We start from the raw sequence: 113304 nt of genomic DNA on the forward strand, positions 1-113304 counted from the left end.
GAGCGCGGGCAGCGGGCTCCTCGGCGGGCACCTCTTCGACGGGTACCGGTCGTTCCGACCCGCTCCGGCTGCCGCGTTCGCCTTCGACGTCGTGCGTCGGCCTGCCGCGGACATCGCGACGGTACTCGGCGGCGGCTGGATCGCCTCCGGACCCGCCGTCTCCGCGCGACAGCCACGGCCGGTCTGGCCCGCGAATCTCCGCACGCTGTCACGGGAGGCCGCGGGCGAGGTGCAGACGCCGCTCCAGGGTCCGGCCGCCGCGACGCTCGGGGTCGGCGACCGCGTCTGGTTCCGCCATGCCAAGAGCGGCGAACCGGCCGAGCGCATCAGCGCGTACCATCTCGTCTCCGGTGACGAGGTCATCGACGAGCTGCCGACGTATCGCGGCGAGGGGCAGGCGTTCCTGTGACGCGGATCGGCGGCACCTGGCAGAACTGGGGTCGCTCCGCATCGGTCCGCCCCGTCCGGGTCGAGCGCCCGCGGAGCCCGGAAGGGGTACAGCGGGCCGTGCGAGCGGCCGTGCGTCAGAACCTGACCATCAAGGCGGTCGGCGCCGGCCACAGCTTCACGGGGATCGCAGTGGCCCCCGGCGTCCTCCTGGAGCTCGACGACCTTCAGGGGCTCGTGTCCGCCGACGCAGCGAGCGGCCGCGTCACGCTGCTCGCGGGCACGAGGTTGCACCGCATCCCCGGTCTGCTCGCCCGCTATGGCCTCGCGATGGAGAACCTCGGCGACATCGACCGACAGTCCATCGCCGGCGCGATCTCCACGGGCACGCACGGCACGGGCGCCGGTTTCGGCGGCCTCGCCACGCAGGTGGTCGGAGTGACCCTCATCACCGCGGACGGGGAGTTCCTCCGCATCGACGAAGCGCACAACCCGGAGCTGTTGCCGGCGGCCGCCGTGGGGCTCGGTGCTCTGGGCATCATCGTCGACGTGACGCTCCAGTGTGTGCCGACGTTCGTGATGCACGCGATCGACGAGCCGCTCCCCCTGGAAGAGGTCCTGGCCACGCTCGACGAGCGGGTCGCCGCGGCCGACCACTTCGAGTTCTACTGGTTCCCGCACACGGACGTCGCGCTCACCAAGCGGCAGTCGCGGCTTCCGGAGTCGACGCGACGCAAGCCCCTGCCGCTCGTCGGCCGATGGGTGGACGAGACCCTGCTCGCGAACGGTGTCTACCGCGTCGTCTGCGCGGCCGGACAGGCGGTTCCGGCCATCACTCCGCCGTTCAATCGGCTCGCCGTCCGGCTCACCGGCGACCGGGAATACACGGACCTGTCGAATCGCGTTCTCACCCAGAGCCGGACCGTGCGGTTCCGTGAGATGGAGTACGCGCTCCCGGCGACCGAAGCCGTTCCGGCGTTCCGCGCGCTGCAGGAGCTCATCGCGCAGCGCGGCTGGCGCATCGAGTTCCCCGTCGAGGTGCGCTTCGCGGCGGCGGACGACCGCTGGCTCTCGACAGCCCACGGGCGGCCGAGCGCTTACATCGCGGTCCACCGCTACTGGCGGGCGGATCCGACCGCGTACTTCGGAGAGGTGGAGGAGATCATGCTCGCCCACGGCGGCCGACCGCACTGGGGCAAGCTGCACACGCTGACGCACGAGCGGTTGCGCGATCGCTACCCTCGCTTCGACGACTTCGTCGCACTCCGCGACCGGCTCGACCCGGATCGCCGCTTCGGCAACCGCTATCTGGAGCGGGTTCTGGGACGCTGATCCGGGTGCCCGCGGCGCGTGCGTCCTCAGTCCACGTGCAGGCACCGCATCTAGGATGAGAGAAACACGGGAAAGGGTGGGGCAGTGATGGAATGGCTCGTGCCGGTACTGATCGTCGTCGGGGTGATCCTGCTCGTCGGCGTCTACCTCTGGGCGACGTACAACTCGCTGGTGCAGCTGAACGTCCGCGTGGACGAGGCCTGGAGCGGCATCACGGTCCAGCTCAAGCGCCGCGCCGACCTCATTCCCAACCTCATCGAGACGGTCAAGGGCTATGCCTCGCACGAGAAGGCCGTGTTCGAGAACGTCACCCGCGCCCGCGCCGAGACGCTCTCCGCCGGAAGCCCCGGTGAGGCAGGTATCGCGGAAGGGCACCTTCAGCAGGCGCTGCGAAGCCTCTTCGCTGTCGCCGAGGCGTACCCGCAGCTTCAAGCCAGTCAGAACTTCCTCCAGCTGCAGCAGGCGCTTGTCGACACCGAGGACAAGATCCAGGCAGCCCGGCGGTTCTACAACGGCGGTGTGCGGGAGCTGAACACCAAGATCAAGGTGTTCCCCAACAACCTGTTCGCCAAGGGCCTGGGGTTCACCGAGCGGGAGTTCTTCGAGGTCGCAGACAGCGGCGCCATCTCCGAGCCTCCCCGCGTGCAGTTCTGATCCCTCGCCCTCACCACACGGTGAGGGCGAGTTCGTCTGTGCCGACCTCGACGGTCCCCCGCACGCTCCACGCCGTGTTCCGGTACGTGACCGTGCGGGCCTGTCCGTCGTGTCCGACGCCCGTCACGGTCGCCTCGAGGATGCCATCGTGCGCGGTGAACGCCACCGGGTCGAGGGCCACGGCGGGATACCGTTCCACCCGGAAGGCCACGTCGGAGACCTCCCGGAGCTCGGTGCCCCAGGGGATCCGGATGCCGCAGTTCTCCGGAACCTCGCTGCCACCGGCGGTGCAGGTCTGCAGATAGTCTTCGAGCTGCGCCTGCGCGGCATCGGTCGCGGCGGGGCGGAGCTCGGCTGTCACCTTCGCCGCTGCTGACCCGCCGGGCAGGACGACGACCTCGGCCGCGCCGGTGAGCAACGTCGCCGGTGCGGCGGCCACCGGATACACGGCGGGCAGCAGCGCGATCTCCTCCGCCGCCGGGACGACGGACTCTCCGACCCGCACCCCCGAGCCGATCGTGGTCGTGACGGTGAGCGCCCCGAGCCCGGAGTCGTCGACGGCCCACCGGCCGCTCTCGCGCGTCAGGGTGAGACGCCCCTCGTAGTCCGCGCCGTCCAACCGGAAGGACACGGTCGCCGTCGTGTCGCCGTCGCGGTCGCGCACGCCCGTCACCTCTGCGCCCTCAAGTGTCGACGTCGCTCCGGCGAAGGCGGTGAGGGCCGTCTCGGACACCGGGGCCCCCGTGGCCACGACCGCCTCCGGGTCGCCGGACTCCAGCGCACGGAGGTAACCCTCCGCCGCGTCCTCGGCGGAGGGGGAGTCCATCACGACGCCCCACCACACCGCTCCGGCGATCGCCAGGATCGCGACGAGCCCGCTCAGAAGCCACCATCGGCGTCGCTTCACGCGGCGCCCTCCCGGATGTGCACGTGACGTCGCACCGCACCCGGCGCGGCCGAGGAGAGGGCGGCGTGCAGCGCTGCGGTCGCGTCGCCCCATCCCGAGACCGAGACCTGGGCGAGACCCTGCCAGCCCGCGGCGAGCAGGAGCTCCGTCGCGATCGCCTCGGCGTCTCCCGGGCGAGCCTGCGGCTCCCACCAGGCCGACTGCACCTGGAGAGTCGAGGAGCCGCGATCGGCCTTGAGGTCGACCCGGGCGACGATCCGATCGCCGACCAGCACGGGGAGCGAGTAGTAGCCGTAGCGCCGCTTCGCGGCCGGGACGTAGATCTCGATCCGGTAGTCCAGCTCGAACGCCCGCAGTGCGCGATCCCGGAACCACACGACGGGATCGAAGGGGGTCAGCAGGGCGGCGGCCTCGACCCGGCGCGGGAGTACCGCATCGCGATGCCGCCAGGCGGGGAGGGGGCGGCCGCCGCGTTCCCACCCGCGGACGGCGACCGGCTGCAGTTCGCCGGCGTCGACGAGATCGTCGATGGCCCCGGTCACCGCGGCGCGGTCGCGAAGACGGTAGTAGTCCGCGAGGTCCGCCGCCGTGGCGACGCCACTGGATCGCGCGGCACGCCGGACGAGCTCACCGATCGCCTCCGCGCGGGGCACCTCGCGGGAACGGACGTCGTCGGGGATCACCTGCTCGGCGAGGGCGTACGTGCGTTCGAATCCGCGGCGCCCGCTCACCGCGACGTCGCCCGTGCGCCACAGGTGCTCCAGGGCGAGCTTGACCTCATCCCAGTCCCACCACGTGCCGCGCTCGCGAGGGGCGTCGGCGCGGAGGTCGACGGGACGGAGAGGGCCGCGGGCACGGAGCTCGTCCTGCACCCACTGCACCGTCCGCGCGTTGGTGCGGAGCCAGGAGTCCTCCGCGGACCAGCGCCGCCGGAAGTCGTCCATGCGGAACCGCCACAACGGCCAGTCCTCGACCGGAATGAAGGTCGCCTCGTGCGCGAGGTACTCGACGTAGTGCGTCGTCCGGGAGAGGAAGAGACGATCCAGGAGCGCCGGATCGTACGCACCGAGCCGGGAGAAGAGGGGGAGGTAGTGCGACCGCGCGAACACGTTGACCGAGTCGATCTGCAGGACGCCGAGACGATCCATCACGCGGTGGAGGTGGCGCCCCGACACGGTCGCGGGACGGGCGCGGGTGAAACCCTGGGCGGCGAGGGCGATCCGTCGCGCCTGGGCGGGACTGAGGGAGTCGGTCACGCCGCCAGCGTATCCCCGGTATCGGACATCGTGGCCGCGCGCAAGATACGTCGAACGGCATACGGCATCACCGTAGACTGAGGCGATGAGCGAGGACCAGCGACCCCGGCTGCGCGACCTGTTCCGTTCGCGCCCCGTGGTGACCGACCGGACCGTGACCACCGAGGCCGACGAGGCGGTGCCGCTGCCGCTGCGCATCACGGCGAGCTACGCCTGGCGCCTGCTCCTCATCGCGGCGGCCATCGGGGTGTTCATCTGGCTGGTCATGCTGCTCAAGCTTCTGGTCATCCCACTCATGGTCGGCATCCTCATCACGGCGCTGCTGTGGCCCGCCTTCTCGTGGATGCTGCGCCACGGTTTCCCGCGGTGGCTCGCGATCGCGGTGTCCCTGATCGGCACGATCGCCATCGTCACGGGCCTCATGTGGCTCGTCGTCTGGCAGGTGCGGGCCCAGCTCCCGGACGTGCAGCAGCGCACGGCCGAGGCCTTCGACCAGTTCCAGGTGTGGCTCCATGACGGTCCGCTGAACCTCTCGGACACCCAGATCGCCGACTACCTGCAGCAGGGCCTCGACTTCATCAGTGAGCAGGCCCAGGTCCTGTGGACGGGCGCCCTCGCGATCGGGACGACCGTCGGGCACGTCGCCACGGGCGCGCTGCTGTCGCTGTTCATCCTCATCTGCCTCCTCGCCGACGGTGCCGGCATCTGGCGCTGGACGCTGCGGATCTTCCCCCGCAAGGCCCGTCCGGCCGTCGACGGCGCCGCGCGCAACGGCTGGACCACGATCGTCAACTACGCCAGGACGCAACTCTTCGTGGCGACCATCGACGCGATCGGCATCGGCCTCGGTGCGTTCCTGCTCCAGGTCCCGCTCGCCCTGCCCGTCGCGGTCCTCGTGTTCCTCGGCTCGTTCATCCCCATCGTCGGTGCCGTCGTCACCGGAGCCGTCGCGGTCTTCCTCGCACTCGTCTACAACGGTCCCTGGATCGCGCTGTGGATGCTCGTCGTCGTGCTCGCCGTCCAGCAGATCGAGGGGCACATCCTGCAGCCGCTGCTCATGGGCTCGGCCGTGAAGGTGCACCCGCTCGCCGTCGTCCTCGTGGTCGCGGGCGGCGCGATGATCGCGGGCATCCCCGGCGCCCTCTTCGCCGTCCCGCTGGCCGCGTTCGTGAACGTCGCCGCGGTGACCATCAGCTCGGGCTCCTGGCGCACCGGCGTCGGGCCGAGCGGAGACCTGATCTGGAGCACAGTTCCGCGCGAGCGGAGACGGAGGAGTCAATGAGCGCAGTCCCCAGCCTGACCGAGTTCCAGGACGCGGCTCGAAGTCTGGCTGAGGTGATCTCGCACACCCCGACACTGCCCTCCCGAGCGCTGTCCGACGCCCTCGGCGCCCCCGTGCTGCTGAAGATGGAGAACCTGCAGCGCACGGGATCCTTCAAGATCCGCGGCGCCGCCTACCGGCTGTCCCGGCTCAGTGCGGAGGAACGCGCCCGCGGTGTCGTGGCGGCGTCGGCAGGCAACCATGCGCAGGGGGTGGCCCTCGCCGCGCAGGCGCTCGGCATCCCGGCCACGATCTTCATGCCGCTGGGCGTGCCGGTGCCCAAGCTGCTCGCCACGAGAGGCTACGGTGCCGAGGTGGTGCTCGAAGGTGAGACCGTGGCGACATCGCTCCGCCTCGCCGCCGAGTTCTCCGAGCGGACCGGCGCCGTGCTGATCCACCCGTTCGACCACCGCGACATCGTCATCGGGCAGGGGACCCTCGGGTTGGAGCTGCTGGAGGACGCACCGGAGATCGACACCGTCGTCCTCGGCATCGGCGGCGGTGGTCTCATCGCCGGGGTTGCCGCCGCGGTCAAGGCCAAGGCCGCCGAGCTCGGCCGCACCATCCGGGTGATCGGCGTGCAGGCCGAGAACGCAGCCGCGGTGCCGCCGTCGCTGGCGGCCGGGGAGCCCGTCGACATCGTGACGCGGCCGACCATCGCGGACGGCATCCTCGTGGCTCGGCCGGGTGCCGTGCCGTTCGAGATCATCAAGGATCTCGTCGACGAGGTCGTCACGGTGTCCGACGACGACCTCGCCCGGGCGATGCTGGTGCTCCTGGAGCAGGCGAAGGTCGTGGTCGAGCCTGCCGGAGCCGCCGGTGTCGCCGCCATCCTCTCCGGCCGCGTGACGGCGACCGGCACGACGATGGCCGTGCTGTCGGGCGGCAACATCGACCCGCTGCTGCTGCAGCGCGTGGTCTCCCACGGCCTTGCCGCCTCCGGCCGCTACCTGACGATCCGCATCCCGCTGCCCGATCGCCCGGGTCAGCTCGCACGGGTGTCCGAGCTCATCGCCGAAGCGGGGGCGAACGTCATCGAAGCGATGCACACCCGCCACGGCCACGGGCTGCAGATCAGCGAGGTCATCCTGGAGCTCAGCGTCGAGACCCGCGGCGCCGAGCATTCGGACCACACGCTCGACACCCTTCGTCGCGCCGGCTTCACGCCCATCGTGGTCCCGGACTGACCCCACCCGACACGACGCACCCCCTCGACCATGGCGGCCGAGGGGGTGCGTTCTCCCGTTCCGGGAGGATCAGCCCGTGTAGGTCTCGACCTTCACGATCTCGACGCTGATGGAGCGGCCGTTCGGCGCCTCGTACGAGGAGGAGTCGCCGACCTTCAGGCCGAGGATCGCCTTGCCGAGTGGGCTGGCCTCGCTGTAGACGTCGAGGTCGCTGCCGGCCGCGATCTCGCGGCTGCCGAGGAGGAAGACCTCCTCGCCGCCCGCGACGATCGCGGTGACGACCGTGCCCGGCTCGACGATGCCGCGGCTGGCGGGGGCTTCGCCGACCTTCGCCGTCTTCAGGAGCGCCTCCAGCGTGCGGATGCGCGCCTCCTGCTTGCCCTGCTCGTCCTTCGCCGCGTGGTAACCGCCGTTCTCCTTGAGGTCGCCCTCCTCGCGGGCCGCCTCGATGCGCTTGGCGATCTCGTCGCGGCCGACGGTGGAGAGGTGCTCCAGCTCGGCGACGAGCCGGTCATAGGCTTCCTGCGTGAGGAAGGGGACCTGAGCATCGGTGGACATGACGAAGCTCCTTCTATCGGGATCCCGCCGAGATGCCGCGGGGGATATGCCAAGACGCCCCGGCGCGGTGCCGGGGCGTCGTCTGTCTGCGACAAGTCTAGGCGACCCAGCAGGTGTTCACCAAACCTGTCGTGGCCTCCGCGACGGTCGGGATGCGCTCCGCGCGTTCGAGCGAGTGGGCGTCTCCGGCCGGGATCTCCACGACCTTCCAGCCCACGACGCCGAACTCCTCGTCGAGGGCCTCGAGCACGCACACGACGTCCTTGCCCTGGACACCGGTCACCTGGAAGCGCACGTCCACGGCGTGTTCGTCCACGAGCTCGAACCCCAGGTCGTCGGCGTCGACCGAACTCAGGGACTGACTCACGGTGGACCAGGCGAGGGCGGCGAGGAGGAGCAGGGCGACGGCCCCGGCGAGGACCCACGGCCACCGACGCCGGTGGGTGCGGCCATAGCGTTCGTCGAGCTGGCGGGCGGTCGTCACAGGCAGGGTCTTCCGGTCGTTAGGCTGGTGATACCAGGTTATGCGACCTGCGTACGAAAGGCCGATTCATGCGCTTCCTCTCCGAGACTCCGATGCCGACGCCGTCGATGACGGTGGCTCCGGAGTCGGTCACGCCGGGTTTCGCCGGCTTCGCGGTGATCGTCATCGTGCTCGTCGCCGTGATCCTGCTGATCTGGGACATGAACCGCCGGATCCGGCGGGTGCGATACCGCGAGGAGGTGCGCGAGGAGCTCGACGCGGAAGAGGCCGCGCGCGCCGCCGAGAGCGCTGCAGACGACGGCCGCACCGCACCGGATGCGCCGGACGAGGAGCCGCGCGAGCGCTGACCCGTGCTCAGGGCGCGCCGAGCGACGGCGAGAGCGGCTGCAGGGCGATCAGCAGGCATGCCGTCCAGTGGCACAGGAACGCCAGGACCGTGCACACGTGGAAGATCTCGTGGAAGCCGAAGTGGCCGGGCCACGGGTTGGGCTTCTTGAGCGCGTAGACGACGGCGCCGCCCGTGTAGAGCAGACCGCCGACGATCACGAGCACCATCATCGCCACGTTGGCGTTGAGCAGGTCGACGAGGTACATCACCGCAGCCCAGCCGAGCAGCAGGTAGAGCGCCACGTAGAGCCAGCGCGGCGCATTGATCCAGAAGACGCGGAAGAGGATGCCGAGGAGGGCCCCGCTCCAGACCAGCGTCAGCAGCAGCACCCCCTTCTCCGGGGGCAGTGCCAGAGTCGCGAGCGGCGTGTACGTGCCGGCGATGAGCAGCAGGATGTTCGCATGATCGATGCGCTTGAGGATCGCCTTCACCCGAGGCCGCCAGTTGAAACGGTGGTAGACGGCCGAGTTCCCGAACAGGAGCAGCGAGGTGACCATGAAGACCACGGCGGCCCACTTCGCGGCCGCGCCCTGCGACAGCACGATGAGGACGATGCCGGCGGCGACCGCGACGGGGAACGTCCCGGCGTGGATCCATCCGCGCCAGGTCGGTTTGATCTCGGTCGCGGCATCGGCGGCTGCCGCTTCCAGCAGCGGCAGCTTGGGGACATCGGTGCCGGTCTGATCGGAAGTGCTCACGTGCTCACTCTAAGCCGGAGCGCATGCCCCGACCCGTACATGTCCCCAGGCTGTGCAGCGGCGCGGGAGGGCGGGGCAGGGTAGCGTGGGTGGGTGATGTCACGCGAGAGCCCGGGGCGCGGGCCGCTGTACCGGCTGTACACCAGCCGGCTGCGTCGTCACCTCGACCCGAGCACCGTTCCGCATCACGTCGCGATGATGATCGACGGCAACCGCCGATGGGCGCGGCAGCTCGGCTTCGACACCCCCGCCGAAGGCCATCGGGCGGGGGCGGCCAAGATGCAGGAGTTCCTCGGCTGGTGCGACGAGCTGGGGGTGCGGGTCGTCTCGCTCTACCTGCTCTCCAGCGACAACCTGCGCAAACGGGACTCGGCGGAGCTCGCCGACCTCATCGAGATCATCGCGGAGCTCGCCGAAGCCCTCTCTCAGAAGGGGAACTGGCGAGTCAAGCACGTCGGCCGCTCGGACATCCTTCCCGCCGAGCTGGCGCGCGTGCTCGCGGACGCGGAGAACAGGACGAAGGAGCACACCGGCCTGCACGTGAATCTCGCCGTCGGCTACGGGGGCCGCAACGAGATCGTCGACGCGGTGCGCAGCATCATCACGAAGCACGAGGCGTCGGGCGGCACCATGGAGGACCTCGCGGCGCAGCTCACCCCGGAGATGATCGGGGAGCACCTCTACACGGGAGGTCAGCCCGACCCCGACCTCGTGATCCGAACGAGCGGCGAGCAGCGGCTGAGCGACTTCCTGCTGTGGCAGAGCGCCCACAGCGAGTTCTACTTCGTCGAGGCGCTCGGCCCCGACCTCCGGCAGGTCGACTTCCTCCGCGCGATCCGGGACTTCGCCGACAGGGATCGACGATTCGGACGGTGACCCGGGTGTGCGCGCCCGTGCCAGAATGACGCAGTGAGCACACTGGACGACTACGTCGGTACGTTCGACGCCGAGCCGGGATACCTGAACTGGGCGGCGTTCGGCCCCGTCTCGCCCTCGGTCCGGGCGGAGGTCTTCGCGGACGCGGATCTGCTCGGCAGCGGACGGCCCTCGTCACTGGCTCTGGTGGGGGAGCGGATCGGACAGGCGAAGGACGTCATCGCCGAGCTCCTCGATGCGGAGGCGGCGGACGTCACCCTGCAACCGTCGTCGACGCATGGCCTCATGCACGCGCTCTACGGCATCGCCGGCGGGGTCATCGCCAGCACGGCGGAGTTCCCGAGCGTCAGCCTCACCCTGGAACGCGCGGCGACCGCATCGGACCACGCGCTCACACCCCGCTGGGTCACCCCCGGCGACGGGCGGGTCACCCCCGACGTCGTGGCCGCCGCGCTGGACGATGACGTCGTGGCGCTGGCCGTCAGCCACGTCGACTTCCGAACGGGATACCGGGCGGATCTGACCGCGCTGCGCGAGGTCCTCGGCCCGGACCGGCTCCTCATCGTCGATGCCGTGCAGTCCTTCGGCGTGATCGACGCCGACTACAGCGTCGCGGACGTCGTCGTCGGCCACGGTTACAAGTGGCTCCGGGCCGGCCGCGGCACCGGCTTCGCGTGGTTCTCGTCGCGCGCGCGGGAACGGATCGCGCCCGTGCTCTCCGGCATCACCGGCACGACCGCGAGCGGGCTGTTCGTCGACGAGCTCCCCGCGCCGGCGGCCGGTGCGCAGGCCTACACGGTCAGCATGCCGGACCCGCTGGCCGCCGGTCGGCTCGCGATCGGCGCGCGCGACGTGCGTGACGCGGGCGTCGCGGCGATCGAGGAGCGGGTCGCCGCGCACGTGGATGCGGTGATCGCGATCGCCGACCGGCACGGCATCGCCGTCGCATCGCCGCGGGAGCGGAGAGAGCGTGCCGGGATCGTCGCGCTCGCCCCCGACGATCCCGCTCGGCTGGCGGCGGCCCTCGCCAACGCCGGGGTCGTCGTCACCGCTCGCGGCGGGTCGATTCGGGTGGCGCCCCACGCCGGCACCGACGCCCAGACCCTCGACCTCCTCGACGAGACGCTCGGCGCGCTCGGCACGGAATCGTTCATCGTCCCGTAACGAATCGCTGGCGTGTCGAGTCCGTGGAAAACCCTCGGGCGGTCGTACGGTCAAGGCATTGGGCAAGGCGCCCGGTCGGGTCGGCCTCAGGTTCGCGACTCGTGACCCCCTGGTCGACTCGTTCGAATAGCCGGGAATCCCCGGGTCGGGAGTGGGTCGTGACCACACGTTCAGCGCAGCAGTCCACCAGCACCGCGCAGCAGTCCACCCGTCAGACGACGAGACAGGCGGCGGCCGCAGAACCCGATCAGGATCTGCGCACCTACGTCCTCGACACCTCGGTCCTGCTGAGCGATCCGCAGGCATTCTTCCGCTTCGCGGAGCACTCGGTCGTGCTCCCGGTGGTGGTCATCACCGAGCTCGAGGGCAAGCGGCACGACCCGGAGATCGGGTACTTCGCGCGGCAGGCGCTGCGGCACCTCGACGACCTCCGCGTCGAGCACGGCCGCCTCGACTTTCCCGTCGAGGTCGGCGAAGGCGGCACGCTGCGGGTCGAGCTGAGCAACGCCGACCTCTCGGTCCTCCCCGCCGGCATCCGCCTCAGCGACAACGACAGCCGCATCCTCTCGGTGGCGATGCACCTTGCGCAGGACGGACAGGACGTCACCATCGTCTCGAAGGACCTCCCGATGCGGGTCAAGGCCGCGTCGCTCGGGCTGCGCGCCGAGGAGTACCTGGCGGAGCAGGCCGTGGACTCGGGGTGGACGGGCATCGCCACCCTCGACCTCTCCGGCGACGACATCAGCGACCTCTACGAGAGCGAGGTCGGGATCAGCGAAGACGTGCATGGGCTCCCGGTCAACACCGGGCTCATCATCCACTCCGAGCGCGGGTCGGCCCTCGGGCGGGTCACCGGCGACGGGGAGTTCCGGCTCGTCCGAGGTGACAGGGACATCTTCGGCATGCACGGGCGCTCAGCCGAACAGCGCATCGCGATCGACCTGCTCCTCGACCCCGAGGTGGGCATCGTGTCACTCGGCGGCCGGGCGGGCACGGGGAAGTCGGCGCTCGCCCTGTGCGCGGGTCTGGAGGCCGTGCTGGAGCGACAGCAGCAGAAGAAGATCATCGTCTTCCGGCCGCTCTTCGCCGTCGGAGGTCAGGAGCTCGGGTACCTGCCGGGCGACCAGGGGGAGAAGATGAACCCCTGGGGGCAGGCGGTGTACGACACGCTCGGCTCCGTCGTCTCGGGCAACGTCATCGACGAGGTGGTGGAGCGCGGGCTGCTCGAGGTCATGCCCCTCACCCACATCCGGGGGCGTTCTCTCCACGACGCCTTCGTGATCGTGGACGAGGCGCAGTCCCTGGAGCGGAACGTCCTGCTCACGGTGCTCAGTCGTATGGGGCAGAACTCCCGGGTCATCCTGACGCACGACGTCGGGCAGCGCGACAACCTGCGGGTCGGGCGACACGACGGCATCGCGAGTGTCATCGAGACCCTCAAGGGACACGATCTGTTCGGCCACGTCACCCTCACCCGTTCGGAACGGTCCGCGATCGCCGCCCTCGTCACCGACCTCCTGGAAGGCGGAGAGCTGAGCTGACTCCCTCCATCGCCCCGTCCGCACGACCCGGTGACGGCCGCACGATCCACGACGGCTCCACCCTTCGGGTACGGTTGCACGATCCGGGTACGGTCGTAGGTCGGTTTCGATCATCCGGTCGTGCACCCGTACCCGGGTCGTGCGGGCGCGACAAGGGGCGTGTCGACACCTGCACGACCGTGCACCGGTCGTGGCCCGGGGGTGGCGCGGCGATCGTGCGGACGGAACCTGGTCGTGCGAACGGGACTGATCGCGGGTGGTCAGGCACGGTCGTGGGCGCGGCGCAGGGCCCCTTCGACGGCAGCTTGCACCTCCGGCCAGTCGTGCACGACCTGGGCATAGTCGAAGCGCAGGGTCTCATAGCCGAGGCGTGAGGCGGCGGCGTCCCGAGCGAGGTCGCGGTGTCGCATGGCCGGTGCACCGTGGTGCTCCCTGCCGTCGACCTCGATGATGAGGAAGCCGTCCGCCACGAAGTCGACCCTGCCGACACCGGGGATGGAGACCTGGGTGGCGAGTGCGATGCCCAGCAGATGGAGGCGGAGGCGGAGGAGAGACTCCAGTCCACTGTCCGCATCGGAGCGAGCGAAGTCGACGAGCCACCGGGCGTCCCGGGGCAGAGCGGCGCGGATCCGAGCCCGCGAGGCCCGCCCGACCAGACCGCGTCGCCACGCGGACTCGAACGAGACGAAGAAGGACTCGTCCCCCTCGCAGCGGTACAGGTGCAGGAGCGCGACCTCGACAGCCACGATGCCGAACCGGGTGTGCCCCTCGAAGTGGTGTCGGAGGCAGCGGCACCCGGCATGCGGATGGGTGCGCCCGTTGCGACCGAGCCACACGTGCGGGGCGTCGCTGTCCGACAGTACCCAGACGCCGTGGGCGCGCAGCGCGCTTCCGCAGGTGAGCGCGCCGCCGTGGGCAGCGGCCGTCAGCACCGGCGCCTCGGTGCCGTGAGCGGCGAAGACTCCGGCGCGCACGCGGATGATGCGGCCCGCGTGAACCGCCCGGGACAACGCGGCCCGCGAGATACCGAAGGCGCCGAGGTCGCGACCTCGGGCGATTCCTCCGAGACGGTGGAGGGTTGAGGCGGGATCGAGCATCCGCCGATTCTGCTCTCTCTCCTGCCACGACGGCGCCCATGGTGCGTCGTGGGGACGTGCCCGGGCGTCTGGGGGTTCGTGCAGGAAGAGTCAGCTGCACGATTCGGGCACGAGGGGCGCCCTCCTCCAGTCGATCCGACGTGCGGACGTCGCTCGGTCGTGCATCAGTACCAGGAACGGGGGAGAGGGGGGAGACGGGGGAGGACAGGGCGGAGGGAGAGTTCGCGGGAGGGAGCCGGACACGGAGGATGCCGCGAGGACCGAGGTCCTCGCGGCATCCGTGGGTCGATCGATCAGCCCGGGTGGGTCATCGACAGGAGGTCGAGCTTCTCGTCGAGCTGCTCCAGGGTGAGCTCGCCGCGCTCGACGTAGCCGAGGTCGATCACGGCGTCGCGGACGGTGATTCCCTTCGCCACGGAGTGCTTGGCGATCTTCGCCGCTGCCTCATAGCCGATGAGCTTGTTCAGCGGCGTCACGATCGACGGGCTCATGCCCGCGAAGGCGGCGGCGCGGTCGAGGTTCGCCTGCAGGCCGTCGATGGTCTTGTCGGCGAGCACCCGGGAGGCGTTGGAGAGCAGACGGATCGACTCGAGCAGCGCGGTGCCCATGACCGGGATGGCGACGTTCAGCTCGAACGAGCCGGAGGCACCGGCCCAGGCGACCGTGGCGTCGTTGCCGATGACACGGGCGCACACCATCAGCACGGCCTCGGGCACGACGGGGTTCACCTTGCCCGGCATGATCGACGACCCGGGCTGCAGGTCGGGGATGTGCAGCTCGCCGAGGCCCGTGTTGGGGCCGGAGCCCATCCAGCGCAGATCGTTGTTGATCTTCGTGAGCGACACGGCGATCGTGCGCAGCGCTCCGGAGGCCTCGACGAGACCGTCGCGGTTCGCCTGCGCCTCGAAGTGGTCCTTCGCCTCGGTGATCGGCAGCTCGGTCTCGGCGGCGAGCAGCTCGATGACCTTCTGCGGGAAGCCGAGCGGCGTGTTGATGCCGGTGCCGACGGCCGTGCCGCCGAGGGGCACCTCCGCCACGCGGGGGAGTGCCGACTGCACGCGCTCGATGCCAAGACGGATCTGACGCGCGTAACCGCCGAACTCCTGGCCGAGCGTGACGGGCGTCGCGTCCATGAGGTGCGTGCGGCCGGACTTGACCGCGTCCTTCCAGAGCTCCGCCTTGGCCTCGAGCGCGACCGCGAGGTGGTCGAGCGCCGGGATCAGGGTGTCGATGAGCGCCTGGGTGACCGCGATGTGCACCGAGGTCGGGAACACGTCGTTCGAGGACTGCGAGGCGTTGACGTGGTCGTTGGGGTGCACGGTCGAGCCGAGGATGCGGCTCGCGAGCGTCGCCAGGACCTCGTTCATGTTCATGTTCGACGAGGTGCCGGAGCCGGTCTGGTAGGTGTCGACGGGGAACTCCCCGTCGTGAGCGCCGGACGCGACCTGGTCCGCGGCCTGCGCGATCGCGTCGGCGATGCCGCCGTCGAGCGTCCCCAGCTCCTTGTTCGCGAGGGCGGCGGCCTTCTTGATGCGCGCGAGCGCCGCGATCTGGGTGGACTCCAGGCCCTTCCCGGAGATCGGGAAGTTCTCCACGGCTCGCTGCGTCTGCGCCCCGTAGAGCGCGTTCACGGGCACTCGCACCTCACCCATGGTGTCGTGTTCGATGCGGTACTCGGTGTCGGTCATTCCGAACCCTCCTTGGTTGCGGGGTCGATCCCCTCGGCCTCGATGCCGACCGTGACGACGGGCACTGCCTCGCCCTCGGCCAGACGGTAGTTGGCGCCGACGATGCCCAGGCGGCCCTCGGCGACGGCGTTGCTGATGATCTCGGACGACTGCAGCAGGTCGTTGACCGTGTTGCGCAGGTGCTCGCGTCCGACGAGTTCCGCATCGATGTCGGCCACCGTGCCTCCGCCGCTCTCCGCGAGGACCTTGCGGGCAGCCGGGACGATCGGCGCGATGAGCTTCCAGATGTGCGGGGGCAGCGGGTCGGCGTCGATGGCCGTGCCGTCGATGGCGGCGCGCACCGCACCGCAGGAGTCGTGCGCGAGGACCACGATGAGCGGCACCTCCAGAACGGCGACCGCATATTCCAGGCTCGCGACGATCGACTCGCCGATGACCTGTCCGGCGTTGCGGACGACGAAGAGGTCGCCGAGACCGAGGTCGAAGATGATCTCTGCGGCGAGGCGGGAGTCCGAGCAGCCGAACAGCGTCGCGACCGGGTGCTGCGCCGCGGTGAGGTCCTTGCGGCGGTCGACGTTCTGGTTCGGGTGCTGCGGCTCGTCGCGGACGAAACGACGGTTGCCGTCCTGCATCTGCTTCCAGGCGGCGGCGGGGGTGAGCGGGTGGGTCATCGGGCCTCCGAGACAGTGCGGATCTGGGGGATGAGGGACTCCGCGAGCTCGGCGGTGGAGTCCGCCGAGCGGGAGCCGTAAAGGAGCACGTAGTCGTCGCCGGCCTGAGTGCCGAGGGCGTAGGTGACGTTCGCCTCGGCGCCGGCCGATCCGGGCTGATAGACGTCCCACTCCAGACCGCCGATGCGCACGGTGTCGGTGGGGGCGACGCCGTTCAGGCGCTGTGGGGCCCACGAGGCGGCGGCATCGAACGCCTGGGCGAGCTTGATGAACCCGCGCTCGTCCTGTGCCGCCGGCGCCAGCGTGACCTCCCAGACCACGGGCGCTCCGCTCTGGAGCTCGGCGGCGTTCACCCGCCAGAACTTGTCCGGTTCGGGAACGATCGCCGGGCTGCCCATGGACGACTCGACGTCCGCGGCGATCGCGGCCACGTCGATCGGTTTCGCCGCGACCGGCTCACCTCGGGGGACGAGCGCGATGATGACGGCGACGACCGCGAGGGTGACGACGAGGGCGGCGACGAGGTTGCGGACCGTCTGGCTCGACCGATACGCCTTGCTCGACGCGGCCTTGCGCGCGGCGGTTTCCTCGGGCGTCTCCGGTCGGCCGAGGTCGGCGTTGATCGCGGGGCCCTTGCTCATGACGCGTCGCTCTCGTCGGCGGTGGCGGTCCGTGCCGCTTCCAGACGACGCTTCGCGCCCAGCAGCCATTCCTCGCAGCGAGCGGCCAGGGCCTCTCCGCGCTCCCAGAGAGCGAGCGAGTGCTCGAGGGTCGGCGCCCCCTGTTCGAGCTCGGCCACGACCTGCACGAGCTCGTCTCGGGCCGCCTCGAACGACAGCGTGTCCACGGGGGTGTCGTTCACGGCGCTCACTCCTCCATCCTACGTCGTGCCCCGGACGCCTCCTGCTCAGGCGTCTTCGGGAATCTCGCCCTCCGAGCGCACCGCGACAGACCCGCGATCCACCGTGAGTGTGAGCGCGCTTCCGGCGGGGGCGTCAGCCGCATCGCGCAGGATCACGCCCCCCTCGAGATGCGCGATCGCGTAGCCGCGGGCCAGGGTCGCGGCGGGGGACAGGGCGCGCAGCGACGCGCGGAGCTCGCTGGTCCGGCGACCGGCGTCGTCGAGCTGGCGAGTGACCGCGTCGCGGCCGCGGGCCTGGAGCAGGAAGGTCTCCTGTGCGCGGGTCTCGATGATCGGGTCCGGGGAACGCAGCACGGGCCGGGACCGCAGCTGCTCGAGTTGCGCGATGTCGTGCGTGAGGCGCTGCGTGAGCCGGCTGGTGGCCCGCGATCGGAGCTGAGCGATGAGGGCACGCTGCTCACCGACATCCGGCACGACCCGCTTGGCGGCGTCGGTCGGCGTCGACGCGCGCAGGTCGGCGACGTCGTCGAGGAGCGGGTGGTCGTTCTCATGGCCGATGGCGCTCACGATCGGCGTGGACGCCGCAGCCACCGCGCGCACGAGGCGCTCGTCGCTGAAGCCGAGGAGGGTCTGCGGGTCGCCGCCGCCGCGCGCGATGATGATGACGTCGACCTCGGGGTCGGCGTCCAGGCGGGCGAGTGCTGCCAACGTGTCAGGGACGCAGCGGTCGCCCTGCACTGCGGCGTACGCGGTCTTGAAACGCACCTGAGGCCAGCGCAACTCCGCGTTGCGGTGTACGTCCTTCTCCGCGTCGGAGCGCTCGCCGGTGATGAGACCGATGACGTGCGGGAGGAACGGCAGCCGCTTCTTGCGGGCCGTGTCGAAGAGCCCCTCCTGGCGGAGCTGCACCCGCAGCCGCTCCAGCCGCTCGAGCTGATCGCCGAGCCCCACGTGCTTCATGGCCGAGACCGCGAAGCTGAAGTCGCCGGAGCGGACGAAGTAGTCGGCCTTGACGGCGGCGACGACGTGATCGCCCACGCCCAGGTCGGCCGGGATGCGGGGGCGCACGCTCGACCACACGCGGATGGAGATCTGAGCGTCGGAGCGGGTGTCCTTGAGGCGGGCGAAGACGTTGCCGGCGCGGACGTTCCAGGAGGTGATCTCGCCCTCGACCCAGACGGTGTTCCAGCGGGCCACGAAGTCGCGGATGGTCGCGTTCAGCCGCGCGACCGAGGTCGGCGCCTGGGCGGTGGAGTCGCGGGGGGCGACGGCATCTGCCGGCGGTGTCTCACCCGGTCCGATCGTCGCTTCGAAGACTGTCATCTGCTCCTGTTCCTGCCCCTGCGCTCACCGGCCCCGTTCAGCCCAGCGACGGTAGAATCGAGGGGTGACTTCGACTGCCGTTCATCTTCCCGCTCCTCGCATCCCACGAGTGCGCGCCGCGGCCGGGCGGCTTCAGGATAACCCGGTGCCCGGACACAAGCGCGTCCTGCTTGCCGCCCCCCGCGGCTACTGTGCCGGGGTGGACCGGGCCGTGGTGGCCGTGGAGAAGGCGCTCGAGCGCTACGGAGCGCCCGTGTACGTCCGCAAGCAGATCGTCCACAACATCCATGTCGTGACCGAGCTCGAGGCCAAGGGTGCGATCTTCGTTGAGGAGGTCGACGAGGTCCCGGAGGGCGCGCACGTCGTCTTCAGTGCACACGGCGTCTCGCCGGCCGTCGTCAGTGCGGCGTCGGACCGCGGCCTCCACGCCATCGATGCCACGTGTCCCCTGGTCACCAAGGTGCACCGGGAAGCCGTCCGCTTCGCGCGCGACGATTTCGAGATCCTGCTCATCGGCCACGACGGGCATGAGGAGGTCGAGGGCACCGCGGGAGAGGCACCGAACCACGTCACGGTCGTCAACTCGCCGGAGGAAGCCGACACCGTGCAGGTCAAGGACCCGTCGAAGGTGGTCTGGCTGTCGCAGACGACGCTCTCCGTCGACGAGACCATGGAGACCGTCAACCGACTCCGCACCCGATTCCCCGAGCTGCACAACCCGCCGTCCGACGACATCTGCTACGCGACCCAGAACCGGCAGGTCGCCATCAAGAAGGTCGCCCAGGGCGCCGATCTCGTGATCGTCGTGGGTTCCGCCAACTCCTCGAACAGCGTCCGTCTCGTCGAGGTCGCCCTCGAATACGGCGCGAAGGCGGCCTACCGGGTCGACTACGCCGAGGAGATCCAGCAGGAGTGGCTCGACGGTGTGGAGACCGTGGGCGTCACCAGTGGTGCGTCGGTGCCCGAGGTGCTCGTCCGTGAGGTGCTCGACGCGATCGGAGACGCCGGGTACCGCGACGTGGAAGAGGTGAAGACGGCGGAGGAGGACCTCATGTTCTCGTTGCCGAAGGAGCTCCGTCAGGACGCTTCGGGCCAGCGCGACGCGCGCGCGCTCGGCGGCCGCGCCTCCGCCGGAGGAGGCGCGTAGCGGTGAACGCCGCGGAGGCGGAGCCGACCCTCATCGGGTCCGTGCAACGCGCGCTCCGCCTCGTCGACATCGTGGCCAACTCGCCGCGGCCCCTCCCCGCGAAGATGCTCTCATCGATCACAGGGCTGACGCCGGGTACCACCTACAACCTCGTGCGTACGCTGGTCCACGAGGGATATCTCAGCGCGGAACCCGACGGCCTCGTGCTGGGGAGCCGGTTCCCGTCCTTCCAGCAGCAGATCGACTCGCGCGGTGTGTTCCTCGCACGGGTGCGCGCCGCTCTCCGCGCGGTGACGGAGGATGTCGGCGCCACGGCATACCTGTCCCGGTACGCCGACGGTGAGATGCACATGGTCGACATCGTGGACGCGGTGCGGAACCCCCGCATCGAGCTGTGGGTGGGTCTGCATGCGAGCGCACACGCGACCGCGCTCGGAAAGCAGATCCTCGCGGAGCTGCCGGAGGAGGACCGCCTGGACTATCTCTCCCGGCACCGCCTGGAGGAGCTCACGCCGCGCACGATCAGCGATCGACGGACTCTCCTCACGCAGTTGGAGCACACGCCGGGCTGGACGATCGACCGGGAGGAGTACACCATCGGGGCCACGTGCGTCGCGGTACCCGTGTTGGCCCCCGGCGTGACCGCGTCGCTCGCGATCTCCCTTCCCGCCGACCAGGCCGTCGTGAACCGGAGGCTCGTGTCGAACCTCCAGCGCACGGCGCGGCGCCTGTCCCTGCAGCTCGGTGCGGACGCTCTCGACGGCGAGGGGCTCGACGCGGAGTTCACCATCTGAATTCCTGGCCCTGGTGTGAGTATTCGCGCTTCCCTAAGATCGAAGACGTAGCGGCTGACAACGCCCTACTGGTTGCCCATGGCGTCCCCAGCGCCGGTGACCAACGGGATGAGGAGCGTCCCCAGCGCTCCACGTCCGCGGCCCCGAGAAGTCCCCACTTCTCCGGGGCCGCTATCGGTTGCGGACTCGGTTCCTGAGAGGGCGGCCGAGCCCCGGCCGATACCATGGCGGGATGACCGACCAGCGCCCTCGTTACGGGGAAATCGCCACGCCAGAGGAGCAGCGGAGAGCGGCGGGCCTCCCGCCCGTGGCAGAGATGGTCGAGACGGCCGCGCCGGCTCCGACGGCCGAGCCCGCAGCGGAGGCACCGGCGCGCTCCCACCCGGTGGACCGGTTCGCGACGATCGCACTGCTCGCCTACGGTCTGGTCAACGTGGTCGTCACCGGTCTGTCGTACCTCGACATCGTTCCGGTCATGAATCAGACCATGGCGATGCTGGGGATCGAGGGGGAGTTCACGAACTACGCCGCGGGGCGTATCTGGGGCACGGTGGCCGCTGTCGTGCTGGCCGTCGGCTGGAGCGTGACGGCCGCCCTGTCGATCCGGCGCCTCCGCCGTGGCCGACTCACGTGGTGGCTTCCCCTCGTGGGAGCGGTGGTCACCGTGGGGATCGCCGCCCTCTGCCTCGTGGTGCCGATGATGGGCGATCCGGCGTTCATCGCCTACCTGGACCAAGCCGCGGGCGGCCGCTGATCCCGCGGATACGCAGAAGGGGCCCGGCGTCGTGCCGGGCCCCTTCTGCGTGACGGGGAGGTCAGCTCTTCGACTGGCCGTACGAGCCGAGCTGACGGGTCGACTCGACGACGCGGGCCGCCATCGCCGACTCGGCGATCTTGCCCCAGGCACGCGGGTCGTACTGCTTCTTGTTGCCGACCTCGCCGTCGACCTTGAGCACGCCGTCGTAGTTCTTGAACATGTAGTCCGCGATCGCACGGGTGTAGGCGTACTGCGTGTCGGTGTCGATGTTCATCTTGATGACACCGTTGGCGACCGCGAGGGCGATCTCCTCGTCGGTCGAGCCCGAACCGCCGTGGAAGACGAGGTCGAGCGGCTTGGCGCCCGTGTTGTACTTCGCGGCGACCTCGGCCTGGATCTCGCCGAGCAGTTCCGGACGCAGCTTCACGCCGCCCGGCTTGTAGACGCCGTGGACGTTGCCGAAGGTGAGAGCGGCGATGTAGCGGCCCTGCTCACCGAGGCCCAGCGCCTGGACGGCCTGGTCCACGTCGGCGAACGTCGTGTACAGAGCCTCGTTCGAGCCCTCGTGCTGGACGCCGTCCTCCTCGCCGCCGACGACGCCGATCTCGACCTCGAGGATCGCGTTGATGGCCTTCATGCGGGGGAGCAGCTCCTTGGCGATCTCGATGTTCTCGGACAGCGGCACGGCCGACCCGTCCCACATGTGGGACTGGAAGATCGGGTTGCGGCCGGCCTTGACCTCTTCCTCGGAGGCGGCGATGAGCGGCTCGACGAAGCCGGCGAGGGCATCCTTCGGGCAGTGATCGGTGTGCAGGGCGACGGTGACGGGGTAGTTCTTCGCGACCTCGGTGGCGTAGCGGGCGAAGGCGAGGGCGCCGGTCGCGCGGGCCTTGACCGTGTGGCCGGCGAAGTAGTCCGCGCCGCCCGTCGTGACCTGGATGATGCCGTCGGACCCGGCCTCGGTCAGGCCCTGGAGGACGGCGTTGATCGTCTGCGAGCTGGAGACGTTGAACGCGGGGTACGCGAAGCCGCCTGCCTTCGCGCGGTCGAGCATGTCGGCGTACTGATCCGGGGTGGCGACGGGCATGAGAACTCCTGCGGTAGGTGAAGCCGGGACAGGTGCCACTCTATCGGGGCGGCTGTCGGCGGACGGCAGGGCGGCGGTCGCGGCGGGGCGCCGTCTCCTGCGAATGCGTTAAGAATCGCGAATCCTTCATCCTTCCGCCCCCGAAAACAGCGGGCCGATCCGCAACGGCTGGCTAGGCTTGCGTTCATGGTGAGTCTGACTGCCGACCTGAGCCCGCTCCGTCCCGACCGTAACCTCGCGATGGAGCTGGTGCGCGCGACCGAGGCGGCGGCGATCCGTGCCGTTCCCTTCATCGGTCGCGGGGCGAAGGAGGCCGCGGACGGTGCGGCGGTGGACGCGATGCGGGCCTTCCTCGGGACCGTCGACTTCCAGGGCCGCGTGGTGATCGGCGAGGGGGAGAAGGACAACGCCCCGATGCTGTTCAACGGGGAGGTCGTCGGCACCGGCCGCGGACCTCTCTGCGACATCGCGGTGGACCCCATCGACGGCACGTCTCTGACCGCCGCGGGTCGACAGAACGCGCTCTCCGTGATCGCGGTGTCCGACCGGGACACGATGCTCGACGCCTCCAGCGTCTTCTATATGGACAAGCTCGTGACCGGCCCGGCCGGCGTCGGCGTCGTGGACATCCGTCTCCCGATCGGTGAGAACATCCGCAAGCTCGCGGGTGCGCTGGACAAGCCTGTGGACGAGATCGTCGTGTCGGTCCTCAACCGACCGCGGCACGAGCAGCTCATCCAGGAGATCCGCGACGCCGGTGCCGGGACCCGGCTCATGAGCGACGGTGATGTGGCCGGGGGCATCAACGCCGCCCGCCACGACGCCCGCACCGACATGTGCGTCGGCATCGGCGGAAGTCCCGAAGGCATCGTCACCGCTTGCGCGATCAAGGCATTGGGTGGTCACATCCAGGGCCGACTGTGGCCGCGCGATGACGATGAGCGTCAGCGGGGCATCGACGCCGGGCTGGAGATGGACCGGGTCTACGAGGCGGACGACCTCGTGCAGGGCAACAACACGATCTTCGTCGCCACCGGTGTCACGGACGGCCAGCTCGTCGCCGGTGTGCGGCGTGAGCGCGGCTACGTCTACACCGAGAGCGTGGTCCTGCGCGGTGCCTCCGGAACGCTGCGGCGCATCGCCTCGGAGCACCTCGTCTCGAAATGGTTGTGAGCGCTCTCCCGCGACGATGACCGCGGCGCGGATCCCTGGCATCGTTACCGACCCGGTATCGCCTCCTGCACGAGTCGGCCCCGGTTCTCCGAGCCCCCGTGTCACAATTGTCACTGGGTTTGTCGCCGTCGACGGAGCCGCCAGGCACCGCAGGCACAGGAGGGCGAACGCATGACAACGCAGCACACGAGCGGCTCGAAGAGCGCCGCGCCGACGAAGATCATCACCACGAACACCGGACGGATCCTCCGAGTGAGCGCAGATGCGGAGGCGGCGGCCGTCACCCCACCGGCCCCTGTTGCGCAGCCGGCCGTCGATCCGGCTCGTCGCGCCGACGTGTTGTTCCGCGTCCGCCGCGCCGAGGGGCACGAGGTGAGCGCCTGGTGGATGATCGGCGCCTTCCTCGCCACGAGTGGCCTCGTCATCCTGCTGCTCAGCGGCGTCCCGGGCGTCGCCTGACACCGAGGGTCGGGAGCCGTCGATGGTGCGCGTCGTGAGCGGGCCCAGGCGCGCGGACAGTCACCGTCTGCGACGATCGGCCGTGTCGACGTGATCCAGACGCGCACGGACCTCGCCCACGTCGGCCTGTATGCCGTCCGCGGCGTGATCGGCTTCCGTCGGGGGCAGTAACTCCGGGGCCGTGAAGCGCCGTCCTTCCGCAGTGATCGCCGAGGCCGGAGCCAGTGCATCGGCATCCACTCCGGGGAACTGGCGGGCGGTGACGAGCACCCGCGACTCCAGCGAGCCCGCGAAGCGGTTGTAGCTGTCGACCGTGCGCTCGATCGCCCGCCGCAGGTCGTCCGCATGCCCCGCGAGCGTTCCGAGCCGCTCGTAGAGCTGAGTGCCGAGCGCCAGCAACGTCCGTGCCTCCGTCGACACCTCCTGCTGCGTCCACGTGTAGGCCACGGTCTTGAGGACGGCCCAGAGGTTGACGGGGGAGGCGAGGGCCACGCGACGGCTGAAGGCGTAGTCGAGCAGCGTCGGGTCCTCGTCGATGGCGGCCGCCAGCAGCGACTCGCTCGGCAGGAAGCAGATCACGAACTCGGGGCTCGCGTCGAGCCCCGACCAGTAGGCCTTCTTGGCGAGGGCGTCGACGTGAGCGCGGACCGCGCGGACGTGCTTCTGCATGTGGGCGCGGCGCTGCGACTCGTGGGCATCGCCGAGCGGGAGCGCGGACGCCTCCAGGTAGGCGTCGAGGGGCACCTTCGCGTCCACGGCGATCGACGTGCCACCCGGCAGCCGGACGACCATGTCGGGGCGCCCTTGGCCGCGGTCCGAGGAGATCGTCGCCTGCAGATCGAAGTCCACGTGCCTGGTCAGTCCTGCGGCCTCGACGACGCGGCGCAGCTGGGTCTCGCCCCAGACGCCTCGTGTGGATGTCGAGCGCAGGGCGCCCGCGAGCGACTCGGTGGTCGCGCGGAGCGCTTCGTCGGACTCCTGAGCGCGCCGGAGCTGCTCGGCGAGTGTGCCGAACTGCGCTTGCCGCTCGCTCTCGATCGCGGTGACCTTGGACTGCATCTGCTGCAGACTCTCGCGGACCGGGGCCAGGGCCTGCAGCACCGCGTTCTGCTGCTGGACGCGCTGCGCCTCCGCGCGCTGCTCGGAGCGCGCGTGCTCGACCGCGTCGCGATAGAGGTCGTACTGACGGTCGCGGTCGTCTCGGGCGGCGGCGAGTTCTGCCTGCATGCGCGCGATGTCGGCAGCGCTCCGCCCGCCCCGCAGGAACCAGCCCAGAGCGACCCCCGCGGAGAGAGCCGCGAGGAGGAGAACGATCGACAGGGCATCCATGGCTCCATGATGCCGAGGACGTCCGACATTGCTCGGCGGACGCGGCCGGGCTTAGGCGACGGCGCGCTCCAGCGCGGGCATCGCCGGCTCCGTCACCCGCAGGCCGAGGGCGTCGGCAAGGCCGAAAACGTCGGAGGCACGCGCGCGGGCGGCCGCGTCCACGATGATCTGGGCGCAGGCCAGCGCGTCCGCCAGCGCGTCGTGATGCGCGAACTCCGCGTAGCCGGCGGCGGCCGCGGCGAGCGGAAGACGGTACGAGTCGAGCTGATAGGTCTTCCGCGCCACCTGCAGGCTGCACAGCGAACGGTACGGCGGGCAGATCTGGCCCGAGACCTCGGTCGCGCGACGCAGCACGTTCAGGTCGAATCCCGCATTGTGGGCGACGAGCACATCGGCACCGGCGAAGGCGCAGAGGCGGTCGAACTGATCGACCCAGGTGGCCGCAGACAGCACCTGCTCTGGCCGGATGCCGTGGATGCGGACGTTCCACTCCTGGAACTCGTCGTGACCGGGCGGCGGCTGGATCAGCCAGTTCGCCGTGGCGACGACCTCCCCGTCCCGCACCCGCACGAGTCCGACGGAGCACGCGGAGGCCGGGCTGGAGTTCGCGGTCTCGAAGTCGATCGCAGTGAAGTCCAGTGGCACGTGTTCACTCTCTCCCGGGCCTCCGACGTCGCCGTGCAGGCTCGCCGTATGCTGGCGACATGGCGGACGAACTCGCGAGGTCCTTCGGTGCGGCGGCCGGAAGCTACGAGGCCGGGCGACCCGAGTACCCCTTCGAGGCGGTCGCGTGGATGCTCGAACCGATGGCGGATGGCGCGCGTCGCGTCGCTGACGTCGGCGCGGGCACGGGCAAGCTCACGCGGGCGCTCGTCGGCGCCGCGGATGCCGAGGTCGTGGCGATCGATCCCGACCCCGCGATGCTCGCCGCCCTGCGCGAGGCCGTTCCCGGAGTGCCCACATTCGTCGGGACAGCCGAAGCGCTGCCGCTGCCGGACGCCAGCGTGGACGCCGTCGTGCTCGGTCAGGCGTGGCACTGGGTCGAGCCCATCGCCGCCTCGGCGGAGATCGGTCGTGCGCTGCGGCAGGGCGGTGTGCTGGGGCTCATCTGGAACCTCCGCGATGAGCGGGTGGACTGGGTGCGACGGCTCACCGACATCATGCACGGCAGCAACGCCGAGATCATGCTGGCGGAGGGCGACCCCGTCGTGGCGGAGCCGTTCGGCCCCCTGGCACAGGAGCGCTGGGAGTGGTCGCGCCCGATGACGCGGGAGCTCCTGCACCGCATGGCCGCCTCCCGCAGTGCCGTGATCACGGCGGACGACGCTGAGAAGGCGCGGATCCGCCGCGACATGGACGCGCTGTTCGACGAGCTCGGCCTGCAGGGGGACGCCGTGATCGAGGTGCCGTACGTGACGAGGGCGTTCCGCGCGGCCCGCGGCTGAACAGACATCCGCGCCGCATCAGGCCCATTTCGCGCGCAACCGCCTGATCTCGCGGGCTCGCCTGTGCGCGCGAGGGGACGCGGGGGAGGGAAGGTCGCGTTCTACTCCGCAGGGGCCCCTGCCCACGTCCTGATCTCGGGTTCCATCGACGCTGCGGCCGCGCCGTGGAGTTCGAAGACGGGCGCAGCCTGGGTGCCACCGATGGTGCAGTACGAGATGGCGTCGCCGATCTGCGACGTTACCGGCACGATGACCAACCACGGCGGGTCGGCGTCGATGGCCTCCACGGTCGCCTGCTCCCGTCGGAACTCGGGCGAACCGCCGTGGTCTCCGGTCGTCTTCTCGATGCACAGATCGACGAGCACCGTGTCCGTGAGGCTTCCGCTTTCCGGTTGTTCCGGCGCGGGCGAGGAGACAGGGGCCGGAGACGGGCTCGAAGTCGCCGGTACGACGGGGGCCGCGCTCGGCGATCGCGTCGGAGTCGGGGAATCGCCCGACGGGTTCGTCGTGCATCCGGTCAGGATGAGGAGGACGGCCGCCGCCGCGAGAGCAGCTTTCTTGCGCATAGGCAGATCCTATTGGTGCGGCGTGCGGCACCATTCGCGGACACGCAGGAGAATGCCGCGGGTAGACTCGTACCCCGTGGCTCTCACTATCGGAATCGTCGGCCTGCCCAACGTCGGCAAGTCCACCCTCTTCAACGCTCTCACCAAGAACGACGTGCTCGCCGCGAACTACCCGTTCGCGACGATCGAGCCGAATGTCGGCGTGGTGAACCTGCCCGACCCGCGACTCGACAAGCTCGCGGAGATCTTCGGGAGCGAGCGCATCCTGCCCGCCGCCGTGTCGTTCGTCGACATCGCCGGCATCGTCCGCGGGGCGAGTGAGGGGGAGGGCCTGGGCAACCAGTTCCTCGCGAACATTCGTGAGGCCGACGCCATCGCCCAGGTCGTGCGCGGGTTCTCCGACGACGACGTCGTGCACGTGGACGGTGCCGTGAACCCGGCGTCCGACATGGAGACCATCAACGCGGAGCTCATGCTCGCCGACCTGCAGACCGTCGAGAAGGCGATCACGCGGTACGAGAAGGAGGTCCGAGGGAAGAAGATCGACCCGTCGGTCCTGGAAGCGGCGAAGGCCGCCAAGGACGCGCTGGAGCGCGGGATCCTGCTCTCCACCAGCGGCCTCGACCTCGACCCGATCCGCGAACTCGGGCTTCTGACGGTCAAGCCCGTCATCTTCGTCTTCAACGTCGACGAGTCAGTGCTCACCGACGACGCCCGCAAGGCCGAGCTCGCCGCCCTCGTCGCACCGGCGCAGGCGATCTTCCTCGACGCGAAGATCGAGTCCGAGCTCAAGGACCTCGACGCGGAGGACGCCGCCGAACTCCTCGCCTCGACGGGACAGGACGAGTCGGGTCTCGACCAGCTCGCCCGCATCGGGTTCGACACGCTCGGCCTGCAGACCTACCTCACCGCGGGTCCCAAGGAGGCGCGGGCCTGGACGATCGGCAAGGGCTGGAAGGCCCCGCAGGCTGCCGGTGTCATCCACACCGACTTCGAGAAGGGCTTCATCAAGGCCGAGATCGTGTCGTTCGACGACCTCGTCGAGACCGGGTCCGTGCAGGAAGCCCGTGCCAAGGGCAAGGCGCGCCTCGAGGGCAAGGACTACGTCATGCAGGACGGCGACGTCGTGGAGTTCCGCTTCAACAACTGATAGCGTTCCGGCTTACCGGAAGGCGGGCGATGTCTCGATCGACACGACGGACGGCGACGCTCGCGGCCGTCGCGATGGCGATGGTCCTCCTCGCCGGTTGCACGGCGGATACGCCCGGACCGCCTCCGCCTTCTCCCTCGGCGACCGTCGAGACCGAGACCCGGGTCGAGACGGAGGCCGCCGTCACACCCGAGCCGACGCCGACGGACCGCTGCGTGCGGATGTCCGAGGTGGTCAGTTACACCGACGACTGGCGGTGGGAGCGTCGGCAGCCGCTCGTCGACCTCGGCTCCAGGGAGTTCGCGCGCGGAGACGTGACCCTCGATGACGACGGCCATGCCGTGAGCTATACCGTCGCACCCGGCGACGTCGAGGCCGTGATCGCCGAACGGCTCTGCGCGTACCCGTCCCTCGCGTCACTGAATCACGTGCGAGACCTCTTCCCGGGGCAGGTGCTGTGGCTGACGCCGGATCCGGACACGCCCTGGGTGCCGTACTTCAGCCCGCTCGACGCCGAGGCGGGGTTCGCCCAGATCCCTTACCAGAACGCCATGACGGCTGCGGGTCTCGCGGTCGACGCGGGCGAGATCGAGACCGTCCGCAGGATCTGGAACGAGACCCTGTCGAGCATGTTCACGGACCCCGAGACCATCGACGCCATCCAGAAGGTGGTCGACGCAGGGGACCCCGACGCGCTGCGGCAGCTCTTCTCATGAGTCTGCCGGGGCGGCCGCCGAGTCGGGGTCTCGATGTCGCGTCGTACGCCTGACAGAGCGGCCGGTGCTGGCGACTGACGGGGACTAGTGCCGCACGCCGGCGTCCGGGCCGTTCCGGTCTTCGAACTCGCGAAGCGCGCTTCTCGCACGGCGGGTCTCGACGATCCCGACGATGATCCCCGCCGCGAACACGATGACGCTGAGAACTCGCCACAGTCCTGCGGGCGCATCGAGGAGGAACGCCACGATCCAGCCGATGGTCATCACCGACGAGAAGACGATCGTGTAGACACCCCAGTTCCGCCGCCGCTCCAGCGCCATGCGCTGCTGGATGAGTGACGGCTCCCGTCCGCCCGCGGGCTCGTTCATACGCGGAGCGAGCCCGCGGCACTCTCGACCGTGATCGGGGCCGCAGCGCCGGCGCGGGTGCGGAACCAGAGCGTGAGCTCGAACAGGGCGCGCTCCATGGTGGAGGAGTCTGCGCCCTCGGCGAGGTCGTCGAAGGAGTCGCGGAAGCCCGTGGGTGCTGCCGTGGTCGCCGTGCGGAACGAGCGGTAGCCCATCGACCAGTCCGAGAAGAGTCGGGTGATGATCGGCGTCTCCAGGAGGATGCGCATCGCGTCGTGGCGCGGGTCGTCGGCGATGGTGTCGACGAGTCGACGCACGGCCGCGACCGGTCCTTCGAGCACCTGGAGGAAGCGGCCCTGACGGAACAGGAGCAGCCCCGTGATGTCGTGGGCCGCGTTGGACCGCCGGCACTGCTCCAAGAGCTGCTCAAGGGCGGTCTCGCGGAACGGCTGCGCCGCCGTGCTCGTGTAGACGAGGCGGAGCAGCCCGTCGGCCGTGGTCGACGTCACCCCTGCACCAGCTCCGGAGTACCGAGGGCGGCATCGCCCTCCGAGGGGCCGGCGTGGGCGACGACCTCCGTGGTCGCTTCGCTCAACGTGGCGTGCAGACCGAGCGGCTGCGCGGACGCGGAGAACGCGGCGAAGCGGCCGTCGGGCTGACGGTCGACGTAGCCGAGGAAGTCTCCGCCGCGGCTTCCGACGTGGAAGCCGTCCTCGACGCACGCCCAGAGGACATCCGATGCGGGGTGGGGGGAATCAGGCACGCCACAACCCTACGGCGGCGGGCCGACATCGCCACGGGCCTTGCGCTGACCCGCCTCGATATGGCACACGCGCCGAACGCCGCCTCAGTCGCCGGCGCGCGGACGGCCCGGCTCCCGCCAGCGCGGCGGCACCGGGGCCGGAGTGAGCGGCTCCACACGCGCGGGCGTCGGCACGCGGACCGGGACTCCGGCGTGCAGGACGAGCTCGTCGCCGGCGTGCCGGATCGTCAGCGGCTCGCCGGCGCTCAGACGGTAGGTCGTCTCCGCGGGCGTGATGTCGACGTGCAGGATGCGGCCGTGCAGTCGAACCCCGAACGTGAGGCGGGTGAGGCCCTCCGGAAGCTGCGGTCGGAACGACAGGCCCTGGTCGCCCTCCCGCATGCCTCCGTACCCGGCTGTCACGGCGGTCCAGATGCCGGCCAGGGCGGCGATGTGCAGGCCCTCTTCGGTGTTGCCGTGCAAGTCGTCCAGGTCGAGGGCCGCGAGTTCCGCCAGGTACGCCGACGCCAGCTCGAGATGGCCGACCTCGGCGGCGATCACAGCCTGCGCCGCCGCAGACAGCGAGGAGTCGCGCACGGTGAGGGCGTCGTAGTAGGCGAACGCTCGGGCCTTCTCCTCCCACGTGAACTCCTCGTGGGCCGTGTAGAGCGCGAGGACGAGATCCGCCTGCTTCAGCACCTGCTTGCGGTAGAGGTCGAAGTAGGGGAAGTGGCTGTGCAGCGGATACTCGTCGGGTCCGGTGGAGTCGAAGTCCCACCGGGCGCGAGAGGTGAAGCCCGCTGACTGGGGGTGCACCTGCCGCTTCTCGTCGTAGAGCACGGTCATGGCCTCGGCGGCGGACTCCCATGCGGCGATCTCGTCGTCGTCGACTCCGAGGCCCGCGGCGATGTCCGGATGCCGTCGTGCGACGGCGACCGCCCCTCTGAGGTTCCGGCGCGCGGAGAGGTTGGTGTACACGTTGTCGTCGACGACCGCGGTGTACTCATCCGGACCGGTGACGCCGTCGAGGTGGAACCCGCCGTCGTCGTCCCATCGCCCGAGGGACAGCCAGAGTCGCGCGGTCTCGACGAGCATCTCGGCGCCCGCCTCCCGCTCGAAGCCGTGGTCGCCGGTGGCTCGGACGTAGTGCATCACGGCTCCGGCCACGGCGGCGTTGATATGGAAGGCCGCCGTGCTCGCCGGCCAGTATCCGGAGCTCTCCCGCCCGTCGATCGTGCGCCAGGCGAAGGACGCGCCGCGGAGGCCGAGAGTGCGCGCCCGCTCCCTGGCACGATCGAGCGTCGCGTGGCGCCAGCGCAGCGCCTGGAGCGCGGCATCGGGGGCGGTCGAGGTGAGCACGGGGAGCACGAACGCCTCGAAGTCCCAGAACGTGTGGCCCTCATAGCCGGAGCCGGTGAGACCCTTGCCCGGCACGGATCGAGCCTCGGCGCGCGCCGACGCCTGGAACATCTGGAACAGGGCGAAGCGCACGGCCTGCTGCAGACGCGCATCGCCGTCGATGCGGACGTCGCCGCACTCCCAGTAGCGATCGAGGACCGCGCGCTGCCCTTCGACCAGGGCGTCCCAGCCCAGGCGGGCGGCTTCCTCCACGGCTTCCTCCGCGCGGTCCCGCAGGGTCTGCGCGGAGAGAGAGCCCGACCACTCGTGACCGACGAGCTTGACGATCTCCAGCTCCTCCCCGGCGGCGAGGTCCACGCGGATGCGGGTGCGCGACAGGTCGCCGTCCGCCTCGACGGACACCTGGGGCACGTCGGCCCCCGTCGTGCGCACGAGGTGATCCGCGCTCACGGCGAGCTGCAGCCCGCTGCGACGGGTCCGGTGCTGCAGCGTAGTCCGCGAGCCGAGGACGGTCGCGTCCACCGCCTCCAGCGGTCGAGCGAGGAGATCCTGGACCCGCGGGTCGTCGTGCGAGGTGGGCAGTGGTTCGTTCGCGAGCACCTCGGACAGCACGGTGACCGCGAGCGGGCCGCCGACTGCCGTCACGCGGTAGCGCACGGCGGCCAGGGACCGGTGTTCGAGCGACACCAGGCGGGTCGAGGCGATGTGCGCGCGCCGCCCCTCCGCCGACTCCCAGTCCACCTCCCGGTGCAGCGTGCCCGCGCGAAGATCGAGACGGCGGGTGTGCGCGTGTACAGTCCCGTGTTCGACGTCGAACGGCTCATCGCCGACGAGCAGGCGGATGAGCTGCCCGTTCGGGACGTTGATCACCGCCTGGCCCGTCTCCGGATAGCCGTAGCCGTCTTCCGCGTACGGCATCGGATGATCCTCGAAGACCCCGTTGAGGTAGCTTCCTGCGACACCGCGCGGATCCCCTTCGTCGAGGTTGCCGCGCCAGCCGACGTGACCGTTGGAGAGCCCGAAGACCGACTCCTCCTGTGCGAGATGGGCGGGGTCGAGGCTGTCGATGCCGACGGCCCAGGGCTCGACGGTGAAGCGCGCCGTCATCGATTCGTCCTGGCCTCGCGGCGGACGTCGGGGGAGGGGGCGAGGAGGCCGAGGCGCATGTGGATCCCTTCTTCCGGTTGCGTCGACGGTATCCGTGCCGTTCCCTCGTCGCGAGGGAGTTGCGCCGTGCCGATGCGGTCGGGTAGGCGGTCAGCGACGCACGCCACGCGAGGGGAGCAGCACCACGCCCAGGACCGCCACGATCACCGCGGTGCGCCAGCCCGGGTGCACGCGCAACCACGTGGTGACGCTCCCGCGTCCGCGGTGCGGCAGCCCGCCGCGCTGCTCGGTGTCCCGGAGTGGGCCGACGAGGTTCCCGAACTGCGCCGGCGCGTCCTCGGCCGTGCGCATCATTCTCGGGCCGAAACGACCGAGGGTGGCATCGAGCAGGCCGGGAGCCACTCGTTGGACGCCAGTGAGCAGGAGCGCGCCACCGCCGACATGGATGGTGCGGGCGGGACGCCGCGCGGCGTAGACGATGGCCTGCGCGACCGACCGGGCCCGGTAGTGGGGGTGCGGTCCGCTCGGCCGATACGTCATCCGGCTGCGGGCATGGCGATAGATCGGCGTGTCGATGACGGCCGGGCGGATGACGGTGATCGTGACGGGCGCTCGCTCAGCGCGCAGCTCGCGACGGAGGGCGTCGACCGCCCCTTCCACCGCGTGCTTCGAGGCGGCATAGGCACCGTGCAGCGGCATCGCGACGATCGCCTCGGCCGAGCTCACGACGATGATGCTGCCGCCCGAGCGGCGAAGTGCCGGGAGTGCCGCCTGGATGCCGTTGAGCTGTCCGACGACGTTGATGTCGAGGATCCGACGGAACTCCTCGGGGGTGGTGTCGGCGAGCGGGGCGTAGAGGAGCACACCCGCGTTGCCGACCCAGGTGTCGATCCGACCGAACTCATGCTCGACCCGGTCGACGGCCTGCTGGACCGCCCGGCGGTCGGAGACGTCGCACACGACGCCCCGGACGTCGCCGCCCTCCGCCGCGATCTCCTCCACCGTCTCGGCCAGCGCCGCTTCCCCGCGGGCGAGGAGGACCACGGAGGCACCGGCTCGCGCGAAGGCGGCGGCGGCCTCCCGGCCGATGCCTCGGGAGCCGCCGGTGATCACCACCACCTGCGCGTCGAGGGGCGGGCGTCGCGCGGGGTGCGCGCCGCCCCCCCCGTCCGGATGAGCCGTGCCCGCATCTCACTCCTTGTGGAGCGCGTCCTGCGCGGCGCCTGCCACCTTCTCCACGACGTTCGGCAGCTCGGTGGTGCCGTAGAAACGCGCGTCGGGGTGGGTGGGCGGAGGCATCTCGGCCGTGGTGGTCGGGCCCTCGTGGTAGCTGAACTCGCCGTGTCCGTCCGGCGTGGGGCCGGATGCCCACGTGCCTTCAGCGGCAGCAGGACCGTCGCTGAAGTTGAGGTACTGGTACGACACGTCTCGGTGCTCCTTGGACAGCGGGAAGTTGCTGGGCACGGGCAGCTTCTCGGCGCCCTCGGCCTTGAGCTCCTCCGCGGCGGCGAGCCACTGGTTCTGATGCATGGTGTCGCGAGCGAGCAGGAAGCTCAGGAGGTCCCGCACGCCGTGGTCGTCGGTCATGTGGTAGAGCCGCGCGACCTGCACCCTGCCCTGCATCTCGGCATTGGCGTTGGCCATGAAGTCGGCCAGCAGGTTGCCGCTCGCCGTGATGTACGAGCCCTGCCACGGGTTGCCGTTGCTGTCGACCGGGCGGGCGCCCGCGCCAGCGACGATGCCCTGCTGCACGTCGGTTCCGCCCACGATGGCGGCGACCGTCGGGTCGTCCTGCACGGCGTCCTCCGTGATACCGAGCGGCGACTTCTCGAGGAGCTGCGCGATCATCACGGCCAGCATCTCGACGTGGCCCATCTCCTCGGCTCCGATTCCGAAGACGAGGTCGCGGTACTTGCCCGGGATGTGCATGTTCCACGCCTGGAACTGATATTGCAGCGCGACGGTGATCTCGCCGTACTGCCCGCCGAGCACCTCTTGCAGCTTGCGGGCGTAGACCGCGTCCGGGGCCTCGGGCGTGGCCGAGAATTGGAGCTCCTGTCGATGGAAGAACATATCGAGCCTTTCTCTTCTGGGGATGGGCTGGCCATGCAACGCCGGGGCGGCCGATCCACTCAGGGCCTTTCCAAACCCGGGTCCGCCTGGGACAATCCCTCCCGGCCGCACCGCGGCCACGCGGCCCGCTCACCGGTAGCGGCTTCTGCTCTGCGCCGTCAACCCCCGCCCGTTTCCGTCGCCGTCCGGGCAGGGTGGGCGACATGGCGGAGGAGACGGCGGCAGACCACGACGCGATCGGTGCCTTCCTCCGCGCCTCGCTGGACGAGGTGGTGGAGCGGCTGTCCGCGTGGGTCGAGATCCCGTCCGTGTCGGCCGACCCCGACCGCCGTATGGACGGCGTGCGGTCCGCGCACTGGATCGCCGGCGAGCTGCGCGACGCGGGCTTCACGACCGCGCTGCTGCCGGCGGGAGAAGCCGTGACCGTGTTCGCCGAGCGCTGGGTGACGGCCGACGCTCCCACGGTCCTCGTCTACACCCATCACGATGTGCGTCACGCGAAGCCGGAGGAATGGAGCGAGACGGCGCCGTTCACGCCGGTGCTCCGCGACGGGCGCCTGTACGGTCGCGGTGCGTCGGACGCGAAGGGGCAGGCTCTCGCGCACGTGTGGGCGCAGCGAGCGCTCGAGGCCGTGGACGGACCCGGCGCCGGCGTGAACCTCAAGCTGCTCATCGACGGTGAGGAGGAGATCGGTTCGCCCCACCTCAAAGGCGTGCTGGAGGGAGACCCCGCACGGTTCGCGTGCGACCTGGTCGTGTTCTCGGACACCCTGCAGTGGCAGGTCGACTCCCCGGCCCCGGTCACCTCGATGCGGGGCACCCTGACGGCGACGCTCACGGTCCAGGGCCCCGACCGCGACGTGCACAGCGGCGCCGCCTCGGGAGTGACCGTGAACCCGGCGCTCGTGCTGTCTCGTGTGCTCGCACGGCTGCACGACGAGGAGGGACGCATCGCGGTCCCCGGGTTCTACGACGAGGTCGCGCCGATCAGCGATGAGCGCGCAGCGGACCTGGAGGCCCTGCCCTTCGATCCGGAGGACTGGACACGACGTACGGAGACCAGGGTGATCGTGGGGGAGCCGGGCTACACGCCGAAAGAGCGTCTCTGGGAGCGCCCCGCCATCGAGGTGATCTCGCTGCTCGCGGGGGACCCGGAGGGCATCGAGCGCTCCGTCATCCCGAGGGAGGCCATGGCGTCGCTGAGCATCCGGACGGTGTCGGGTCAGCGCAACCACGACGTCGCCGATCTGCTCCGTGCCTTCATCGCCGAGGTCATGCCGACGGAGGCGGCGTACCGCCTCGAGGTGGACGAGGACATCGCGCAGGAGCCGTACGTCTCGCCTCCCGGCCCGATGCGGGATGCCCTCGAGCGCGCTCTCGCCCGCGGCTACGGTCGAGCCGTGCAGGGGCGGATGGGCAACGCCGGGGGAGGGCCGGCCGATCTGCTGTCCGAGGAGCTGGGAGTTCCGGTGATCTTTCTCGGCACGGGGCTGCCGGAGGACCACTGGCATGCGAGCGACGAGAGCATCGATCTGAGGATGCTCGTCCGCGGCGCCGCGACCCTCGCGCATCTGTGGCGCGAGCTCGCCGCCGCCTGAAGACTCCGCCGGGGGATGCGAGGAGGAGGCTCGTCCCCCGGCGGGCTACGCTGGACGCAGGCGTCACCGCCCGGTGCCCGGTCGCAGGAGCCCGGAGCGGACGGCGCCCGCGAACCTGACACCGACGGCTTGAGGAGAACGACGCCGATGACCGACACCCAGATCTTCGAGCCCGACGGCCGCGCGATCCCCTTCGTCGACGAGGGTGACGGCCCGGTCAAGCTGGTGCTCATCCAGGAGCGCGGCCTCGCCGCCGACGTGCTTGGAGTGGTGGGTCACTACCTGGCCGAGGAGGCCGGCTTCCACGTGGTGCGGATCGGCCATCGATCCGACGACGCCGACATCTCGATCGAGGACCGCGTCGCGGACGCGCTCGCCGTCATCGACCACATCGGCCTCGGCGACACGTGGATCGGCGGACACGGCTTCGGCGGCACGATCGCCCGGTCCTTCGCGCTGGCTCATCCGGAGCGCGTGAACGGTCTCGCGCTGCTCGGCGTCGAAGACGTGGAGACGCCCCTCGCCCCGGTGATCCCGGTGCTGCTGATCCAGGGCACGGCCGACGCGGTCACCCCGCCGGCGAACGCCGAGAGCCTGCGCGCCACGGCTCCGGAGCGCGCCAGCATCAAGGTCGTCGACGGCGGCGACCACCTGTTCCCGATGACGCACCCGATCGAGACGGCCGTCGTGCTCGAAGAGTACCTCGACTGGGACTGAGGGTGGCACTGCGGGTCAGAGGTCGCTGAAGTCGTTCGCAGGGACCATGATCTGCGTGACGGCGTCGCCGTCGAGCACGAACATCGTGTAGATGATCCCGGTGGAGCCCGGTCGGGTCAGGGACTGCGTGTCAGACCGTGCTCGGAGACGGCAGGACGCCGCGGCCGGGGGGGGCCGCGGCGTCCGAAGTCCGTCGTCTCAGGCGACCTGGGGGAGGACCGCGAAGGACACGGAGCCCTCGTCGTCCACGCCCGCGTCGAGGACCTTGTCATCCAGGGCGGAGGCCGCGGCCTCGTCGAGGAACAGGCGAGTGCCGGACAGCTCGACGACCTGGTCCGCGGGCTCCGGATCGGCGGTCACGGCGACGGCGAGCCGGGCCGCGCCCGAGTCGTCCTGCGCCTCGGCGGTGTGGATGCGCAGCCCCGCGGCCGGCGCGTCGTTCTGCCGACTCACGAGGGTCGAGACGATGGCGGTGGCGTTGTCGGTGAGGGTGAGCATGAGCTCTCCTTTCCGGTTGGGACATGACGCGGTCGCGACATGTCCGGGCTACGATGCCCGACCGTCCGGATCGTCTCGACCCCCTTGCGCCCACGGGGGTGGTGCCTTTAGCCTCGCAGCCGCTTGCGGAGGAACACCTGGGCGGTGCCGTCACCCTGCGGGACGCGCTCGCGCTCCTCATAGCCGCAGGATTCGTAGAGACGGATGTTCGCCTCGCTCAGGCTGCCGGTGAAGAGCTCGGATTCCCGCGCGGCGGAACTTTTCTCCGCCGCGTCGAGGAGCTTTCGTCCGATGCCTTCGCCCTGCATGTCCGGGGCGATCGCGATCCGTCCGATCAGGAGCAGATCGTCGTCCTCCACGAACCGGATGGCCCCGACCAGGCGGCCGTCGATCCGGGCGCCGAGCCCGCCTTCCGAGCTGAGCTCCGCCTCCATCTCCGCGAGGGTCTGGGTCAGCGGCGGCATGTCGACGCTGCCGTAGATCGCCGCTTCGGACACGAACGCCGCCCGTTGGATCGTCAGCACCTCGCCGGCATCCGCCGCGGTGAGCGGTGCGATGACCACCTCGGAACGATCCTCCTGCGCTGCTGTTCCCACTGTCTCGCCTCTCTCCACGGCACTGTCGCCTCCCTCACGTTCACGGGTGCGGCCGGTGGGTGTCAACCCCCTCGAATCCCCGGTGCCACGCGGCTACCGTGACGGCAGGAGGTCACACCATGGCAGAGACGAAGACCAAGAAGACCGGCAGCTCGAAGAGCACGAACGAGGCGACGAAGGCGGGCGTCAAGACCACGCGCCAGCAGAACGCGGAGAAGGGGTTCACCGCATCCCCGACCCTCGCGGGGAACCTGCAGGCCGTTCTCGTCGACCTCCTCGAACTCTCGCTGCAGGGCAAGCAGGCCCACTGGAACGTCGTCGGACGGAACTTCCGCGACACCCACCGTCAGCTCGACGAGATCATCGAGGATGCCCGGACGTTCAGCGACACCATCGCGGAGCGGATGCGCGCCCTGCACGCCGTTCCCGACGGGCGCAGCGCCACGATCGCGAAGACGACCACGCTGCCGGAGTTCCCGACCGGTGAGGTGTCCACGACCGAAACCATTGACCTCGTCACCGCACGCCTCGAGGCAGCGGTCGGGACGATGCGCGACGTGCATGACGCGGTCGACGAGGAGGACCCCACCTCCGCCGATCTGCTGCACGCCGTCATCGAGCGCCTGGAGCAGTTCGCCTGGATGGTGAGCGCCGAGAACCGCAGCCCCGCCGGCCGCTGATCGAGGACTTTCCGACCGCCGTCACCGTCGCGTTCGCGCAGACGGGGGCGGCGGTTCCTCGTCGGAGGGCACCCGCGAGCGTGCGCGTCGGAGCAGGCCGGGCAGCGCCATCCACAATCCGACGACGAGCACGAGCGAGGCGATGAGGGCGACGACCCCGGCGGTCCGGCTGACCGTGAAGTCGACGATCAGGGTCGTGACACCGATCGTGAGAGCCCCGATGACGAAGAGGTCGATCTTCACGAGGCGGGCGGCCGTGCGGACGAGTTCCGGCTTGAGTCGACTGCCGAACAGGGCGCGGTGGATCCCCACCGGGGCGAGCGCGAGGATGGTGGCGACCGCGGCCAACGCCACCAGCACGACGTAGAGGTCGCGCTGGAACTCGTCCATCTCGGTGAAGCGTGGCTGGAACGCCACGGCCAGAAGGAAGCCCGTGAGGATCTGCGTGCCCGTCTGCATGACTCGCAGCTCCTGCAGCAGCTCCTCCCAGTTGCGGTCCGCACGTTCGTTCGGGGTCTCGTCACGGCCGTCGTCACGGCCGTCGCGCTCGTCGGCACCGCCGCGCGGTTCTGCTGTCATGGCGATAGTCTCGTGGGCACGCTCCGCCGCTGTCCAGGACCTTGCGATGTCGTCCGGATGTGCCCCAGGAAAGGACGAGAGATGACCCTGCCTCCGATCGACGAATGGTGGCCCGAGCTGTCGGACGACGCCCGACGTGCCGTGATCGGCAGCGGATCGCGGCACCTCGACGAAGACGTGCGCGAGGAGATCAGGGAGATCACCGGAGCCGTGGTGGGGATGATCGAGTCCCTGTCCGACGACGACCTGGCATACGCGCGGGCCCACGCGCCCGACGAGGAGTGAGGCGCGTTCAGGCCTCCGGCCGTTCGACGGTCTCCTCGCGCAGCCGAGGCTCGGTGCGGCGCTCGGGTCGGACGCCGTGCTTGTCGCCGTAGAACCGGCGGATGCGGTCCATGTCCGCGGCCACGTCCCCGGTGAGGTCGATCGTCGGTCCCAGGCCCGTGGTCATGGTGGAGCGGTCCACGAAGCCGAGGGTGACCGGCATTCCGGTGGCGCGTGCGATTCGGTAGAAGCCGCTCTTCCAGTACTCGTTGCCGCCGCGCGTGCCGTCGGGGGTCACGACGAGTCCGAACACGGTCCCGGCGTGCACCTGGTCGACGACCTCGCCGACGACGCGGGCCGGATCCGCCCGGTCGACAGGGATGCCGCCGAGCCCGCGCATGATCGGTCCACGCCAGCCGCGGAACAGGCTCTTCTTCCCCAGCCAATGCACGTCGATGCCGAGGCGCCACGCGATCGCGAGCATGAGGACGAAGTCCCAGTTCGACGTGTGCGGGGCGCCGATCAGGACGGTCGGCCGCGTGGGCGCGGCGTCGGCGACGAGGGTCCACCGGCTGACGGCCCAGTACACGCGGGCGAGGAATCGTCGGAGCATCCGTCCAGGTTAGGGGGAGCGGCCTATCGATCGCCTGGCGGCGGGGTCGCGACGACCCGTGCGAGCGCCGCGGTAAGCCCAGGGGTCAGGCCGGGGACGTCCTCGACGGGAACCGCGAGCGCGAGGAGCGCCCTGCTGAAGTAGTTGCGTGCCGCTGCGGCCAGGGTGATGTCGACGATCTGGCGGTCGGTGAACCCCGCGTCGCGGAGTTCCTGTGCGTCCGCGTCGGTCATCGAGCCGGGGTCGGTCGACAGGCGCGTGGCGAAGCGGATCACGGCCTGCTCCGGCTCCGTGAACGCGCGGTCGTCTCCGTCGGCGAAGGCCGCGAGACCGGGCTCGTCGACGATACCGGCGCGCAGCGACCGTCGTCCGTGGGCGAGCAGACAGTGCGCGGAGCCGATGGCGCGTGCCGCGCCGAGGGTCGCGGCCTCGTACACCCGGACTCCGATCGAGGGGACGATCGCGTGGACGAGCGACTCGAAGGCGGCGTGCGCCTCCGGATTCACGGCCATGGCCCGGGTGTGCGCGAACACGATGCCGTCGTCGGCGAGGTCGCTCTCGTACATCGCGGCGACATGACCGGTGGCTGTCGCCTGCTCGGGAGGATGGATGATCATGGTGCCTCCTCGTCTCGGCCGAGCGCGCAGGAGGAGCGTGCGCCCGCCTTGCGGGGAACGATACGCCGTGCCGGAACCGCGGGGAAGGGCAGACGGCGCCCGGTGCCCCCTGCAGGCGTACGATCGAGGGATGACCGAATCGAAGCAGGAGAACACCGGGCAGGACGCGCCGCTCGGGCTGCAGCCGCTGCCGGGTGGGATCGAGCTGCTCGACGGCGATGCCGCCGGCTACTGCAGCAACGGCGTCTGCCACATCCCCGCCCCCACGGAGCGATGAGCAGCAGACGCCGTCGGTGTCTCTGAGCGGTCAGTGACCGCCGTGCGCTGCCCCGCCGATGTCGTCGGCGGGCTTGCGCACCAGCGGGCTGAGCGCGACCGCCGCGAGCGAGATGATCGCCGCGATGAGGAACGCCGTCCGCGCGCCAGGGGCACCGGCCACGGCGCGTGACAGTCCCTCATCCTCGCCGGCGTGCAGGATCGCCGAATAGGTCACTGTCAACAGGGCGACACCGGCCGCCCCGCCGACCTGCTGCAGCGTGTTCAGCACCGCGGAGCCGTGCGAGTACAGCGAACGGTGCAGCGAGCCCAGCGACGACGAGAACAGCGGCGTGAACGACATCGCGAGGCCGACCGACATGGCCGCCTGCACGATGATCAGCAGCCACCACACGGTGTGCTCGCCGACCGTCGAGTAGAAGAAGAGCGAGGCCGAGACGAGGATCGTGCCCGGGATGAGCAGCGGTCGGGTGCCCTTCGCGTCGTACACGCGCCCCATGATCGGGCCGAGGAGGCCCATCAGCACCGAACCGGGGAGCAGGATGAGGCCCGACTCCAGGGCGCTGAGTCCGGCGACGTTCTGCAGGTACTGCGGCAGCAGCGTGAGCGTGCCGAACATCGACAGCGCCAGGATCGTCATGATGATGACGGCCAGCGAGAAGTTCGCCGAGCGGAACACGCGCAGGTCGAGCAGCGCGTCGTCCACGCGCTGCAGCACGAGCTGACGCCAGACGAACAGGGCGAGCGAGATCGCGCCGACGACCAGAGCGATGATGCCGGTCGTGCCGCCCGAGCCGCCCTCGCCGCCGAACTGGCTGAGGCCGAACACGATGCCGCCGAAGCCGAGTGCCGCGAGCGGGATGGACAGCACGTCCAGCGGGGCCTTGCGGGTCTCGCCGAGGTTCGTCATCCACTTCGCGCCCATGGCGAGCGAGATCAGCGCGATCGGCAGCACGATCGCGAACAGCGCGCGCCAGTTGAAGGCGTCGAGCACGGCGCCGGCCAGCGTCGGGCCGATCGCGGGCGCGAGCGAGATGACGAGGCCGACGCGGCCCATCATGCGCCCGCGGGACTGCGCGGGGACGACGTTCATGATCGTCGTCATCAACAGCGGCATCATGATGCCGGTGCCCGCCGCCTGGATCACACGACCGACGAGCAGCACGGAGAAGCCGGGGGCGACGAGCGCGACGAGCGTGCCGAGCGAGAACGCGGTCATCGCGGCGATGAACACCTGCCGGGTCGTGAAGCGCTGCAGGATGAAGCCGGTGGTCGGGATGACCACCGCCATGGTGAGCATGAAGGCACGCGCGTTACTAGAAATCTTACCGATGTCTGCGGATTTCGCTAGCGGAGCGGGCGATACGCCCCGCGCCGCTCGGGGTGGATTTCCCAGGCGCGGCAGATCGATCCGCAACTAGCAATGTACGGGAGGAACGTGCGCGCAACCTTCAGACCTCGTATGGGCGATTATCGCTCCGGGAGGACCGTTCGAATGGTCAGGCCGCGATCCGTGCCCGCAAGCGCTGAGCGCGATTGTTCAGGCCGTCTCGGAGCGCTCGCCGATGCGTAAGACGAAGGTGGGCGGAGACTCAATCGCCAACTCGACACCACCGTTTGGTCACAGCGATTTGCCGCGTCCGAAGGCTTCTCGACGTTGCTTGCCTGAAGGGGCGCGAGGGATCGACATACTCACGCGGGCGCATGCAACCGTGGCATCGCGTTCGACGCGAGTTGGTCGAACGAGGATTCTGGCAGCGCGGCCGGATCCTCATGAACTCGTTCCGCGCGTTACAGGAGGGTGCGGATCTCCTAGGTAATGACTTCGTTGTCGTTCGACCTACGGTTCCGAGTCACCTAACCGGCAAGCCCGGATCATGATCCATGCTCGGGATGTGGGCGCGCGCCCGGGGTGCATTCACCGTCGGACACGCGCCCATCGGCAATCAGTGCACGCGGTTGCAACGAGGGTCGTGGCCGGCGCACAGCGCGTCGTGCATCAGAGCGAGCGCGGTCTCCCGAACCCGCTGGATGGTTGCCCGCGAGGGCGTCCACCGTGCGCCGTTCGCGTCGGGGTTGTCGAGTGCGGCCCGCTTCAGTTCCTTAGCGATGACCGCGTCGGCGGCGCTGTCGTCGCCGTTGAGACCGAATGCTCGATTGATGATGAGAAGGGGGCCGGTCTTCCCGTCGCTGCCGGCGGTCAACGCGGCGAGTGCGCGCGCCACGTCGAGGACGCAGTCGATGTCGTCATAGGGGTCGAGCGCGATGCTCGAGTGCGCGGTGTCTTCGTCGATGCTGGAGTGTCCGCCCAGCGCGCTGTGCAGGGCGCGCATCGACGCTTCCGCGAGGACGCCGCGTGCCTGCGCGATGGCGGAATCGAGGTTGCCGCCCGCCTCAGTCATCGCGGTGCGATACTCGCGGCGTCGCTGGGCCGGGATGGTCATGGCGCCCTGCATGTTCGTTTCGTCTGCGGCACGGAGGATGGAACGCTCGAGCGTCTGGATGAGTCGCACCCCCGCCTTGTTCGTGAACACCGCCTCCGTGAAGCCGGCGAGGACGTTGGAGCGGACTTCGTCGATGTCGACCGAGCCGCCCATGCGGCGGTACTCAGAGGCAGCCCGTCCGCGCAGAGCGGGGATGTACTGCCACAGCAGCTGCTCGAAGTGCGGGCGGCGGCGCTGATTGACCTCCCGACGCGCCTCTGCGATGAGGTGGGCTTCCTGCTCGGCGGTCAGCTGCTCCCGCGTCTCGTTGTCGGGCGTGATGAAGATGTCGTTGAAGTTCATGAGGGTCTTTCGGAAGTCACGCGAAATGATTTGCGTGGTTCGGATGTGGTTCGGTCAAGGTGTTCAGTTGTGGGGTTAGCGCTTGCCGCGGTTACCCTGCGGCAAGCTCCGAAGCGGCCCGGCGCGCCTGCGGGAACGTGCCTCAGCACGCCCGCTCAGGTGACCCGAATCGGTTGCTTCCGTAGTCCCCCTATGCGGTCCGCCTCGAAATGAGCGCACTGCCTGTCGGTTGCTGGTTGCAGGTCGGGTTCGCGAGCAGGCGAACACGCTGGTCAAGCCGAAAATCGCGCCAACTGGCGAGAGTGTTCGGGTCGGGTCGGAACGAAGGGGTGGTCGACGCAATATCGCTTGAGGGCTACATGACGCTGGGAGGCAGCTGCTGTGCCGCGTCAAAGGCCCGCCCGAACTCGACAGCGGAAACGACGAAGCCGTCATGCGGATCGTTGATCTGCATGACGGCTTCGCTATCTGAGGCTCGGGATCGAGGCGGTCGGCGAGCTCTTCATGCCGCTCGGGGTTCACCGCTGCGCGCGACGAGCGTCTACGCGGTTGCGCCGTAACCGTGGCCCCAGGACGGGCCGTAGACCTCTGCATCAGCGAGGATGGGCACACCCATGAAGTCCGTCTCCATCACTTCCTTCATCCGGAGTACCGTCTTCTCGGCCTCGGCGACCGGAGCCTGTCCCACGACCTCATCGTGTACCGGCAGCAACAGGTTGTTGCCGTAGCCGGAGTCGTAGAGGCGGATCAAGGAGTCCGCGAGAATGTCACGCGCAACGGACTGAACGGCGTAGTTGGTCGCGGTGAACGCGCGTGATCCATCTAGGGGCAGAAGTCGACCGTGAACGTTCACGACCTCGAAACGCTCGCGCCGACGCGCATCGGCGATGAGTCGCTTCCCGTATTGCTTGATGCCGGGGAACAGCTCGTCGTACTTGCGCATCGCCGGCTCCACCTGCGCCTCGGGGATACCGGTTTGGAGGGACACTGTAGAAGCGCTCCCGCCGTACACTTTCCCGAGACCGATCTGCTTGCTCAGATCCCGTTGTCGCGACGTGAAGTTCCGCCCGAAGACGAGGCTCGCCGTGAAGTTATGGAGGTCTTGTCCGCCTAGGATCGCGTCGAGCATCCTTTGGTCTCCGCACAGTGCGGCAAGCACTCGCATCTCGATCTGCTTGAAGTCGAGCGAGATGATGACCTGGCCAGGATCCGCGATGATGCACCTCCGCACTGACCAGCCCTTGGAGGGCAGCTGCTGGAGTGCTGGGCGGGAGAGCGACATGCGTCCCGTGCGCGCGGCAAGCGTCGTGATGGACGGATGGATACGACCCTCGACATCGGTCTGGAAGAGGAAGGGGCGAGTGTACGACTCCTTCCACCCCTGCGCTCGTCGCGCGTGAATGACCGCCTCTGCGAGCGAGTTCGGATTCCTTCTTCCTCTCCGCTCACCGTCTTCGGTGAGGTCGGCGAGAGGCAGAAGGACGGTCTTGTCGACCTTGAACACTCCGCTCTTGGTGCGCTCAGTCAAGTGCTCACCCATGGCGAGAAGTGCCGAAGCGACCTGCGAAGGGTTCTGGACGCTGGTCACGCCGTATCGAGCTGCTTGAAGGGTCCAGCGAGTTGCGTCGTTACCGAGAACGTCGTTCAGCGACTTTGTGTACTCGCGGTCGACGCGGACACCTCGCCGCGCCATCGTCGACGTGAGTGCCTGGAGCCGATGCTCCTTTGTGGCCAAGGCTGTCAGGTCGAGCTCATGGATCATCGGGGCGATCCTTCTGAACAGGCTGAGGATCAGGTGTGCGCGTACGCCCAGTAGTTCGGGATCGGCCACGTTCTCGGTGCTCGGCGCTTCCGGCGCGAGGTACTGTCGTACTGCTTCTGTGAGAGAGTGCCCGGAACCGCCGTCCTTGCGGGGTCGCGGGTCCAAGAGGTGTGTGAGCACCCGCGTGTCGAAGGTCGCTCCGGCGAGTTGCTCGATGGTGACTCCGAGGTGTCGGTCGAGCGCCTCCATGGTGTGGGCCGCGTCGTGCATCACGAGCCGGTGGCCACCGCCCAGAGAGTCCCTGATGACTTGGCGCCACAGGTCAACCCGCAGGACCCAGGCGCCTGTGTCGGCGGCCAACGCCACGTGGGTCAGTCTCGCGTTCGGCTGGTAGATGTCCACAGGCGGGATCGTGACGGCGATGATGTTCGTTGAGGCGAATGCCTCGCGCATCGCTGCGAGGTCAGCCGAGAACTCTGGGGAATCGATGATGATCTGCATGATGGACGTGCCTCAGACGGGGATGGGGTCGGGCGTGGGCGCCTCGGCGAGCCAGTCGTCGAGAGAAGGGACGTCGCGGACCGACGCGGTCACCGCGGTCACCGCGGTCTCTGGCGAGGGCAACGCGACGGAGTTCGCCTTGTCCTCCTCTGCTGCCTTCGCACGATCCGCGTCGTTGGCGGGACGGATCCCGTCGAAGGCTTGACCCTTGTTGGTCTTGCGCTGAACGAGGCCGCGTTCTGTGAGCGCTCCATAGAACGCGCGCCGCGTCCACACCTCCTTGAGGGGAAGTCCTTCGGCCTTGGTCCACGCGGTGTACGACTCGTAGAGCGTTGCCCCATCGCAGCGCGAGCTCGCGTCGGCGACGAAATTGCCGGGGAAGAACCCTGCGAGAGCGTCGCTCGTGGCCTTGTAGGTCTTCGTCGCGTCTTTGATCCACTGTGGGTCACGAAGTCCTTCGCGATGCCAGCGCACGGCACCCTGAACCAACCAGGTGGCGATTCCCTGTGCCTCGCTACGCAGCGTGGCCCCGAGGTTCGGATCGGCGGTCCCGGCCTCGGTGAAGGAGTGGTTCCAGTGGATCATCTTGACGCGCCGCCAGAGACCACCGTCCTGTCCCTTGAAGGCTGGCTTGTTGTTCGAGGCCAGCAGCAGCAGGAAGTTCGGCTTGAACGTGAAGTTATCCTTGTGGAGGAACCGCGCGGTAACGCGGTCACCGCCAGTCACGCTCTTGAGCTTGGCCTCGTCCATCGCCTTGCCCGCGTTGCCCTCGGATGCGAGAGCGAACCGGGCGCCCTTGAGAGCCGCGGTGTCGTTCGAGATCCCTCCGGCGGGCTTCTCCTCGAACACCGAGAATGCGGTCGTGACGGTGAAGTCGTCGCAGACGTCTGCAATCGCTTCGTGCATCGTGCTCTTGCCGTTGCCGCCCTTGACGCCGTAGTTGACGATGAAGCACGCCTCGGACGTGTGGCCGGTGATCCCGTAGCCGAGCAGCACCTGGAAGTACTCGACGACGCCCTCTTTCTCCGGGTGGGCCTCTTCGATGAAGCGCACCCATCGGGGCGCCGTGGCTTCAGGGTCGTAGTCGAATCGGAATGACTTGGTGAGCAGTAACGAGGGATCGTGCGGGCCGAGGTCACCGGTGCGCAGATCCACCACCCCGTTGGTAAACGCGGCCAGATGGTTGTGCTGGTCGAACGCGGTGAAGCTGACGCCGACGCCGGGGAGAGCTTGGAGCTCGCGGACCATCGCGGAGAGGCCTCTCGAGGACTGCACCGCCGCGGCGAATCGAGACCAGCGCGTCGCTCGCTCCTGTTCGTCGCTGTCACGGGCCTTCCCCTCCGCGTTCTGGACCTCTACCGCAGCATGAGCGCGGACGATGTCGGCGACCTGTTGAGCCCAGGTACGGACCTGCTGAACTCCATCAGGACGCCAGACGCCCTTGTCGACGGTCATGAAGCCTGTCTCCGGTGTGTACCGGAGATCAGCGCCGAGCCCTTTGATGTAGGCGAGCAGGTAGCGAGCCGCCCCGAGGTCGGTGAGCGAGTAGAGCTTCTCGTTCCAGGAGCGACGGGAGACTTCGACCAAAGCGAGCGGCTTCTTCTCGGCGATGGCATGCATGAGGAGTGGTCGGAAGGCTTCGCCCTCCTGCGCGCGCCAGTCGGAGAGGTCGAGGCCCTCGGGCACGTCAAGAACTCGCACGGAGACTTCGCGCTCGACGAGGAGCTTGGCGAGGTTGGAGTTGAAGTTGCTGCCGGCGGTGTCGCCATCTCCGCAGATCACCACAGGCCGACCGTCTACCCACGAGGCGATCTCGTCGGCGTTGCTAGCGTTCACTCCCGCGGCACCGGCGATGGCAATGGCGTCGTACCCGATGGCGGCGGCAGTCAGCCCGTCGCCGGGGCCCTCGACGATGAGGACCTCGTTCCAGTCCGTGGAGCCCGGGAGCCACGCCATCCGGCTCCATGCCGATCCCCTCGGGTTCTTCGGTCCGAGCCACTTCACGGCGTGCGTTCCGTCTATATCTCGTCCTTGGTAGCCGCGGGGGACGCCCTGCGGCGTCAGGAACGGGACGACGAGTCGACGGACGCCGCCCTGGGTCACCGAGCCAAGCTGCAGTCGTTCGGCATCTGCGCTCGTGATCCCGAACCGACGCTGGGCATAGTTGCGGCCGTCGTCGTCGAGGTTGGCCGACCACGTGTCCAACTGCGTCGCGAGGGCAGCGATCTCCGCGACCCCCGCGGGGGTCTTCGACGTTGAGGAGCGGAGCGGCGGCGCGTCAGAGATGTCGATGGTCGCGATGTCGCGGAGCGTCATATCGAGTGCCTTGAGCACGGTCTTGTTGGAGCATCCGACCCGGCAGTGAATGAGGACCTTGCCGTGCTCGGTGATGGTGATCCGCAGATGCGGGTTCTCGGGACGGTCCTCGTGCGCTGGACAGACAGCAAGGATGCCGTCGCTCGTGCGGCCAGTCACGTTCAGGCGGGAGATGAGTTCGGAGTAGAGCATGAGGGTCGGTTCTTGTCTGGGTCAGTCGTTGAGAAGAAGGTGTGCGGTCGCGTGCGAGAGGGTGGCGCGTCCGGTCGGGGTCTTTGAGATGCGAAGCGTCGCCGGAACATCGCGACCAGCGGCTTCGAGCCGTTGAGGGATGTCCGCTCGGCGGAGGCGTTCAGCGAGGTCCCATGAAGTGGACCGGAACAGGAGCGTCCCCAGGTCCGGTGCTGCGGCGAGCTGGCAGTACAGGCTGGTGACAGGCCGTTCTCCGGTGTCGCGCGCCCGCCGCCGTCGCTGCAGCAGGCTGAGTTCGCGGTCCGGGTCGGGAACTCGGGAGCTGTCCGGGAGGATGAGCTCGTCTCCGGTGCTCGTGTAGTCGGGGTCCGTGTTCTTGCGGAAGAACCGGGTCTGGAACGACATGGAGGAGGTGATGATGACGTTCAGCTCGGACGCGGCGGTCAGGACCTCGAGCGTGTCCTGCGACGGCCCCGGCCAAGGGCGTGGAGCCGTTCCGCCGAGAACCCGGTGCAGCGAGTTGGCGACCGTCGAGTCGTCGGTGGTGACACGCCAGGAGTCCAGTGACTCGGGGACTCCCTGCAGCTGGTGGGCGAATCGGAGGCGACCTACGACGGGAGTGCGGGGGGAGGGGTTGACCATGAAGATTCCTGACGTGCTGAGATGCGGACGCCAGGTACCTCGCCGGGTTGCTTCAGCACTGCTCAGAAAACTTCTGCGGGCACGAGAAAGCCCCCGTGCTGACGAGCACGGGGGCTTTTGGGAATGTCTAGAAGTAGATCTCTTCGGTGTTCTCCGGACCTGACGCGGAGATCCGGCTCAGCGCATCTCCCAGCCGGCTTAGCGCCGACTCGACATCGGCGTCGCGTGTGTCGTAGTGGATACGACCTAAGGCAACGGTGACGGTCTCGAGGAGCTTGACGATCTCCTTCGGATCATCGAGTGGCGGCAACCTCCGTGAAGAGCGAAGGTCAGCTTGCAGCCGCTCACTTCGACGGCGTAGTCGGGTCCGAGTCGCGGCATCGACAGGTGCGACCCCGTGAATCTGAAGCACTTCCGGTGAGAGGCGAGCGCGCATCTCGGTGGAGACATGATGGCGGAGAGCGGAAAGGAATCCCGACTGACGTTGACGGGGAAGGCCAGTTGCAGCGAGCGCACTTGCCAACCAAGCCCGGTAGCCGGGGCTGCGGCCGAGGATGTCCTTCGTTCCGTCGGCGAGTTCGAAATGCTGACGCGCTTGGAACACTGCCGCACCCGCCGCTTTCATCGGGCCGGTCTTCTCGTGAGGCGGTCCATTCAGATAGGCACGCACGGCATCAGAGAGCGCGATGCGACCAACTTCAAGTGGATCCATGAAGTCATCTTCTCACGCGTACCGACTTGCGTGGCGCGTGCGTTGATCTTCGCAGTGTCAATGAGCGAACGTACCTTCATGCTTCATGCCCAGTGCAAGTGAATGTCCTTATCAGTTGCCGTCGAACCGTGACGGTGTAGCGACTGCGTTCTATCATCGTCGTATGGCGATGATAGAACGCGACTTGCTTAAGTTGGACGCGGAGGCGACTTACGCGTACGCACACCTTTTCCAGGCGTTCGCTGACCCCACGCGACTGGCTATCGTTCAGCATCTCTCGTCCGGAGAGCATCGAGTGCGCGACCTCGTTGAGCACATGGGGTTCGCGCAGTCGACCGTGAGCAAGCACCTTGGATTCCTCATTGAATGTCGCCTTGCTGTCGCTCGACCAGACGGCCCCGCGACGTGGTACGGCCTCGCGCATCCTGAGGCTCTGCGGGTCGTGATGGTTGCCGCGGAAGCGCTGCTAGGCGCCACTGGAAAGGACTTGGTGCTGTGTGAGCACTTACGAAGCGACAGAGAAAGGGCAGTGTAATGGGTGCGGGACATGACCACGGGCCAACCATGACCGAAGAAGGCATGCCAGGAGACTTCCGCCGCCGTCTCTGGATCGCTTTCGCCATCACCGTCGCCATCGTGGCGGCGCAGGCGGTTGGCTCCGTCATCACCGGCAGCCTCGCTCTGCTCACGGACACCGCGCACGTCATCACCGACGCGTCAGGACTTCTCGTCGCGCTCATCGCGGCAACGTTGATGCTGCGCCCGCCGAGCTCGAAGCGCACCTGGGGCTTTCGACGGATTGAAGTGATAGCAGCACTCGCCCAAGCGGCGCTGCTCCTGGCGGTCGGAACCTACGCGGCAATCGAAGGTATCCGTCGCCTGTTCGAGCCGCCAGAAGTACCAGCGGGGGAGTTGCTCGTCTTCGGCATCATCGGGCTCACCGCCAACATCGTTGCAATCGCGGTGCTCGCATCGAGTCGTGGCGCGAACTTCAACATGAGGGCCGCTTTCCTCGAAGTTCTCAACGATGCTCTTGGTTCACTCGGTGTCATCGTCGCGGCCATCGTCATCGCGACGACAGGGTTTCAGCAGGCAGATGCTCTCGCAGGAATACTCATCGCCGCTCTCATCGTCCCCCGCGCGTTCATATTGATGCGTGAGACCGGCAGTGTTCTCATGGAGTTCACTCCCAAAGGCCTGGACCTCGAGGACGTGCGGGCACACATTCTCAAGCTCGAGCATGTAGTCGATGTGCATGACGTTCACGCATCCACCGTGGCCACTGGGTTGCCCACGCTGAGCGCGCACGTCATAGTTCGCGACGAGTGCTTCCAGGACGGACACGCCATGACGGTGTTGGGTGACATTCGGGAATGTGTGGCTGAACACTTCGAAGTTTCGGTCGCGCACTCGACCTTTCAACTCGAGACCGAGACGGTCGCCGACCACGAGTCAACGTCTGTCCGGCATGCATAGGTGGACGCGGCTTACCGCGCTGCCTCAAGGTGATGCTGCTCCGATACGCGCCGAACGCTCGCTCTGACACTCGCTGAAGCACAACTTCAGTGGTGATGCGTCCAAACCCCGAACTTCCGTAACGAAGTCCGTCGACGCGGAAACCGAAGTCGTCACCGCGAGAATCCGATCCCGCGGCGTCGGGCGGCACGGACGCCATTGAGGATGACGACCACTTCGGCGACCTCGTGGACAAGGACGACACCAGCGAGGCCGAGAACGCCGAACAAGGCGAGGGGGAACAGAACGACGATGATGGCCAGGGCGAGTGCGATGTTGATGGTCATGATGCGCCGTCCGCGGCGGGCGTGGGCGAGGGCTGCGGGGATGAGGCGAAGGTCGTTACCGGTGAAGGCGATGTCGGCGGATTCGATGGCCGCAGCTGAGCCTTTCACACCCATCGCGATCCCGACGGTCGCGGTGGCAAGGGCGGGGGCGTCGTTGATGCCGTCGCCGACCATGGCCGTCGGACTCTCCGTGACGAGGGCCGTGATGGCGGCGGCCTTGTCGGCGGGGAGTTGCTCGGCGCGTACGTCGCTGATGCCGGCGCGGGCGGCGAGGGCATAGGCGGTTCGCTGGTTGTCGCCGGTGAGCATGACGGTGCGTATGCCCTGCGCGTTCAGCATGGAGATGGTCTCGGCGGATTCGGGGCGCAGTTCGTCCCGCACGCCGATGAGGCCCGAGACCTGACCGTCGGTCTCGACGACGACGACGGTCATACCGTCTCCGGCCATCTCGTCGGCGGACTTGGTGAGCTCACCCAGTTCCGAGAGCCAGCGTGCGTTCCCGACCCGCACGCGGGTGGAGCCGACGAGGCCGGTGAGGCCGTGGCCGGCATCTTCGACGACATCTGTCGCTGCGGGGATGTCGGACGCGGCGCGAATGATGGCGGCGGCAAGCGGGTGAGTGCTCGTGGTCTCGAGGGCGGCGGCGAGGGAGATGATCTCCTCGCGGGAGCGACCGTGAGCAGGCACGACGGCGACGATCTCCGGCTCGTTGCGCGTGAGGGTGCCGGTCTTGTCGAGCGCGACGGTGCGGATGGTGCCGAACTGTTCGAAGGCCTCGCCGGACTTGATGACCACACCGAACTTCGAGGCCGAACCGATGGCGCTGATGACCGTCACCGGAACGGCGATGGCCAAAGCGCACGGGGACGCGGCGACGAGCACGACGAGCGCCCTCTCGATCCACAGGCCGGGATCCCCGACGATGAACCCGAACACGGCCACGAGGGCTGCGATGATGAGCACGGCCGGCACGAGTGGGCGGGCGATCCGGTCCGCCAGGCGGGCCCGCTCGCCCTTGCGGGCGTGCGCCTGCTCGACCAGCTCGACGATCTGGGTGAGGGAATTGTCGCGGCCGTCGGCGGTTGCTTCGATCCGCAACGTCGCAGCCCCGTTCACCGATCCCGCGGGGACGGCGTGTCCCGGTCCGACCTCCACCGGGATCGACTCGCCCGTCACGGCAGACGTGTCGATGCCGGAGCGGCCCTCGACCACCACGCCATCCGTCGCGATCCGTTCTCCCGCACCGACGACGAGGATGTCGAGCTCGCGGACCTCCGCGGCGGGGATCGTCACGTCACCGTTCAGGCGCGAGACACGCACGGTCTCCGGGATCAGCGACAGCAGCGCGCGTAGTCCCTCCTTCGCCCGATCCATAGCCCGATCCTCGAGAGCTTCGGCAAGCGAGAACAGGAACGCCAGCGCTGCAGCTTCGCCCACGTGGCCGAGAGCTACGGCGCCGATGGCGGCGATGGTCATCAGAAGGCCGACGCCGAGTCGGCCCCGCACCAGGCGGCGGATCGCCCCGGGGACGAACGTGTACGCACCCGCGAGGAGTGCGACCGTCTGGAGGACAAGCGCCGGAACCGGCAGTCCGGACCACTCGAAGACATAACCTGCCAGCAGCATCACGCCGGCAACCGCGGACGGCAGGAGCGCGGTGTCGCGCCAGAGCGGTGGCCGTTCTTCGTGCTCAGCGTCCCCGCGCGAATGATCCGCGTCGCGGGGGGAAGCCGGTCCGCAGCAGGCGTCGTCCTCCAGGAGCGGCGTTCGCCTCGATGATGAATCGGACGTGATGGGGTCGGGTCCGCAGCAGGCGTCTGCGGCGGCAGAGGGCTGGCGTAGCTCGAGCCGACGGACAGTTCTCGTCTGGCGTGGCTCGACCGGGCCGCAGCATTCCTCGCTCATCGGATCTCCTCCATCGACCTGTCGGTAGGCGAGCAGCATAGAGGCACGTCACAGTTCTCGTCCGTGCACGCCTCTCCGTCGTCGACCGCGAGGACCGTGTTCACCAGCAGAGTGATGGCTCGAGTCACATGCGGATCCGCGATCTCGTACCGCGTCTGACGTCCCTCCGGTGTCGCGACCACGATGCCGCACCCTCGAAGACACGCGAGATGGTTCGACACGTTGGTGCGAGACAGATCCAGTGCCTCGGACAAGCGCGCCGGGTATCCCGGCCCGGAAAGCAGTTCCAGCAGAATCCGAGAACGAGTGGGGTCAGCCATGGCGCGCCCCAATCGGTTCATCACGTCGAGACGAGAAGCAATGGTCAGCATGCAATGACTATACAGTGCTTGCTGACTTATCCTTCAACAGAGCGGTGCGCTCGAGCTCTGGATGCGGGTGTGGAGTTTCGCCGGGCGACCGCAACGTAGACTGGAGAGGATGATGCGGCGCACGAACACCGGACGCTCAGCGCACGTCCCCCGCGGGCCGCTTGCGATGAGGGTGCTCTTCGGGATCATTATTGCTCTGCTTCTCACGCTCGGTATCGCGAGCACTGTCCACGCTGAGACTGCGACGTCAGCCACAGCGTCACCGGAAAGCTTCTCGTTGTCGAGTGAGCACGACGAACGAGACCAGTCCGCGGTGTCCTCTGCTGGATCATCTGATGTCGCCGCCGCTGTGTGCATAGTCGGCGCGCTTCTCGGCGTGCTGGTATTCGCCCGACTCTCCCGCGCGCGACTCCGCATCCCGATGCAAGCCCCTTCACGAGACTCCGCGCACCGCGCATCGATTCCGCGCATTCAGGGACCACATCTGCTGCGCCCTGACCTCGCGCGGCTGCAGATCTCCCGAACCTGACTCTCCGGCTCAGTGCCGCCTTCATCCGTGCCATCGCGCGGATGCGGATCGACGCACGTCGTCGACAGCTTGGAGAGATGACTTGGAGAACACGCCCCTCACCCCGACCCCCGCCGAGGTCTCAGTCAATCGGCGCGCCGTTTCGCGGAACCTAATCCTCGGAGCCGGCGCACTCATCGGCCTGCTCGCGACATTTTCGGGATGCGCGTCCACTGTCGCATTGAAACCTGCGACGAATGCGAACGCCCCCGAATGCGCCGACGTGACGGTTCGGCTTCCCGCAGCCGTCGGAGAGTTCACCGGTCGCACGACCGATGCCCAAGCGACCGCCGCATGGGGAGACCCGACCATCGTCGTCTTTACCTGCGGGCTCGAGCCGCCAGCACCGACGACGCTGCAATGCGTGACCATCAACTCCGTCGATTGGATCGTCGACGAACAAGATTCCCCCTACCTGCGCTTGACGACCTACGGCCGAACGCCCGCAGCCCAGGCCTACGTCGATACGACGAAGCTCTCCGCGGATGCCGCGTTGCAAGCCCTCGCACCCGCGGTCCAGATGCTGCCGAAAACGTCCGCCTGCTCCGCGCCGGACACCGCGTCATCCGACGACGAGGACGCGCCGACCACGGGCGGCTCCGGAGACCTCCCGTGAACGCCAGGGGGCTCCGACTGGTCGGACCCGCACTCCTGCTCACCTCGGCGCTGGTCGCGCTCCTTCTGGGATTGGTGATAGGTGGCGGGGCTGATCCACGGGTCACCAGCGACCCCGGCGCGGTCGTCCGGTGGGGACTGCCGGTCGCGAAGCTCATCGTCAACCTCGGGGCGGCGGTCATGGTGGGATCGGCCGTCCTTGCTGCGTACGCTCTCACACAGGGCGAGAAGGAGTTCGATACCGCCCTGGATGTCGCCTCCATCGGTGCCGCAGTGCTCACCATCGGCGCAGGAGTCACTGGTTATCTCACCTTCCTGTCATCGTTCAATCCTGAGGTGTCACTCGGCCCGGGATTCGGTCAGCAGTTCGGCAGATTCCTCCTCGAGACGGAGCTGGGTCGCGTCTGGCTCATCACAACAGTGATGGCCGCGATACTCACGGTGATCTCGTATGCGTTCCGGGGATGGGCGGCCGCGCTGTTGCTGACGTTCCTTTCGCTGGCGTCGCTGGTCCCGATGGCCACGCAAGGTCATTCCGGAAGCCTCGCCAATCATGATGCTGCGGTCATGTCGCTCGTGCTGCACATCACCAGCGCGGCGGTATGGCTCGGCGGTCTTCTCGCGCTGGTGTTCCTCAGGCCGTCTGCGCGCGAGCACCGTCTGCGGGCAATCGTCGAGCGATACTCGACCATCGCACTCGTCGCTTTCGTGGTCGTCTCCGTGTCCGGAGTCGCCCGCGCGATGACGTCTGTCAGCGGCTGGCGAGAACTTCTCAGCGCGTACGGAGCTGTGCTCTTGGTGAAGGTGGTGGCGCTCACGCTCCTCGGCGTCGTGGGTGTCGCGCACCGTCGGTGGTACATCCGCCGTGGGGTCGGAGAGCGGGCACCGTTCTGGACGTTCGTCACCGTCGAGTTCGCGGTCATGGGCATCGCGAGTGGTGCCGCAGCGGCGCTCGCCCGCACGCCAGCGCCGGCAGACACCTCAGCTCCGGCGCTGACGACACCGGCTGAGATCCTCACCGAAGCACCGCTTCCACCCGAACTCACACTCGTCGGTTGGCTGAGCGGGAACGACGTGAATCTCTTGTGGGCGGTGGTCGCAGGTTTCGGAGTCTTCTTCTATCTGATGGGTGTCCGTCGCCTGCGGCAACGCGGCGAGGGGTGGAGCGGCCTGCGCACGTTCGCCTGGATCAGCGGGATGGTGCTGCTGGCTTGGGTGAACGGTGGGGCGGTCGCTGTCTACTCCGACTACCTCCACAGCGTCGACGCGGCGGGACGGATGCTCATGCTCCTCGTGGTTCCCTCCCTCCTCGTGTTTGGCGCGCCATATCGCCTGGCATTGGAGGGAATCACCAACCGCACCGATGGGAGTCGTGGAATCCGCGAGTGGCTGCAAGCAGGGGAGCGCTCGCGGATCGTCCTCTTCCTGCGCCACCCCATAGTCGCGATGTGCACGTTCGCTTTTATCGTGTGGGGCGTATCCGCCACTGGCCTCTTGCGCGATTCCCTCGCCGATCCCTTGGTGCATGAATTGCGCGTCGTCGCGCTGCTCGTAGCGGGAAGCTTGGTGACCGCTGCGATCCTCCGTCCTGCCGGCACATATCCCCGGCGGATGCGTGTGGTTGTCGTGTTCGGATCGGCTGCCGCGCTGGCGAGTGTAGGCAGTTGGGTGCTGCTTCAGAGCGGCCTGATTGCTGCGAGCTGGTTCGGGGCGATGGGTCGTCAATGGGGCCTGGAGCCGATGGCGGACCAACAAGCAGCCGGCATGGTGATCCTGCTCTCGGCGCCGATGCTGCTCCTCTTCGGCCTCAGCGTCGACTACATACTCAGCGGGCACTCCACTCGCTCACCACAGGAGGTCGACCGACCCCTCCACTCCACTCGAAAGGCCATCTCATGACATCCGTCTCCACCCGAATCCGCCGCGTGAGCGGTGCCGTATGCGCCGCCGCTGTCGCAATCGTGCTGCTGACCGCAACCCCAGCCTCCGCACATGACAATCTCACCGACGCTGTGCCATCGGCGGGCGAGACAGTCACCAACCTCGACACAGTCGCACTGACTTTCAGCGGGGAGCTCATCGACTTCAGCCAGACGAGCTTCGCCCAGGTGCAGGGCCCCGACGGGCTCTTCTACGAGTCGTCGTGCTCCACCATCGAACTCAACGTGCTCACCACCCCCGTCGCCCTCGGAGCGTCGGGCACCTACACGGTGCTCTGGAACGCTGTGTCCAGCGACGGGCACCCCATCTCCGAGTCATACCAGTTCGACTACGCAGCGGATCCGACGGCGACCGTCGCACTCGGTTGGGACGCACCGGCGTGCGGGAACGAAGGCACCCGTACTCAACCAGGAGCAGCGCTGACCAGTACCCCGATGCCGACCGACGCCACCAACTCGGCGGCGCCCACACAAGATACCGACCGAGAGCCGCGCGCTGACGGGGCAGATGAGAGCGTCGTGGCCCTGGCGGTCGTCGGAGGCGTCGTCGTGCTGGGAGTTCTGGCGATGGCGACCGTGCTCGTGGTGCACCGTCGACGCAAGCGCGCGGAGTGACCGAGTGATTACGGCTCATTCAAAGGAAGAAGTAGGAGCGACGATTACAATCGAATCGTGTTCCATTCGATCCGGGTCGCCTGCCACGGGCGGCCGGATCGCAGCCAGATGATAATGCGGCTCATTAGCATCATCGGGCTCACACTCCTCCTGATCTTCGCCGTCGGCGCAGCCGAGCACGGAAGTGCCGATGTCACCACGGCGTCAACTACCGCCAGCACGTCGCTCGACGCCGATGAATCAGGCGCTGACGCAGCCGCTGCGGCACCCGCAGGCGTCGTGATACAGCTCGCCACGGGCGCTGCACAAGTAGACCCGGTCACGGGCGCTGTGCTGTGCGTCCTCGGTCTTCTCTGCGGACTCGTCGCAGCGGTCATGCTCTATCGGCTGCTCTGGCGCACGACAGCCGTGGTCGTGGAGACCCACGCGGCTCAGCCGCGAACGAGCGCCGCTCCGAATAGCATCCCCCTGAGGCGGACGTCGCTGACTCTGGCGACGCTCGGAATCTCCCGGACCTGACCCGTCGAAGCGTCGCGCTTCGCGCGTGCGCATCCCATCGAGCAACCGCTCGACCTTCGACCGTGTCGACAGTCCTTGGAGTACCTGATGAAACCCGCCGTCAAAGCCGGCCTCGCTGCCCTTGCCGTAACCATCGTCCTGATTATCGTCGCGGTAATCGTCGTCATCGTTAACCAGCAGAACACTGCGCCGCCAGAATCCGAGAACGGAAGCTCTACGGCGCAGGTGCTCCGCGAGAACTCGCACGTTCTCGACGACGGGGGAGACGGGTCAGTCACCGTCGTTGAATTCCTCGACTTCGAATGCGAAGCGTGCGGAGCCTTCTACCCCGTGGTCGAAGACCTTCGCGAGCGCTACGACGGCGAGATCACCTATGTCATCCGCTACTTCCCGCTACCGGGTCACCTGAACTCCAGGAATGCCGCGTTCGCGGCCGAAGCGGCTGCGCAGCAGGGACGCCTTGAGGAGATGTACCGCAAGCTCTTCGAGACGCAGGCTCAATGGGGTGAAGCTCAGGAATCGCGGGCGAGCTTGTTCCGAGGCTTCGCTGAGGAGATCGGCCTGGACATGGCCGCTTACGATACCGCGATCTCTGACCCCGCGACGGTCGCACGAGTCGATCTCGACTACAGCGACGGTCAGGCACTGGGAGTAAGCGGAACTCCGACGTTCTTCGTGAACGGCGATGCCATCACACTCGAGCGCTACGACGACCTCGAGAACGCGATCCTCTCAGCGGGCAAGGGAACATGACACTCCTAGGCCTCTCTCATCGTCGAGTCATCATCGTCGGCTCCGGCCACGCCGGTCTCTCCGTCGCCGCCGAACTCTCGCGTTCGGGCCTGAAGCCGCAACGGGACTTCGCCGTCATCGACAGCAATCCTGACGGGCGTCGTTCGTGGGCGTTCCGCTGGTCGTCGATGACACTCCTGACAGAGGCCGGGCGGAGCACGGTCGCCGGCCGGCATCTCACAGGCGACCCCTATCGACGCCCGTCACCGCGAGAGCTTGAACAGCATCTTCTCGACGTCGAGGCCGCCTTAGGCCTCACGACGCTGTGGGGCAGCAGAGCGACAGGCGTGGACCGTCTGGGGGACGGATCCACTCTGCTTCTGTCAACGAACGAAGGGCCGGTACAGACGCGCAACATCGTCTGCGCCACCGGGTCCGCGGCTCGACCTCGGATCCCGAACTGGGCGGTAGACGCCGCGGTAACGGGGATCATGGTTCATAGCGCCGACTATCGCGGACCGAGCCAGATTCCCAGCGGTGACGTGCTGGTCGTCGGAGCCGGCCACAGCGGCCAAGAGATCGCGCGCGAGCTCAGTCGCACGCACCGCGTCACGCTGTCGTCCCAGCCGTCGGCGGTCTCCGCAGTTCGACCGGCACGACGCGGCGTCGGGCGGCGTCGGGCAAAAGCGCGAGGTGGGGCAGCTCTCGCACTGGATCCGGAATGGGAACAACTCGGCATCGAGGTGCTGCCTGCGGCCATCGCCGCAGACGGAGCACACATCGTCTTCGACGATGGTCGTCGTATCGTTCCGCAGTCCATCATCTACGCGACCGGATACCTGCCCGCGGACGGCTGGCTTCCCCGTCCGGTACTCGATGCCACGTCCAGTCGCCGGAAGCGCGGGACTACGAGCGTCCCAGGTCTGTTCGTCGTCGGCATGCCGAGCCACGGTAGCCAGGATTCAGACACCTTCGACGGGGCACGCCGTGACGCGATCTCGATTGCACGCCACATCATGAAGCGCCCCTGAATACGTTCGTCCGAAATGCACCGACCGAAACGAGGATCACACATGAGACATCCGATGGCCACGACGAAACATGCGTGGGGTGCCGTCGCGTGTGCGTTGCTGATCCTCGCGACGGTCCTGCTGGTTTCGCCTTCGGTTTCAGCGTCCGCAGTTGGGGACGTCGCACCAGTTACCGCGTCCCCCACTCCGGAACAGAGTTCAACGCCGTCGCCTTCGCCGTCGCCCGAAGAGACAGAGTCGGACAAGGACCGTCATCAAAGGCAGAACGGAGAGCGGCCGGTGGAACGAGACGATCTCGGGTTCCTCGGCATCCTGTTCGTCATCGGCATGGGGTTCGTTCTCGTAGCGGGCGCTGTCGGTGTCGCGTTCGCCGGGTGGAAGCGCCGCCGGCGCGACCGAGCAGCGGCCGACACGGAAGGAGGCGCGTGATCATGAGTGCGCGCGTGCCGAAGCTCGCCATCGCGTTCGCCGTCGCCGGTGCGACCGTCATCATCGACCAAGTGTCGAAGGCGGTCGCCTTGGCGCAACTGAGTACCACGGAGCGCATTCCGCTACTGGGAGACCTCTTCGGGCTGCAACTGGCGTTCAACCCGGGTGCCATCCTGTCGTTCGGTTCCAGCGCGACTCCGCTGCTGACCGCAGTCGGAATCGCAGCGACGGTCGTGCTCATCAGGAGCGCAATCCGATCCCGTACCACGTGGTGGGCGGTCGGTATCGGGTTCATTCTCGGGGGAGCCATCGGCAACGTCCTGGACCGTCTCTTCGCACCCCCTGCGTTCGGCCGCGGGTACGTCACCGACTTCCTCGCCTACTCGGACCTCTTCATCGGCAATCTGGCGGACGTGGCGCTGGGGGTCGGTGCCGTCGTGCTGGTCGTCGGGCTACTTCGGCGCCGCCGTGGTCCAGAGGACGACGTCGTCACGCCTCCCGCTTCGATGCCACAGGACATGAGCGAAGGATGGGGACGCTCATGACACAGAAGAAGCGGACCCCTTCCACCTATCAGCGGAACGCTCTTGCTCCGAGTCTGCTCGCAGCCGCGGTGCTGTTCCTCGCCCCCGTGCTGCTGGCGAGTGACTGGGCCTCGGTCATCCTCTACGTCACGTCGATCCTCGCGGTCATCGTCGGATGGTTCGCCGTGCAAGCGCGCCACTGGTGGTGGATCCCGGTGTTCATCGCCATCGCCGTCCTGTGGAATCCCGTCATGCCCTTCCCGTTCGCCGGACCGGTCTGGACCGGAATCCAGCCCGCGGCAGCAGTCGTCTTCCTGGTAGCGGGAAGCCTTATCAAGTTCCCCCGACCCTGATGTCGGCACTCATCGCTCAGCTCATCGACAGGCCGGAGGGGGCCCGTCGATGACTCCGTGGATCCCCGACGTCGCGCCCACCTTCCCTGACTACTTCGCCGTGGTTCCGGGGGCGCTTCCGGTGCTGCCGGTGGTCGCTGGGCTGCTTGCACTTCTCTACATGGTCGGGGCCGTTCGCATGTGGACGCACGGTCGACGCTGGTCCATCTGGCGTACGTTCAGCTTCCTCAGCGGCTGCGCGCTCCTGGCTGGGACGACCGGTCTCGCCGTGGAGAATTACGGCTACGCGTTGATGTCGGTGTTCATGTTCCAGCAGCTCACTCTGATGATGGCGATTCCGCCGCTACTCATCCTGGGATCTCCGGGCACCTTGCTGCTCCGCGCCACCCCGCACGTAGGGCTGGGGCGTAGGGCACTCGCCGTCGCCCACGCGGGGCTGCGCAGCAGACTCGCGCGCTGGGCTCTGAGCCCATGGGCGGCGCTCCCTCTCTATCTGGCCGCGTTCTACGGCCTGTACCTCGCGGGGTTCGCAGACTCCCTCCTGAGCTCGACCGCGGGACACATCGCCCTCGAGGTGGCGTTCCTCGGCGCGGGCATCATCTTCACAATCCCCATCCTGAGCTCCGACCCGCTACCCGTTCGCCTCAGTCACGGCGGCCGCGCCCTCGATGTGTTCGCCGAAGCCGCGCTGCACGCCTTCTTCGGAGTGTTCCTCATGATGGCCACCACCATGCTCATCACCCACTTCGTCGCGCCCACGCAGGCCATGGGACTCGACCCCATCGAAGACCAGCGGCTCGCCGGCGGACTCGCCTGGTCGTACGGCGAGGCCCCCACGCTCCTGATGCTGATCTACGTCATGCACCGATGGTTCCGGGAGGACACCGCACGATCCAAGGCACAGGACCGGTACGTAGACATGTACGGATCATCCGAGCTGGATGAGTACAACGCGTACCTCCAGAAACTCCGCGAGCGGGACGCCTGAGCAATGCCGACGACACTCCACTCCACGCCGACGTCTGAGGCCCGAACGACGCACACTGATCTCACGCGACCACTCGTCGGTGTATGGGTCGCCGTTCCACTGTCGGCGGTCGGTGGACTCGCCATGGACCTCGCGACCCCCGAGGTCAGTTGGTGGCCCCTCGCGTTCGTCAGCGTCGTCCTCACCTTGGTTGCGACCGTCGGACGTAGCGTCGGCGGAGCGCTGCTCGTCGGTCTCGCGTTCGGTGTCACGTTCTACGCGCTTCACCTCGATTGGGTTGGTCAGTTCCTCGGGCCGTTGCCACGCATCGCGTTGTCGGGGCTGCAGGCTCTCCTGTTCGGGCTCGGTGCGGTTCCCATAGCGCTGGCATACCGATGGACGAGCCGCTTCCGTGGCCGTCGTGTCTGGCAAATCGTCGCCGTACCCGCACTGGTCGGCGGGTTGTGGGTTGCCCGCGAGATCGTGCTCGGATCGTGGCCGTACGGCGGGTTCCCCTGGGTGCGACTCGGGATGACGCAGGTAGAGAGCCCGTTCCCGGAAGCTACGTCGTGGATCGGTGTGACCGGGCTCTCGCTCACCATCGCGGTCATCGCTGCGAGCATCGTGCAGTGGCTTCGTATCGGGTTGCGCGCAGTGTCCGTTCTGACGCCCGCTGTCGTCCTGGTTTTCGGACTCAGTGTGACACCGCAATATGCGACGACAGGCGCGGGCACATTCGCGGTTGGGTGGGTCCAAGGCAACGGTCCCTCAGGCTACTTCGACGGTAGAGCCTCGGGTGACCTGCTCAAAGCACAGGTCGAGGCATCGGAACCGATTCTCGACCGGAACATGGACGTGCTCGTTTGGCCCGAAGGATCGGCGGAGTTCGACCCGTTCCGCAACCGACAGGCCGCCTCTGAACTGAATCGGATCGTGTCCCGGACGGGGGCGCCGCTTCTGGCGAACGCGGCGACGGCACGAGGCGATGAGACGTTCAACACCTCCTTCCTGTGGACGGCAAACCCCGGCAGCTCTCAAGTCCACGACAAGGTCAATCCCGTCCCATTCGGCGAGTACGTCCCCGACCGATGGTTGTACGAGCGCCTTGCCCCCGACCTCGTCGGGCTGATCCAGCGCGAGTACACTGCCGGCACGAACCCACCCGTCGTGACCGTCGGCGAGACCGACATCGGTCTCGCGATCTGCTTCGACGTGATCTTCGACGACGTGATCCGTGCCGCTGCTGAGCAGGATGTGAAGCTCTACATCTTCCAAACCAACAACGCGGACTTCCGCGGCTCCGACGAGAACCTTCAGCAACTGGCCTTTGCCCGGATGCGTGCCATCCAGACCGGTAAGAGCGTGGTGAACGTTTCCACTGTGGGCACCAGTCAAGTCATAGCCCCGGACGGCGCGATCCTCGACACAGCAGGCGTCGACACGGTCGCTGCCGCAATCACGGATGTGCCGCTCCGCTCAGGCATCGCACCAGGCATCCTCGCGGAGAAGTGGCTCGCGTTGAGCGCGCCATTGCTCGCGTTCGGAAGCCTCGCAACACTTGCCCTCATCGTTCGACGTGCATCGTCGAACGGCCCAGACTCGACCCCCGAACCCGAATCCGGAGGCCCGAACCGTGACCACACATGACCCTCTCGAGCCGAACATTCGACCGGAGCCGCTTCTCACGCGGTCGGAGCTTCGACGCCGAGAGACCGCGTCGACAGCCCCGACTCCGCCAGTCACCCGCTCCGAACTTCGGCGCAGGCGCGAGGCCCTGTCCCATCCGCCGATTCCACCAATCAGTGCATCCGACCATCGACCTCGTGACGAGGGCATTCCGAGCCGAGAGCACGACGTGCGGACTCCGGCGAAGACGGTGAACACGACTCCATCCACCACCCCCACGGAGCAGGACGCTCGACGCGTTGCAAAGCCTGCTCCTGCGAGGTCCATCGGGCGGCGAATCGGGAGAACGCTCATCGTGGTGGGCACATTGACCGTCGCTTCCTCGTTCATGGTCGGCATGACGATCCCGGCCGAGACCGTCGCGGCGGCCAGGACGGATACCACGGCGCGGTTCGCGCCCTCCGAGAGCGACGGATCCGCCGCCGATAGTGACATTCAGGCGTTTGTCGTGCCGGAGGATGCTGCGGCGGAGGACCTTGGTCGGTCGAACGGCTTCAGCGTGACGTCTGTCCCGCAGCTCGCGGCGGCAGCAGGAATCCGTTACTTCAGCGGATCCCTGCTGCTCGATCCCGATGCTGAGGTGCAGTGGCCGTTCCCGGTCAGCGTGCCCACGTCGTCGAGTTTCGGGCCCAGGTGGGGGCGAATGCATGAAGGCGCCGACTTCACACCAGGTGAGGGAGCTCAGATCCGCGCCGTGGCCGGCGGAACGGTCCGCATCGCGACCGAGAACGGCGGGGCGTTCGGGGTCACGGTCTACATTGAGAGCAAGATCGACGGGCAGACGGTATTCAGCCGCTACGCGCACATGTTGCGCGGCTCCCTCGGAGTTCGTGAGGGGGAGAGTGTCTCCGTCGGCGAAGTCGTCGGACGAGTCGGCAACACCGGACGCAGTTTTGGTGCGCACTTGCACCTTGAAGTGTCGACAGGAGACGGAACGGTCGATCCTGTCGCTTGGCTGCGGGAGCAGACCGGTGAATGAGCTCCGGCGCGTCCCGCTTGATGACCTCGACCTGAGAGGCGGGGCGATGAACCCTCGTCTAGGGCGAAAGGCGGCGACATCGCCGTTTGCCGTCGGTGTGATTGTCGTGGTCATGGCGTCACTGTTGCTCGTGTTGGGCGTCGCCTGCGCTCCATATCAGGCGACACCTGATGCATCGACGTCCGTCGGCGTCGACGATCCCTCGGCGCTCGATGCACGAAACGCTGCGCCGGACGCGCCCTCGGTTGCGTCGGCGGGGGAGCCCTCTGCATCGAGTATCGGCATGGGCCCCGTTGCGTGCGCTCTCGGACTGTTCTGCGGAGTACTTCTCCTGCTCCTCAGCGCTCTGCGTCGGCCAATGCCTCTAATGAACCCGGGACGTATCAGGTCTCACCTGATACGTCGACTTCTTCCGAGCATCGCGATGAGGGCCACCGCCCCCTCTCTCACGAAACTCCGCGTGTCGCGGACCTGAGCTTCCTCGATTCACGCCGTCGTCATGCTCGTCACTCGGGAGCGAGACGCGACGTCGCCCCGGGACCCGCTCCTCGTCGAGCACTGATGGCCCGGGCGCGAGGCATGAGCCCGATAACCACCGGCTCTGCCCTGCCAAACGAGATTCAGATCCGAAGAGGAACCTATGCTCAGCGAGCCCGTCCCCCGACCACCCGCCACCGGCGTCCCCAGCGCGCAGGATCACGGCCGACGACGACGTATTCGTCACGCCGTGCTCGCCTCCATACCCGTCCTTCTCCTGCTCGCAGGGTGCGCGTCCAACGACTCCCTTTCCCAGCAGTACAGGGATGGCAACGAGAAAGGCTTCATCGCGGGAGACTTCCAAGTCGTCGAGATCCCGCAAGACGAGCGCGGAGAGCCGGTGACATTCGAAGGGGTCACGGAGACCGAAGAGGAAGTCGCGAGTGACGACTACCGCGGCGACGTCCTCGTCGTGAACTTCTGGTACGCCGCATGCGGCCCCTGCATCGTCGAGGCGCCATACCTCGAACAGGTGTGGCAGGACTATCGCGACGACGGCGTGGCCTTTCTTGGGGTGAACACCTACGACCAACCCGCCACCGCGCTCTCGTTCGCCAAAGACAACGGCGTCACGTATCCGAGCGTGATCGACGTCAACGACGGCAAGGTCAAGCTGGCCTTCGCTCAGGTGACGCCGATCCAAGCCACGCCGACCACCCTGGTCATCGACCGCTCCGGCAGAGTCGCCGCCCGCGTCATCGGTCAGCTCGACAGTGCCTCAATCCTCGCGACGCTCGTCGAGGACGTTCTCGAGGAGAGCGTCCCATGAACCCTGGAACGCTTATCGTCGACGGAGTTCTGTGGATCGCCATCCCCGTGGCGATCCTCGCCGGGCTCGTCTCCTTCGTCTCACCGTGCGTCCTCCCTTTGGTGCCCGGGTACCTGGGGTACCTCGGCGGAACTGTGCGGCCAGAACAGGGCAAGAGCGGAAGCCGAGAGTCGCACCGCGGTCGACTGATGCTGGGGGTGGCGCTGTTCATCGCAGGTTTCACGACCGTCTTCGTCGCCGTGACCATCCTCGGCGGTGCGTTCGGCTTCGTGCTGCTGCAGTACGCGAACATTCTCACCAGGGTGTTCGGCGTCGTCATCATCGTGATGGGCTTCGTCTTCATCGGACTCTTCGGCGTCGCGCAGCGAACGATGCGCCCACGGATCGGCAGTCGTGCAGGTCTGGTCGGCGCCCCGCTGCTGGGGTTCGCACTCGGAGTGGGGTGGACACCCTGCATCGGCCCGACACTCGCCGCAATCATCTCGATGTCATGGAACTTGGGTGACCCCGCTCGAGCCGGCCTGCTCGGGCTGGCGTACTCCCTCGGCCTCGGTATCCCCTTCATCGTCCTCGCCGCCGGGTGGGGATGGGCGTCCTCCTCGCTCGCCTTCCTCCGACGCCATGTCCGCACGCTCAACCTCATCGGCGGAGCGATGCTCGTCGCTCTCGGGATCCTGATGGTCTCCGGCCTCTGGACCGCTCTCATGTCCCAACTTCAGCAGGTGATTATCAATGTCCCGCTCCCTCTCTGACCCCGACACCAAGGGCGATCCGCTCCGGCCAGCCGACCACGCCGATACCGGCGCAACATCTGAGGTGACGAGCCCGGCGCTCAGCGTGACCGGCTGGCTGCGATGGGGGTGGACACAACTGACGAGCATGCGCACCGCCTTGTTGCTGCTTCTGCTCCTCGCTGTCGCAGCGATCCCCGGTTCACTGTTCCCGCAACGCAGCGCAGACCCCAACGGCGTCGTGCAATGGCGAAGGAACAACCCCGATGCGTTCCCGCTCGCGGACGGCCTTGGACTGTTCGACGTCTACATCTCACCGTGGTTCTCCGCCATCCATCTTCTGCTGTTCGTCTCGCTCATCGGGTGTGTGATCCCGCGTGCGAAGCACCACTATGTCGCGCTGCGGTCACGACCTCCGCGCACTCCGTCCCGACTGTCGAGGTTGCCCGCTCATCGCGAGAGGTTCATCGCTGGGAAGGGTGGCGATGCTGAGGGGGCTGTCTCCGCGGCTTCCGACATGCTGCGCAGATCCGGTTACCGCGTCGAGCGTTACGACCAGGGAGGCACCTACTCGGTATCAGCAGAGCGCGGCTACCTCCGTGAGACCGGCAACCTCGTCTTCCATGTCGCGCTCGTCGGGGTGCTCCTCTCGGTCGCAGTAGGCGGATCCTTCGCGTACACCGGACAACGAGTCGTGGTGGAGGGGACGACGTTCGTGAATGCCTTGAGCGACTACTCGTCCTTCAACCCGGGACGATTCGTCGACGGCGCGGGACTTGTTCCGTACTCGCTCACGCTCGACGACTTCCGCGTCGCCTATCGACTGCCGGGCACACCGGGCGCGGGACAGGCAGAGAACTTCGATGCGCAGATCACGGTCCGCCAGCCGGGCGAGCAGGACAGTGAGCGCAGCGTTCGAGTGAACTACCCGACCACGATTGCGAATGACCGGATCTACCTCCTGGGGAACGGGTACGCCCCGACGCTGACCGTGAGGAACGGCGACGGCGACGTCGTGTTCAGTGAGTCGCAGCCGTTCCTGCCGCAGGACTCGAACATGACCTCCCTGGGCATCATCAAAATCCCGGACGGGCTACCGAAGCAAGTCGGGCTCGTCGGGTTCTTCTACCCCACGCAGGGCACTCTCCCGTCAGGTGCGTTCACGTCCATCTACCCCGACGTCGTCGATCCCGTGCTCACCTTCAACGTCTTCAGCGGGGACCTCGGCATCGACGACGGCACGCCGCGCTCCGTCTACACGCTCGACGTGAGCGGACTCGACCAGGAGACGGGCGGCGACAGCGGCACCGACTCGTTGGAACTCCGACCCGGTGACACAGCTGACCTCCCGAATGGCTGGGGGTCCGTCACATGGGAGATCGCAGAGGAACAACAACCAGTGAAGCGATTCGCCTCGCTGCAGATCCAACAAGATCCGAGCAGTGGGGGAGTGCTCCTCTTCTCGGTGATTGCCATGGTGGGTCTCTTCGCAGGCCTGTTCGTACCCCGGCGTCGCGTGTGGGTGAAAGCCCGCGACGGGATCGACGGCATCCACATCGAGTACGCCGGCCTCGCGCGCGGCGACGACCCCACGCTGCAACGAGCGGTCGACGATCTCGCACATCGTCACTCGACTTCGCTCGGCGCGGAGCCTGTGAAGCCCGCCGGCCACTTCTGACAACGACCAGCAGCACGACACGACCGAAAGGAACCCGTCATGAATCAGCTCAGCCTCGACGGCATCTCCCTCCTCCTCGTCTGGACCGCGATTGCCACCTACCTCCTCGCGTTCACCGCGTACACCATCGACCTCGCGCAGCGCAGCGCCGCACCGGTTGCCGTTCCCGTGCGGAAATTGGCGACCGTCGGCGGGCGTGGGCCGGCATCCTCATCCGAAGAGGTCGCCGAGGATGTCCCCGGCGCCGACACCGCTCTACAGCGGCCACCCCGACGCTTGTGGGCGCGAATCGGAACGTCGCTCACGGTTCTGGCGTTCCTCTTCCAGCTAGGAGGAACTCTCGGCAGAGGCATTGCGGCCGAGCGGGTCCCGTGGGCCAACATGTACGAATTCGCGCTCACCGGGACGCTCCTCATCGTCGCCGTGTACCTCGTGGTGCTGCGGCTGTACGATCTTCGATTCTTGGGCGCGTTCCTGCTCGGAATGACCGTGCTGCTTCTCGGAGGTGCGACTCTCGGCTTCTATGTCGAGGTTGTGCCGCTGATGGATCCGCTGAAGAGCGTGTGGCTGGTGATCCACGTGTTCGTGGCTTCGCTCGCCACCGCTCTGTTCGCTCTCGCCTGCGGCGTGTCAATCACCCAACTGATGCAGGGTAGGCGCGAGCGTCTCCTCAGTGACGCTCCGGACGCGCGAAAGCAGAAGCGCGGTCCTCGCTTCCTTCGCACGATCCCGTCCGCGGACGCGCTGGAGACCCTGGCGTACCGCTTCACTATCGTCGGCTTCATGTTCTGGAGCTTCACCCTCATCGCGGGAGCGATCTGGGCGAACGACTCGTGGGGTCGCTACTGGGGATTCGACGTCAAAGAGGTGTGGACCTTCGTGATCTGGGTCCTTTACGCGGGGTACATCCACGCGCGCGCCACCCGGGGGTGGCGTGGTTCCCGGTCTGCGTGGCTGTCGATTGTTGGGTTCGCAGCAGTGCTGTTCAACTTCACCGTCGTGAACATCTACTTCCCGGGGCTCCATTCCTACTCCGGGCTGACGTGATCCGGTAGGGCCGCGGCGCTATCTCACACGTAGACGCCGCGGTCCTCCATGAAACGCACCGGGTTGGTGTAGCCACCGTTGAGGTACACCTCGAAGTGCAGATGGCACCCGAAGGATCGCCCGGTGTTGCCCGCGTATGCGATGACCTGTCCCGACTCGACCCACTGACCGCGACGAACGGCGATTCCGCCCGGCTTGATGTGTGCATAGCCCGAGCTCACGCCGCCACCGTGCTGAATACGGACGTAGTTGCCGTAGTTCCCGTTGGCTCCGGCATAGTCGACTGTTCCCGAGTTCGCGGCGTAGATCGCCGCACCGCATCCGTTCGCCAGGTCTGCGCCGTAGTGGTAGCTCGATGAGCAGCCCTGGGGCCCGCAGATCGGGGTCCGTGGACCGTAGCTCGAGCTGCGTGCGCCACCGTGCGGTCGAACCCACCCTCCGCTACCGGCCTGGCCCCTCCGCCCCCCGTTGCCGCCGCTGTTCGCCGCGGCTTCGGCGGCTTCTCTCTCCCGACGAGCCTTCTCCTCCGCGGCACGCGCTGCGACGCCGGCCTGGTAAGCGGCAACCGTTTGCGCGGTCGTGTCCTGAAGCGCCGCGAGCTGTGCCTTCAGCGTCTCGAGGTAGGTGGTCTGCTCGTCGAGCGCAGCCTGTGCGGCGTCTGCGGCTTCCTGCGCTGCTGTCATCTTCTGCTCCGCGACCTGCTGCAGTCGGTCGCGCTCGTCTCGAGCGACGACCGCCTGATCTGTGAGCGACTGTGCCGCGTTCTTCGACGAGATTGCTTCGTCGTAGACCGCGCGGTTGTGCTGCATGAACTTGTCGAGCGTTCCCAATCGCGACAGCAGCTCATCCGATTCGGCTGCAGAGCCTGCGAAGAACAGCTGCAGCGTGGTGTCGTCGCCACCGTTGCGATAGAGCTGCGCCGCCAGCTGTCCGGCTTTCCTCGACGCCTCCTCAGCGATGAGGGTCTGTTCGTCGGCTTGCGCCTGCAGGTCGTCTGCGACCCGGATCGCCTCGAAGTACTGTTGCTGCGCTGCGTAGAACTCGTCGGATGCGAGCAGTGCTGCGGCCTCGGTGTCAGCGACCTTCTGCGTCAGCGACTGAATGAGGCCTTGGATGCGTTGAACTTCGACACCCTTCGCTGCCTCGTTGCCCTTGGCGCGCTGAACGTCGTCCCACGACGGGTACGTTGCGGCATGTGCGATGGAAACGCCGGATCCGACCCCGAACGCTGCGAGCGCCACCACGCTCAAGGCGCCGAGCTCGAAGACGCCGCGGCGATTGATTGGGCGCTTCCACAGTCGATCCCTCTCGGCGGGTTTCGGGGCACAGCCGCAGTCATCAGCAGCCGACGCGGAAGCGAGATCAGCGGCTGTCGGGCGTATCGGACTCACGCGTTTGGCTCCTCATCGCTGGGATATCGCCTTCAAGTTACATCACGAATTCGTGATGTATCGTCAATTCGGAGAGAGTGTCGTCGTCGTAGACTCACTATGGTGACGCGAGACATGCACTTCGATGCGGCGACGATGTTGCCGTCGAGCGCAGCCGTTCGGCTGGCGGAAGTCATGCACGGCCTCTCCTCTCCGGTGCGGCTGCGGATCCTCACCGCGCTGCGACAATCGTCGCTGACCGTCACCCAGCTCTGCGAAGCTGTGGGAGCTGGTCAGACAGCCGTGTCGAACCACCTACGGCTGATGCGCGAGCTCGGCCTCGTGTCAGGAAATCGCGACGGGCGCAACGTCCGCTACGACTTGTACGACGACCACGTCATGGCTCTGCTTGATGGCGTGCTTGGCCACGTGGCGTACCTCCCGACCGGTGTCGAGACCAGTCCACAGGACAAGTAGCCGGCTCGCTCTCTGGTTAGGGACGTGCCGTCTCGAGAGACGACAGCTCCAGTTCTATGAGCTCTCGTACGAACTCGCCGAGAGCGCCTAGCACGAGCGCGACCTCCGAGCTTGAAGGAGGGACGTCGCCATGCACGAGACGACTTCGGACGTCGTACGCATAGCTGAAGAAATCACGCGCCGTTCGATCCAAGAAGGTGCGCGGGTTCAAACGGTCTGCGAGTCGGGCGCTCGCAGAGCTGATGCTCTCCTTGTGCAACGATCCGATCCGATTCTCCAACGACTTCTTACTGATAGGTGACAGCGTCTGATCGGCTCGGACTACGGCGGCAAGTCGGCGAAGAGCGATTCGTTCCTCACTAGAGACCTTCTTGCGGACGACCATGGCTTCGGCGGCGGACGTGAGCATGAGAAGACGGGCGTCATCCGTGGGCATTCGCCAACTGGCAACATATAGGTCGAATGCCAGAGAACCGTGCGGTGAGGCGGTCGCGGAGCGCATCGCGCGCTGGAACGTCGCGCCCACGGTCTGCGCGGGCGTATGAGCGCGAACTGTTGCGCTCAGTCGAGGCACGACGATGTCCTCCGATGTCAGGTGCACCGTGACCCCCGGGCGAAAGCGGGCAGCGCGAACTCCTGTCGGGAGAGCCTCATTGAGGTCGCGCAGCGCGGTCTCAGACATCCCAGCGGATGCCTCGCGGGACAAGAAGTCGAAGTAGATTCCTGTGCGTAAAGAAGTGAGCCGCAGCGCCGGAAGAAGTTCATTGGCCCGTTGCTCCGCTATTTCAGCGGTCGGGTAGCCGGATCCGCAAAACGCCGCTCTCTCGGCGTCCGCGAGCGGCCCATTCGACTGGAGCCAGATGCTCTCGCTGTTCGACTCTGATAGCGAGAGTCGACTCTCGGCGGTGTCCGGATTGCTGTTTCCTACATGCAGCGGTACGCGGAACGAATACATGGAGCGAGCGTATCGAGACTGCGGCCGGCGCGGCCCGCTTCAGCCGGGCTATGGTTCGCGTTGCCGGCGACGCCTTGAGGCGGGGCAGTGCAACTTCGGGCTGGCGAGCAGGGTGCATCGCTACTCTGGTCGCAGGTGGCGGAGGAGGCAGACGGTGAATACGAACGACACACCTGTCGAGATCTCGGAGATCAGCGAACAGCGATTCAACGCTTTCGTGGTCTGGGCCCGGGGGGCGGGCCCACTTGCGCCGACCAAGGAAGTTGCGTGGCTGGAGATCCGACCCGCTAAGGTGCTCGGCGTATTATTCGTTGACTTGACCGACCGCGAGCTCCACAGTTGCGTGCTCGCTCCCGACCTCTCTGGACGCTATCGGGGAGTCAGGTTGCTAGGCCCACACGCAGATGTACGTGCCGCGGTGAATGCGACTGCGGAAGCTATGGCGAATGTTCACGCGGACTACGACAACTCACGCACTCAAGGCGATGAGAGGCCTTCCGAGAACTTCTTCAGAGTGGCTTCGAACGAGGATCGCTTGCACGTTCGATTCAAGTACCTACGAGATCAGACGAGTGCCGTCGCTGCGCGTCGCCTCATAGAGGTCGCCATGCGTTGGTACGAGAACCAAGATGGAACTTTCGTCGAGCAGTTTCAGACCACTGCCTTCGATGCCAGGGTGTGGGAACTATATGTATGGGCGCTGATGCGTGAGGCGGGTCTACGAGTCGAACAGCCCAAGCCCGCGCCAGACTTCCTTGCACGAGGTGTGTTCGGAGATTTCTACGTCGAGGCAACGACCGCGAACCCGCCGCCAGTGCACAACGTGCCCGTTCCGCCGGAGACGGCTGACGAGCTTTTTGACTATGCGCACAACTACCTGCCGACTCGCTTCTCCGGCCCGCTTGTTGCAAAGCTCAGAAAGCGCTACTGGGAGCGAACCGGAGCGCGGAAGATACCCTTCGTGATTGCTGTGCAAGACTTCCATCAGGACCTGTCGATGACGTGGAGCCAGCCCGCGCTGTACGAATACCTCTACGGTGTGCGCATCGAAGATGTGGAGCGGGATGGAGTCGTCCGCCAGGTCGAGGTCCCCGTCGGAACACTTAAATGGGGCACGAAGGAGCTTGAGTCCGGTTTCTTTAAGTTGCCTGATTCGGAGCGGATCAGTGCCGTGATCTTCAATGCAGCAGGGACACTCAGCAAGTTCAATCGCATGGGCATCGCGGCGGGGATGGGGGAGTCATCGCTGTTGGCGTTCCATCGCGGTTCTCGTTACGCGGAAGACAACTCGGGCGAGGTTGTGCCATTCAGTCAGCAGGTGGGTGAGGGATATGAGGAACGCTGGATTGATGGCACCACTGTCTTCCACAACCCCGGGGCGCTCTACCCGCTTCCGCCCGAGGCCTTACCGGGTGCGGCGCACGTTAGCGAGCGAGCCGGCATGCGGGAGCAATCTTCTCCTGCCGGACATCTCGTCACCAGCACCACGAGCTTGGTGCTCCCACAAGGATGATCTCGGATCAGTTACTCCATGACCAAGCGTCGTGTCGCGCGTCCCGTAGCGCTTCATCAAGGCGCCCCTCGATAAGCCGCGTGATGTTGCGGGGCGGATCCGCTTCGGGCAACGAGACGTTCAACCACTGCGCCCATGTCCAGGAGTCGCTTACGCCGGTCTGGAGGGTGAGAAGAACCTCCCGCAGACCTGGAACCACCTCGCCGTCGTGCAGTTGAAAGACGGGGAAGAGGTAGACGCCGTCTTCGGTGCGCAACATGAGGAGGCTGAGATCGTTCCCAGCCTCCATGACCTCAGCCTCCGTCCGTCCGAGGGTGCGGGCCATGCTGGTCACCGTGTAGCACGGACCGACGATCTCAGCCCAGGGGTTCGGTTCCTCCTCGGTCACGGCTCCTTCTCGGGTTTCCGGGTGTGGCGGCGACGAACGTCTTCGATGATCTCGTCGAGGGTGCGGCGGCCCTCGATGTAGTTCCAGGCGTCGCGGATCGCATCACGTGTCGGAGCGAGGCCGTCGAGGCGGCAGGAGTGGAACGCTTCGAGGACTCCGTTCAGCCGCTCCTCTCGCGTACGGACGTGGTCATCGTTACCCAACGGGGAATGCCGCCTCTCTCATCTGCTGGACCGTGGGGACCTCTAGGCGCAGCGTCCGCAGGTCGAGGAACGCGAGGCTGCCCTGCATCGTGTCTCGTCCGAAGCTCGCCACGCGGCGCCCGTCGTCGGTCGCGCCGCCGCCAGCAACATGCATATGACCATGCATCAGCAGTCCTGGTCGGATGGCGTCCCAGACTTTGGCAACCCGCTCGCGTGACTGTGCGGACTCTGCGAGCGTTTCGTCAGGGAATCCCATCGGGTTGGACCGCAGCACCTCTTGTACGGCGCGAACGGGCGTGCGGGCAGGGGACTCGTGCGTCAGCATCAGATCAGCGGGACCACCAGCGATGGCCGCGGCCACATGAGAGTCATCGATGCGCTCATCGGGCCACCATCCGGCGCCTTCTCGTCGCCAAAGCCTGTCGACGGAGGCTGCACCGCCGAGCGACAGCACCGACCGTCCGCCAATGGTGAGCCTGGCGGGCCTTGCCAGGAGCCAGGTGAGCTTCGAGACTCGGACGGCTGAACTAGGCTGCTCGTCGAGGAGCGGCGTGACGTCCGACCACGGTTCGTGGTTGCCGAGCGTCACATAGATGCGGTCGATGTTCGTGTCAGCGAGTGCCTCATCGACGGCATCGGGATCGATCCACCAGTCACCGAGCTGCAGGATCGTCGTCACGTCCGGTGCCAGCGCCGGCAGGATACGAGAGAGCGTCCTGACCCAGCCGACGTTGCCGTGCCAGTCCCCGCACACCGCCACGCGCTGATCCGGGAGATCGATGGTCGACGCGCGTTCAAGTGCTCTCACTGAGTCCTCGCAGCCTGGTGGGCACGAGCGCGCTCGCGGAATGTCGGGCCAACCCGGAGACTGCGCTCAACATCTTTGTCCCAGCTGATCCATCCGCCCCGTTTCCACTGAATCGCTACGTGGAGGCGAAACGCGTGAAGAATCGCGGTGCGAGTGACATAGTTCAGGCCAGCGGGCCACTCAGGGTGCAGAGGCTTGTCGTTGAAGAGAGCAGCGAACAGCTCCTTGAACGTGGGTCCGCCGCCGGTTCTTCGCCGCACAGTGGCGACGAAGATGCCCGCGGCAAGACCGAGATGGTCTGCGCGCTTCTCCTCGGTGAGCGCTTCGAATGCGTCCTGCCACTCGCGGGGCGCCTCGACATCGGTGGCGATCCACCAGGTTGGTGTCAGATCTGTCACATTCACTCCAGACTCGGGGCTGAAGGGCATGCATCGAGCCGCCCCGGGGTCTATGCACAGCGCCGCACATGCAGATCGTCAAACGCGAGGCGTCGGCCGTCGGTTGATGCGTCGTGGTGACCGATTCTGCCACATAGACATATCCATGGGTCAGCGCCTTCATCGGATCGTTGGAGAGTGATGAGGACGGACGTGAGTGCTGACGACGAGTGGCAGAAGTTCGCCGCAGAGCTTGGTCTTCAGATCCGTCGTCTGCGCGTCTCGAAAGGCTTGTCGCAAGAAGCGGTCGCCTTTCGTGCGGGTCTAGCTAGATTCACGTATCAGCGCTACGAGCGTGGCGAAGCGCAGTCCGGTGCGCCCTCAAACCCCACGTTGCGAACGCTCCTAGCCTTGGCGCAGATCTTTGAGGTGTCGCTTCAGGAGTTGGTGCCGGCGAACCACCCGGACGTGACGGCTCGCTGAGGAAGCGAGTCGCTACCGGTCTTGGTCGCGTCCGTCTTCGTTCTCGATAAGGCCATATGGCGGGTAGTCAGGATTCTGCGAGTACCGCACGACGGTGTGTTGAGAAGCGACCGACGGCGGCTGGTTGTCGACAAGAATGATCTGAGCGCCGGGGTGCTTCAAAACCCAGTCCGAGACATGCATGTAGATGTTCTCGACGATGTGTCTGCTTCGCGTCGTGATGAGGCGTCCGAGCTCTTCGCCCTCACTGTCGGAGCTACTGGGCGTCTCAGGCGCGGTGGTGACGACTGACCCTGGGACCAGATTTTTCTGCGGGCTGTCGATAATGAGAAAGCCGGGATGTCCCATTCCCTGCTCGAACGCGAGCTCGAAGAGTGCGAGCTCCCACGCAAGGGCGATGAGAGTCATCGCCCCAGATGAGCCGACTCGGTCATAGCGTCGGCCACGCACATAGGGGACGAGGTTCCTGTCAACCCGAACGAGATCGACCTTCGGATAGTCAAAGTCTCGAAGGATCTCATGAATCCGGTCACCGACCCTAGCCAGAATCGTATCCCGCGGGGTGGCTCGCTTTAGGTACTCAGCCTTCCTCGACCGTGCTTCCTTGAGAGCTGCTGAAGTCTTCAGCAGCTCCACTTCCTTCTGCTGTAGCTGGAGCAGCATCTGGCGTGCCCGAAGCGCAGTCTTGAGGTCTACCCGAGCATCGCCGAGCGTTTTCTGTATCTCGTCACGTTGTGCGAGGAACGGGGACACGACTTGGCGCGAGACGCTGTCTAGAGCAGACTGAGCCTCCTGGACCTCATCATTTGCCGCACTCAGCTTGCGACGAAGCTCGTCACCTTCTGCCCTCACCTCCTGCGAGAATGCGAGTAGCTGATTCAGCCGGCGGACGAGGTTGCGTCGTTCGGTCGAAAGGTCGGGAGCTTCATCTTGCGGGGTGTCATCCGAGGTCAAGTCCGAGTGGCACAGCGAGCATCGGTCACCGACGACGGTCGGTGACGTTTTCAAGTGGCTTTGGCACGCGGGACATGTAACGACGGTCAGGGAGTCAAAGAGGCTGACAGACTCCGCAACAAGGTCGAGTCGGCGGATCTCGTCCGCATACTGAGCACGGAGCGGTTCGAGCCGCAGCGTCAGAGTCTCTCGGTCACGCAGCTCAGTCTGGATTCTCCGAGCGTGATTCGTGCTCCGCGCGAACGCCGCGCGAAGCTCGGTCGTGAAGTCGCCGCGGGCGGAGATGTCGGCGTCGATGCTCCGCCTCTTGGCGTTGAGCTCAGCGACCCGTGTCCCTAGCCGGTCCGACTCGGCAGTGATTTCCTCGAGCGTCGTGAAGCCCGCGTCCGTCATGAAGGTGCGAAGGGTCTGGACGGCGCGCGACAGTTCGCGTTCCTCAGCTCCGAGCTCTTCTACCGCACGCGACAACGAGGACTGCTGGTTATCGGATACTCCGAAGAAGAAGTTAACGACCTGATTCAGCTTGATGGAGCGCGCGGTTTGGTTGTGGTAAGTGAGGTCACCGTTGTCAAGCCGTCGGTTCGACAGGAACCACAGGGGTTGTAGATCCCGGAAGCTCAGCACGCTTGTCTTCGAATCCGTTTGCGTTGGTGCTTCGTCCAAGCGCAAACCGGCGAGGCCGCACAACTGAAGTAGGTAGTGCGACAGAGAGTCGGTATCCGCGGGGTCTGAAGTGAACGACCTCACCGGGGTTCCAGACATGCTGTCCAAATCGCCGGTGTAGAGGTAAGCGGCCGTCTTCTTCGACCCGAGAGCTCGCTCGATAACGTATCGACTCGCGGTGTCTCCGGTAGATCGCGCGTCTGCCACGTCGATGGCGAGCTGAGCCGAGCGTACGTTCGCCATGATCTCGTCGTGTTCAGGGTGCTCCTTCGCACCGAGACACCAGTCGATGAACTCGAGCACCGAAGTCTTTCCAGTGCTGATCTCGCCGGCGATTATCGAAAGCTGACGGATCACGTCGGCATCATTCCGGTCGGTGAAGTTGACTCGATATGAGTGGTTTGGCCCGACCAGACGGAGGCCGCGGACGTTGAATGCAGGGCGAGTGGCAGTCATTGGTAGTGGTCCTAGAAGAGCATGTCGCGTGATGCGAGGCCGGAAGTCTCCGCCTCGAACTCGTGGTATGTGGGGGCGTCGATGAGGTCGAAAAGCATCGGGTCGACCCGGAGCCAGGTCTCGAGGCGTTGGCGCATCCTTTGAGCCGAGAGCCGCATCACCAAGGGGCCCACAGTGGCCACGCTAAGCCGATACGCATCCGCATAGACCGAGCAGAGTCGCTCGGCTGACTGTTCGCCAAGCTCAGTGAGGGAGAAAACTCGTTGCCTGTCAGCGACGAAAAGTCGAACAAGTCCAAGGGAGACCAACTGAGCGACATCAGACGCTACTCGCTCGCGACGGGAGACAAACCGCTGACTAGGGGAGGCGTATGTGATGGAGTGGCGCCCAAACCCTTGAAGGCGAAGTTCGTTTGCTTCCGGCGAGTCGTCGCCCACCACAAGGAACGGATTGGCCGAGAGAAATTCGATGATGGAAAGGCGCTCGAGGTCGACTCGATTCAGTGGAGGCTGAACGCCATCGAGGACGAGAAGGAGCTGCGCCATGCGGAAGGCCGGGACGGATTCAGCCCTGAGCGTGGATGCGGCGTTATCCATGAACGCGGTCGAACTAGTCATCAGTGTTCTCCGTCTCATCATCGACTTCGCGCCCGGTCGCTGGCTTCGACAGGGAGGTGCGAGATCGGTGGTCCTGCGCGACTTCTCGCCAATCCCGAACCCATCCAGCGCGTCCGTTGTCCACAGCCTGATGAAGCAGGCCAACGCCGTGAATCACATGTGCGCGCAGGCTCGCCGCTTCGCGCACATGACTGGCTTCGATCCCGGCAAGCACTTCTCCATACAGCCGAGGAAACCGTCGCTCGGGCGACGTCTGACATGCAGTGTTGAATGCGACCGACCACGTCGACGACACGGCAACTCGCCACGTCGATAGGGCGGAGACTTCGGTCGAAAGACCCTTGTCTGTGACCTCGCGTTCGAGGATTTCAGCGTTGAAGAACGCTTCCCTCGCTGAGCGGGTTTCAGGTAGCCCGGCTTCATCCAACTGGCGCACGAAGAGGGCGCCGTCATACTTCGACTCATCGACAAGTTCCTCGAGCCCGCGTTCCACTTCGTCCTCGGAGCGTTCGGGCACCGCAAAGACAGGAGAGAAGTAGAACCGGCGCACGTCCTCACCAGCAGTGGCCTGGAGTCGCCGCCGGAGGCGCCCGCCCGACTCCAGTTCGATGGTTAGGTCATCCACTTTCGCCGTGCGCTTCTTCCACCCGTTCCACCACTTGAGCATTGGACCGTCGAGTTCGCACGGGACGCACAGAGTCCACGACGCAATCCTGTAGCCATGCTCGTGTGCTGCCTTTTGCGCGGACTTGTACGACTCCCGCACTTCACTCTGCTGCGATGGTCCGAAACCGTTGATGAAGTACTTCGACTGCCAGACGTGAACTTCACCAGCCTCGCCCAAGTCCCCTACGAAGGCGTCGATGCCCCAGTCGCCCGGATTCGCCTGGATCTCTTGAACGTCGGGATGAACGATGCCCACGATGTCCGCAACGAGTCGTTCGAACGCGTCGCGAGCGCCGGCCGGGCCCGAGAACCGAACCTCAAGGAACCGGAAATCGACGTCGCCGGCTCCGAGCACCGCAATCTGACTTGACACTCGCCCCCCCCCGCCTGTCTGTAGCGTCAGCATATCCATAACCCATTCCCGCGCATGTTCCGACGGCAGGTGGTCATGTTCCGCCCCGATCCGTGACCGCTCGCGGCGCCGCTATTGTGTGGTGCGCCAATTCGTTGCGTCCCGCTGTGTGGAATGAGCCTGGCGGAGATCTGGTAGGCGTGGACGGGGCGTCGTGGTACGAAACTCGGTCGTCGAAGATCACGGAGTGGACCGGAGTTCTGGACCGGACTGCCCGCGGGAATCCCGCGCCCATCGCGGACGGTACAGATGGCATGACTTTCCGACCTGCACCGCGCATGGTCTTGGTATGAGCTCCCTCACCTTCGCCTACGCCCGAATCTCCACAACTGGCCAGCGCCACGACTCTCAGCGCTCCGTCCTCGACACTGCAGGGTACGACCGCTTGTACGAAGACACATGCAGCGGCACCGTCGATCCGATGGAGCGTCCAGGGTTCACTCGACTCGTCGACGCTGCGAGGCCCGGCGACGAGCTTCTGATCTTTCGACTCGACCGTCTAGGACGTTCCGCCGCCAGCGTGCTGCGGACTGTCGAATTGCTAGACGAGCGAGGAATCACCCTTCGTTCTCTCTCCGACGGGATCTCCACGTCGGGCCCGTCCGGGAAGCTCGTGCTGACCATCATGGCTGGGGTGGCAAGCCTCGAGCGCTCCGTTATCGCGGAACGCTCGAGGGAAGGTATTGCCGCGGCGCGTGCTCGGGGTCAGCACCTCGGGCGTCCCAGCTCCCTTACTCCGGACCAGCAGGCACTCGCCAGACAACTCCGTGCCAGCGGGGAATCGTACAACGCCATCGCACGCGCGCTCGGCACGTCCAAGACAACGGTGATCCGAGTGACTCGAGGAGACTGAGCGCGCGGGAAGGCCCCTCCCCGCCCCAAGCGGGGAGGGGCCTTCGGCTCAGGCGGCTGCGGGAGCTCGCGGAAGGTTGCGGTCATCTGGGGGCAGCGCCAGCGCCTTGAGGCGGTACTCCTGGTAGAACTCCTCCTGCTCTCGCGTGCGCTCGATTGCTTCGAGAGCTTCGAGGCGGTCCCAGTAAGCGTCGCGGTACTTCGTCATGCTGTCTCGACTTTCGTTGGTGGTGAAGGCTCAGCCCATAAGCATGAGCCGCGCGAGGGACGGATCGTGCCGCTTGCGCAGCTTCACCTTCCCTCCTCCTGTGGGGAGTTCTGTGCCGTGGGGACGCAGCGATGCCGGGATGCCCCTCAAGGTGATGGTGTTCCGCAGCACCGCTTGGATGCTTTCAGGATCTTTCGGTTGGAAAGGAAACGTCGCCGGATCAAGCAGTCGCGACGTCTGCCACCGCGCGCTTGGTGGGCCGGTCGCTACCATCGTCGGCAGCGTTCCGAAGTCCTGGCGAGCAGTACCGTTTCGGGGGAAGAGCGCCCGCCACGTGACGACGCCGATCTTGGCCGCGGTCGGGTCACCGGCCATTCCGGGGAAAGAACGAACCGCGCGCTCAATAGCGCGGGTCACGACCCTGAGGTCGGCGCGTGTGCTGTCGGGCTTGTCGTGTCGCGGAACGATGACGAAGACCGCCGTCAGACCGGTCCAGGCCATTGGCCGCTGGTGAAGCAGTTTGGCGAGGCGTCGGACCTTCGCGTCCATGCCAGAGGTGGTAGCGGTGATCTCCACTAGCACTCGCAGCCCGTCAGGGCGGATGAGGGTGAGGTCGGCCGCTGACTGTCCGCCACGCGGAAGATCCGGCGCGCCCGGTACGGGCCTTACGAGCAGTTCCCAGGAGGAAAGCTTCTCTCCGAGCACCATACCTACCTGTCCGTGCTCGGCCATCCTCAGACCGAACTCCGTGGCGAGCACGTTGTGGCGCGCATACTGACGGGAGGCATCGAAACCGAGACCGGCGGTGACAGAGAACCAATCGGCCCACCCGAGCACGGACGCTAGATCCTGCACCGCTCCGGAGTCACCGGCAGGTCGCAGGAGGAGCTGTTCCCGCGGCGGGACTTGTCCCCAGGTGTGACCCCAGCGACCCACGTCGACCAGACCCGCATTCCACAGCGCGCTTACGAGGCTCGTGCGACCGCGAGATAGCCCTTCGACGTCAGCGAGCGCCTCCACCTGTTCGACGGTCGCAGTCCGCCACTGATCCAGAACCGCCATCACGCGGAGAATGCGCTCACGGTTGTGGGGAGCCAGCACGCGCTCGCGTGCCTCGTCTTTCCGCATCCGAAGCCACGAAGGCGCGTGCTCGCCCTCGGCGAGGGCCCAATGGCCGAGAGCGCGTCCGCGCCATAGTTCATAGGGATCTCCGCGGCGCGCAGTACGACGAGGATGCAGCGGTGTCCGAGACCGCAAGGCGGCGAGGTCAATCTCAGTCATGCTTGCTCGAAGACCGGCGTCCGACGATCCCATGTGTCGTGCAGCAGGGTGGCACCGGGTGAGGAGTCGCCGGCCGCAGGTAGCAGTCGTCGCCCAAGAGGATGTCGAGCGCGATGAGGAGGTCGTCACTGTCGCGCGATTCACGCACCAGATCTCGCACACGATCCCTGAAGCCGGTGCGTGCGTCATCGGGGTGGGTATCTCCGCTGGCGCCTGTCTTGAAGGGCGGGGTGAGGGCTGGTTCGTCGATCTTCCATGCACCGTCGGTGGACAGCGCCAGGCGAGCTGCCCAATACGCGCCCTCGTCGGGGGACGTGTACAGGTCGTAGAGACCGGGGGCGTCGGGTCGCCCGTGGAGTGGTGGGTTGGCTGTGTCCGCCGCCGTGCGAGTCTGCGTGCCTGCAGGGGTCTGGCGCTCGTTTCGGAACATTTCGGGGTAGAGCGCCAGCAGCGTCTGCTTCGCCGTTCGTCGGGTGTGGTCACACCCACGGAGGACTGCGTTGGGTGCGCTGTCGGTGGGAGATTCGGGATCGGTCACGTGTACCTACTCTCTTGAGTGCAGTGCAGACAGTGTCTGCGTTGCGGTAGTGGGTACTTCGCCGGGTAGCGCCCGAACTGCTCAGATTCGATGGATCTTTCTCTGACTCAGGTGACGGAGTGACGAAGTGACGATTTCCGAGCTTCATGGCATTACCTCTCTAGGGAGAGATCTCGCTTATAGAGAGGAATGGCTGAAACCTAAGAAACCGTCACTTCGTCACTTCGTCACCTCGGATGTCACGCCTGCCGTAAGAGACCGCGCATGAACACGGGGAAGGGAACGCGGGCCCCTTCAGGCCGGTGGGGAACCGGCTCGAACCCCGCCGCGTGGGAGCGGCGGGGGCTTATCTTGGAGGCCTCAAGTGCAATCCACGCTCGAAAGCATAGGGAAGCGGCCGTGCTGGGACCGTCACCGACCTCCGGCGCTAGCGTGGACTTCATGAGCACCCATGAACCGGAATCCGAGTCCGACGGTCTCGATGCGCTGGCCCCCACGGAGCTTCGCACCCCGCGGCGACCGGTGTACGTTCTCGGTGCGGGATTCTCGCGAGCAATCAGTGACCTGATGCCCCTCACCGACGACCTCGGGAATGCCCTCCGTGAGCGCCTCGGCCTCAACTGGTCGATGGGGCAGCAGGTCTCATTCGAGGAACGCCTCACGGTGCTGTCTACCGCGTTGCCCTTTCTTCAGGCCCACGAGAACACTCGCCGACGCGCGGAAGCTGAGGCACTGACGGCAGCAATCGCTGACGTTCTGGATGGATTTCTAGAGACGGTGACGGGCTCCGCCCCACCGCTCTGGCTTCTGCAGCTGGTCGCTATCTGGCATGCGGAGCAAGCGGTCGTTATCACCTTCAACTACGACACGCTCGTAGAAAGTGCGTTCGGTGCGCTAGGCGTCGTGAAGCCTCACTACGACAACGGTGTCTCTTACGAGTTGGACGGGAAGCAGATCGTCTACCCCGCGCCTAGGTCGAGCGGATCGGGCGGCTGGCAAGATGCGATAGCTGCCGACGACAGCTCATTCCAGCTGCTCAAGCTCCACGGATCACTTTCCTGGTACTGGTCTTCAGGCGACGGATCCACGGTCGTCCAGGATCGCGCCCTACCGACCTTCGGTCGGGCAACGAGCACCACTCCGGAATTGTCCGGCATCAAGACGTTGGATCGATTCCTGATTCCTCCGGTGCTCAGCAAAGACAGCTACTACAACGTGAACATCGCGCACATGCTGTGGCGGACCGCTCACGACGCGGTCGCCAATGCATCCCGATTGACGATCCTCGGGTATTCATTGCCGGCGGGAGACCGCATCACTGCGGAACTTCTCCGGATGACGCCGAAGGGCACTCCGGTTGACATCGTCAATCGAGACATAGGAGAGCCCCAGGCCGCAACTTCGCCCCTGGGCCGTGCGACAACGCTCGGGTTCCAGGTCAACAAGACCTGGAACGGAGATCGAGCCATTCCTGCTTACGTCCGGGACCGTTTGTTGCAGCGCTACCCGGGCGTTTTCGACGCCCTCGCCGACTATGAAGACGAACCCCTCATCGCGAGCGTCAGTCTTCGCGGAACGAGAGATGAGCCGGCCACGTTCATGCTGCGCTCTGTCGAGGAGGGGAACAACGGCGTGGACATCGATCTTGTCGCTGTGGGTAACGCCTCCACCCCTCCCCATGTCACTGTCGGAGCGCGAATGCCGTCCTTCGCCGGTGCTGACGACTTCCATACAGCGAAGACCCTGAAGAAGGTCGTCAGTAAGTCGCCGTTTCGCGTGAACCTCGCTGGCCGGATGTTCGTGGCCATCGGAGCCAAAGGTGTGCGGATCGGTAGATGGGAAGCGGTTGAGCTCCAACTGGCACCCGCCGAGTAATGCGTCGCGCGTCGCAAAGGTTTCTCGGGATCGAGCTTGCTGTTGCGCCGTCAGTAGTCTGGGGTAATGAACGACGGGGTGCGATGGGGACAGTCGACGGCTGGGGTCCTGGTGATCCAGGGACTGATTGGTCCAGTGATGGGGGCAGTCGTCGGCGCGGTGGTGGCCCTGTCGCTCACCAAGCCTGAGAGAGTCGACTGGGGCCTCATCTTCTTGGTCGCGTTCATCGTGGCGCTTGTTCTCTTCGTCGTGCTCTCCCTCGCGCTTGGGCGCCTCCGACGCGTTGTGTGGGGAGCTGTCCGCATGGCCCTGGCGTGGGTCGGTGGTCTGAGAATCAATACCCGCAAGGGCCGTAGTCGCCTCCGAGAGGCAGGGTATGCCGCGCGAAGCCGAGAGGTTGAGGACGAGCGGAGGCTATCACCACGCCCGCGCTGGCGCGTTACATACGAACCTGGCGAGGATTGGATTTACCTTCACAACTCGGGCTACTGGGTTAGCGACGTAGTAGTGCGCGCCGATCCGGACCTGTTCGAGTTCGCTGACGGTGCTAGGCAGGGTGGTATTCAGGGGCGTCTCGGGGGCGACGGAGCCGGCAATCCGACCGGCAGACCGATACAGGGCCGCCCCACCAAGCGTGGCGAGCGCGAGGGAGTCACGTTCACCGTGTCCTGGACTGACCAGAACGGGGACGCGCAACCCACAGGAGATCGCGACGACCTGCCCTCGACAGCAACGCTCCCGAGTAGGGCGCTCCAGCCGGTTGTGCAACCCACGTGGCAGATCGGTCTTCCGAGGCAGAGCCCTGGCAAAGATGTCCTCATGCTCGCCAACGGCGCTCAGGAATTTGAAGCGAAGAACCTGGTCATCGACGCGGACCCGATCTACTTCACCTTCGTCTTGAAGCGGGAGCTGGGTGACCTGGAGGGTATCGGTGGCATGCGCTTCGTCGGCCGCCCGACAGAGGCTGGCAGAACGTTCGGGGTGGTCTTCACGGTTACCTATCAAGATGTCAACGATGAAGAACGCACCGACTATGTCCCCGTTGAGCCAAGCATGAACTGGGGGTCTTGAGTCGAGGCCGCGTGTGTCCCGGGCTCTGAATGATTGTGCTGCTGGACGAAAGATCCGGCTCAGTCGTCCAGCTGTCCAGCGAGTTCGTCGGACACGACGATGCGCTCAGGGTTCCAATGCCCCTTAGCAGCCGCGGGGTAGACGGTCACGAACGCACCAGCACCCATCATGATCTTCCGACGTTCCGCGACGGAAGATCGCGCCCAGGCCTCACCGTAAGTCTCGCCAGTGCGACGCTGCACGGCCGAAATCGACGGCAAAGCGGTAAGGCGATCCCTCTCTTCGCCCAGCGTGACCATCCTGGCGGCCAACTCCATCACGTCCGCTCCAGGACGGTTCATCGCGGCATGGGTCTGACTGATTGCATCGAGCACGTTGTCCAGCCCCTCTGGCACGACCTCCTCACTGACAGTTTCGATAACTTCGACGTCACCCCACGCGTCGAGGAACTGCCGTTCGGCTTCCGCTTCCGCCGGATTGGCGGTCACCGTCTGGGGCCTTTCGCATGTGCGGCCTCGGTTCCGCGACTGGCACATGTAGACAGGAGGCTGTGTCGGGTGAGCGAAATGTCTGGGGGTCAACGGCATGCCACAGGATGAGCAGATAGCCAGTCGTTGCAGTAGCGGCACCCGTCCTCCTTCGGGAAGGCGGGGCGCTGCGATGTTCCCACTCAGAGCGCGCGACAGTGCATGCCACTCCTCGTCACTCACGAGAGGCGGCCATACGACCACCGGTAGCCCGCGGTCATCTCGCACCGCGTCCCCACCCTGCGTCGCATGTCCCCGAAGAGATCCGCGACGAAGGATGCGGGAGAGAGACGGGGGCGACCAATGAGACCCGCGGCGCGACGGGATGCCGTCGGAGTTGAGGCCGCGCGTCACCTCTGAGATGCCCTTTCCGCTCATCACCTCGTCCACGACTCGTCGGATGACCTTCGACTCCTCCGGGTGGTGCACAAGCGTTCGACCCGCAGTATCGGGGTGAGGTGCAGTGGTGAAACCGTAGGGCGGTGGTCCTCCTGGCCAACGCCCTACAGTTGGCAGGTGCCGGCGCATGGAACGAACTCGCTCGCCAATGGCCGTCGCTTCCAGCTCCGCGAAGACCTGCGCCATCTGGACCATGGCTTTACCTGTCGCAGTGGAAGCATCGAAGTTCTCCGTAGCGGAGACGATGACGAGGCCCTCGTCGAGTAGCTGGGAGATGTCGGCAACGGACCTTGCCATGCGATCCAGCCGGGACACCACGACAACGTCCGCTTCGCCAGCGCTGATGCGGCGACGCATCTCATGTATGCCTGGCCGGTCCAGTCTCTTTCGAGTGGCGGACTGGTCTATGTCCTCGATGATGTCTACGAAGTCCCACCCGCGCGCGTCGATCTGCCGGCGGATGTCCTTTCGCTGACGCTCGGGCGAGGTCGATGCCTCCGTGTCGCGAGAGAGTCGGACGTAGCCGAGCGCGCGGGTGGAAGACATGGGCTCAGTGACCCGCAGGGATGCCCTCGCCATGCGCAGGCTCCGCGGGCTTACGAACGAAAAGCGCCAGCAAGACTGCAGCCGAGGCGACGATGGCACCAACGAAGAACGCGGTGTGGACACCGTTCGCGGTCGCCGTCACCTGGTCAGCGCCAGAGCTCAGCGAAGATGCGAGCGTGACCGACATGAGCGTGACGAAGAGCGCAGTCCCCGCGGCACCAGCGACCTGCTGAACCGTCCCTACGACGGCAGAGCCGTGCGGGTACAAGTGCGACGGGAGCGATCCGAGAGCCGAGGTCATGAGCGGCGTGAACACGAAGCCGAGACCGAGGTTCAATGCCAAGTGCACTGCGATGATCCAGACGATGCTCGTGCCCTGGTCGAACGTCGCCATACCCCACAGTGCACCGGCCGCGATAGCCATGCCCGGGATGACCAACGGCGTCGGGCCGAACTTGTCGAAGAGGTTGCCCACGACGGGAGCGATGGCACCCATCAGAACGCCGCCAGGCAGCAGCATGAGCCCAACGCCGAGAGTGTCGAGCCCGAGCACTTGCTGCAGATAGATGGGAAGCAGGATGAGCGAACCGAACAGCGCGCTCATTACGATGACGACGAGTCCGACGGCGAGGCTGAACGACTTGCTCTGGAACACTCGAAGGTCAAGCAGAGCGCCGTCGACTTTCTGGAGCTGAAGTTGACGAAGCACGAACACAGTGAGTGCGACCGCGCCGATGACAATCGGGATCCACACGGGCACGGGGGCGTGGCCCGATGCTGCTTCACCGATGCTGCTAAGTCCGTAGATGAGACCACCGAAGCCGAGGGCCGAGAGAATCACGGACAGCACGTCGAATCGAGCGTGAGGGTTAGTCTCCGTGACGTTCCGAACCCAGATCAGTCCGAGTCCGATGGCGAGCAGCGCGATGGGGAACATGATCCAGAAGATCGCGTGCCAGGTCAGCGCCTGGAGGATCAGACCTGACACGGTCGGGCCGACTGCCGGCGCGACCGCGATGACGATGGTGATGACACCCATCATGCGGCCGCGATGACTCGCGGGGACGATTGTGAGGACCGTGGTGAAGAGCAGCGGCATCATCACGCCAGTGCCGAGCGCCTGCACGACGCGACCAGCGAGGAGGAACTCGAAGCCGGGCGCCAGCGCTGCGATGAGTGTGCCAAGTGCGAACAGGCCCATCGCAGAGAAGTAGACCTGACGAATGGTGAATCTGCTGAGAAGGAAACCGGTCAGCGGAATGACCACGGCCATAGTTAAGAGAAATCCTGTGGTGAGCCACTGACCCACCCCGGCGGTGATCCCGAGGTCCTTCATGATGTCGGTCAGCGCGACACCCATGGTGGTCTCGTTGAGGATCACGACGAACGCGCTGACGACGAGCAGCGCGATAACTGGGCCGGGCTTCGAAACGGTGTGAGTTGGGACGGACCCGGTCTGAGGCGAGGAGTCTTGGAGGGTCAAGGTGGATCCTAAGAGAGTGGTTCTTGCGGTGAGGGAGCTGTCCCGAAGATCGACGCTACCCGACTGCTAACGAGTTGGCGGACGCATCTAAAGGAGAACAGGATCGAGGCGGCGCGGCGTTCTGCCGCGAAACTCAGCCTAGTAACGCTGGTGCGTTCGTCAGCATGAACGCACTCGTGAGCCACTGACCGAGCTCCGGCGGGATGCCGAGGTCGGTGTTGAGGTGCGGGATCGCGATGCCCATCGTCGTCTCGTTGAGGATCGCGACGAAGGCGGCCACGAGCAGGAGCCAGATCACCCGCATGTCCTTGCGGGGGATCTCTCCGGACGATGAGGGGGGCGTCGTGATGGAGCCGGTATCGACGGCAGACATGGGCGGCCTCCAGGGCATCGGAAGAAAGAGGATGGTGCGAGAGTTCGCGAGAGTCATTCAGCGTAACGGGTCGGGAGGACATTTCATTCCGGAATCTGGGATATCGCTGAACGTCGCCACAGCGGAGCCCGTGTCCTGGGGGTGGGTACGCTGGCGCCATGAGCATGGGCGGGATGGGTGGTGGTCCGCGGGGCGGTTTCCGGGGCGTGGACGAGGACGCCCAGCGTCGGCTCAATGCGGAGGCTCCGAGGATCGAGGGGCTCGGCGCTCGCGTCGTCGCCCTGTTCCGCCCGTACCGCTGGCGCATCCTCTTCACCGGTGTCCTCGTCGTACTGGGCGCCGGTATCGCCGTGATCCCGCCGCTGATCGTGCAGCGCATCTTCGACGACGCGCTGTTCCCGGTCGACGGTGGCGGTCCGCACCTGTCCCTCCTCGCCACCCTCGTCGGGAGCATGGTCGGGCTGTTCCTGTTCTCGGCCGTCCTCGGCGTCGCTCAGACGTGGCTCACGGCCACGGTCGGCAACAGCGTCACGGGCGACCTGCGTGTGCGGCTCTTCGAGCACCTGCAGGCCATGGAGCTCGGCTTCTTCAGCCGCACCAAGACCGGCGTGATCCAGTCACGGCTGCAGAACGACGTCGGCGGTGTCTCCGGAGTGCTGACGAACACGGTGACCAGCATCCTCGGGAACGCCGTCACCGTGATCGCCTCGCTCGTCGCCATGATCCTCATCGACTGGCGTCTCACCCTGATCGCGGTCGTCCTGATGCCGTTCCTCGTGCTCGTGCAGCGGCGGGTGGGTCAGGTGCGGGCACGGATCGCGGGGGAGACCCAGGAGTCGCTGTCCGAGCTCACCTCCATCACCCAGGAGACGCTGAGCGTGTCGGGCATGTTGTTGTCGAAGGCGTTCAACCGGCAGCGCACCGAATCCGAGCGGTACCAGCGGGAGAACCGCAACCAGGTCCGCCTCCAGGTGCGTCGTGCCATGAGCGGCCAGGGGTTCTTCGCGGTCGTCCAGGTCATCATGGCGAGCGTGCCTGCCGTCATCTACCTCGTGGCCGGCTTCTTCATCGCGGGCGGGACCGGAGCGATCACGGCGGGCACCATCGTGGCCTTCACGACGGTGCAGGCGCGGTTGCTCATGCCGCTCATGGGGCTCATGCGCGTCTCGCTCGACCTGCAGACCTCGTCCGCGCTTTTCGCGCGCATCTTCGAATACCTCGATCTCGTGCCCGAGATCACCGATGCGCCGGATGTGATGACCGTGGCGCAGGCTCCGGGTCCCCGCGGGCGCGTCGAGTTCCAGGACGTCGTGTTCCGCTATCCGGACGCCGCCGCCGACTCGCGGCCGACCCTGCACGGCGTCTCCTTCGTGGCCGAGCCCGGTCAGCACGTCGCCTTCGTTGGCCCGTCGGGGGCGGGAAAGACGACCATCCTCTACCTCGCGCCGCGCCTCTACGAGGCCAAGGGCGGAGCGGTGCTGTTCGCGGGGGCGGACGTGCGCACCCTGACGCAGGAGTCGATCATCGACGACGTGGGCATCGTCTCCCAGGAGACCTACCTGTTCCACGCGACGATCCGGGAGAACCTCCGGTACGCGAAGCCCGACGCGACGGACGAGGAACTGGTCGCCGCCTGCACCGCGGCGAACATCCACCACATCATCGCGGGATTCGAGAAGGGCTACGACACCGTCGTGGGGGAGCGTGGCTATCGGCTCTCCGGAGGAGAGAAGCAGCGGATCGCGATCGCCCGCGTGCTCCTCAAGGACCCGCCGGTCCTCCTGCTCGACGAAGCCACGTCGGCGTTGGACACGGTGTCCGAAAGGGTGGTGCAGGAAGCCCTCGACGAGGCGGCCAAGGGGCGCACGACGCTGTCGATCGCGCATCGGCTCTCGACGGTCATGGGGGCGGATGTCATCCATGTGCTGGAGGCCGGGCGCATCATCGAGTCCGGCACGCACTCGGAGCTCCTTGCCCAGGGCGGGCTCTACGCCGAGCTGGCAGCACAGCAGGTCGCGGCGTCGCGCGTGCTGAACGCCGAGATCGAGGCGGAGGCCGAGGCGGAGGACTCCGCGGTGGACGGCGATGTCGCGGGCGGGCTGGCAGCCCGCCGGGCCGACCGCGAGCCGGAGGACCCCGCGGCGGCCGATGCCGTCGTGGCGCTCACGACGGGGGCGCCGCTGCCGACCGAATCGAGGGCCGACTCCCGACCGCGACCGACCGAGGCCTGAGCGGCGTCGCCCCGCTTCGGGTCAATGCACGGAGAGGCCACCGTCGACGAAGAGCGAGTGCCCGGTGACGTAGGCCGAGCCCGGACCGGCGAGGAAGACGGCGGCGGACGCGAAGTCCTCCGGAAGTCCGTTGCGTCCGATCATCGTGCGGGCGGCGAGCGCAGCGATGGTGGCGGGGTCCTCCTGCAGCCGGGCGTTCAGCGGCGTGAGCACGAACCCGGGGACGAGAGTGTTGCTCGTCACCCCGGTGCCGCCCCACGCCTCGGCCTCCGAGCGCATGAGCGACTCGACAGCACCCTTGGAGGCGCCGTATACGCCGCTGCTGACGAAAGCACGGTGGGCCTGCTGCGAGCTGATGTGGATGAGGCGTCCGTAGCCGCGCGCGGCCATGCCCTGCGCCCAACGCTGGCCGAGGAGGAACGGCGCGAGCGCGTTGACGGTCATGGTCGCGTCCCAGTCCGCCTCCGTGATGGCGGCATACGGCGGACGGATGTTGATGCCCGCGGAATTGACGAGGATGTCGGGCTCCCCGAACGGGGCGGCGGCGGCCTCCGCGGCCGCGTGGATGCCCTCACGCGTGCTCAGGTCTCCGACCACCCCGGCGGCACGGCACTCGTGCGCGCGCAGCTCCTCGACGGTCTCCGCGATCCGGTCCTCGCCGCGGGCGACGACCACGGTGGCGGCTCCGGCGCGGGCCAGGGCCGTCGCGATGCCTCGACCGATGCCGGAGCTGCCGCCGGTCACGACGGCGGTGCGGCCCTCGAGCGAGAACAGCGAGCGGAGGTAGTCGGTCATGTCGTCGGAGTCCTTCGGGACGGGCTCACCAGGACAGTGCGTCGGCGAGGGTGGGGTCGGGGTGTGCGGCGGCGAACTCGGGAAGAGCGCGGAGCTCGGCGAGGAACGCGGAGACCTCGGCGCCGTAGGCGGGATCGGGGTGCGTGCGAGCGATCTCGCGCAGCGGCGGGACGTCCATCGCGAGGACCAGTTCGAGTCGGGCGGTGACGGCAGCGTGCGCTCCCGCCTCCTGGAGCACGCGGATGCCGCCTCGGAGCGCCGTGAGGTAGTCGCGGAGCACGGGGAGCTGCGCCTTGCTCTGGGTGATCGAGGTGCCGTCCGCTCTGACCCGCCACCGGACCATCACGTCGGGAAGGACGTCGAAGGCGCGCGCGCGGGTGTACATCGTCTGCGCGACGACCTGGTCTTCGTAGGCGACCCCTTCGGGGAACCGGAGGTCGGACCACATCTCCGTCCGGCTCACCTTGGACCAGGCGACGATGTTCGACACCGCCTGCGGATGGGCGGTGAGGGTCGTGCCGAGGCGTGCGGGCGCGGTCGCGGCGGCCACCCAGGGCTGCACGCGGCCCGGGAGGTAGCCGTCGCCGTGCGGCCGCAGCCGCACGTAGGCGCCGGCCGCGAAGTCGCTCCCCGTGCGCTCCAGCGTGCCCACGAGCGTCGACAGGGCGTCCGGCATGAGCTCGTCGTCGGCGTCGAGGAAGCCCGTGTAAGGCGTGTCGACGAGCGCGAGGCCCGCATTGCGCGCCGCGCCGAGTCCGAGGGAGGCATCGTGACGGACGAGGACGAACCGATCGTCGGCGGCGGTGGCCGCGGCGAAGATCGCGCCCGTGTCGTCAGCGGAGCCGTCGTCGATGAGCACGGCGCGCCAGCGATCGTCGGTCTGGGCGCGGAGCGAGTCGAGAGCGGCGGGGGCGAACGCGGCGACATCGCGTCCTGGCACGATCATCGTCACGATCGGGGAGGCGGCGGTCACCACCAGAGTCTATGGCCGCCGGTCAGCCCCGGACGGCATCGACCGCCTCCGCGACGAGGGCGGCCAGGCGCTCCGGAGCGCCAGGCGGAAGGACCGTGCGCCCGAACGTGAAGCGGACGGACGTCCGTGCGATCTCGGGGGCGATGCCGCAGGCGAGGAGCACGGGCGAGGGGTCATCGCTCCCGGCCGCGCACGCGGAGCCGCTGGAGGAGATGACCCCGCGACGCTCCAGCTCGAGGAGCACGGCCTCGCCGCTCACCCCGGCGATCGTGAAGCTCGCGGTGGCGGGGAGCCGTTCCTCGGGGTGTCCCGTGAGCTCGGCTTCCGGGACCCGGTGCCGCACGGCCGCGATGAACCGGGCCGTCGCCGCACCGACCCGATCCGCAGTGTCAGCGCGTTCCTGCTCCGCGAGCTCGAGGGCCACCGCCAGCCCGACCGCACCCGCGACGTCCACGGTGCCGGATCGTCGCCCGCGCTCCTGGCCCCCGCCGTGCAGCAGCGGCTCCAGGGGGAGGCGCCCCCGCACGACGAGCGCACCCGTGCCCTTGGGGGCGCCGAGCTTGTGCCCGGCGATCGACACGGCGTCGGCATCCAGGTCGTGAAGCGGCAGCCAGCCTGCCGACTGCACCGCGTCGACGTGGAAGGGCACGCGGCGGGCGCGAACGACGTCCCGCACGCTCGCCGTGTCCTGGACGGTGCCGATCTCGTTGTTCGCGTGACCGATGGACACGAGCGCCGTGTCGTCGGTGAGGACCGCCTCGACGGCTGCGGGCGTGATCCGCCCCGAGGCATCGACGGCGGGCATGGCGACCGTCACACCGTGGAACCGCGCCAGGTACCGGGCCGACTCCCGGATCGACTCGTGCTCGATCGGAGACACCACGACGCGGCGACGGCCGGAACCCAGCGCCCCGAGCACGAGTCCTTTCACGGCCAGGTTGTTCGCTTCGGTCCCGCCGCTCGTGAAGACGACGTCTCCGCTGCGAGCCCCGAAGACGCGCGCGACGCGGGCCCGGGCGTCCTTCACGGCCCGCGCGGCCGCCTCGCCGGCGGTGTGGTGGCTCGCCGGGTTCCCGAACACGTCGGTGAGGAACGGTTCCATGGCCGCCCGCACCTCGGGGCGCACGGGGGAGGTCGCGGCGTGATCGAGGTACAGCACGGGTCAGTCGATCCGGAGGTCGAGGCCGAGATCGAGCGCCCGGGCGGAGTGCGTGAGGGCGCCCACCGAGATCACGTCCACCCCGGTCTCGGCGATGGCGCGGACCGTGGTCAGGTCGACGCCGCCCGAGGCTTCCACGGTCGCTCGCTCGCCGATGAGTGCAACGCCCGCCCGCAGGTCGTCCAGCGAGAAGTTGTCGAGGAGCACCGTCTGCGCCCCGCCTTCCAGCACGGCGGGGATCTGGTCGAGGCGGTCGACCTCGACCACGACGTGTGCGGTGTGCGGCAGCCGGGAGAGGGCGTCGCGAAGGGCCGTCGCCAGGTCGAGTCCGGAGCGCCGAAGGACAGCGAGGTGGTTGTCCTTGGCCATGACCGCATCGGAGAGGGAGTACCGATGATTCCTGCCCCCACCGGACTCGACGGCGTGACGCTCGAACGCCCGCAGTCCCGGTGTCGTCTTCCGGGTGTCGGCGATGCGCGCGTGCGTGCCCTCGACCTCGCGCACGTATGCGGCGGTCAGGGTCGCGATACCCGACATCCGCTGCACGAAGTTCAACGCCACCCGCTCGGCGGTGAGGACCGTCCGCGCGGGTCCGGTCACGGTGGCCAGGACGTCGGTCGCCCCGAAGGCGTCGCCGTCGCCCACGTGCACATCGACGGCGACCTCAGGGTCGGTGAGGAGGAACGCGGCGCTGAAGACGCCACCGCCGCTGAACACGCCGTCCTCCCGGGCGACGAGGTCGGCCGTCGCTGTCGCCGTGGACGGGAGCAGGGTGGCGCTCGTGAGGTCTCCCCACGGGGCGTCCTCCTCGAGGGCGGCTCCGACGACGCGGTGCAGAGTGGCGCGAGTGAGCATCAGGCGGTCTCCAGAATCGGGACGGGTGCGGCGTGCGAGGCGGAAGAGGAGGGGTCGTCGCGATGGTGCGCACCGACCGAGACGGGGCGTGCCGACGCGGCGCGGATGGTGGCGTCGGCGAGCAGCAGCAGGTTGCGGTCCTCGTGCGCGCGGACGTCGAGCGCGGGCGGCATCCCGGCGGCCCACGCGCGGACGATGCCGAGGGCACGCTGCAGACCGCGGCCGGACCGCCGCAGCCCGACCTCGTCCCACACCAGTCGCTGCAGGGCGTGACGGGAGAAGGGCGGAGGCGTGGCCGGCGAACCCCCGTTCTCCTGGCCGTCCCGTGGGGGTGTCGAGGCCGCCCCCACGGCGTCCGGCCACGGCTCGTCCAGCGCGGCAGCGGCCCTTGCTCCGAAGACGGCCCCCTCGAGGAGCGAGTTGGAGGCGAGCCGGTTCGCACCGTGGACCCCGGTGCGAGCGACCTCGCCGACGGCGTACAGGCCCGGGACGGTCGTGCGGCCGTCGTGATCGGTGACCACGCCGCCCATGAGGTAGTGGGCCGCAGGCATCACCGGCAGCGGTTCGCGGGACCAGTCGTAGCCGCGGTCGCGCGTCACCCGGTCGATGGTCGGGAAGCGGCGAGCGAGCCGGTCCGCTCCCAGTGCCGTCGCGTCGAGGTGCACCGGGGTCCCCTGCGCGGCCGCTTGTCGGGCGATGGCCCTCGCGACGACGTCGCGTGGGGCGAGCTCGCCGTCGGGATGGCTGTCGAACACGAAGCGGCGCCCGCTGCGGTCGCGCAGAACGGCGCCCTCCCCGCGGATGGCTTCGGAGAGCAGGAACACGGGGTCGCCGGTGAGCACGGTCGGGTGGAACTGCACGAACTCCAGATCGGCGATCGCCGCACCGGCGCGCAGAGCTGCGGCCACGCCGTCGCCCGTCGCCTCCGCCGGGTTCGTCGTGTGGGCGTAGAGCTGACCGGCGCCGCCGGTCGCGAGGATCACGGCGTCCGCCGAGAGGTCGATCGCGGTGCCGGCGACGAGGACCGTCAGCCCGCGCGCCCGCCCGCCCCGCACGGCGATGTCGAGGAGCATCGTCTGCTCGCGAACGATGATCGGAGTGCGGCGAACGGCTGCGCCCAGGGCGGCGGAGATCGCGGCGCCCGTCGCATCGCCGCCGGCGTGCAGGATGCGGGCGTGGGTGTGCGCAGCCTCGCGGCCCCTGGCGAATCCACCGTCCGAGGTGCGGTCGAAGGGGACGCCGCGCGCGAGGAGCTCGGCGATGCGCGCACTCCCGTCGGTCACGAGCACGTCCACCGCCGTCGGGTCGCTGAGGCCGGCACCCGCGGTGACCGTGTCGGCGGCGTGCGCGGCCGGTCCGTCACCCGGTCCGTAGCTGCCGGCCACACCGCCCTGCGCGAGCGGAGTGCAGCCGCCGCCGAGCCGGCCCTTCGTCACGACGGTGACCGTGTGCCCGGCCTCGTGCGCGTGGAGAGCGGCGGTCAGCCCGGCGATCCCGGACCCGACCACGACGACGTTCATCGGGACCCGGCCGTCGCCGGGGGCTTGGCGGCCAGCATCCGCTCGAGCGCGAGGCGGGCGGGCGCGGCGACATCGGGCGAGACGGAGATCCGGTTCGGGGTGCGCCCAGCGACCAGCTCCTCCAGCACCCAGGCGAGGTAGCCGGGGTGGATGCGGTACATGGTGGAGCATGGGCAGACGACCGGGTCCAGGCAGAAGATCCGGTGCTGCGGGTATTGTGCGGCCAAGCGGCGCACGAGGTTGATCTCGGTCCCGATGGCGAAGGTCGTCGGCTCCGTCGCATCGGCGATCGCCCGGCGGATGTACTCGGTGGAGCCCGCTTCATCGGCCGCATCCACGACCTCCATCGGGCACTCCGGGTGCACGATCACGCGGACCGCTGGATGCTGCGCGCGTGCCTGGTCGATCTGCGCCACGGTGAATCGCCGGTGCACGGAGCAGAATCCGTGCCAGAGGATCACCTGTGCGTCCAGGAGCGCCTCGGCCGTGGATCCGCCGAGCTCACGCCGCGGGTTCCACATCGGCATCCGGTCGAGTGGCACGCCCATGGCCTTCGCGGTGTTCCGGCCGAGGTGCTGGTCCGGGAAGAAGAGGACCCGGCGTCCGCGGGCGAACGCCCATTCGAGCACGGTCTTCGCGTTGGAGGAGGTGCACACGATGCCCCCGTGCCGCCCGACGAAGCCCTTGATCGCCGCCGAGGAGTTCATGTACGTCACGGGGACGACGGGCACGAGGCCGTCGGCGTCCGGGGTGTCCAGGTCGCCGAACACGTCGGCGAGCTGCTCCCAGCACTCCTCCACCTGGTCGATGTCGGCCATGTCCGCCATCGAGCAGCCCGCCGCGAGGTTCGGCAGGATCACCGCCTGATCCGGCTGCGAGAGGAGGTCGGCGGTCTCCGCCATGAAGTGCACCCCGCAGAAGACGATCGCCTCCGCGTCCGGCCGCATCGTGGCGGCGGTGGCGAGTTGGAACGAGTCGCCCACCTCGTCCGCATGCGTCACGACCTCCTCGCGCTGGTAGAAGTGGCCGAGGATCACGACGCGGTCGCCGAGCACGTCCTTCGCCTCCGCGATGCGACGGTGGAGCTCCTCTTCGCTCGCCTCGCGATACGCGGCGGGAAGCTCCCCCTGCCGAGGGGCGCCGGTCGGGATGACGTCGCCCATGGACGAACCAGGGCCGTAGCCCGGCCGCGTGTCGAAGTCCCACGGCCCGACCGCGAGGTCGGTGGTGCAGGTGGAGTCGGTGGAGGCCCCGCCGACGATGGCCTGGATGGCGTGGTCGACGGACGGGTCCGACGACGGGACGGCGGGCGTCGGGACGAAGGTGATGCTCATCGGGTTCTCGTTTCCTCGGGACGGAGCGGACCGCGGTCGGCCAGCTCGACATCGGTGTCGTCGCGGTACAGGCGGGCGGGCCTGTGGCTCCCGGTGCGGAAGCGGTCGGTCCGGCTCAGGTTGCCCGCGGCCTCGACCTGCCGCCGGAAGTTCGCCGGGTCGAGCGGTCGCCCCAGGATGGATTCGTATGCCTCCCGGAGTTCGGCGAGGGTGAACTCCGTGGGCAGGAACCCCTGAGCGACGCGGCTGTAGCCGACTTTGTTGCGCAGCCGCCAGAGCGCGTAGGCGATGATCTCGTGGTGATCGAAGGCGAGGGCGGGAAGGTCGCCCACGTCGAACCACTCCACGTTCTCCGGTGTGCGACCCGACGCTCGGTGCGCCGCGATCTGGGCTTCGACGTCGTCCTGTCGCAGCAGTGCCCAGTAGACGATCGAGACGACCCGGGAGGGGGAGCGGTCGACGGCGCCGAAGGCGTACAGCTGCTCCAGGTAGGTGGGCGCGAGTCCCGTGGTCTCGGCGAGGGTGCGGGCCGAGGCATCGACCGGGGACTCCTCGGGGGTGAGCCACCCGCCCGGCAGCGCCCATCGTCGCGCGAACGGCTCGCGGGTGCGCCGGACGAGGGGGAGCGCGAGGACGGGCGGACCGTCGTCGCCGCGGCGCAGGGTGAGGATCACCGTCGAGACGGCGACGCGGATGTCTCCACTTCGAGTCATAAGTACCTTAACCTCCGTCACCGATCTTAGTGTCATAGCGACCCTTAGTGGGCGCGGATGACGAGGAAGGCGTCGAGTCCGAAACGTTATCTCCCGGCAGCCGGAAGGCTTGTCCCTCCGGAGTGGGTTTGTTAGGTTACTGTCCTAACAAACCCCTTCGAGGGCGGCCCGCAGGCCACCTCCCGGGGTTCCCGTGAACCCCGCCCGGGGTTCGGCTCCAACCGGAGAATCCCTCCTGCAGTGCAGCACCGAGAGGAAATGACGAATGATCCGTAACGGAAAGCGCAAAATCGCGCTCACGGCGGTCGCGGGGGCCTCGGTCCTCGCTCTGGGCCTGACGGCCTGTGGCAGTGGCGGGGGCGACGGCGGCGACGCCGACGGCGACCGCGCACTCCGTGTCTGGGCCGGAAGCCAGACGCCGATCACCGCGAACTACAACCCGTTCGCGCCCACCGTGCTCCACGGTGCGCTCGGCCCGATCTACGAACCCCTGTTCTTCTACAACAAGACCCAGGACGCCGAGCCCGTCGGCCTGATCGGCGACTCGTTCGAGTTCAACGAGGACGGCACCCAGATCACGGTGAAGATCAAGCCGGACCTCAAGTGGAGCGATGGCGAGCCGCTCACCGCGGAGGACGTGGTCTTCTCCTTCACGTACGAGGCGAACAACCCCGAGGGCAACGGGCTCGTCTCCGCCGAGGCGACGGACGACACGACCGCCGTCCTCACCTACTCGAGCGCGCAGTACACCACCGAGTTCCAGCGCATGGGCTCCAGCTACATCCTGCCCGAGCACATCTGGAAGGACGTCACCGACTTCGCGAACTTCGCGAACGAGGAGCCCGTCGGGTCGGGACCGTACGTCGTGGACAAGACGACGAGCGAGTCGTACACCCTGGTCGCGAACGAGAACTACCGCGGCGCGGACGAGCTCGCCGTGAAGAAGGTCCAGTACATCGCGGTCGACAACAACCAGACCGCCCAGGACCTCCTCGCGGCCGGGAAGCTCGACTGGACCGGCATGTTCATCCCGAACCCGGACGACGTCACGGGCAACGGCAAGATCGAGTGGATCAACACCCCGCAGGACCCCACGGTGCTCTACACCTGCTCGAACGCGGAGCTCGGGTGCACCGGTCCGCAGACGGACGTGGCGGTGCGCCAGGCGCTGAACGTCGCCATCGATCGTGCGACCATCAAGGACAAGGCGTTCGTCGGCCTCACCGGCGACATCTCGCCCGCGTACACGCTGCTGCCGCGCGATGAGAAGTGGCTCGCCGACCCCGCCAACGAGGTCAGCCCGCAGGAGGCGAACGCCGCAGAGGCCGGGGAGATCCTCGAGGCCGCCGGCTACACCAAGGGATCGTCCGGCATCTACGAGAAGGACGGCGCCCCGGTCGAGCTCAGCCTGATCTCGGTGGACGGCTGGACCGACTACAACGACGCCGCGAAGCTCATCGCCGAGCAGGCCGAGGCCGCGGGCATCAAGGTCACGGCCTCGACCGTGCAGTGGCAGGAGTTCTCCGACGCGCGCCAGGGCGGGGACTTCCAGCTCATCGTCGGCGGCGTCATCGGCACGTCGGTCGCCGACCCGTTCCAGATCTACCGTGACTGGTTCGGCGGCACCGAGGTCCAGTCCACCAGCCCGGTCGGCACCGAGATCCCCGCCGGTCGCTGGAACTTCAGCCGGTACAGCAACCCGACCGTCGACGCGGCCATCCAGTCCGCGATCAGCACGAACGACGAGGCCGAGAAGAAGGAGCTGTACGCCACGATCCAGACCGAGATCGTGCGTGACCTGCCCTACATCCCGCTCGTGATCAACGCGACGCAGACCTTCTACAACACGAAGGACTACACCGGCTGGCCGACGGAGGAGGAGCTCTACGCCTTCCCGCCGTCCTGGGGTGCCATCGCCGCCGGGTACGTGCTGACGCAGATCAAGCCCGCCGGCTGATCCGCACGAGTAGGGGAAGCAGGAAGTCAGGACACGGTGACATGAAGTTCTATGCACGACGGATCGGGTTCTACGCGTTCACGCTGTGGGCCGCGATCTCCATCAACTTCCTGCTTCCCCGGCTCATGCCGGGGGATCCCGCCGACATCATGATCGCGAAGATGCAGCGGGCAGGCGGAGAGGTCTCCGAGACCACCATCCGCAACATCAAGCTCCTGCTCGGCGGGGACGACGCGTCGCTCTGGGAGCAGTATCTCGCCTACTGGGGACGCATGTTCCAGGGCGATCTCGGGGTGTCGGTGACGAAGTTCCCCACCCCGGTGACCGAGCTGATCGCCGGAGCGCTGCCGTGGACGCTGGTGCTGGTCGGGACCGCGACGGTCATCTCCTTCCTGCTCGGCGTTGCCCTCGGCGCCTGGGCGGGATGGAAGCGCGGCACCTGGGTCGACCACCTCATCCCCGCGACCACCGTCCTGCAGTCCATTCCCTACTTCTGGCTGGCACTCATCCTCGTGGCGGTCTTCGCGGTCGGGCTGGGATGGTTCCCGATCTTCGGCGGCTACGACGTCTTCGACTTCCCGGATGGACCGGAGCCCACCTGGGCGTTCTTCTCGGACGCCGTCGCGCATTCGCTCCTTCCGGCCATCACGATCGTCATCAGCTCTGTGGGCGGCTGGATGTTCGGAATGCGGAACATGATGGTCTCCACCCTCGCCGAGGACTACGTCCTCACCGCCGAGGCGAAGGGCCTGCGCCCGCGGCGCATCATGACGACCTACGCCGCGCGGAACGCGGCCATCCCCTCGATCGCGGGATTCTCGATCACGCTGGGCTTCGTGGTCGCCGGCTCCATCGTCATGGAGCAGGTGTTCACGTACCCCGGGGTCGGCAAGCTGATGTTCCAGGCCGTCACCAACAACGACTATGCGCTGATGCAGGGGCTGTTCCTCGTCATCACCCTCACGGTGCTCGTCGCCAACTTCTTCATGGACCTCGTCTATGGCTTCATCGACCCGAGGGCTCGCCAGAATGTCTGACACGAAGAACCCGCTCCTCACGGAGGAGCCCCCCACGATCGCTCCCGAGAGCACCGTCGCCGTGGCGACGCAGCGCCAGGAGCGCACCCGCCGCCGGATCCTGCCGAGCCGCTCGCCGAAGTTCATCGTGGGTGCGATCCTCGTCCTCGCCATCGTGCTGTTCGCGATCATCGCGCCCTTCTTCACGCAGAACCCGCGCAGCACCGACAACCCGGCGCTCGCCGCGCCCTCGGCGGAGCACTGGCTCGGGACCACCAAGCTCGGCAACGACGTGTTCGCCCAGCTCGCGATCGGGGCGCAGGGATCGCTCCTGATCGGGGTCACGGCCGGTGGCATCGCCATCGTGCTGTCCCTCCTCTTCGGGGTCCTGGCCGGGTACCTCGGCGGCTGGCGGGAAGACGCCCTCGCGCTGCTGACCAACGTCATGATCGTGATCCCCGGCCTGCCGCTGGTCATGGTGATCGCGTCGTTCGTGCCGCAGCGCAGTTGGCAGCTCGTCGCCTTCGTCCTCGGCATCACCTCCTGGGCGGGCGCGGCGTACGTGCTGCGGCTGCAGACCCGCTCCCTCCGCACCCGCGACTACGTCTACGCCTCGAAGGTGGCGGGCGAGAGATCGCTGCGGGTCATCCTCGTCGAGATCATGCCCAACCTGCTCCCGCTGCTCACCGCGCAGTTCCTCTTCGCGATCATCTTCGCCATCCTGGGCGAGGCAGGACTGTCGTACCTCGGTCTCGGGCCCAACTCCTCGATAACCTGGGGCTCGATCCTGAACGATGCGCAGTCCGGTCAGGCGCTCGGCCGAGGCGCGTGGTGGTGGTTCGTGCCGCCGGGCATCATGATCGCGATCCTCGGCGCGGGTCTCGCGCTGATCAACTTCGCCATCGACGAGGTCATCAACCCGAAGCTGCGCAATGCACCCGACGCGGCCCGTCGGCAGCGCAAGGCCGCGAAGGAGAAGGGGGTCACCGCATGAGCGAGGCCGTGCTCACCGCCAGGAACGTCTCGATCGAGTACGAAGTCGATCCGCCCGTCGAGGCCGTCCGGGACGTCTCGCTGACCCTCCACCGTGGCGAGATCCTCGGGCTCGCCGGGGAGTCGGGCTGCGGCAAGACGACGCTGGCCTACGGGATGAACCGGTTGCTCAAGGCGCCCGCGCTGATGACGGGCGGCGAGATCGTGTTCCACGACCGCGACGGCCACGACATCGACGTCGTCGGCCTCGACGGCGAGGGCCTGCGGGCGTTCCGCTGGGACAAGATCTCCATGGTGTTCCAGGGCGCCATGAACTCTCTCAACCCCGTCATCTCGGTCAAGGCGCAGATCTTCGACATCTTCGACACGCACCGCCCCGGCATGTCGAAGAGGGCCAAGCAGGAGCGCGCCGAGGAACTGCTCACGCTCGTCGGCGTGGATCCCGGCAGGCTCACGAGCTTCCCGCACGAACTGTCGGGTGGCATGCGCCAGCGCATGATGATCGCGATGGCGCTCGCGCTGGACCCGCAGGTGATGATCATGGACGAGCCGACCACGGCGCTCGACGTGGTCGTGCAGCGGGGCATCATCCGGGAGATCATGCGCCTGCGCGAGAGGCTCGGCTTCGCGGTCATCTTCATCACGCACGACCTGCCCATGCTCATCGAGATCAGCGACCGTATCGCCGTCATGCTGCAGGGACGGATCGTCGAGCAGGGCACGGCGGAAGAGATCTACCGCAACCCGCAGCACGAGTACACCCAGCGGCTGCTGTCGAGCTTCCCGTCCCTCACCGGGACCCGGGGCGACTTCGTCCGCGGCGGCGTGAACCAGGAGGTCATCCGATGAGCGCGGACGGAACACGGGGCGCGGGCACCCTCGAGGCGAGGAACCTCGTCAAGGACTTCCACCTGCGGTCGGGTTTCCGCACGAGCATCCTGCACGCGGTGAAAGACGTCTCGTTCACGCTCGAGGCGGGTCGGACCACGGCCCTCGTCGGCGAGTCCGGCTCGGGCAAGTCCACCATCGCGCGGATGCTCATGAAGCTGGAGACCCCGACCTCGGGGAGCATCCTCCTCGACGGCGAGCCGTCCGGGACCAGGGGTTCTGCGCTCGAGCGCTACCGCTCGGACGTGCAGATGGTGTTCCAGGACCCGTTCGCCTCGCTCAACCCCTTCCACACGATCGTGCATCACCTGGAGCGGCCGATCCGGCTGCACCACCCGAAGCTGGACAGCCGCGAGGTACGGGCCCGGGCGATCGAGCTCCTGGAGCGGGTGCGGCTGACGCCGGGGGAGAGTTTCGCGGAGCGCCGCCCGCACGAGCTCTCCGGCGGACAGCGGCAGCGCGTGGCGATCGCACGAGCCCTGGCGCCGGGTGCCCGCTTCATCGTGGCCGACGAGCCGGTGTCGATGCTCGACGTGTCGATCCGGCTCGGCGTGCTCAACCTGCTGGCCGAGTTGCAGCGCGAGGAGAACCTCGGGGTCCTCTACATCACGCATGACCTGGCGACCGCGCGGCACTTCTCCGACGACATCATGGTCCTCTACAAGGGCGACGTGGTGGAGCGGGGCCCGGCCGACGACGTGATCCTGAACCCGCAGCACGAGTACACCAGGACCCTCCTGGCGGCGGCCCCCGAGCCGGAGAACCTCGGCAGGCTCCGTGACGAGGTCAGGGCCGAGCTCGCTCTGGGCTCCTGGGCCGGCGGAGGAGACCGCTAGACTGATCGCACAATCGAAGACAGGCCGAACGACCGACGCGGGAGAGCCCCGGCGCACGCAGCCGGGCACCGAAGGAGCAAGCCTCCCCGCCAATCTCTCAGGTACGCGTACCGCGCAGGTCCGGCCGCTCTGAAAAGCGATCCCGAGCATCGGGGGATCCGCCGACGGTGAAAGCCCTGTGCGCGAGCGCGGGCGAAGCTCTCAGGCCCATGACAGAGGGGGAGTTCCCAGGGACGCCGACGTCGTCCCGCCCGACCCAGCCCGGGAGAACTCCATGTCCGACCCCCGCTACACCCCGTTGCGCGAGCGCCATGAGGCGCTGGGCGCCTCCTTCACCGATTTCGGCGGCTGGCAGATGCCGGTGCGCTACACGTCCGACCTCGCCGAGCACCACGCGGTACGCCAGGCCGCGGGCATCTTCGATATCTCGCACATGGCGGAGTTCACGGTCCGTGGAGCCGATGCCGGGGCTTTCCTGGACTACGCCCTCGCCGGGCGGCTGTCGGCGCTCGCGGTGGGCAAGGCGAAGTACTCGTTGCTCCTGACGCCCGAGGGCGGCATCGTCGACGACCTGATCGTCTACCGCCTGGCCGACGACGACTTCCTCATCATCGCCAACGCCGGCAATCGCGATGCCGTGCACGCGGCGCTCACGGAGCGCACCGTCGACGGCGAAGCCGTGGAGGTCGCGGATGTGTCGGACGACTACGCGCTGATCGCCGTGCAGGGGCCGCGCGCCGAGGAGATCCTCGCGGCCACCGAGGGCATCGCCGACGTCAGCGTCCCGTGGGCGGAGCAGAAGTACTACGCGTGGGCGACCGCGTCGTTCGCCGGGGACCCGCTGCTCCTCGCCCGCACGGGCTACACGGGGGAGGACGGCTTCGAGCTCCTCGTCCCCGTGGCCCACGCGACCGCGCTGTGGGACGCGGTCCTCGACGCTGGCACCCCGCTGGGCCTGGTCCCCGCCGGCCTCGCGGCGCGCGACACCCTCCGGCTGGAGGCGGGTATGCCGCTGTACGGCCATGAGCTGAGTCTCGACACCGCGCCCGCCCAGGCCGGCCTCGGCCGCGTGGTCGTGGCCACGAAGGAGCGCTTCGTCGGTAAAGACGCTCCCACGCCCGCCGTGGACGCCCGCGTGCTCGTCGGCCTGACCGCGGAGGGGCGGCGTGCCGGACGTGCCGGGTATGCGGTCGTCGACGCCGACGGGACCGCGATCGGCGAGATCACCAGCGGCGCCCTGAGCCCGACGCTCGGCCACCCCATCGCGATGGCCTACGTCGACCCTTCTTCCGCGGAAGAGGGAACCGCAGTATTCCTTGATGTGCGGGGGACCCGCATCCCCGCGACCGTGACCGCCCTGCCTTTCTACCGGAGGACAAAATGACCGACCTCAGCGCACTCCGCTACACCGACGAGCACGAGTGGATCGCCGGCGACGGCGACACCGTCACCATCGGCATCACCGACTACGCCGCCGAGAAGCTCGGGGACGTCGTCTTCGTCGAGCTGCCCGCCGTCGGCACCGAACTGACCGCAGGCTCGGTGGTCGGCGAGATCGAGTCGACGAAGTCGGTCGGGGAGCTCTACGCTCCGGTCGCCGGCACGGTCGTCGAGGTCAACGACGCCGTCGTCGACGACCCCTCGCTCGTCAACGCCGAGCCGTTCGAGGGCGGCTGGCTGCTCAAGGTGCACGTCGCCGCCGGTGCGCTGGACGGACTGCTGGACCGCGACGCGTACGTCGCACTCACGGAGGGCTGATCCGGACGTGGTTGCCTTCGCCGATCGTCACATTGGACCGACCGAAGCCGCCCAGCGCACGATGCTCGACGCGCTCGGCCTCGGCTCCGTCGACAGCGGGACGCTGAGCCCGGTCGAGGAGCTCATGCGTCAGGCCGTCCCCGCCTCGATCTACACGGGACCGGACGACGCGGTCGCCGACTCCCGCATCCCGGTGGCCGCGTCGGAGACCGAGGCGCTGGCCGAGCTGCGCGCCCTGGCCGCGCGGAACACCGTGAACCGCTCGATGATCGGCCTCGGCTACTACGGCACCGTCACGCCGCAGGTCATCCAGCGCAACGTGCTCGAGAACCCGTCCTGGTACACGGCCTACACGCCGTACCAGCCCGAGATCTCCCAGGGCCGGCTCGAAGCGCTCATCAACTTCCAGACGATGGTGGCCGAACTCACCGGGCTCACGACCGCGAACGCGTCCATGCTCGACGAGTCCACCGCTGTCGTGGAGGCGATGCTGCTCGCACGCCGGGCCTCCAAGACCACGTCGAACGTGTTCGCGGTCGACGCCGACGCGCTGCCCCAGACGAAGGCGATGCTCGCCTCCCGAGCGGAGGCTCTGGGAATCGAGCTCGTCACGGTCGACTTCGCGGCGGGGGAGGAGCTGCCCGCCGAGCTCTTCGGGGTGTTCGTGCAGTATCCGGGTGCCTCCGGCCGCGTGTGGGACCCGTCCGCGGTGTTCGACGCCGCGCACCTCGCCGGCGCGCTCGCCGTCGCGGCCGCCGACCTGCTCGCGCTGACGCTCCTCACCGCGCCCGGCACCCTCGGGGCCGACGTGGCCGTGGGCACGACCCAGCGCTTCGGCGTGCCGATGGGCTTCGGGGGACCGCACGCCGGCTACATGGCGGTGCGCGCAGGCCTGGAGCGGCAGCTTCCCGGACGCCTCGTCGGCGTCTCCGTCGACGCCGAGGGGAAGCCCGCGTACCGGCTCTCGCTGCAGACTCGTGAGCAGCACATCCGCCGCGAGAAGGCGACGTCGAACATCTGCACCGCGCAGGTGCTGCTCGCCGTCATGGCCTCCATGTATGCGGTCTACCACGGCCCGGACGGGCTCCGGGCGATCGCCCGTGACGTCACCGCCAAGGCGTCCCTGCTGCGCGACTGGCTCGTGGAGGCCGGGGTCGAGGTCGTCCACCAGCACTTCTTCGACACGCTCACCGTTCGGGTTCCGGGCCGGGCGGCGGAGTACGCCGACCAGGCGCGGGGCGGCTATGGCATCCTGCTGCGGGTCGCGGACGTCGACACGATCGGCATCGCGGTCGACGAGACGACCACGGTGGCCGAGCTGCACCAGGTCGCGCGGGTCTTCGGTGGGAAGCAGGAGCGCGCCTTCGGGTTCAGTCCCGGTGAGGCCGACGCGCTGCCGGACGCCCTCCGCCGCGAGGACGAGTACCTCACGCACCCGGTGTTCCACAGCCACCGCAGCGAGACGGCCATGATGCGGTATCTGAAGAGCCTGGCCGACCGGGACTACGCCCTCGACCGCGGCATGATCCCGCTCGGCTCATGCACGATGAAGCTCAACGCCGCCACCGAGATGGCGGCCATCACCTGGCCGGAGTTCGCGGGCATCCACCCCTTCGCGCCGGAGGCCGACGTGCACGGCTACCTGGAGCTCATCGACCAGCTCGAGGGCTGGCTCGCCGAGATCACCGGGTATGACGCGGTGTCGCTGCAGCCGAATGCCGGCTCGCAGGGCGAGCTGGCGGGCCTCCTCGCGATCCGCGGCTACCACCGCGCGAACGGCGACGACCACCGCATCGTGTGCCTCATCCCGTCCTCCGCCCACGGCACGAACGCGGCCTCCGCCGTGCTCGCCGGCATGAAGGTCGTCGTGGTGGCGAGCGACGCGCTCGGCAACGTCGACCTGGACGACCTTCGCGCGAAGATCGCGCAGCATGCCGACGACCTGGCGGCGCTGATGATCACGTATCCGTCCACGCATGGCGTGTACGAGGAGCAGGTCGTCGAGATCACCGGGGCGGTGCACGCGGCCGGCGGTCAGGTGTACGTCGACGGCGCGAACCTCAACGCGCTCCTCGGCTACGCGCGATTCGGCGACCTCGGCGGCGACGTCTCGCACCTCAACCTGCACAAGACCTTCGCCATCCCGCACGGCGGCGGCGGCCCGGGCATCGGTCCTGTCGCGGCGAAGGCGCACCTCGCGCCGTACCTGCCGTCGCACCCGCTCGCGCAGCGCTCCGAGCACTTCGGCGGCCACACGTTCGAGGGCGCGGTCATCTCCGCGGCCCCGTACGGCTCCGCGGGCATCCTCCCGATCTCGTGGGCGTACGTGCGCATGATGGGGGCCGAGGGCCTCGGGCGTGCGACAGCCGCGGCGGTCCTCTCGGCGAACTACATCGCCGAGCGCCTCGGCGGCCACTTCCCCGTGCTCTACACGGGGGAGAGCGGACGGGTGGCGCACGAGTGCATCCTCGACCTGCGTCCGCTCAAGGAGGCCACCGGCATCTCCGTCGACGACGTCGCCAAGCGCCTGATCGACTACGGATTCCACGCGCCGACGATGTCGTTCCCGGTCGCCGGCACCCTCATGGTGGAGCCCACCGAGTCGGAGGACCTCGACGAGATCGAGCGCTTCATCGAGGCGATGATCATGATCAAGGCCGAGGCGGACGCCGTCGCCGCGGGGCGCTGGCCGGCGGACGACAATCCTCTCGTGCACGCCCCGCACACGGCGGCGTCGCTCATCGCAGGGGAGTGGTCGCACGCCTACACCCGCGAGGAGGCCGCCTACCCGGTGCGTGCCCTGGTCGCCGCCAAGTACTGGCCGCCGGTCCGCCGGATCGACCAGGCCTACGGCGACCGCAACCTCGTCTGCGCCTGCCCGCCGATCGAGGCCTTCGCCTGATCCGCAACCGCACGACGAACGGCGTCGCGCCCGCCTCACGGCGGCGCGGCGCCGTTCTCATTGCGCCATGTTTCCGAACGGCCTCCGGAGTCAGGTCGTGTACTGGATTGTTATCGTCCGGACTCCTCCGCTGAAGGGCGCCCACGGATCCGGCGTGGTGAAGTACAGCTGGCCGAGCGTTGTGCCCGTACGTGCGGTAACCGTCTTGCTGGGTGCCCACGTTACGTACCCGGTCGGGCACAGTGTTTTCGGATTGCCGCTGACGCCGAGGCCGTTGCTTCCCATCGTCAGTTGCAGGCAGTCACCTCGTGGCATCTTCACCGGTTCCACGACAACGGTGCGGAGCGTGGCCTTACTCGATGACAGACGTTGCCACGTTGTCTTGACGCGGACCTCGAAGGTGTTGTTGCGCGAGTCCTGAAAGGTCAGGTTCTTCTGGACGAGCTGCGTCGACGGCGTGTTCGCGAGGTCGGCGTACACAGCCGACGCTGCGCTCGCCGGTACGGCGGCGATCACGGCGCCGAAGACGCCGACGGCGGCGGCTGAGATCAGCGCGCGCACTCGCATCTTGGTCTTCTTCTTCATGGAAATCCCTCCTCCAATCGAGGGCCGCTGCTCCGGCCCTGGAAGCCAGGCTAGGTGCCCAGATGCACGCGCGCTAGGAGGGGCGAGCGCAACATGTCGGTCTCGGAATCAGCGGAGCCATCCCCTCCCGTGTTTCCGTCATGTGACAGATGGTCACCACTCAGTAACAGTTCGTTAGCCGAATGTCCTGGACGCGCGACCCCCGGGTTACGCTCAGGTATCCCTGCGCGCTCGACGATGAGCCGCGCAGAATTCCCACGTCCACAGGAGGACAAAAGTGAAGCGCAACAAGATCGCCCTCGCGGGCAGCGCACTGTTCGTGATCGGCGCCCTGACTCTCGCCGGCTGCGCGAGCGGTGGCGGCAACACGAGCGACGGAGGAAGCGACGCGAACGCGGATGCCGATGCCATCATCACCACGAACGGCTCCGAGCCGGAGAACCCCCTCATCCCGACCAACACCAATGAGGTCGGCGGCGGCAAGATCCTCGACGAGATCTTCGCCGGACTCGTCTACTACGACGCCGAGGGCAAGCCGGTCAACGACATGGCCGAGGAGATCATCACGGATGACCCCCAGCACCTCACAATCAAGCTGAAGAAGGGGCAGACCTTCACCAACGGTGAGGAGGTCACGGCGGACAACTTCATCAAGGCGTGGAACGAGGGTGCGAAAGCCTCGAACGCGCACCTGTCGGGGTACTTCTTCGAGGACATCGAAGGCTTCAGCTACGAAGAGGACACCGAGCTCACCGGCCTCGAGCAGGTCGACGACTACACGTTCACCATCGCGCTGAACAAGCCAGCCTCGGACTTCGCACTGCGTCTCGGGTATTCGGCGTACTACCCGTTGCCCGATGTCGCTTTCGAGGACATGGAGGCCTTCGGACAGAACCCCATCGGCAACGGTCCCTACATGATCGATGGTGAGGACGCCTGGCAGCATGACGTGCAGATCGACCTGGTCCGTAACGACGACTACGAGGGCGGACGACAGCCGAAGAACGGCGGGCTGACGATCAAGTTCTACGCGACCCAGGAGTCCGCGTACGCCGACCTCCTCGGGAACGAGGTGGACGTGATCGACGCGATCCCGACCAACTCCCTTCCGGTGTTCACCGACGAACTCGGCGATCGCGCCGTGAACCAGCCTTCCGCCGTGTTCCAGTCGTTCACCATCGGCCAGTTCCTCCCGCACTTCAGCGGCGAAGAGGGCAAGCTGCGCCGCCAGGCAATCTCGATGGCCATCAACCGGGAAGAGATCACCGAGACGATCTTCTCGGGCACCCGCACTCCAGCTGCTGACTTCACCTCGCCGGTGATCGCGGGCTGGTCGGAGGAAATCCCCGGCAACGAGGTTCTGGACTACGACCCGGAGAAGGCGAAGGAACTGTGGGCAGAGGCCGACGCCATCTCGCCGTGGGAGGGTGACTTCAAGATCGCTTACAACGCCGACGGCGGACACGACGCGTGGGTTGACGCGGTCAGCAACAGCATCAAGAACACGCTCGGCATCGAGGCATCCGGCGACCCGTACCCGACCTTCCAGGATCTGCGCACCAAGGTGAACGACCGCACCATCACCACCGCGGCACGCTCCGGCTGGCAGGCCGACTACCCGGGTCTGTACAACTTCCTCGGCCCGCTCTACGCGACGGGGGCCAGCTCTAACGACGGCGACTACACGAGCCCGGAGTTCGATGAGCTCATCAAGGCCGGCATCAGCAACCCTGACCCGGACGCTCAGCTCGAGGACTTCACCAAGGCCCAGGAGGTCCTGTTCCAGGATCTTCCGGCGATCCCGCTCTGGTACTCGAACGTGACCGGTGGTTACAGCGAGAACGTCGACAACGTGACGTTCGGCTGGAACTCGGTTCCGCTCTACCACGAGATCACGAAGGCCGGCGAGTAAGTCTGACGGCACTTCACCTGTGAGGCGGTGGCGATCTTCGTCACCGCCTCACAGGCTGTGTTCGGCTCGCTTTCTTTGCCCCTCACAGAAGGGACAAGCGGATGCTCGGTTACATTCTGAGACGTCTTCTGCAGGTGATCCCGGTCTTCTTCGGAGCCACCCTGCTCATCTATTTCCTGGTTTTCGCCATGCCCGGCGACCCCATCCTCGCTCTGTTCGGCGACAAGACCCCAAATCCGGCTGTCATCGAGCAGCTCCGTGAGCAGTACCACCTGAACGACCCGTTCCTCGTCCAGTACTGGTACTACATCACCGGGGTGTTCCAGGGCGACCTCGGGACGACCTACTCCGGTCGCCCGGTGTCGACAGTTCTAGCGGCGACCTTGCCTGTGACAGGGCGCCTGGCCGTCATGGCGATCGGCATCGAGTTCGTGCTTGCCATCGTCATCGGCACGATCTCCGCGCTGCGGAAGGGCAAATTCTTCGACAATGTCTCGCTCATGGTCGCACTCGTGGCGATTGCCATACCCATCTTCGTCGTCGCATTCCTCGCGCAGTACTTCCTCGCTATTCAACTCGGGTGGTTCAAGCCGACCGTCGGGGCGGACAATGACTGGGGTGGCCTTTGGCTCCCCGCCATCGTGCTCGGGTTCAGTCTCTACGCCGTGAGTATGCGGCTGATGCGAAGCTCCGTCATCGACACCCTCAATCAGGACTGGGTGCGTACTGCCTACGGCAAGGGGCTCTCGCGGAATCGCGTGCTCCCCGTCCACGTGCTGCGAAACTCCCTCATTCCCGTCATCACCAACTCGGCCACCAACTTCGGAGTCCTCCTCGTGGGGGCCACCGTCACGGAGGGCATCTTCAACGTGCCGGGTGTCGGCAACACCCTCTTCGAAGCGATCCGACGGGGCGAGGGCCCGACGGTCGTCTCGTTCGTCACGGTCTTCGTCATCCTGTACGTCCTGGTGAACCTGCTCATCGACCTGCTCTATGGTCTGCTCGACCCGAGGATTCGCTATGTCTGATCCCACGACCCAGAATCACTTCGTCGCCCCTGTCGAGACGGAGTCCATCAACGTCGACGCCGTCCGGATCTCCGAGAAGCCCAGCAACCTCTGGCGCGATGCGTGGCGCGACGTGCGCCGTCGGCCGCTCTTCTGGTTCTCGGTTGTGCTGGCGTTGGTGTTCCTCCTCATGGCCGTCTGGCCGACGTTGTTCACGTCGACCCCGCCGAACAGCGACTGCCAGCTCTCCAACAGCAACGGGGGCCCGACGGAAGGCCACCCACTCGGATTCACATTCCAAGGGTGCGACATCTACGCCCGGATCGTGTGGGGATCGCAGACCTCGCTCGCGGTGGGCCTCATCGCCACCGTCATCTCCTCGATCCTCGGACTGATCATGGGGGCCCTGGCGGGCTTTTACGGCGGCTGGCTGGACTCGGTCCTCTCTCGCGTCGGTGACATCTTCTTCGCGATCCCGTACATCCTCGCCGCCGTGGTCGTGATGACGGTGCTGAAGGACGCGCGCTCGGTCTGGACACTGGCTCTCGCCATCGGCGGGTTCGCGTGGGCCTCAACAGCGCG

General features: G+C 67.5%; 114 protein-coding genes, 1 pseudogene and 1 riboswitch (2 of these 116 running past the window's edge). Of the genes and pseudogenes, 58 read left to right on the forward strand and 57 right to left on the reverse strand.

Annotated features, from left to right (window positions below):
* From FY549_RS09270 to FY549_RS09280, 3 genes are all read left to right on the forward strand, one after another.
* Positions 1 to 409: the final stretch of an alanine racemase gene (locus tag FY549_RS09270; protein WP_149084779.1), read on the forward strand. 836 nt of this gene lie to the left of the window's left edge; only the last 409 of its 1245 coding nucleotides appear in the window; its start codon lies beyond the left edge, outside the window; it ends in the stop codon at positions 407 to 409.
* Positions 406 to 1719 (forward strand): D-arabinono-1,4-lactone oxidase, encoded by a 1314-nt coding sequence (locus FY549_RS09275; RefSeq protein ID WP_149084780.1) that lies wholly within the window; start codon positions 406 to 408, stop codon positions 1717 to 1719. The genes FY549_RS09270 and FY549_RS09275 overlap by 4 nt, the downstream gene beginning before the upstream one ends.
* Before the next feature lie 87 nt (positions 1720 to 1806).
* The gene (locus FY549_RS09280) at positions 1807 to 2373 is read left to right on the forward strand and encodes a LemA family protein (protein ID WP_025103933.1); all 567 of its coding nucleotides are present in this window, start codon (positions 1807 to 1809) and stop codon (positions 2371 to 2373) included.
* Positions 2374 to 2383: 10 nt separating this feature from the next.
* Here FY549_RS09280 and FY549_RS09285 read toward each other — a convergent pair whose 3' ends face one another.
* Both FY549_RS09285 and FY549_RS09290 read right to left on the reverse strand, forming a co-directional pair.
* Positions 2384 to 3280 (reverse strand): hypothetical protein, encoded by an 897-nt coding sequence (locus FY549_RS09285; RefSeq protein WP_149084781.1) that lies wholly within the window; start codon positions 3278 to 3280, stop codon positions 2384 to 2386.
* Positions 3277 to 4536, reverse strand: coding sequence for a winged helix-turn-helix domain-containing protein (locus FY549_RS09290; protein WP_149084782.1), 1260 nt, complete (start codon positions 4534 to 4536; stop codon positions 3277 to 3279). Before FY549_RS09290 ends, FY549_RS09285 begins: the two co-directional genes overlap by 4 nt.
* Before the next feature lie 85 nt (positions 4537 to 4621).
* Between FY549_RS09290 and FY549_RS09295 the strand changes: the two genes are divergently transcribed.
* Together FY549_RS09295 and ilvA are read left to right on the forward strand one after the other, a co-directional pair.
* Positions 4622 to 5818 (forward strand): AI-2E family transporter, encoded by a 1197-nt coding sequence (locus tag FY549_RS09295; protein WP_149084783.1) that lies wholly within the window; start codon positions 4622 to 4624, stop codon positions 5816 to 5818.
* Positions 5815 to 7044, forward strand: a complete 1230-nt coding sequence (gene ilvA / locus FY549_RS09300; protein WP_149084784.1) for a threonine ammonia-lyase — start codon at positions 5815 to 5817, stop codon at positions 7042 to 7044. The genes FY549_RS09295 and ilvA overlap by 4 nt, the downstream gene beginning before the upstream one ends.
* A 69-nt stretch (positions 7045 to 7113) precedes the next feature.
* Here ilvA and greA read toward each other — a convergent pair whose 3' ends face one another.
* Both greA and FY549_RS09310 read right to left on the reverse strand, forming a co-directional pair.
* Positions 7114 to 7602: a transcription elongation factor GreA gene (gene greA, locus FY549_RS09305; RefSeq protein WP_149084785.1), complete on the reverse strand. Its 489-nt coding sequence runs from the start codon at positions 7600 to 7602 to the stop codon at positions 7114 to 7116.
* Positions 7603 to 7699: 97 nt separating this feature from the next.
* Positions 7700 to 8086 (reverse strand): DUF4307 domain-containing protein, encoded by a 387-nt coding sequence (locus FY549_RS09310; RefSeq protein WP_149084786.1) that lies wholly within the window; start codon positions 8084 to 8086, stop codon positions 7700 to 7702.
* Positions 8087 to 8154: 68 nt separating this feature from the next.
* Between FY549_RS09310 and FY549_RS09315 the strand changes: the two genes are divergently transcribed.
* Complete coding sequence (locus tag FY549_RS09315) at positions 8155 to 8433, forward strand: hypothetical protein (RefSeq protein ID WP_200838886.1); 279 nt, start codon at positions 8155 to 8157, stop codon at positions 8431 to 8433.
* Positions 8434 to 8440: 7 nt separating this feature from the next.
* Here FY549_RS09315 and trhA read toward each other — a convergent pair whose 3' ends face one another.
* Positions 8441 to 9172, reverse strand: a complete 732-nt coding sequence (trhA, locus tag FY549_RS09320) for a PAQR family membrane homeostasis protein TrhA (protein ID WP_149084787.1) — start codon at positions 9170 to 9172, stop codon at positions 8441 to 8443.
* Between the two features lie 96 nt (positions 9173 to 9268).
* Between trhA and FY549_RS09325 the strand changes: the two genes are divergently transcribed.
* From FY549_RS09325 to FY549_RS09335, 3 genes are all read left to right on the forward strand, one after another.
* Positions 9269 to 10048, forward strand: a complete 780-nt coding sequence (locus FY549_RS09325) for an isoprenyl transferase (RefSeq protein ID WP_149086067.1) — start codon at positions 9269 to 9271, stop codon at positions 10046 to 10048.
* A gap of 33 nt (positions 10049 to 10081) precedes the next feature.
* A complete protein-coding gene (locus tag FY549_RS09330) occupies positions 10082 to 11212 on the forward strand; it encodes an aminotransferase class V-fold PLP-dependent enzyme (RefSeq protein ID WP_149084788.1) in 1131 nt (376 codons plus the stop codon).
* 158 nt (positions 11213 to 11370) lie between these two features.
* The gene (locus FY549_RS09335; protein WP_149084789.1) at positions 11371 to 12753 is read left to right on the forward strand and encodes a PhoH family protein; all 1383 of its coding nucleotides are present in this window, start codon (positions 11371 to 11373) and stop codon (positions 12751 to 12753) included.
* A 260-nt stretch (positions 12754 to 13013) separates the two neighbouring features.
* Here FY549_RS09335 and FY549_RS09340 read toward each other — a convergent pair whose 3' ends face one another.
* The 6 genes from FY549_RS09340 to xseA all read right to left on the reverse strand — a co-directional run bounded on the left by FY549_RS09340 (position 13014) and on the right by xseA (position 18394).
* Complete coding sequence (locus tag FY549_RS09340) at positions 13014 to 13850, reverse strand: type IV toxin-antitoxin system AbiEi family antitoxin domain-containing protein (protein WP_149084790.1); 837 nt, start codon at positions 13848 to 13850, stop codon at positions 13014 to 13016.
* A gap of 293 nt (positions 13851 to 14143) precedes the next feature.
* Positions 14144 to 15538 carry a class II fumarate hydratase gene (locus FY549_RS09345; protein WP_149084791.1) on the reverse strand — a complete coding sequence of 465 codons (1395 nt, stop codon included), beginning with the start codon at positions 15536 to 15538 and terminating at the stop codon, positions 14144 to 14146.
* Positions 15535 to 16209 carry a carbonic anhydrase gene (locus tag FY549_RS09350; protein WP_149084792.1) on the reverse strand — a complete coding sequence of 225 codons (675 nt, stop codon included), beginning with the start codon at positions 16207 to 16209 and terminating at the stop codon, positions 15535 to 15537. The genes FY549_RS09345 and FY549_RS09350 overlap by 4 nt, the downstream gene beginning before the upstream one ends.
* A complete protein-coding gene (locus FY549_RS09355; protein ID WP_149084793.1) occupies positions 16206 to 16850 on the reverse strand; it encodes a DUF4245 family protein in 645 nt (214 codons plus the stop codon). The genes FY549_RS09350 and FY549_RS09355 overlap by 4 nt, the downstream gene beginning before the upstream one ends.
* Positions 16847 to 17080, reverse strand: a complete 234-nt coding sequence (locus tag FY549_RS09360; protein WP_187614843.1) for an exodeoxyribonuclease VII small subunit — start codon at positions 17078 to 17080, stop codon at positions 16847 to 16849. Before FY549_RS09360 ends, FY549_RS09355 begins: the two co-directional genes overlap by 4 nt.
* A 36-nt stretch (positions 17081 to 17116) precedes the next feature.
* Positions 17117 to 18394: an exodeoxyribonuclease VII large subunit gene (gene xseA, locus FY549_RS09365; protein WP_149084794.1), complete on the reverse strand. Its 1278-nt coding sequence runs from the start codon at positions 18392 to 18394 to the stop codon at positions 17117 to 17119.
* 100 nt (positions 18395 to 18494) lie between these two features.
* On the opposite strand from xseA, the gene FY549_RS09370 reads away from it, so the two are divergent.
* The 3 genes from FY549_RS09370 (at position 18495) to FY549_RS09380 (ending at position 21089) form a co-directional block, all read left to right on the forward strand.
* Positions 18495 to 19541 carry a 4-hydroxy-3-methylbut-2-enyl diphosphate reductase gene (locus FY549_RS09370; RefSeq protein ID WP_187614960.1) on the forward strand — a complete coding sequence of 349 codons (1047 nt, stop codon included), beginning with the start codon at positions 18495 to 18497 and terminating at the stop codon, positions 19539 to 19541.
* 2 nt (positions 19542 to 19543) lie between these two features.
* Positions 19544 to 20335, forward strand: a complete 792-nt coding sequence (locus FY549_RS09375) for an IclR family transcriptional regulator (RefSeq protein ID WP_149084796.1) — start codon at positions 19544 to 19546, stop codon at positions 20333 to 20335.
* A gap of 232 nt (positions 20336 to 20567) precedes the next feature.
* Positions 20568 to 21089, forward strand: a complete 522-nt coding sequence (locus FY549_RS09380; protein ID WP_149084797.1) for a DUF6264 family protein — start codon at positions 20568 to 20570, stop codon at positions 21087 to 21089.
* Between the two features lie 61 nt (positions 21090 to 21150).
* Here the strand turns inward: FY549_RS09380 and fbaA are convergent, their stop codons facing one another.
* Positions 21151 to 22179 (reverse strand): class II fructose-bisphosphate aldolase, encoded by a 1029-nt coding sequence (fbaA, locus tag FY549_RS09385; RefSeq protein WP_149084798.1) that lies wholly within the window; start codon positions 22177 to 22179, stop codon positions 21151 to 21153.
* Positions 22180 to 22365: 186 nt separating this feature from the next.
* On the opposite strand from fbaA, the gene glpX reads away from it, so the two are divergent.
* Both glpX and FY549_RS09395 read left to right on the forward strand, forming a co-directional pair.
* Positions 22366 to 23352, forward strand: a complete 987-nt coding sequence (glpX, locus tag FY549_RS09390) for a class II fructose-bisphosphatase (protein WP_149084799.1) — start codon at positions 22366 to 22368, stop codon at positions 23350 to 23352.
* 171 nt (positions 23353 to 23523) lie between these two features.
* Positions 23524 to 23811, forward strand: coding sequence for a hypothetical protein (locus FY549_RS09395; protein ID WP_149084800.1), 288 nt, complete (start codon positions 23524 to 23526; stop codon positions 23809 to 23811).
* 60 nt (positions 23812 to 23871) lie between these two features.
* Here the strand turns inward: FY549_RS09395 and FY549_RS09400 are convergent, their stop codons facing one another.
* Positions 23872 to 25140 (reverse strand): DNA recombination protein RmuC, encoded by a 1269-nt coding sequence (locus FY549_RS09400; protein WP_149084801.1) that lies wholly within the window; start codon positions 25138 to 25140, stop codon positions 23872 to 23874.
* 51 nt (positions 25141 to 25191) lie between these two features.
* A complete protein-coding gene (locus FY549_RS09405) occupies positions 25192 to 25785 on the reverse strand; it encodes an exonuclease domain-containing protein (RefSeq protein ID WP_149084802.1) in 594 nt (197 codons plus the stop codon).
* A 59-nt stretch (positions 25786 to 25844) separates the two neighbouring features.
* On the opposite strand from FY549_RS09405, the gene FY549_RS09410 reads away from it, so the two are divergent.
* Positions 25845 to 26585, forward strand: a complete 741-nt coding sequence (locus FY549_RS09410; RefSeq protein ID WP_149084803.1) for a class I SAM-dependent methyltransferase — start codon at positions 25845 to 25847, stop codon at positions 26583 to 26585.
* Between the two features lie 101 nt (positions 26586 to 26686).
* On the opposite strand, the gene FY549_RS09415 is transcribed toward FY549_RS09410, so the two are convergent.
* Entirely contained in the window at positions 26687 to 27151 is a 465-nt protein-coding gene (locus FY549_RS09415; RefSeq protein WP_149084804.1) for a hypothetical protein, read from the reverse strand.
* A 76-nt stretch (positions 27152 to 27227) separates the two neighbouring features.
* On the opposite strand from FY549_RS09415, the gene ychF reads away from it, so the two are divergent.
* Both ychF and FY549_RS09425 read left to right on the forward strand, forming a co-directional pair.
* The gene (gene ychF, locus FY549_RS09420) at positions 27228 to 28301 is read left to right on the forward strand and encodes a redox-regulated ATPase YchF (protein ID WP_149084805.1); all 1074 of its coding nucleotides are present in this window, start codon (positions 27228 to 27230) and stop codon (positions 28299 to 28301) included.
* 29 nt (positions 28302 to 28330) lie between these two features.
* Positions 28331 to 29017 (forward strand): LysM peptidoglycan-binding domain-containing protein, encoded by a 687-nt coding sequence (locus FY549_RS09425; RefSeq protein WP_149084806.1) that lies wholly within the window; start codon positions 28331 to 28333, stop codon positions 29015 to 29017.
* Between the two features lie 84 nt (positions 29018 to 29101).
* On the opposite strand, the gene FY549_RS09430 is transcribed toward FY549_RS09425, so the two are convergent.
* From FY549_RS09430 to FY549_RS09455, 6 genes and pseudogenes are all read right to left on the reverse strand, one after another.
* Positions 29102 to 29386, reverse strand: a complete 285-nt coding sequence (locus tag FY549_RS09430; RefSeq protein ID WP_149084807.1) for a hypothetical protein — start codon at positions 29384 to 29386, stop codon at positions 29102 to 29104.
* Positions 29383 to 29874 carry a BLUF domain-containing protein gene (locus FY549_RS09435; RefSeq protein ID WP_200838711.1) on the reverse strand — a complete coding sequence of 164 codons (492 nt, stop codon included), beginning with the start codon at positions 29872 to 29874 and terminating at the stop codon, positions 29383 to 29385. Before FY549_RS09435 ends, FY549_RS09430 begins: the two co-directional genes overlap by 4 nt.
* A complete protein-coding gene (locus FY549_RS09440) occupies positions 29871 to 30128 on the reverse strand; it encodes a hypothetical protein (RefSeq protein ID WP_187614844.1) in 258 nt (85 codons plus the stop codon). The genes FY549_RS09435 and FY549_RS09440 overlap by 4 nt, the downstream gene beginning before the upstream one ends.
* 84 nt (positions 30129 to 30212) lie before the next feature.
* Positions 30213 to 32573, reverse strand: coding sequence for a glycoside hydrolase family 65 protein (locus FY549_RS09445; protein ID WP_149084808.1), 2361 nt, complete (start codon positions 32571 to 32573; stop codon positions 30213 to 30215).
* 150 nt (positions 32574 to 32723) lie between these two features.
* Positions 32724 to 33695: pseudogene (locus tag FY549_RS09450) on the reverse strand (SDR family oxidoreductase); the annotation flags it as partial.
* A 69-nt stretch (positions 33696 to 33764) separates the two neighbouring features.
* A complete protein-coding gene (locus FY549_RS09455) occupies positions 33765 to 34646 on the reverse strand; it encodes a manganese catalase family protein (protein WP_085606628.1) in 882 nt (293 codons plus the stop codon).
* Between the two features lie 203 nt (positions 34647 to 34849).
* On the opposite strand from FY549_RS09455, the gene FY549_RS09460 reads away from it, so the two are divergent.
* A complete protein-coding gene (locus FY549_RS09460; protein ID WP_149084810.1) occupies positions 34850 to 36244 on the forward strand; it encodes a M20/M25/M40 family metallo-hydrolase in 1395 nt (464 codons plus the stop codon).
* A gap of 147 nt (positions 36245 to 36391) precedes the next feature.
* Entirely contained in the window at positions 36392 to 36961 is a 570-nt protein-coding gene (locus FY549_RS09465) for an alpha/beta fold hydrolase (RefSeq protein WP_149084811.1), read from the forward strand.
* 198 nt (positions 36962 to 37159) lie between these two features.
* Here the strand turns inward: FY549_RS09465 and FY549_RS09470 are convergent, their stop codons facing one another.
* Both FY549_RS09470 and FY549_RS09475 read right to left on the reverse strand, forming a co-directional pair.
* The gene (locus tag FY549_RS09470) at positions 37160 to 37459 is read right to left on the reverse strand and encodes a Fe-S cluster assembly protein HesB (protein ID WP_085606619.1); all 300 of its coding nucleotides are present in this window, start codon (positions 37457 to 37459) and stop codon (positions 37160 to 37162) included.
* Between the two features lie 107 nt (positions 37460 to 37566).
* On the reverse strand, positions 37567 to 38055 hold the full coding sequence (locus tag FY549_RS09475; RefSeq protein WP_187614846.1) for a GNAT family N-acetyltransferase: 489 nt from the start codon (positions 38053 to 38055) through the stop codon (positions 37567 to 37569).
* 119 nt (positions 38056 to 38174) lie between these two features.
* Here FY549_RS09475 and FY549_RS09480 point away from each other — a divergent pair, with 119 nt between their 5' ends.
* Positions 38175 to 38735: a Dps family protein gene (locus FY549_RS09480; protein ID WP_149084812.1), complete on the forward strand. Its 561-nt coding sequence runs from the start codon at positions 38175 to 38177 to the stop codon at positions 38733 to 38735.
* Between the two features lie 21 nt (positions 38736 to 38756).
* Here the strand turns inward: FY549_RS09480 and FY549_RS09485 are convergent, their stop codons facing one another.
* Positions 38757 to 39314, reverse strand: a complete 558-nt coding sequence (locus FY549_RS09485; protein WP_149084813.1) for a DUF6328 family protein — start codon at positions 39312 to 39314, stop codon at positions 38757 to 38759.
* Between the two features lie 81 nt (positions 39315 to 39395).
* Between FY549_RS09485 and FY549_RS09490 the strand changes: the two genes are divergently transcribed.
* Entirely contained in the window at positions 39396 to 39599 is a 204-nt protein-coding gene (locus tag FY549_RS09490; protein WP_149084814.1) for a hypothetical protein, read from the forward strand.
* A 7-nt stretch (positions 39600 to 39606) separates the two neighbouring features.
* On the opposite strand, the gene FY549_RS09495 is transcribed toward FY549_RS09490, so the two are convergent.
* On the reverse strand, positions 39607 to 40191 hold the full coding sequence (locus FY549_RS09495) for a 1-acyl-sn-glycerol-3-phosphate acyltransferase (RefSeq protein WP_149084815.1): 585 nt from the start codon (positions 40189 to 40191) through the stop codon (positions 39607 to 39609).
* A gap of 23 nt (positions 40192 to 40214) precedes the next feature.
* Positions 40215 to 40808 carry a carboxymuconolactone decarboxylase family protein gene (locus FY549_RS09500; protein WP_149084816.1) on the reverse strand — a complete coding sequence of 198 codons (594 nt, stop codon included), beginning with the start codon at positions 40806 to 40808 and terminating at the stop codon, positions 40215 to 40217.
* A 130-nt stretch (positions 40809 to 40938) separates the two neighbouring features.
* Between FY549_RS09500 and FY549_RS16510 the strand changes: the two genes are divergently transcribed.
* On the forward strand, positions 40939 to 41085 hold the full coding sequence (locus tag FY549_RS16510) for a hypothetical protein (RefSeq protein WP_187614847.1): 147 nt from the start codon (positions 40939 to 40941) through the stop codon (positions 41083 to 41085).
* Between the two features lie 30 nt (positions 41086 to 41115).
* Here FY549_RS16510 and FY549_RS09505 read toward each other — a convergent pair whose 3' ends face one another.
* From FY549_RS09505 to FY549_RS09530, 6 genes are all read right to left on the reverse strand, one after another.
* Entirely contained in the window at positions 41116 to 42417 is a 1302-nt protein-coding gene (locus FY549_RS09505) for a DHA2 family efflux MFS transporter permease subunit (RefSeq protein ID WP_410428262.1), read from the reverse strand.
* A 613-nt stretch (positions 42418 to 43030) separates the two neighbouring features.
* Positions 43031 to 43870, reverse strand: a complete 840-nt coding sequence (locus FY549_RS09510; protein ID WP_149084818.1) for a hypothetical protein — start codon at positions 43868 to 43870, stop codon at positions 43031 to 43033.
* Positions 43871 to 44411: 541 nt separating this feature from the next.
* The gene (locus tag FY549_RS09515) at positions 44412 to 46133 is read right to left on the reverse strand and encodes a DNA polymerase (protein WP_149084819.1); all 1722 of its coding nucleotides are present in this window, start codon (positions 46131 to 46133) and stop codon (positions 44412 to 44414) included.
* Positions 46134 to 46145: 12 nt separating this feature from the next.
* On the reverse strand, positions 46146 to 48641 hold the full coding sequence (locus tag FY549_RS09520) for a phage/plasmid primase, P4 family (protein ID WP_149084820.1): 2496 nt from the start codon (positions 48639 to 48641) through the stop codon (positions 46146 to 46148).
* Positions 48642 to 48662: 21 nt separating this feature from the next.
* Entirely contained in the window at positions 48663 to 49283 is a 621-nt protein-coding gene (locus FY549_RS09525; protein ID WP_101846739.1) for a hypothetical protein, read from the reverse strand.
* 127 nt (positions 49284 to 49410) lie between these two features.
* A complete protein-coding gene (locus tag FY549_RS09530; RefSeq protein WP_149084821.1) occupies positions 49411 to 49995 on the reverse strand; it encodes a hypothetical protein in 585 nt (194 codons plus the stop codon).
* 169 nt (positions 49996 to 50164) lie between these two features.
* On the opposite strand from FY549_RS09530, the gene FY549_RS09535 reads away from it, so the two are divergent.
* Together FY549_RS09535 and FY549_RS09540 are read left to right on the forward strand one after the other, a co-directional pair.
* Complete coding sequence (locus FY549_RS09535) at positions 50165 to 50530, forward strand: ArsR/SmtB family transcription factor (protein ID WP_200838708.1); 366 nt, start codon at positions 50165 to 50167, stop codon at positions 50528 to 50530.
* A complete protein-coding gene (locus FY549_RS09540; RefSeq protein WP_101846731.1) occupies positions 50530 to 51471 on the forward strand; it encodes a cation diffusion facilitator family transporter in 942 nt (313 codons plus the stop codon). Before FY549_RS09535 ends, FY549_RS09540 begins: the two co-directional genes overlap by 1 nt.
* A 152-nt stretch (positions 51472 to 51623) precedes the next feature.
* Here the strand turns inward: FY549_RS09540 and FY549_RS09545 are convergent, their stop codons facing one another.
* Both FY549_RS09545 and FY549_RS09550 read right to left on the reverse strand, forming a co-directional pair.
* Positions 51624 to 53423 carry a heavy metal translocating P-type ATPase gene (locus FY549_RS09545; RefSeq protein WP_149086071.1) on the reverse strand — a complete coding sequence of 600 codons (1800 nt, stop codon included), beginning with the start codon at positions 53421 to 53423 and terminating at the stop codon, positions 51624 to 51626.
* 275 nt (positions 53424 to 53698) lie between these two features.
* The gene (locus FY549_RS09550) at positions 53699 to 54073 is read right to left on the reverse strand and encodes an ArsR/SmtB family transcription factor (protein ID WP_101846729.1); all 375 of its coding nucleotides are present in this window, start codon (positions 54071 to 54073) and stop codon (positions 53699 to 53701) included.
* Between the two features lie 611 nt (positions 54074 to 54684).
* Between FY549_RS09550 and FY549_RS09555 the strand changes: the two genes are divergently transcribed.
* From FY549_RS09555 to ccsB, 16 genes are all read left to right on the forward strand, one after another.
* Positions 54685 to 55257 (forward strand): DUF3515 family protein, encoded by a 573-nt coding sequence (locus FY549_RS09555; RefSeq protein ID WP_200838705.1) that lies wholly within the window; start codon positions 54685 to 54687, stop codon positions 55255 to 55257.
* Positions 55254 to 57155, forward strand: a complete 1902-nt coding sequence (locus FY549_RS09560) for a cytochrome c oxidase assembly protein (RefSeq protein WP_149084822.1) — start codon at positions 55254 to 55256, stop codon at positions 57153 to 57155. The genes FY549_RS09555 and FY549_RS09560 overlap by 4 nt, the downstream gene beginning before the upstream one ends.
* A complete protein-coding gene (locus FY549_RS09565) occupies positions 57152 to 57811 on the forward strand; it encodes a copper resistance protein CopC (RefSeq protein ID WP_158297115.1) in 660 nt (219 codons plus the stop codon). The genes FY549_RS09560 and FY549_RS09565 overlap by 4 nt, the downstream gene beginning before the upstream one ends.
* Before the next feature lie 57 nt (positions 57812 to 57868).
* Complete coding sequence (locus FY549_RS09570; RefSeq protein ID WP_045262769.1) at positions 57869 to 58330, forward strand: hypothetical protein; 462 nt, start codon at positions 57869 to 57871, stop codon at positions 58328 to 58330.
* An 87-nt stretch (positions 58331 to 58417) separates the two neighbouring features.
* Positions 58418 to 59083: a DsbA family protein gene (locus tag FY549_RS09575; RefSeq protein ID WP_149084823.1), complete on the forward strand. Its 666-nt coding sequence runs from the start codon at positions 58418 to 58420 to the stop codon at positions 59081 to 59083.
* Complete coding sequence (locus FY549_RS09580; protein ID WP_149084824.1) at positions 59080 to 60093, forward strand: NAD(P)-binding domain-containing protein; 1014 nt, start codon at positions 59080 to 59082, stop codon at positions 60091 to 60093. The genes FY549_RS09575 and FY549_RS09580 overlap by 4 nt, the downstream gene beginning before the upstream one ends.
* 279 nt (positions 60094 to 60372) lie before the next feature.
* A complete protein-coding gene (locus FY549_RS16515; RefSeq protein ID WP_156149084.1) occupies positions 60373 to 60522 on the forward strand; it encodes a hypothetical protein in 150 nt (49 codons plus the stop codon).
* Between the two features lie 2 nt (positions 60523 to 60524).
* Positions 60525 to 61067, forward strand: a complete 543-nt coding sequence (locus tag FY549_RS09585; RefSeq protein WP_045262819.1) for a signal peptidase II — start codon at positions 60525 to 60527, stop codon at positions 61065 to 61067.
* Positions 61064 to 61399, forward strand: a complete 336-nt coding sequence (locus tag FY549_RS09590; RefSeq protein ID WP_045262820.1) for a DUF6804 family protein — start codon at positions 61064 to 61066, stop codon at positions 61397 to 61399. Before FY549_RS09585 ends, FY549_RS09590 begins: the two co-directional genes overlap by 4 nt.
* A gap of 49 nt (positions 61400 to 61448) precedes the next feature.
* Entirely contained in the window at positions 61449 to 62387 is a 939-nt protein-coding gene (locus tag FY549_RS09595; protein WP_045262771.1) for a cytochrome c oxidase assembly protein, read from the forward strand.
* 123 nt (positions 62388 to 62510) lie between these two features.
* Positions 62511 to 64013: an apolipoprotein N-acyltransferase gene (gene lnt, locus FY549_RS09600; protein WP_200838704.1), complete on the forward strand. Its 1503-nt coding sequence runs from the start codon at positions 62511 to 62513 to the stop codon at positions 64011 to 64013.
* Between the two features lie 337 nt (positions 64014 to 64350).
* Positions 64351 to 65031 (forward strand): M23 family metallopeptidase, encoded by a 681-nt coding sequence (locus tag FY549_RS09605; RefSeq protein ID WP_149084825.1) that lies wholly within the window; start codon positions 64351 to 64353, stop codon positions 65029 to 65031.
* Positions 65032 to 65758: 727 nt separating this feature from the next.
* A complete protein-coding gene (locus tag FY549_RS09610; protein WP_248540031.1) occupies positions 65759 to 66337 on the forward strand; it encodes a TlpA family protein disulfide reductase in 579 nt (192 codons plus the stop codon).
* The gene (locus tag FY549_RS09615) at positions 66334 to 67089 is read left to right on the forward strand and encodes a cytochrome c biogenesis CcdA family protein (protein ID WP_126893206.1); all 756 of its coding nucleotides are present in this window, start codon (positions 66334 to 66336) and stop codon (positions 67087 to 67089) included. The genes FY549_RS09610 and FY549_RS09615 overlap by 4 nt, the downstream gene beginning before the upstream one ends.
* Positions 67070 to 68746: a cytochrome c biogenesis protein ResB gene (locus FY549_RS09620; protein ID WP_101846722.1), complete on the forward strand. Its 1677-nt coding sequence runs from the start codon at positions 67070 to 67072 to the stop codon at positions 68744 to 68746. Before FY549_RS09615 ends, FY549_RS09620 begins: the two co-directional genes overlap by 20 nt.
* Positions 68747 to 68785: 39 nt before the next feature.
* Positions 68786 to 69793: a c-type cytochrome biogenesis protein CcsB gene (gene ccsB, locus FY549_RS09625; protein WP_101846719.1), complete on the forward strand. Its 1008-nt coding sequence runs from the start codon at positions 68786 to 68788 to the stop codon at positions 69791 to 69793.
* A 23-nt stretch (positions 69794 to 69816) separates the two neighbouring features.
* Here ccsB and FY549_RS09630 read toward each other — a convergent pair whose 3' ends face one another.
* Positions 69817 to 71175 carry a M23 family metallopeptidase gene (locus FY549_RS09630; RefSeq protein ID WP_149086072.1) on the reverse strand — a complete coding sequence of 453 codons (1359 nt, stop codon included), beginning with the start codon at positions 71173 to 71175 and terminating at the stop codon, positions 69817 to 69819.
* 123 nt (positions 71176 to 71298) lie between these two features.
* Here FY549_RS09630 and FY549_RS09635 point away from each other — a divergent pair, with 123 nt between their 5' ends.
* Positions 71299 to 71640: an ArsR/SmtB family transcription factor gene (locus FY549_RS09635; protein WP_200838702.1), complete on the forward strand. Its 342-nt coding sequence runs from the start codon at positions 71299 to 71301 to the stop codon at positions 71638 to 71640.
* 16 nt (positions 71641 to 71656) lie between these two features.
* Here the strand turns inward: FY549_RS09635 and FY549_RS09640 are convergent, their stop codons facing one another.
* Positions 71657 to 72595: a hypothetical protein gene (locus tag FY549_RS09640; protein ID WP_149084826.1), complete on the reverse strand. Its 939-nt coding sequence runs from the start codon at positions 72593 to 72595 to the stop codon at positions 71657 to 71659.
* 154 nt (positions 72596 to 72749) lie between these two features.
* On the opposite strand from FY549_RS09640, the gene FY549_RS16520 reads away from it, so the two are divergent.
* Positions 72750 to 74108 carry a hypothetical protein gene (locus tag FY549_RS16520; RefSeq protein ID WP_158297114.1) on the forward strand — a complete coding sequence of 453 codons (1359 nt, stop codon included), beginning with the start codon at positions 72750 to 72752 and terminating at the stop codon, positions 74106 to 74108.
* Between the two features lie 7 nt (positions 74109 to 74115).
* Here the strand turns inward: FY549_RS16520 and FY549_RS09655 are convergent, their stop codons facing one another.
* From FY549_RS09655 to FY549_RS09670, 4 genes are read right to left on the reverse strand one after another with little or no spacing between them, the layout of a single operon-like run.
* Positions 74116 to 74496, reverse strand: coding sequence for a hypothetical protein (locus tag FY549_RS09655; RefSeq protein ID WP_045262777.1), 381 nt, complete (start codon positions 74494 to 74496; stop codon positions 74116 to 74118).
* Positions 74493 to 74699 (reverse strand): antitoxin VbhA family protein, encoded by a 207-nt coding sequence (locus FY549_RS09660; protein WP_045262778.1) that lies wholly within the window; start codon positions 74697 to 74699, stop codon positions 74493 to 74495. Before FY549_RS09660 ends, FY549_RS09655 begins: the two co-directional genes overlap by 4 nt.
* Positions 74692 to 75507 carry a metallophosphoesterase gene (locus FY549_RS09665; protein ID WP_045262779.1) on the reverse strand — a complete coding sequence of 272 codons (816 nt, stop codon included), beginning with the start codon at positions 75505 to 75507 and terminating at the stop codon, positions 74692 to 74694. Before FY549_RS09665 ends, FY549_RS09660 begins: the two co-directional genes overlap by 8 nt.
* Positions 75504 to 75935 (reverse strand): hypothetical protein, encoded by a 432-nt coding sequence (locus tag FY549_RS09670; protein ID WP_045262780.1) that lies wholly within the window; start codon positions 75933 to 75935, stop codon positions 75504 to 75506. The genes FY549_RS09665 and FY549_RS09670 overlap by 4 nt, the downstream gene beginning before the upstream one ends.
* A 162-nt stretch (positions 75936 to 76097) precedes the next feature.
* Here FY549_RS09670 and FY549_RS09675 point away from each other — a divergent pair, with 162 nt between their 5' ends.
* Positions 76098 to 76367 carry a helix-turn-helix domain-containing protein gene (locus FY549_RS09675; RefSeq protein WP_200838701.1) on the forward strand — a complete coding sequence of 90 codons (270 nt, stop codon included), beginning with the start codon at positions 76098 to 76100 and terminating at the stop codon, positions 76365 to 76367.
* Between the two features lie 12 nt (positions 76368 to 76379).
* Here the strand turns inward: FY549_RS09675 and FY549_RS09680 are convergent, their stop codons facing one another.
* The 3 genes from FY549_RS09680 to FY549_RS09690 form a co-directional block, all read right to left on the reverse strand.
* Entirely contained in the window at positions 76380 to 78341 is a 1962-nt protein-coding gene (locus FY549_RS09680) for a hypothetical protein (RefSeq protein WP_149084827.1), read from the reverse strand.
* 110 nt (positions 78342 to 78451) lie between these two features.
* Positions 78452 to 79057, reverse strand: coding sequence for a hypothetical protein (locus FY549_RS09685; RefSeq protein ID WP_052674578.1), 606 nt, complete (start codon positions 79055 to 79057; stop codon positions 78452 to 78454).
* The gene (locus FY549_RS09690; protein ID WP_149084828.1) at positions 79050 to 80096 is read right to left on the reverse strand and encodes a serine/threonine protein kinase; all 1047 of its coding nucleotides are present in this window, start codon (positions 80094 to 80096) and stop codon (positions 79050 to 79052) included. Before FY549_RS09690 ends, FY549_RS09685 begins: the two co-directional genes overlap by 8 nt.
* Positions 80097 to 80424: 328 nt before the next feature.
* Here FY549_RS09690 and FY549_RS16905 point away from each other — a divergent pair, with 328 nt between their 5' ends.
* The gene (locus tag FY549_RS16905) at positions 80425 to 80988 is read left to right on the forward strand and encodes a recombinase family protein (RefSeq protein WP_149084829.1); all 564 of its coding nucleotides are present in this window, start codon (positions 80425 to 80427) and stop codon (positions 80986 to 80988) included.
* Between the two features lie 48 nt (positions 80989 to 81036).
* Here the strand turns inward: FY549_RS16905 and FY549_RS16525 are convergent, their stop codons facing one another.
* From FY549_RS16525 to FY549_RS09705, 3 genes are all read right to left on the reverse strand, one after another.
* Positions 81037 to 81195 (reverse strand): hypothetical protein, encoded by a 159-nt coding sequence (locus FY549_RS16525; protein WP_158297113.1) that lies wholly within the window; start codon positions 81193 to 81195, stop codon positions 81037 to 81039.
* Between the two features lie 30 nt (positions 81196 to 81225).
* Positions 81226 to 82323 (reverse strand): hypothetical protein, encoded by a 1098-nt coding sequence (locus FY549_RS09700; RefSeq protein WP_101846705.1) that lies wholly within the window; start codon positions 82321 to 82323, stop codon positions 81226 to 81228.
* A 145-nt stretch (positions 82324 to 82468) separates the two neighbouring features.
* On the reverse strand, positions 82469 to 83014 hold the full coding sequence (locus tag FY549_RS09705; protein ID WP_149084830.1) for a hypothetical protein: 546 nt from the start codon (positions 83012 to 83014) through the stop codon (positions 82469 to 82471).
* A gap of 441 nt (positions 83015 to 83455) precedes the next feature.
* On the opposite strand from FY549_RS09705, the gene FY549_RS09710 reads away from it, so the two are divergent.
* Both FY549_RS09710 and FY549_RS09715 read left to right on the forward strand, forming a co-directional pair.
* Positions 83456 to 84889, forward strand: a complete 1434-nt coding sequence (locus FY549_RS09710) for an SIR2 family protein (protein WP_159463191.1) — start codon at positions 83456 to 83458, stop codon at positions 84887 to 84889.
* A gap of 66 nt (positions 84890 to 84955) precedes the next feature.
* Positions 84956 to 85960, forward strand: coding sequence for a heme biosynthesis protein HemY (locus tag FY549_RS09715; protein WP_149084832.1), 1005 nt, complete (start codon positions 84956 to 84958; stop codon positions 85958 to 85960).
* 59 nt (positions 85961 to 86019) lie between these two features.
* Here the strand turns inward: FY549_RS09715 and FY549_RS16910 are convergent, their stop codons facing one another.
* The 3 genes from FY549_RS16910 to FY549_RS16915 form a co-directional block, all read right to left on the reverse strand.
* On the reverse strand, positions 86020 to 87465 hold the full coding sequence (locus FY549_RS16910) for a recombinase family protein (protein WP_101846696.1): 1446 nt from the start codon (positions 87463 to 87465) through the stop codon (positions 86020 to 86022).
* Positions 87437 to 88915: an MDR family MFS transporter gene (locus FY549_RS09725; protein ID WP_101846693.1), complete on the reverse strand. Its 1479-nt coding sequence runs from the start codon at positions 88913 to 88915 to the stop codon at positions 87437 to 87439. Before FY549_RS09725 ends, FY549_RS16910 begins: the two co-directional genes overlap by 29 nt.
* Before the next feature lie 133 nt (positions 88916 to 89048).
* On the reverse strand, positions 89049 to 89288 hold the full coding sequence (locus FY549_RS16915; RefSeq protein WP_200838700.1) for a hypothetical protein: 240 nt from the start codon (positions 89286 to 89288) through the stop codon (positions 89049 to 89051).
* A gap of 164 nt (positions 89289 to 89452) precedes the next feature.
* Between FY549_RS16915 and FY549_RS09735 the strand changes: the two genes are divergently transcribed.
* Positions 89453 to 91519, forward strand: a complete 2067-nt coding sequence (locus tag FY549_RS09735) for an ABC transporter ATP-binding protein (protein WP_149086073.1) — start codon at positions 89453 to 89455, stop codon at positions 91517 to 91519.
* A gap of 21 nt (positions 91520 to 91540) precedes the next feature.
* Here the strand turns inward: FY549_RS09735 and FY549_RS09740 are convergent, their stop codons facing one another.
* Genes FY549_RS09740 through FY549_RS09770 form a run of 7 tightly spaced genes read right to left on the reverse strand, consistent with a single transcriptional unit; the run spans position 91541 to position 98868 of the window.
* Positions 91541 to 92314, reverse strand: a complete 774-nt coding sequence (locus FY549_RS09740; protein WP_149084833.1) for an SDR family NAD(P)-dependent oxidoreductase — start codon at positions 92312 to 92314, stop codon at positions 91541 to 91543.
* 25 nt (positions 92315 to 92339) lie between these two features.
* Positions 92340 to 93287: a glycosyltransferase family 2 protein gene (locus tag FY549_RS09745; RefSeq protein ID WP_374114486.1), complete on the reverse strand. Its 948-nt coding sequence runs from the start codon at positions 93285 to 93287 to the stop codon at positions 92340 to 92342.
* A 22-nt stretch (positions 93288 to 93309) separates the two neighbouring features.
* The gene (locus FY549_RS09750; RefSeq protein WP_149084834.1) at positions 93310 to 94446 is read right to left on the reverse strand and encodes a cysteine desulfurase family protein; all 1137 of its coding nucleotides are present in this window, start codon (positions 94444 to 94446) and stop codon (positions 93310 to 93312) included.
* 3 nt (positions 94447 to 94449) lie between these two features.
* Positions 94450 to 95301 carry a carboxylating nicotinate-nucleotide diphosphorylase gene (gene nadC, locus FY549_RS09755; RefSeq protein ID WP_149084835.1) on the reverse strand — a complete coding sequence of 284 codons (852 nt, stop codon included), beginning with the start codon at positions 95299 to 95301 and terminating at the stop codon, positions 94450 to 94452.
* On the reverse strand, positions 95301 to 96821 hold the full coding sequence (nadB, locus tag FY549_RS09760; RefSeq protein WP_149084836.1) for an L-aspartate oxidase: 1521 nt from the start codon (positions 96819 to 96821) through the stop codon (positions 95301 to 95303). The genes nadC and nadB overlap by 1 nt, the downstream gene beginning before the upstream one ends.
* Positions 96818 to 98155 (reverse strand): quinolinate synthase NadA, encoded by a 1338-nt coding sequence (gene nadA, locus FY549_RS09765; RefSeq protein WP_149084837.1) that lies wholly within the window; start codon positions 98153 to 98155, stop codon positions 96818 to 96820. Before nadA ends, nadB begins: the two co-directional genes overlap by 4 nt.
* A complete protein-coding gene (locus tag FY549_RS09770; RefSeq protein ID WP_149084838.1) occupies positions 98152 to 98868 on the reverse strand; it encodes an NUDIX hydrolase in 717 nt (238 codons plus the stop codon). Before FY549_RS09770 ends, nadA begins: the two co-directional genes overlap by 4 nt.
* Positions 98869 to 99133: 265 nt before the next feature.
* Here FY549_RS09770 and FY549_RS09775 point away from each other — a divergent pair, with 265 nt between their 5' ends.
* From FY549_RS09775 to gcvP, 8 genes are all read left to right on the forward strand, one after another.
* Positions 99134 to 100825 (forward strand): ABC transporter substrate-binding protein, encoded by a 1692-nt coding sequence (locus FY549_RS09775; protein WP_149084839.1) that lies wholly within the window; start codon positions 99134 to 99136, stop codon positions 100823 to 100825.
* 41 nt (positions 100826 to 100866) lie between these two features.
* The gene (locus tag FY549_RS09780; protein WP_149084840.1) at positions 100867 to 101862 is read left to right on the forward strand and encodes an ABC transporter permease; all 996 of its coding nucleotides are present in this window, start codon (positions 100867 to 100869) and stop codon (positions 101860 to 101862) included.
* Complete coding sequence (locus FY549_RS09785) at positions 101855 to 102835, forward strand: ABC transporter permease (RefSeq protein ID WP_149084841.1); 981 nt, start codon at positions 101855 to 101857, stop codon at positions 102833 to 102835. The genes FY549_RS09780 and FY549_RS09785 overlap by 8 nt, the downstream gene beginning before the upstream one ends.
* A complete protein-coding gene (locus tag FY549_RS09790) occupies positions 102832 to 103683 on the forward strand; it encodes an ABC transporter ATP-binding protein (protein WP_149084842.1) in 852 nt (283 codons plus the stop codon). The genes FY549_RS09785 and FY549_RS09790 overlap by 4 nt, the downstream gene beginning before the upstream one ends.
* Entirely contained in the window at positions 103680 to 104558 is an 879-nt protein-coding gene (locus FY549_RS09795; protein WP_149084843.1) for an ABC transporter ATP-binding protein, read from the forward strand. Before FY549_RS09790 ends, FY549_RS09795 begins: the two co-directional genes overlap by 4 nt.
* 28 nt (positions 104559 to 104586) lie before the next feature.
* Positions 104587 to 104681, forward strand: a riboswitch (glycine riboswitch).
* 151 nt (positions 104682 to 104832) lie between these two features.
* Positions 104833 to 105942 carry a glycine cleavage system aminomethyltransferase GcvT gene (gene gcvT, locus FY549_RS09800; protein ID WP_149084844.1) on the forward strand — a complete coding sequence of 370 codons (1110 nt, stop codon included), beginning with the start codon at positions 104833 to 104835 and terminating at the stop codon, positions 105940 to 105942.
* Positions 105939 to 106316 (forward strand): glycine cleavage system protein GcvH, encoded by a 378-nt coding sequence (gcvH, locus tag FY549_RS09805; protein WP_149084845.1) that lies wholly within the window; start codon positions 105939 to 105941, stop codon positions 106314 to 106316. The genes gcvT and gcvH overlap by 4 nt, the downstream gene beginning before the upstream one ends.
* A gap of 61 nt (positions 106317 to 106377) precedes the next feature.
* Positions 106378 to 109218 (forward strand): aminomethyl-transferring glycine dehydrogenase, encoded by a 2841-nt coding sequence (gene gcvP, locus FY549_RS09810; protein WP_374114494.1) that lies wholly within the window; start codon positions 106378 to 106380, stop codon positions 109216 to 109218.
* A gap of 90 nt (positions 109219 to 109308) precedes the next feature.
* Here the strand turns inward: gcvP and FY549_RS09815 are convergent, their stop codons facing one another.
* Entirely contained in the window at positions 109309 to 109803 is a 495-nt protein-coding gene (locus tag FY549_RS09815) for a hypothetical protein (protein ID WP_149084847.1), read from the reverse strand.
* Positions 109804 to 110080: 277 nt separating this feature from the next.
* On the opposite strand from FY549_RS09815, the gene FY549_RS09820 reads away from it, so the two are divergent.
* From FY549_RS09820 to FY549_RS09830, 3 genes are all read left to right on the forward strand, one after another.
* Entirely contained in the window at positions 110081 to 111715 is a 1635-nt protein-coding gene (locus FY549_RS09820) for an ABC transporter substrate-binding protein (RefSeq protein ID WP_149084848.1), read from the forward strand.
* A 101-nt stretch (positions 111716 to 111816) separates the two neighbouring features.
* Positions 111817 to 112743, forward strand: coding sequence for an ABC transporter permease (locus FY549_RS09825; RefSeq protein WP_149084849.1), 927 nt, complete (start codon positions 111817 to 111819; stop codon positions 112741 to 112743).
* A protein-coding gene (locus FY549_RS09830; RefSeq protein ID WP_149084850.1) for an ABC transporter permease crosses the window boundary here: on the forward strand, positions 112736 to 113304 show its 5' portion. Its footprint extends 376 nt past the window's final position; only the first 569 of its 945 coding nucleotides appear in the window; its start codon is at positions 112736 to 112738; the stop codon falls past the right edge of the window. Before FY549_RS09825 ends, FY549_RS09830 begins: the two co-directional genes overlap by 8 nt.

This window comes from Microbacterium sp. 1S1, assembly GCF_008271365.1.
Classification (GTDB): Bacteria; Actinomycetota; Actinomycetes; order Actinomycetales; family Microbacteriaceae; genus Microbacterium.

Bases quoted from the DNA above. Each gene is read 5' to 3' on its own strand.
- FY549_RS09280 (WP_025103933.1), top strand. From the start codon at position 1,807: ATGGAATGGCTCGTGCCGGTACTGATCGTCGTCGGGGTGATCCTGCTC.
- FY549_RS09295 (WP_149084783.1), top strand. From the start codon at position 4,622: ATGAGCGAGGACCAGCGACCCCGGCTGCGCGACCTGTTCCGTTCGCGC.
- ilvA (WP_149084784.1), top strand. From the start codon at position 5,815: ATGAGCGCAGTCCCCAGCCTGACCGAGTTCCAGGACGCGGCTCGAAGT.
- greA (WP_149084785.1), bottom strand. From the start codon at position 7,602: ATGTCCACCGATGCTCAGGTCCCCTTCCTCACGCAGGAAGCCTATGAC.
- FY549_RS09315 (WP_200838886.1), top strand. From the start codon at position 8,155: ATGCGCTTCCTCTCCGAGACTCCGATGCCGACGCCGTCGATGACGGTG.
- FY549_RS09325 (WP_149086067.1), top strand. From the start codon at position 9,269: ATGTCACGCGAGAGCCCGGGGCGCGGGCCGCTGTACCGGCTGTACACC.
- FY549_RS09340 (WP_149084790.1), bottom strand. From the start codon at position 13,850: ATGCTCGATCCCGCCTCAACCCTCCACCGTCTCGGAGGAATCGCCCGA.
- FY549_RS09345 (WP_149084791.1), bottom strand. From the start codon at position 15,538: ATGACCGACACCGAGTACCGCATCGAACACGACACCATGGGTGAGGTG.
- FY549_RS09350 (WP_149084792.1), bottom strand. From the start codon at position 16,209: ATGACCCACCCGCTCACCCCCGCCGCCGCCTGGAAGCAGATGCAGGAC.
- FY549_RS09355 (WP_149084793.1), bottom strand. From the start codon at position 16,850: ATGAGCAAGGGCCCCGCGATCAACGCCGACCTCGGCCGACCGGAGACG.
- xseA (WP_149084794.1), bottom strand. From the start codon at position 18,394: ATGACAGTCTTCGAAGCGACGATCGGACCGGGTGAGACACCGCCGGCA.
- FY549_RS09380 (WP_149084797.1), top strand. From the start codon at position 20,568: ATGACCGACCAGCGCCCTCGTTACGGGGAAATCGCCACGCCAGAGGAG.
- fbaA (WP_149084798.1), bottom strand. From the start codon at position 22,179: ATGCCCGTCGCCACCCCGGATCAGTACGCCGACATGCTCGACCGCGCG.
- glpX (WP_149084799.1), top strand. From the start codon at position 22,366: ATGGTGAGTCTGACTGCCGACCTGAGCCCGCTCCGTCCCGACCGTAAC.
- FY549_RS09395 (WP_149084800.1), top strand. From the start codon at position 23,524: ATGACAACGCAGCACACGAGCGGCTCGAAGAGCGCCGCGCCGACGAAG.
- FY549_RS09400 (WP_149084801.1), bottom strand. From the start codon at position 25,140: ATGGATGCCCTGTCGATCGTTCTCCTCCTCGCGGCTCTCTCCGCGGGG.
- FY549_RS09410 (WP_149084803.1), top strand. From the start codon at position 25,845: ATGGCGGACGAACTCGCGAGGTCCTTCGGTGCGGCGGCCGGAAGCTAC.
- FY549_RS09415 (WP_149084804.1), bottom strand. From the start codon at position 27,151: ATGCGCAAGAAAGCTGCTCTCGCGGCGGCGGCCGTCCTCCTCATCCTG.
- FY549_RS09425 (WP_149084806.1), top strand. From the start codon at position 28,331: ATGTCTCGATCGACACGACGGACGGCGACGCTCGCGGCCGTCGCGATG.
- FY549_RS09430 (WP_149084807.1), bottom strand. From the start codon at position 29,386: ATGAACGAGCCCGCGGGCGGACGGGAGCCGTCACTCATCCAGCAGCGC.
- FY549_RS09445 (WP_149084808.1), bottom strand. From the start codon at position 32,573: ATGACGGCGCGCTTCACCGTCGAGCCCTGGGCCGTCGGCATCGACAGC.
- FY549_RS09455 (WP_085606628.1), bottom strand. From the start codon at position 34,646: ATGTTCTTCCATCGACAGGAGCTCCAATTCTCGGCCACGCCCGAGGCC.
- FY549_RS09460 (WP_149084810.1), top strand. From the start codon at position 34,850: ATGGCGGAGGAGACGGCGGCAGACCACGACGCGATCGGTGCCTTCCTC.
- FY549_RS09465 (WP_149084811.1), top strand. From the start codon at position 36,392: ATGACCGACACCCAGATCTTCGAGCCCGACGGCCGCGCGATCCCCTTC.
- FY549_RS09470 (WP_085606619.1), bottom strand. From the start codon at position 37,459: ATGCTCACCCTCACCGACAACGCCACCGCCATCGTCTCGACCCTCGTG.
- FY549_RS09480 (WP_149084812.1), top strand. From the start codon at position 38,175: ATGGCAGAGACGAAGACCAAGAAGACCGGCAGCTCGAAGAGCACGAAC.
- FY549_RS09485 (WP_149084813.1), bottom strand. From the start codon at position 39,314: ATGACAGCAGAACCGCGCGGCGGTGCCGACGAGCGCGACGGCCGTGAC.
- FY549_RS09490 (WP_149084814.1), top strand. From the start codon at position 39,396: ATGACCCTGCCTCCGATCGACGAATGGTGGCCCGAGCTGTCGGACGAC.
- FY549_RS09495 (WP_149084815.1), bottom strand. From the start codon at position 40,191: ATGCTCCGACGATTCCTCGCCCGCGTGTACTGGGCCGTCAGCCGGTGG.
- FY549_RS09500 (WP_149084816.1), bottom strand. From the start codon at position 40,808: ATGATCATCCATCCTCCCGAGCAGGCGACAGCCACCGGTCATGTCGCC.
- FY549_RS16510 (WP_187614847.1), top strand. From the start codon at position 40,939: ATGACCGAATCGAAGCAGGAGAACACCGGGCAGGACGCGCCGCTCGGG.
- FY549_RS09510 (WP_149084818.1), bottom strand. From the start codon at position 43,870: ATGAACTTCAACGACATCTTCATCACGCCCGACAACGAGACGCGGGAG.
- FY549_RS09515 (WP_149084819.1), bottom strand. From the start codon at position 46,133: ATGCAGATCATCATCGATTCCCCAGAGTTCTCGGCTGACCTCGCAGCG.
- FY549_RS09520 (WP_149084820.1), bottom strand. From the start codon at position 48,641: ATGCTCTACTCCGAACTCATCTCCCGCCTGAACGTGACTGGCCGCACG.
- FY549_RS09525 (WP_101846739.1), bottom strand. From the start codon at position 49,283: ATGGTCAACCCCTCCCCCCGCACTCCCGTCGTAGGTCGCCTCCGATTC.
- FY549_RS09530 (WP_149084821.1), bottom strand. From the start codon at position 49,995: ATGGATCCACTTGAAGTTGGTCGCATCGCGCTCTCTGATGCCGTGCGT.
- FY549_RS09535 (WP_200838708.1), top strand. From the start codon at position 50,165: ATGATAGAACGCGACTTGCTTAAGTTGGACGCGGAGGCGACTTACGCG.
- FY549_RS09540 (WP_101846731.1), top strand. From the start codon at position 50,530: ATGGGTGCGGGACATGACCACGGGCCAACCATGACCGAAGAAGGCATG.
- FY549_RS09545 (WP_149086071.1), bottom strand. From the start codon at position 53,423: ATGCTGCTGGCAGGTTATGTCTTCGAGTGGTCCGGACTGCCGGTTCCG.
- FY549_RS09550 (WP_101846729.1), bottom strand. From the start codon at position 54,073: ATGCTGACCATTGCTTCTCGTCTCGACGTGATGAACCGATTGGGGCGC.
- FY549_RS09565 (WP_158297115.1), top strand. From the start codon at position 57,152: ATGACATCCGTCTCCACCCGAATCCGCCGCGTGAGCGGTGCCGTATGC.
- FY549_RS09575 (WP_149084823.1), top strand. From the start codon at position 58,418: ATGAAACCCGCCGTCAAAGCCGGCCTCGCTGCCCTTGCCGTAACCATC.
- FY549_RS09580 (WP_149084824.1), top strand. From the start codon at position 59,080: ATGACACTCCTAGGCCTCTCTCATCGTCGAGTCATCATCGTCGGCTCC.
- FY549_RS09585 (WP_045262819.1), top strand. From the start codon at position 60,525: ATGAGTGCGCGCGTGCCGAAGCTCGCCATCGCGTTCGCCGTCGCCGGT.
- FY549_RS09590 (WP_045262820.1), top strand. From the start codon at position 61,064: ATGACACAGAAGAAGCGGACCCCTTCCACCTATCAGCGGAACGCTCTT.
- FY549_RS09595 (WP_045262771.1), top strand. From the start codon at position 61,449: ATGACTCCGTGGATCCCCGACGTCGCGCCCACCTTCCCTGACTACTTC.
- lnt (WP_200838704.1), top strand. From the start codon at position 62,511: ATGGACCTCGCGACCCCCGAGGTCAGTTGGTGGCCCCTCGCGTTCGTC.
- FY549_RS09615 (WP_126893206.1), top strand. From the start codon at position 66,334: ATGAACCCTGGAACGCTTATCGTCGACGGAGTTCTGTGGATCGCCATC.
- FY549_RS09620 (WP_101846722.1), top strand. From the start codon at position 67,070: ATGTCCCGCTCCCTCTCTGACCCCGACACCAAGGGCGATCCGCTCCGG.
- ccsB (WP_101846719.1), top strand. From the start codon at position 68,786: ATGAATCAGCTCAGCCTCGACGGCATCTCCCTCCTCCTCGTCTGGACC.
- FY549_RS09635 (WP_200838702.1), top strand. From the start codon at position 71,299: ATGCACTTCGATGCGGCGACGATGTTGCCGTCGAGCGCAGCCGTTCGG.
- FY549_RS09640 (WP_149084826.1), bottom strand. From the start codon at position 72,595: ATGTATTCGTTCCGCGTACCGCTGCATGTAGGAAACAGCAATCCGGAC.
- FY549_RS09670 (WP_045262780.1), bottom strand. From the start codon at position 75,935: ATGCCCTTCAGCCCCGAGTCTGGAGTGAATGTGACAGATCTGACACCA.
- FY549_RS09685 (WP_052674578.1), bottom strand. From the start codon at position 79,057: ATGACTAGTTCGACCGCGTTCATGGATAACGCCGCATCCACGCTCAGG.
- FY549_RS16905 (WP_149084829.1), top strand. From the start codon at position 80,425: ATGAGCTCCCTCACCTTCGCCTACGCCCGAATCTCCACAACTGGCCAG.
- FY549_RS16525 (WP_158297113.1), bottom strand. From the start codon at position 81,195: ATGACGAAGTACCGCGACGCTTACTGGGACCGCCTCGAAGCTCTCGAA.
- FY549_RS09700 (WP_101846705.1), bottom strand. From the start codon at position 82,323: ATGCGGAAAGACGAGGCACGCGAGCGCGTGCTGGCTCCCCACAACCGT.
- FY549_RS09710 (WP_159463191.1), top strand. From the start codon at position 83,456: ATGAGCACCCATGAACCGGAATCCGAGTCCGACGGTCTCGATGCGCTG.
- FY549_RS09715 (WP_149084832.1), top strand. From the start codon at position 84,956: ATGAACGACGGGGTGCGATGGGGACAGTCGACGGCTGGGGTCCTGGTG.
- FY549_RS16910 (WP_101846696.1), bottom strand. From the start codon at position 87,465: ATGGCGAGGGCATCCCTGCGGGTCACTGAGCCCATGTCTTCCACCCGC.
- FY549_RS16915 (WP_200838700.1), bottom strand. From the start codon at position 89,288: ATGTCTGCCGTCGATACCGGCTCCATCACGACGCCCCCCTCATCGTCC.
- FY549_RS09735 (WP_149086073.1), top strand. From the start codon at position 89,453: ATGGGCGGGATGGGTGGTGGTCCGCGGGGCGGTTTCCGGGGCGTGGAC.
- FY549_RS09740 (WP_149084833.1), bottom strand. From the start codon at position 92,314: ATGACCGACTACCTCCGCTCGCTGTTCTCGCTCGAGGGCCGCACCGCC.
- nadC (WP_149084835.1), bottom strand. From the start codon at position 95,301: ATGCTCACTCGCGCCACTCTGCACCGCGTCGTCGGAGCCGCCCTCGAG.
- nadB (WP_149084836.1), bottom strand. From the start codon at position 96,821: ATGAACGTCGTCGTGGTCGGGTCCGGGATCGCCGGGCTGACCGCCGCT.
- nadA (WP_149084837.1), bottom strand. From the start codon at position 98,155: ATGAGCATCACCTTCGTCCCGACGCCCGCCGTCCCGTCGTCGGACCCG.
- FY549_RS09770 (WP_149084838.1), bottom strand. From the start codon at position 98,868: ATGACTCGAAGTGGAGACATCCGCGTCGCCGTCTCGACGGTGATCCTC.
- FY549_RS09775 (WP_149084839.1), top strand. From the start codon at position 99,134: ATGATCCGTAACGGAAAGCGCAAAATCGCGCTCACGGCGGTCGCGGGG.
- FY549_RS09780 (WP_149084840.1), top strand. From the start codon at position 100,867: ATGAAGTTCTATGCACGACGGATCGGGTTCTACGCGTTCACGCTGTGG.
- FY549_RS09785 (WP_149084841.1), top strand. From the start codon at position 101,855: ATGTCTGACACGAAGAACCCGCTCCTCACGGAGGAGCCCCCCACGATC.
- FY549_RS09790 (WP_149084842.1), top strand. From the start codon at position 102,832: ATGAGCGAGGCCGTGCTCACCGCCAGGAACGTCTCGATCGAGTACGAA.
- FY549_RS09795 (WP_149084843.1), top strand. From the start codon at position 103,680: ATGAGCGCGGACGGAACACGGGGCGCGGGCACCCTCGAGGCGAGGAAC.
- gcvT (WP_149084844.1), top strand. From the start codon at position 104,833: ATGTCCGACCCCCGCTACACCCCGTTGCGCGAGCGCCATGAGGCGCTG.
- gcvH (WP_149084845.1), top strand. From the start codon at position 105,939: ATGACCGACCTCAGCGCACTCCGCTACACCGACGAGCACGAGTGGATC.
- gcvP (WP_374114494.1), top strand. From the start codon at position 106,378: ATGCTCGACGCGCTCGGCCTCGGCTCCGTCGACAGCGGGACGCTGAGC.
- FY549_RS09815 (WP_149084847.1), bottom strand. From the start codon at position 109,803: ATGAAGAAGAAGACCAAGATGCGAGTGCGCGCGCTGATCTCAGCCGCC.
- FY549_RS09825 (WP_149084849.1), top strand. From the start codon at position 111,817: ATGCTCGGTTACATTCTGAGACGTCTTCTGCAGGTGATCCCGGTCTTC.